Below are 109,536 nucleotides of genomic sequence, written 5' to 3'. Positions count from 1 at the left end.
TATCTGCCATTGTCTGTTGAGGAGCGGGTACGCCAACTGTACCGTGATTTCTCTGCCAACGAAGTGATGCTGACGTCATCGTTTGCTGCCAACTCGGCGTTGCTGCTTCACCTGTTTTCCACCACTGCGCCGCAGCAAAAAGTGCACTTCATTGATACCGGTTTTCACTTTGCCGAAACATTGGATTACAAGGACACCTTAACCAAGCTGTATCACCTGAAAGTGGTCGATGTACGCGCCGAAGACTGGAAGCACGCCTACACCGTCAAGGATCAAACCTGGAAAACCGACCCGGACTTCTGCTGCTCCATCAACAAAGTGGAACCGCTGCAGGCGATCAAGGAAAAATTCAACGTATGGATATCTGGCTTAATGCGCTGGCAGACCGAGCATCGCTCCAATCTGGAAGTGTTTGAACATCGCGGCGGCCTGATCAAGTTTTATCCGCTGATTGATGTCAGCAAGGAGCAGCGCCAAGCCTATATCCGCGATCATCATTTACCGTTTCATCCGCTGGTGTCGCAGGGCTATTCTTCCATCGGTTGCACCCACTGCACCCGCCCCGGCGATGATCGCTGTGGTCGCTGGGTTGAAACCGCCAAGACCGAGTGCGGCCTGCATCTCTAACTGCAAAACTATCGTGCATAAAAAAACCGGAGCTGCTCCGGTTTTTTTATGCACGCAATCCGACTAAACAATTAGCCGTTGGCACCACAACATTTTTTGTATTTTTTGCCGCTGCCACAACTGCAGGGATCATTGCGACCCACTTTCGGCGCAGCCTTCATCGGCAGAGTTTTGACCACGCCATCGATGTAAAACCAGCGACCGTTTTCTTTCACAAATCGACTGCGCTCGCGCATGGCGTGCTGCTGGCCGTTTTGCTGATAGCGCGCAACAAAATCGACAAAGCCTTCGTCATCGCTCTCGCTGCCGGCGTCGGTGGCCAAAATTTCCAGCCCCAGCCATTTCACCTTGAGCGCGCTTTCTTCCAGGGTGCCAGACGATTCCTTGGCCATGCTCGGGTGATAGGTTTCGTCCAGATAACTGACCTTGCCGGTGGCATAGGCGCTGTAGCGGGAACGCATTAGTGCCTCCGCCGTTGGCGCGTGCGCCTTGCCGCCGTGATACGGCTGGCAACACTGATCAAACGTTTTGCCCGAACCACACGGACACATCATCGCACTCATTTTGACTCTTTCTCCTGGTATACCTTGCGGGCAAACAAATCGTTACGGCGGCTCACCAACCGATCTAGAAACAGCAAACCATCCAGATGATCGATCTCGTGCTGCACCGCCCGCGCCTCGTAATCTTCCATTTCAAATTCCTGGCTGTTACCGTGCGGATCAAAGGCACGCAATTTTATTTTTTCCGCACGCACCACATTGCCGGTATAGTCCGGCACCGACAGACAGCCTTCGCGACCGACTTTCAAACCGTCCCACTCGGTGATCTCGGGATTGATCAGATACAACCGGCCATGGTGTTTGATTTTTTTACGTCCCGATACATCCACAATCACGATGCGCTGGTTGCGTCCCACCTGCGGTGCGGCAATGCCGACCGCACCAGGACCGCTGTCCATGGTGATTTCCAACTGGCGGACAAATTGGCGCAGCTCGTCATCGAATTGTTGCACCGGTTCAGATTCGCGCTGCAACAATTCGTTGGGATAAGTCAGTATTTCCAAGGGTTCCATTTAGCCCACCAGGGTATCAATGGCTTCGATGCGCACGTCCATGGAGTCATCATCAATGGCGTCGATGGCCTGCTGCAGAGCCTCAACACCCCGCGTGGCCACGCCCTGAATCTGCATGATGTAAATCGGGGCAGTGGCGCGGCCCGCCACGTCGGAATTCAAATCCAGAATATCCAGACCGGCTTCGGCCAGCGCGCCCGTCACCTGGGCGACAATCCCGGCGCGGTCGGCACCGAACACCGCGATCTGCACGTCTGGTGTTTTGTGCTGATGCAGACGACCCTCGATGGCATCCACATGCAGCCGCAGACCCATTTTGCGAGTCACGCCCACCAGCACGGTTTCCAGCCCCGAGGCACTGTGGTCACTTTGCACCATCAGCATGATGGTAAAATTGCCACCCAGCCGCATCATGGATGCTTCGCCCAGATTGCATTGATTGTCGAACAGGGCCTGGGTAATCGCCGAAACTATGCCTGGCTGGTCTTCGCCCACCACGGTTAGCATGTACCATTGTTGCATTGGAATTCCTCTCTGACTGCCCAGCCAACATCCGCTGGAAGAACGCCGCTCATTTTGTCACAGCGTTCCGGGTTTGTGTTAGTGTCTGCACACAATTTGCGATTTTTGAGGAGCCATCATGCACCGCATTTTCGTCACCGTTTGCCTTCTGCTTGCCGCCACACCCTCCCAGGCAGCCATCGTGGTCACTGACGATCTGGGTGCCAAGGTCGAACTGCCAGCACCGGCACAGCGCATCGTCAGCCTTGCCCCCCATGCGACCGAACTGCTGTTCGCTGCCGGTGCCGGAAACAAAATCGTCGGTGTGGTCAAATACAGCGACTATCCACCCCAGGCACAACAAATCCCCCAGGTCGGCGGCTACAAGGCACTGGACCTGGAACGCATCGTCGCGCTCAAACCCGATCTGGTCGTCGCCTGGCCATCCGGCAACAAACCTGCAGTGGTCGAACAGCTAAAATCACTGGGGCTGACCGTCTACCAAAGCCAACCTGACGAACTGAGCGATGTTGCGCAGAACCTGCGACAGTTGGGTAAATTGGCCGGCACGGAAGGCATTGCCAACCAGGCGGCACAAAATTTTACTGCCGAGCATCAAGCGCTAAAACAGCAATATGCTGCCAAGCCGCCGGTAACGGTGTTTTATCAAATCTGGAATCAACCGATCATGACCATCAACGGCCAGCACCTGATTTCCAAAGTCATTAATTTATGCGGCGGAAAAAATGTGTTTGAAAGCGCCCAGGCCAGTGCGCCCAAACTGGATGTAGAAGCGGTGCTCGCTGCCAATCCGCAAGTGATTGTCGCCAGCGGCATGGGCGAAGATCGTCCTGACTGGGTAGACGACTGGAAAAAATGGCCACAACTGCAGGCAGTCAAAACCAAGCAGCTCTACTTTATTCCACCGGATATCATCCAGCGCCACAGCCCGCGCATTTTGCAAGGTGCCAAGCAGCTGTGTGAAGCACTGGATAAAGCCCGCTAACAAAAAAGCCCGGCATTCGCCGGGCTTTTTTTACGCTGCATCCGCGTTAGAACTTGTAACCCACCTGTAACGCGCCACTCACGTCGGTGTTATCGGTATTGGCAGCCGCGGCGGCATCAATGGTCAAGCCAAAGAGGTACAATCCCAAACCCGCCGTCACAACGCTGGCATCACTGTCGGGAATGTTGTGGCGATAACCGGCGCGCAATTCCAGCAACCACAGATCCAGCTCGCCACCCAAACTCAGGTACTGGGTATCATTACCTATACCCAGTGGCTTGTTGTTGGTCACATCCAGATCCATCGCCAGCGTTGCACGCTCCCAGTCACGCGCTACACCCACACGGGCCGAGGGATCAACAGTTAATGAATCGCCAGAAATGGTTTTATAACTCTGTGGAATCAGGTTGCGCACGGTAAAGCCGGATTTCCAGCCGTTACCGTAATCTCTCGCCATACCAAAATCCATGGTGAACCCCGTGCTGTCCTTGGCTCCCTGACTCGTACTGGTACTGGCAGTATCCATCTGGCCAACAACGATGGTGTTTTCGTAGGTAGTCGCCTTAACCATTTTAGGTGTAATACCAAACGCGATATTTTGTCCTGCAACCTCATATTCTTTGGCCAGCGACAAACCGATTTCCTGGAACGCGCCAGCCTGCAGCTTGACGTAACTGTCCATCGTGTTGACATCCAGCGGATTGGCAGCAATATCAAGAATAGCCTGTGCCACTCCCAATATATTCGGATCAACACCAGTGATAACGCCAATGTAACGATCCAACTCACCCAGGTCGTGATTAGTAACCTCGCCAACAAAGCCACCACTGCTCCAACCACCCACGGTCAGGGCACCGGCAAAATTGCGGCTGGGAATGGAAATGGCCAAACCGCCGGCTAACTGCGCCTCCATCGGTTTGTTGGACATACTGCGCAAACCGGTTTTCAGATTAACCGTGGCAGTATTCAATGCAGTTTGTGCTGCGACAAATGTGGCACTATCTGTTGGTGCGGGATGAGTTGCATCAGGAGCCGTAAACGGCAACAGGGCATTATCAAACGCAGTAACGTAGTCATTGTCAGCGAAATCGCTGATCGACTGAAGCAGTTCATTCGGGTCAGCGATGCGCCCCGCCACGGCCAGCTCGAGATTAAAATCTTCATCGGGATGCGCTACCGCCAACAGCGCCGGGTTGTAAAAGCTGGCCGTACCACTGTTGCTGGCCGCGACCGACGCACCGCCCATACCTAAAGTGCGTGGGTCTTGCGCCATAAACGGCGCCGCCACTACGCTGCTACTAGCCCCAGCCAACATGGCACATACGATTAATGATTTACGAAACATTGATATCTCCTGAGTTACCGATGACCGTTGCCTGATCACGTGTTTTGATGCGAATAAACCCGCTATCGGTTTTTTGATATCAGAACTAAAGGACAAATTTTGATTTTGTCAGCCGACACTCTGATAGTAGATATTCTGCGGGTGATTGACCATCGCAAAGAAGTACCAACGCTCAGCCATCAACCCCAGATATTGGACGGCAAACGCCAGCGCCAGCAGCGAGGCTGAATCTTGCGTGATGCTAACCAGCAATAACAGCAGTGGCGCAACAAATCCCAACACAATAAAAATGGTTTTAATGTTGCGAATGAATTTTTCCGTTTGGCCGTGAAAAAATTCACGAGTGTTGTAACTGCCGCCCATCATGCCCATGGAACGCTGTTTCACGTTGGGATGCTTTATGCCTGTGGCAGTTTGCACCGTGGTGACCTGCTTGGCGCGCAGTTTGTTGTTGTACGACAAACCGACCAAGCGCGTCATCATCGCCGCAAACGTCAGCACTGCGGCAACCGGCAGATAAAACTTCACCAGCGCATCAGCCTCTTTGCAGGCGGCGAAACCGGCAGCAAACACAAAACCCGAAGCGCTGCCCATGAGGATGAAATTAATCATGGTCAACGGCGTTGCCCATTCACGCAAAAAACTCAGGCACTGGTAAATCATGCTGGTGCAGACGAACAAGGCGAAACAGGCAATCAAACCCACCAGGGTGATGACCAGCGATGTTTGCAGTTCCTGGTTGGTGTAATAGCTGGCGGTGTAGAGAAACGCCATCAACATGAAAAATGGCAGCGCAATGACCTCGCGTGACAGCCACGACGTACGCCAACGGGTCACCGCCCGCCAGGCACGCTCGGGATGACCGAGATGAAAAAACGAAGCGACCAGTCCACCGGCAATGAACAGCAACACCAGCGCACCGCCGGTGGCGTAGAACTCATTGCTCATGGCAAAACTGTCGTCCGCCAGATCCACCACCTGACCCAGCGCCAAGGCGATGAACAGCCCCTGGCCGACACCGATCAGAGTTGTCAGAAAAATTACCGAAAACGCCGGATGCATGCTGCCGCTCCCTATTCTTGTTCTGCTCGGTTGCCCGCCGAGGTGATCAGGCGTGGCAAGTAGTGGTTGGCCGGTTTGCTGCCCAGCTCGGGCATCAGTGCATAGCCATAACGCTCGCGAATCGCTTTCGACGCGTCGGAGTTTTCGTCATGCACGTCGCCAAAAATTCGCGCACTGGCCGGACAGGCCATAACGCACGCTGGCTTGCGTTCTTTTTCCGGCAGACTTTCATCGTAAATGCGATCCACACACAGGGTGCACTTCTTCATCACCTGTGAGTGCTCGTCAAATTCACGCGCACCGTAAGGGCAGGCCCACGAGCAATATTTGCAGCCGATACACTTGTCGTAATCAACCAGCACGATGCCGTCGGATTCGCGTTTGTGCGAGGCTCCCGTCGGACACACCGGCACACAGGGCGGATTCTCGCAATGCAGACACGACTTGGGGAAATGCACCGTCTGTGTATTGGGGAAACTGCCAACCTCATAAGTCTGCACGCGATTGAAGAACACACCGGAGGGGTCTTGGCCGTAAGGCCGGTCGTCGGGCATGGGGCCACCCATGCCGGAGGTGTTCCACTCCTTGCACGAGGTGACGCAGGCGTGACAGCCGACGCAGACGTTCAGATCAATTACCAGAGCGAGCTGAGTCATTAGCCTTTACCTCCCAACAGTTTGAACACCAGCTTGCGCACCCCATCCAGCGGCGCGGTCACCACGTTCATGGCGTTGTGCAAATTCATGGGAATTTTATATTTGTGACCACCCTGTCCGGCGCGATAGGCGAGCAGCTCGACCGGCTCCTCCTGGCCCGGCGCACGCTGTTGCGGTGCAAACTGCGGCCAACTGACTTTTTCCTCGGCGGCATCGGCCTTGTAAACGCGCACCCGCACGTCATACCAACCGGCCTGACCGGTGACCGGATCGGAGTTGGAAATGTGGTCACCTTCCGGACCCGGCGGCAGCTCTTCGGAAATCACGTGGTTGAGCAAAAAGCCCTGTTTGGATTCATTGGCATTGGGGCTAAGCGCCCAGGCACCGGCGGCCTTGCCGATGGCATTCCAGGTCCAGACCGTGCCCGGCTCCACCGCTTCGGAGAAGCGGCACATGCAGCGCACTTTGCCGTGCATGGATTCGACCCACACCCAGTCGCCGTCTTCGAAACCACCTTCAGCGCCGAGTTTGGGACTCATGTAGAGATAGTTGTAGGTGTGAATCTGGCGCAGCCAGGCGTTCTGCGAATCCCAGCTGTGATACATCGCCATCGGGCGTTGCGTCACTGCGTTGAGCGGATAAGTTTTCTTGTCCGAGCGCTCGCTTTCGATCGGCTCATACCAGAACGGCAAGGGATCGCAGTAGGTTTTCACCCGCTCGCGCAGATGTGCCGGTGGTTGCTTGCCTTCGCGACGGCCTTCGGCGGCCATGCGGAACTCCTGCAAAATTTCGGAGTAGATCTGAATCACAATCGGCGCGTTCTTGCTGATGATCAGATTGTCGTGCGCCCAAGTGAGATAGTCCTTGTTGAAGTTGCGCATGTACTGCTGATTTTTCGGCAGATGGTAGTGGAACACGCAGTTGTTCTTTTCGTACATTTCCCACTGTTTGGGATTGGGTTCGCCACGCATGGACTTGCTGCCATCCTTGCCGCGCCAACCGGCGAGGAAACCAACACCGGAGCCCGGCGCGGTTTCAAAATTGGTGACAAAGTCGGGATAGTTTTTGAACTTGCGCGTCCCATCTTCGTTGGTGAAGGCGGGGAATTTCAGCCGCGAGGCCAGCTCCACCAGCACTTCCTGGAACGGTTTGCACTGCCCGGTCGGCGGCAACACCGGAATACGCACCGAATCCACCGGGCCGTCGTATTCGGAGATCGGACGGTCGAGCATGGAGATCGCGTCGTGGCGCTCAAGATACGTGGTATCGGGCAGCACCAGATCGGCGTAGCTGACCATTTCCGACTGGAAGGCATCGCAGACAATGAGGAACGGAATCTTGTATTCGCCGTTTTCGTCCTTGTCGTTAAGCATCTGCCGCACGTCGGAGGTATTCATGCTGGAGTTCCACGCCATGTTGGCCATGAAAATCAGCAGGGTGTCGATTTTGTACGGATCACCGCGCCAGGCATTGGTGATGGCGTTGTGCATCAAGCCATGCAGCGACAGCGGAAATTCCCAGGAGAAACCTTTATCCAGCCGCACCGGCTGGCCATTTTCATCCACAAACAAATCATCGGGACTGGCCGGTGAACCCAGCGGCGCGCCGTTGAGCGGCTTGCCCGGTTGCACGTCGGCAGGTTTGCTGGGAATCGCCGGACCCGGTGGAATCGGACGCGGGTAGGGAGCCTTGTGGCGGAAGCCTCCGGGGCGATCAATGGTGCCGAGCAAGGTCAGCAGCAACGAAAAGGCGCGAATGGTTTGGAAACCGTTGGAGTGCGCCGCCAGACCGCGCATGGCGTGAAACGCCACCGGGCGGCCGGTCATGGTTTCATGCTCGCGGCCCCAGCTGTCGGTCCAGGCGATGGGCAGTTCAAAGCCCTGCTTCATCGCCGTATCGCCCAGCTCATGCGCCAGACGCACGATGTCTTTGGCCGGAATGCCGGTAATGCTCTCGGCGTACTCCGGTGTGTATTGCTGCACCCGCTCACGCAGCAGGTCGAACGAAGGACGCACGGTTGTGCCATCGGCCAGCCTGAACGAACCGGTCAGGGCAACATCCGGCAGTTCCAGTCCCCAATCATGGAAACTGACCACCGATTTTTTCGACTTGTCCCACAGCAGCGCCTGACCTTTATCGTCGGTACAAATGCGGCCGTAGTCGGGATGCTTGGGGTCATCATTCACCAGATGACCGCTGTTGCTGTAGTCGATCAAAAAGTCGCGATCGTACTTGCCGCTCTCGATCAGAATTTTCAGCATCGCCATGATGAAGGCGGCATCGGTGCCGGGTTTGATTGGCACCCACTCGTCGGCAATGGCGGAATAACCGGTACGAATCGGGTTGATGGAAATAAAACGGCCGCCCTGGCGCTTGAATTTGGACAGGGCAATTTTCAGCGGATTAGAGTGGTGATCCTCGGCGGTGCCGAACATCATCAGCACCTTGGCATGGTCCACATCAGGACCACCAAATTCCCAGAACGAACCACCGATGGAGTAAATCATGCCGGCAGCCATGTTGACCGAACAAAAACCACCGTGGGCGGCGTAGTTGGGAGTGCCGAACTGGCGTGACCACAAACCGGTCAGCGCTTGCATCTGGTCGCGACCAGTGAACAGGGCAAATTTTTTCGGATCGGTTTCGCGCAGGTGGCGCATGCGCTTTTCCAGAATGTCGAAGGCTTCGTCCCAGCTGATCGCCTCGAATTCGGAATCGCCGCGCTCGGCGCCCTGTTTGCGTTTCAGTGGCTGGGTGAGGCGGGCGGGGGAGTATTGCTTCATGATCCCGGAGCTGCCCTTGGCGCAGATCACACCCTGGTTCAGTGGATGCTCGGGATTGCCCTGGATGTATTTCACCACCCCGTCCTTGAGGGTCACGCGGATGCCGCAGCGGCAGGCGCACATGTAGCAGGTGGTGTTCTTAACCTCTAGCTTTCCGTTACTCGAAGGCATGCTCGACATAGGTATTCCCGCCAGTTAATAGGCACACAGCGCGAGGTCTCCCCCGCGCTGACAAAATCGGCTCGTTACTTTACAACTGTAATCAGTGATCTAGGCAAACGCCAATTAAGCCTATTAACGGCCATATAAAAGAATACTTATATTCTTATTTCTGTTTTTTTATCAAGAGAATCAAAGTCTCGTCATCCCGGCGAATTTTGAAAAACTGCCCTCGGCTACTACCCAGCGCAACCGCCTCTCCGAGTTCGCGGGCGCTTTCCACACTCACCCGGTTGACCTCCAAAATCACGTCCTCGTCACGAAAACCGGCAAACCACGCAGCGCTGTTTGGTTCAACCTTGGACAGCCGGATGCCCTGACTCTGACCAATGTCATCCTGTGCTTCGACCACCGCCAGCGTCGCACCCACCAGGAAAGGTCCAATTTTGCTGCCATCGAAACTCACTTCCTGGGTGGGCGCAACCACTGCAGTTTTGGTCATACGCTTGCCGTCACGCACCACCTGCACCTGGACTTTTTGGCCGGCGCGCAGCAGACCAATCAGGTTGCGCAAGTCGCTGGTGTTGTTCACTTCGCGACCATTGATGCTGACGATCACATCACCGGCCTTCAGCCCGACTTCATCGGCTGCCGAGCCCGGCACGACGCGGGAAATCACCGCGCCCTGAATTTGTGCCATGCCGAATGCTTCGGCCAGTGCCGGCGTCATGTCCTGGGTCGATACACCCAATCGACCGCGCTTGACCACGCCGTATTCGACCAGTTGCGCCATGATGTCTCGCGCCATGTTGATAGGAATGGCAAAACCAATTCCCACATTGCCCGGGCCATTGGGCGAATACAACGCGCTGTTAATGCCGACCAGTTCGCCGCGAAGATTGACCAACGCGCCTCCAGAGTTACCGGGATTAATCGACGCGTCGGTCTGGATGTAGTCCTCAAAACCCTGCATTCCCGAGGTGCGCCGCCCCAAGGCACTGACGATACCCGACGTTACCGTCTGCCCCAGCCCGAATGGATTACCGATGGCCACCACAAAATCGCCCACACGCAAATCATCCGAATCACCCAACTTCGCCTGGGTCAATTGGTCGGGTTTCACCTGAATAATCGCCACATCCGTCGCCGGATCCGCACCCAGTAACTTGGCCTCCAGCGTGCGACCATCACGCAAATTCACCCGAATTTTTTTGGCTTTTTGGATCACGTGATTGTTGGTCATCACATAACCCTTGGCCGCATCCACCACCACACCCGAGCCCAGCGTGTGCGTCTTACGCTCGCGCTGCGTCATCGGCACATCAAAAAATCGACGGAAACGCGGATCGTTCATCAACGGATTCAACGGTGTATCCACCATTTCCACGCCCTCGGTGGAAATATTCACCACCGACGGTGTCACCCGATCCAGCATCGGTGCCAGTGTCGGCGTGCCATGCGTATCGACATCGGTAACGCCTGTCACCGGAATGCCGGCGCGGGCTGACATCGCAGCGACCAGAGAAAGGGACAAAAACAAAAGAGAAGTCGAACGTTTCAAACCGGTAATACCTCAATGCATCTGAATTTGGCCAATGTTTGTCTGCACAGAAAATTGGGATCGCGATACCCTAATCCAACTCGAACATGCAGCATAGCCGCATTTGTTTCGATGTTAAACACGCTCGGATTGATGCGCTTGGTATAAAAAGAAGGGGAGGGGGAAACCAACCGGTGATAAAAACGCCAGGGAGGGGGGGAGGGACGAATCCATCCACCGGCGGTTTCCCAAACTTGTTACCTTAACCCTCGACCGCTATTTTGCGGCTGCGGGACTTTTGCGTCTTGGGAATAATCACTTCCAACACGCCTTGGTTGCACTTGGCTGACACGCCATCGCTGTCCACCGAATCTGGCAAACTAAAGCGGCGGAAGAAACTGCCTGACACCCGCTCAACACGTTTGTAGCCATTTTCGGCCTCGCGACGTTCGTGCTTGCGCTCACCGCTGATGGTCAGCACGCCACCTTCCATTTGCACGTGGATATCTTTGGGATTCACGCCGGGAACATCAACGTGCAGCATGTATTTATCCTGCTCCTCTTTGATGTCTACCGCCGGAACCCAATCGCTGGACGCCAACTCGGTGCGCGCCGCCGGCTCCATGCGATTGTCGAATAACCGATCAATTTCGTTCTGTAGTTGCCCCAAAACACCCCAGGGTTCATAACGACGTATACCTGCCATAAATCACCTCTTTTGTGGTTTGATCAAAATCGCCTAGGAGTGAGATAGGGCTAGCGATTTGCCTTTTCAAGGGCTGCTATTGACTAAATTTCATCCACCGCCACACACAACATGTTGTGTTTTCGCACATTCTTGTACATGCCTGGCCGATTGCAGCTAAAACAGTATTTTTTTGTCTGGCCAAACCTAATACATTGAATAACTTGGAATTACTTTGCGGATTAAAATAATTTTAATCCATGAATTGACAGTCGAAGCGGTTAGCTATACTCTTTCATGCACACAACATCTTGTGTTTTTAATAAAAAATAAAAAACCGCTCCCACATCAGCGCTCCCAACTTGCTGATATCACTGATTGTTAAATTATAAGGACTACCAGATGAGCAATTCTGCCAATGCACGAGGGACCCATTTGAAGGCTATCCCCAGCTCTGTCGGCGAAATCAAATACCAGTCCGCATCACTGGACATCTGGGAAAAGAAGTACCGCCTGACCGACAAACAAGGCAATCCCGTCGACAAATCCATCGATGAGACCTATATCCGTGTTGCCAAGGCACTGGCCGACGTTGAAACCACGCCTGCCAAAAAGAAAGAGTGGGAAGAAAAATTCCTGTGGGCGCTGCGCAAGGGCGTTATCCCTGCTGGCCGCATCATGTCCAACGCTGGCGCACTGGCGTACAAACCAGCCACCTCCACCATTAACTGCACCGTGTCAGGCATTGTGGAAGACTCCATGGACAACATCCTGGAAAAGGTTCACGAAGCTGGCCTGACGCTGAAAGCCGGCTGCGGTATCGGTTATGAATTCTCCACTCTGCGCCCCAAAGGTGCCTACGTATCCGGCGCCGGCGCTTACACCTCCGGCCCGCTGTCGTTCATGGATATTTACGACAAGATGTGTTTTACCGTTTCCTCTGCCGGCGGTCGTCGCGGCGCGCAAATGGCCACCTTCGATGTTGGCCACCCGGACGTGATGGAATTCATCCGCGCCAAGCGTGAAGATGGTCGTCTGCGTCAGTTCAATTTGTCGCTGCTGATCACTCAGGATTTCATGGAAGCCGTTAAAAACGACGCCGACTGGCGCCTGAGCTTCCCCATGAGTCAGTCCGAACTGGAAACCGAAAAGCTGGATCTGAAAAACCCCGAGCAAGTGGTTTGGCGTGACTGGCCCGTGGCCAAAAATTACGTCACCAACAAGGATGGCCAGGTAGCCTGCAAGGTCTATCGCACCATCAAGGCCCGCCGCCTGTGGGACATGATCATGGCTTCCACTTACGATTTCGCTGAACCTGGTTTCATCCTGATCGACAAGGTCAACGAGATGAACAACAACTGGTTCTGCGAAAACATCCGCGCCACCAATCCTTGTGGTGAGCAGCCACTGCCGCCGTATGGTTCGTGCCTGCTGGGTTCGATCAATCTGACCCGTTTTGTGAACAAGCCGTTTACCGCCGAAGCCAGCTTTGACTGGGCCGAGTTCCGCAAGACCGTCAATATCTTCACCCGCATGCTGGACAACGTGGTGGAAATCAACGGCCTGCCACTGGAACAACAACGCCACGAGATCATGAGCAAGCGTCGTCACGGCATGGGCTACCTGGGTCTGGGCTCCACCCTGACCATGATGGGCATGCAATACGGCGACGCCAAATCCGTTGCCTTCACCGAAGAAGTCACCAAAGAAATGGCAGTGGAAGGCTGGCGCGCAGCGCTGGACCTGTCCAAAGAAAAAGGCGCGGCACCGATCATGGATCAGGACTTTGCCGTTACTGCCGAAATGCTGCGCCACCGTCCACAAATGAAAAAAGACGGCATCAAGGTTGGCGACACGCTCAAAGGCCGCGTACTGCACGCCAAGTACAGCCATTACATGCAGCGCATTGCCGAAGTTGAGCCTGAACTGGTCAACGAACTGGCCGAAGTGGGCGCACGCTTCACTCACCATAGCTCCATCGCACCGACCGGCACGATTTCGTTGTCACTGGCCAACAACGCCAGCAACGGTATCGAGCCATCGTTTGCACATCATTACTTCCGTAACGTGATCCGCGAAGGCAAGAAGAGCAAAGAGAAAGTCGACGTCTTCTCGTTCGAGCTGTTGGCCTACCGTGAAATGGTCAACAACAAGGCCGAGCCGTTCAGCCAGGAAGCCGACAAGGCACTGCCTGAGTATTTCATCACTGCTGACGACATCACGCCCAAGGCGCACGTCGACATTCAGGCTGCAGCACAGAAATGGATCGATTCCTCCATTTCCAAAACTGCGAACGTACCGACGGATTACGATTACGAAGATTTCAAGGACATCTACCTCTACGCCTACGAGCAGGGCCTGAAGGGCTGCACCACCTTCCGCTTCAACCCAGAAGCATTCCAGGGCGTACTGGTGAAAGAGAAAGACCTGAAAAACACCGTGTACCGCTTTACCTTGGAAGACGGTAGCGTCGTTGAGTGCAAAGGTGACGAAGAGATTGTTTACGACGGTGAAACCCATACCGCCGCCAACCTCTACGATGCACTCAAAGAAGGCTACTACGGCAAATTCTAACGGTTATAACGATTACAGCCTGGAAGCGCCCTTCGGGGCGCAACCTTTAAAAGATTCTGGAGCTACACCATGAGCGTCACCATCGCCAAAAAAATCACCGGTTTTGCGGTTGTTAAAAACGAAGAACAAAAAGCACCCGCGGCTGTCGTTCCAGCCGAGCCTGAACGCGAATTGATGAATGAAAATGTTGCCCGCCCCGAGATGCTGGTCGGCGCAACCTACAAACTGAAAACCCCACTGTCCGAGCACGCGATTTACGTCACCATTAACGACATCGTGCTCAATCCTGGTTCCGAGCATGAAGAGCGTCGCCCGTACGAGATCTTCATCAACTCCAAAAACATGGATCACTTCCAGTGGATCGTTGCCTTGACGCGAATCGTCTCTGCTGTTTTCCGCAAAGGTGGCGACGTGACTTTCCTGGTGGAAGAACTGAAAGCAGTATTTGATCCACGCGGTGGTTATTTCAAAAAAGGCGGCAAATACATGCCTTCGCTGGTGGCCGAACTGGGCGACGCCATTGAAAACCACCTGAAGTTTATCGGCATGCTCCCCAGCGACAACCTGGATGAGCATCAGAAAAATTTCATCGCCAAAAAACGCGCTGAATTAAGTTCTGGCCCCGCCAAGGAAAGCGCCGACAGCAAGAATGATTTCCCCGCCAATGCCCAGCTCTGCATGAAGTGCAACACCAAAGCCATGATCAAAATGGATGGTTGCATGACCTGTCTGAACTGCGGCGATTCCAAGTGCGGCTAACACAGAACAAGGAGGTCGTCAGAATAGTTATTTTTCTTTGAGAGCCAGGAAGCACGGAGCTGACAACGCTATCGAAGAAAAAGGACATTCTGCCGACCTCCGCAAGAGCACCACCCTCTCGCCCTCCCAAAGGGCTGGGCATACGGACGATGCCCATGCACACCACCCGGGGTCAATCCGATCAGCAGTGCCCCGGGTGGGTTAGTGCAAAATCTACGGATTTCCCTGCCGCAGCATCACCGTAATTGTTGTACCGTTTTGTTCTGACGTTTCCATCGCAATCCTGCCGCCCTGCGTTTCGGTCAATAGCTTTGCTGAATACGCGCCCAATCCTGTACCTGCAGTTTTGCCAAACGTGGCGTATTTCGTAAAAAATCGCTCACGAACTGGTTCAGGTACTGCGCCTGGATTGTGCACCGCAATACGACACCAGTCATCCGCTGCCGTTGTCGCGCTGACTGTAATGGTTGATCCTGACGGCGCGGCTTCAATTGCATTTTTAATCAGATTTGAAAATAGCGTGTGGCACAACAACGTCTCACCAACCACGATGCATTCCTGCGCATCATTAGGCCACGTTAACCTGATTTCTTTAAGTTGTATCAGCGTCGCTAAGTCATTACTGATGTTGGCAAATACCTGATTTAAATCAACCTCGGTTGGGCGTAACACGTATTTGCCCACTTCCATTTTGTAAATATCCAGCGAGGTGTTGATCATTTCCAGCATGCGATAACCCGCATTCTGCACCATTTTCAGCATATTCACCTGTTCGTCATCCAGATTGCCTTCGTGTATCAACAACGATGGCACGCCAATAATGGCGTTTAGTGGATTTTTCAAATCGTGGCGGGTAATACGATCCACATCTTCGCGCAACTGTGCGGTGTACACTAGTTCTGCATTTTGTGCTTCCAGACGCTTATGTGCCTCCGCCAAGGCCAGCTGCGCCTGCTTGCGTTCGGTAATGTCCTGATACACGCCCAGCGTACCGATGACCTCATCCTCACTGTTGGTGATAGGGATCTTGCTGGTTTCCAACCAGATCATTTTGCCCGCTAGCGTGGTTTGCGGTTCTTCGTACATCATCAATGCTTGCCGTGATTCGCGCACTGCCTGATCATCGCGACGATACAGCTCCGCCTGTGCAAACCAGGGCATGTCAAAATCGGTCTTGCCGATCACCTCTTGCGCCAGCTCAAAGCCTGCGTCTCGCGCGAACAGCGCATTACAGCCCAAATAGACTCCTTGTGGCGACTTCCAGAACACGCGGGCCGGAATGGTGTCCATGACGTACCACAGCATTTTTTCCGACTGGCGCAATTCTTCCGTACGTTCTTCAACTTTTATTTCCAAACCTGCACGCGCTTCTTCCAGCGCCTGTTGCCGCTCGATGAGTTTACCCAGCAGCTTGTTCAAACTCGTCGACAGTTTTTCAACCTCGGTGTAACGTGCCGAACTGGGCAGCCCTGCCGTCTGCTCACTATCCATCGCATCATCCGCCGCACGGGTAATATTCACCAACGGCAACGCCAACCACTTGGCCAGCCACAACGCTAGCCCCATGAATATCACGCCAAGCAACAACCCAACCCTTAGCAGGTTATTCTGCAGATTTTTTACCGGTGCAAATGCCACTTCCACCGGTTGCCGCACCAAGACTTTCCAATCCAGACCCTGAAATTTTTCGTAGCCCCTGGTCATGGTGTACGCCGTCAAATAACGCTGCTGATTTGGCCAAGTCACAACAGCAAAACCACGCTGCCCCCGCTGTATCTCTGCCAGCAATGGCATCTCCAACGGTTTGAGCATCATCTCTCTGGAGCCCGAAACGACGACGTTTTCCTTGGTCAGTACCAAAATTTCCACCTGGCGTTGCGTGGTAACGTTACTCAGGCCGGCAATGGCGTTGTGCGCCAGGCGCCAATCAATATGCGCGCCCAAAACTGCTATCTTTTCTCCACTCGCGTTAAATACCGGCGCCGACACATCTACCAGCCGCAATGGCAGGTCGCCCTGACGCCCTGTCAGGTAGGGTTCAAGCAAAACCGCAGCGTGTAAATCGCCGGCAAACAAACCATTGAGTCCGCTTTTAAACCATGTTCGCGCTGACACATTTTTGCCTTCCAGCAGGCCATCACTACCGACAAGAATATTGCCTTGCAAATCAACCAGGCCTAACCAGGCATAGTGGTTAATGCTGCGCTTCAGGCGATCCAGATAGTCGCGTTTCTGTTGGGCGCTATAACGATTTTCGGTCAGGACACCGTCTTTCGCTGCCAGCTCAATGTCCACCATGCGCTCGTGCATTTCACGATCCAGCATCCGGGTGATTTCATCAGCCAGGGATTCCAGCTCCGCCCCGGTTGCCTGGGTCAATTGCTTGGCCGACTCCTCCGCCGACCGGTGAACAATGGTAACAATCACCGTCGTTGTAACCAGTGCAAAAAACAGCAACAGGTAAATCTGGATTTTTTGAGTCCGGAAAAATGACATGCGGGCCTGTTCTTTCTAATGAATATATTTATGCGGCAGATCACATATGGCTGTTAGCGTCCTGGCTAAGGAAGGTTTTAGTGCAATAAAACAGCAAACACCGCGCAATTTTGCGATTACAACAAACAAAAAGGGGAGCTATGCTCCCCTTGCTTTTCATTGTATTTTATATGGAAATTACGACTCGTTTTCCAAATGACTTTCCAGCGTCGCCATGGCTGCGGGCAAATCCACTTTGGCGCCCAGGCGATTCATACTGGAGCCAAACGCGTGAATGGTGCGGAACAGATTATGTGCGCGGCACTGCTCACCCATCTGGCCGATACGGACGATGGGCGGACCAAACGAACCGGCAATCTCCACACGGTAGCGTTCGGACATGGTTTTTAGCAGAATTTTGCGATCCATCTGCGGTGGCGTCAGTATACCCACCACCGAGTTCAAACGCGATTCAGGCTGGACGTAAAGTTCCACGCCCAACGCTTCCAGCGACGCCTGCAGCGCAATAGAGCATTTCAGGTGACGCTCGTAGCGCACGCTCAGTGTTTCGTTGCACACCAAGCGCAATGCCTCGTGCATGGCCAAAATACCCGAGACTGGCGCGGTGTAGTGATATGACTTTTTGTACCAGAACTGATCTGCCAGACGCGCGTCCAGACACCAATGACGCAGGCGATCGCTGCGAGACTCGATGAAGGCCCAGGCCTTGTCAGAAAACGCGACCAATGACACGCCCGGAATTGACGACAAACCTTTTTGGCCGCCAGTGATGACTGCATCCACGCCCCAGTCATCCATGTCCAGCGGCATGGTGCTCAGGGTGCATACTGCGTCCACCACCAGCAGACAGTCGTACTGACGCGCCAGCTTGCCGATTTCGGGCAAATAGCGGTTGTACACCGTGTTGGAGGTTTCTCCCTGCACCATGGTGATGACGCGCGGATTGTGCTGTTTGATGTACTTTTCGACCTCGTCCGGCATGGCGCATTCGCCGTCGGCCACCTGCATCCGCAGCACCTTGGCTTCGGAACGTTCAGCCATTTCTGCCAGACGTCCGCTGAAAAAGCCGTTGCAGATACTCAGGACGTTATCCCCTGGGCGAATCAAGTTGACGACCGCCATTTCCATCGCCGCCGAACCCGGTCCGGCAACCCCGAGGATGTGGCGCGATTCGGTCTGGAACACATAGCAGGACATGTTTTTCACCTGCTCAATGACCTGCGCCATGGTGTCGCCCAAGTGGTTGATCACGATCGAATTGGCGTGCGCCACGCGCTCGGGGATGGGAACAGGTCCTGCGCCCATCATTAGCAGCGGCTCATCGGGTAGGATGTTATCCAGGGGGACAATACCCTTGGGTACTTGAACTGTCACAAACTCTCCTCGTCGCGCAGGTGGCGAACTTACTTGGCTGGCACAGCAAAATCCAACTCGAGCACAATACATGCCCGGCCCGGCAATTATACATTCAACCAGCCGCTTCCCGTAAGGTGTTGGTCCCACTGGGTTTACGCTTCAGCTCAACCGGCTAAAGATCATGCCCTAGCTTGTCGCTAAGTTTTTGCCCCTCAAGGCATGAGCAACAAAAAAAGCCCGGTCAGGACGATCGGGCTTTTTCCTTTCAGCGCACAGAGCCATTCCCGCTACAGCACTGGATAGAATTTGTGCGCCATCAATGTCTGGCGCCATTCCGCGCTCTTGGCATAGCGGCTGATTGCCTTGATCAGCGCTGTATCCGCGTGTTTTTTGTCATACACCAGCCCGACATCCACCCCGGCGGTAAATCCGTACATTTCCACCAGATGCTTGGGCGAAAAGTCCTCGCGGCTACCAAAACCAACCGCGTAGTTTCCGTCTTCGCTTTCGATAAATTCCCGCATCGCCTGACCACTGACCAGTACCTTGTCGAAATTTGCATCACTCATAAACGAGTGGTGTCTTTTGATTTCGCTGTAAATTTGTTCGTCGTCCTGCCTGCCCGCCAGCACAATGGCGTGATTGGCTCCGCCCAACTGGCTCCAGTTGTTAACCTTGCGGCGATACAAACGCGCCAAATCACCAATACTCAATTTTTTCACACCGGTTTTTCCACCCACGACGATCGCGATAGGTGCCTTGGCCAACAGAATTTCGGTTTTTTCCACCTTGCTACCTGCCCCACCCAGCGAATGATGGCGCACAGTGAACATTGTCTCTTGCGATTGCTCCGGCAGCGCCACAATGACATTAAACTGGTAGCCTTCGGCCTGATCCTGCTTGGCAAAATGCTCAAAGAACAACGTTACCAAGCGACTGGAACCGCTGGATGCATCAATCGTGATAACTTCGTCTGCCAATGCCGCTGTTGTCAGCCACATCAGCACCAATATTCGCAATAGAAACATAAAGAACATTCCGCCATGTCGCGTATCCCCGAGTTTGGTCATCGGCACCTGTCCCCCAAATTCAATATGTGAACTACGACAACTGCGTATAATGCGGATCGACATCACACATCTGCTCTACAGCCAAATAATTATGGCGAACCATTCTCAAAACACTCACTCTGATTGGCTTACCTTACTGCCGCTGTTTCTTGTTTTTTGCCGCCACGGAACCTGCGGCAACCACATAAAACCCGTTGTTCTCCCCCAATCCCGTGTCGCTGCCACAACCCCTAGGCTCGCACATGATTCATAAATGATTACAATATGTTAGATTTAATAACCTGACATTATCAGGAGGGAATCATCCCTGCCAAAATAAAGGGTCAAGGAGCACAAGGCTGTTCCGATAAACAAAGGCGTACTAATTTTGTAATTACGCGTTACAATGAAGCCCATTTTTGGCTCGGTAGCGTCATTTTAACTTCATGTTTCTCCTGAGACTTGCATAAGACATGGGCTGGTTTTTGGATCAAAAAGCGTCTTTGCGCTCGCGAATGCTGTTTGCCATCGGTGTCATGCTGCTGCCGCTGTGCGTGCTGGCGTTGATCACGTTTATCGCCGTGCGCGGCGCTGTTTCCACCCTGGAAAAGGCCGTCTATGATCCGGTCGAAAAACAGATATTTGTGACCGACATACAAAAACTGTTTTATCAGATCAAGATCCCCATTCAGCAATTTGGCAACCGCTCGGAAGAGGGCGACCACACCCAGTTCGACAGCCTGGCAGTACAGCTAGGGCTGGGGTTTGATAACGGCTTTGCCAATATCGATCTTAGCAAGGAAGAATTCGACCTGCTCACCACCGCCAAACACGAATTCATCAATCTGCAAGCCATCGCCAATCAACTGTTCGTCCAATTCCACCTGCTCAACGCCGATCAACGCCAACGACTGGTACTGGATTTCAGTCGGGGAGTGGACCGTTGTTTGGCGATGATGGCGCGGATGGAAAATATCGCCCTCAACGAGATTCAGTCGCAACGACTCGCCGCCCAGGAAATAAAATGGAAGTCGGTGGTGTTGGTAATCATCATCCTGGGCTGTGGTTTGGTGTTTGCCATTTTGGGCGCGGTAGTGCTGTTCCGTTCAGTCATGGCGCCGATTCGCAATCTGGAACACACGGTAAACCGCTTTGGCCAGGGCGATCTCAGCTCACGAATCAACTACAACGCCAATGATGAACTTGGCCACTTGGCCTCGGCGTTCAATGCCATGGCTGAGCGTTTCCAGAAAATTCAGACCGAACTGGATTATCTATCGATTCACGACAGCCTGACCGGCCTGTTTGACCGTCCACAGTTCCACGACGTGGTGGGCATGGAAGTACATCGCGCCAAGCGTTACGACCGGCCATTTTCCGTATTGTTTTTCGACATCAACGAATTCCGCGCCGTCAATGAGAGCTACGGTCACTTGGTAGGGGATTCGGTGCTATGCTCGGTGGCAATGCAGATTTCTGGTGCCATACGACCAACCGATACCGCAGCGCGTTATGGTGGTGATGAATTCGCCGTAGTTCTGTCAGAAACCGATGCCCAGGGCGCACAGGAAACCGCTGCCCGTATTGCCAAAGCCATTGCCGATCATCCGCTCAATATCGGCGATGGCAAGAGCCTCACCATCCAGGTCAGCGTAGGCATTGCGACTTTCCCCATCGATGCCGACAACGACACCGGTCTGTTTGCCCAGGCCGAATACGCCCTGGAGCGCGCCAAGCGCCAAAGCCAGAAACAAGAATTACCCAAACTCTCGCGCGGCGACTAGCGTTCCGCACCACATCGCCAACACTGACTGAATTGACCAACATGTTCCTCACCACAGCGTAAACAGCGCCATGGTGGCCTGAACTCGTTTTGCAGCAGCATATGCAGTGCCGCCGTTGCGGCGTCTTCCTGATCGTCCTGCGCCACCCAGACGCTGGGATAAATATTGACCGGTAATTCGCCTGCCGCACCACTCAGAAGCGCCCCCTGCACCACCACTGCGAAACCAGCAGCCTGCAACTGATCCACCAGCAGTTGGGCTTCAAACATGTGAGCAGCGTCGTAAATTTTTTTCATGGATGATTACTTTACTGGTGTTAATTCAAACCCGGCCTTATGCAACAAGTTTAGTAAGCCCCGTTCACCTGTCAGGTGCAAAACTCCGACCGCAACAAATACATTTCCTTGCTTGAGCAAGGACTGCATACGATCAAACATCACTAGGTTACGCTGGTACAGCAACCGCTGGTTCACCTTTTCCGCCAGCGCCGCATCAGTAAATTGCATGTGATCATCGTTCAGCTTTTCCATGCCAACCAGATCCTGCGCTAAGTAGCGCTCGATAATCCCCTCTATCATTTGCTTCATCTTGCCATGCTGTGCCAGCGTATCCTCCAGCAACACCAACTGCTCTGCCATCGTCAGCTCGTCAAATACCGCAATCTGTTCCTGCATGGTTTCCAGTCCAATGAGTTTTTTCTGCTCACTTTGTGCCTTGGAATACAGCATTGCATCCAAAAACTGACCCGTTTTCATTTCCGGCATACTCAACACGGTAAACACTGCCCACGGCTTCATCATCGCCACGTGTTGCTCGCTCATTCCCCGCGCTTTTAACGCCGCCACGGACGCATGAAACAGTTTGTCGCCCGCCACCTGCCGCAGGTGGCGGCCATCGGTAAAAAACATTGCTCGCGACGCGTAGGCGCTGTTTTCGCTGCTCAGCAATACCTCGACCGCCAGCGTTGTCGTCGACGCCAGCAGCGGCAATACCCGCTGACCCACCGCAATAATTCGCGGGTCATCTGTGTGCACGGTACCCATTAAATACGACGGCTCCATACCGGGTTTACTGATTTGCCATAACACCCCGGATTTAAAGATATTGTCTCTATTTGCCGAAGTCTCTACAGTATCGGCATGGAGGGGAGCAACGCCTCCCAGCAGGGCAGCAATTAGAGCGACAGTTGATAATAACAATCGGTTCACTCGCTCTCTCCCGGGCCAACAAGCGGTTGGCTCATTAGACATGCTCGCTGGTTTGGACGACCATCGTGCGCAAATAAAATATGGGCACAAGGCCAGAATAATGAAACGGATTATTTCCGTCGCTTTCATACTTTTTTTCCTCTTGCTGGCGTTTCTTTTCAGCCTGCTGGACACTGACGCGACAGTGGACACTTCGCAAACACTGCGTTTTGACGACGTTGCCCACATTCGTCAAATTGCGCGTGACAACAACCCCAAAACACTCAAGCCTGGCGAAATTCGCAATATTCTCATCGACGAGCGCGATCTAAATCTGCTGCTCAATTACTCGGCCAAACGCTACGGTGATATACGCGTCCGCGCCACATTACAACCCAATCTGATCGAGCTTCATGGCAGTGTGGCGCTGCCATTTTCCTTGTATCTAAATTACCACGCCACCCTGGGCTTGCGTGATAACGCACCGTATTTTCTAACCTTAAAATTGGGTTACTGGCAACTGCCCACTTTCTCATTGCCGCTGGCCAGCCGCTTGCTGCACAACCAACTCGGTGTACACATTCTGAGCTACAAACATATCTGGCAGGCCGTGCAAGGTGTCGACATCCGTCACGGCGAAGTCAGTGTCCGTTATCGTTGGTCACCCAAGCTGCTGCAAGAAATCACCAAGCAAAGTAACTGGATACTGTTTGAAGAGGACGACTTGCAGCGCATCGCCGTTTATCAGCGGCAAATTGCCCAATGGTCACTGCAACGGCCTGGACGTTGGGGCTCGCTGCATCATCTGCTAAAAACCCTGTTCAAAACCGCGCAAAGCCGCAGTCTGGGCGGGGAAGATGCCGCAGCAGAAAACCGCGCACTGCTTTATTCGGTCGCATTGTACGTGGTCAACACCGAGATAGTGCAACTGCTGCCCGATGATCTGCGCCGCGAAATTCCCGCCAAACGAATTTCACTGCTGCTTGGCTCTCGCCAGGATCTAAGCCAGCACTTTGTAATTTCCGGGGCAGTTACCGTCTCCGCCGGTAGTGGTTTGGCTGACGCCGTTGGTGTGTTCAAAGAGGTGCATGACGCCCATGACGGCAGCGGTTTCAGCTTTGCCGATTTGCTCGCCGATCGGGCGGGGACTCGCTTTGCCACGCTGGCGACCGAATCCCGCCGCAGCGCACGCCGTGTTCAGGACTTTATGGTCAATTCGACCCGCGAAACCGAGTATATGCCCACCACGTCCGACCTGCCTGAGGGTATAATGGAACTCGAGTTTAAATCCCGCTACGAAGATCTGGACAGCCAGGCTTATCAGTTGGTCGAATCCGAAATCCAGCGCCGTATTTCCACCTGTAAAATATACGACAACAACTGACCATGGTTCCTCAAAATATTTTAATGGCGCTAGCCGAGCTGACCCTGATGCTCGAAAAAGAGCTGCGTGAACAACATCTGTGGCACAGCAAGCCGCCTGCAGCACCGGCCTTGGCCAGTCCCCAGCCTTTTTGCTTTGACACGCTGGAGTTTCCCCAGTGGCTGCAATGGGTCTATTTGCCCCAGCTCAAAACCCTGATAGAGCGGGGCGACTATCTGCCCAAAGAAAGTGATATTGCAGAATATGCCGAGCAGGCGCTGGAAACCACCCCTGACGCCGACAAGCTGGTGATGATTCTGCACGCCATCGACGAGGCGTTCCACGACAACGCCGCGCACTCGCCGCCGCTGCATTAAAAAAGGGCCCCTGGGGGCCCTTTTTCGTCGTCCGCGTTCAGCGTATCAAGCCCGGTTGCCCAGAACTTCAATTGCCATTTGCTCCGCGCTGGTATGGCGCACGTCTTTGCCCTTAACCAGATAGATAACGTATTCGCAAATGTTGGAGGCACGATCGCCCACGCGCTCCAATGATCGCGCAGCCCAAATGACTTCCAGCACCAGCGGAATGGTACGAGGATCTTCCATCATGAACGTCATCAACTGACGCAAAATCGCTTCGTATTCTTCATCCACTTTGCGATCTTCGCTCCATGCACGATAGGCGGCCTCGGCATCCATACGTGCAAATGCATCCAGTGCATCACGCAGCATCGCCTTAACGTGACGCCCCAAATGCTCAAGCGCGGTTTTTGGAATTTTGGTTCCGCCTTCTTCCGTCACTTTTAGCGCCATCCGCGCTACGCGACCAGCTTCATCGCCGATACGCTCCAGGTCGGTAATGGTCTTGATGACCGCAATTACCAAACGCAGGTCCGTCGCTGCCGGCTGGCGGCGCGCCAGGATTTGGGTACATTCTTCGTCAATGTCCACTTCCAGGGCATTGATGCGGTAGTCACTGTTGGCCACTTCACTCGCCAGAGCAGCATCGCTCGTGGTCAGCGCTGTAATCGCATTTTCCAACTGCTGCTCCACCAGTCCGCCCATCGCCATGACGCGAGTACGAATATCTTCCAGTTCTTCGTTAAACTGCTTGGAAATATGGTGTCCGATACGGTTATCCATCTTCAACTCCCTGCCTTAGCCGTAACGGCCGGTTATATAGTCTTCAGTTTGCTGCTTGGCCGGATTGGTAAACAGAGTATTGGTATCCGCCAATTCAATCAGGTCACCCATGTACATGAATGCGGTGTAATCTGAAACTCGCGCAGCCTGTTGCATGTTGTGGGTAACAATAACGATGGTGTAGCGATTCTTCAGCTCATAGATCAACTCTTCGATCTTCAGCGTCGAAATCGGGTCTAGGGCCGAAGCTGGTTCGTCCAGCAGCAGCACTTCTGGCTCAATCGCAATTGCGCGGGCAATCACCAAACGCTGCTGCTGACCACCCGACATGCCCATCGCACTTTCATGCAAACGATCTTTTACTTCGTCCCACAGCGCCGCGCCCTTGAGCGAACGTTCGACCACTTCGTCCAAACGACGACGGCTGTTAATTCCCTGCAAACGCAAACCATAGGCGACGTTTTCGTAAATACTCTTGGGGAAGGGGTTTGGCTTTTGGAACACCATACCCACCCGGCGGCGCAATTCGGCAACGTTCACCGATTTGTCGAAAATATTGCGGCCATCAATGTTCAATTCGCCTTCAACGCGCACGTTATCAACCAAATCATTCATTCGATTGAAGCAACGCAGCAGCGTGGACTTACCGCAACCGGACGGGCCGATAAACGCCGTCACCTTGTTGCGTGGGATATCCATGTTGATACCGTTCAGCGCCTGCTTTTCTCCGTAGTACAAACGCAGGTCGCGCACCTTGATGCAGATGTCTTCAGAAGCCAAACCTTTACCCTGTCCGGCACGGACACTGGTTTCCAGTTTCACTTGAGCATTATTACCTTCAGTCATCACTCTAACCTCAATCCTAGTTATCCAGTGCCTTGTAGCGCTCACGCAGACGATTACGAATGGCAATCGCGGCGATGTTCAGCACGATGATAACCAACACCAGCAACAGCGCAGTTGCGTACACTAACGGACGAGCCGCCTCAACGTTCGGGCTCTGGAAGCCCACATCGTAGATGTGGAAGCCCAAATGCATGATCTTGTAATCCAGATGCACGTAAGGGAAGTTGCCATCCATCGGCAGGGTCGGGGCCAGTTTCACCACACCTACCAACATCAGGGGCGCCACTTCACCCGCCGCACGAGCAATGGCAAGAATCAATCCGGTCATCATTGCCGGGCTGGCCATGGGGATAACCGTTTTCCACAAGGTTTCCCACTTGGTCGCACCCAGCGCCAGACTGCCTTCGCGAATATTACGTGGAATCCGCGATAAACCTTCCTCGGTCGCCACAATAACCACCGGCACGGTCAAAATCGCCAGCGTCAATGACGCCCACAACAAGCCCGGAGTACCAAAAGTCGGGGCGGGCAGGGCTTCCGGGAAAAACAGGGCATCAATGTTGCCACCCAGAAAGTACACAAAAAAGCCCAAACCAAACACGCCATAAACAATCGCCGGCACGCCCGCCAGATTGTTTACCGCGATACGTATTACCCGAGTCAAAAATCCTTGCTTGGCATATTCGCGCAAGTAAACCGCTGCCACTACACCAAACGGCGTCACAAAAATCGACATGATGATAACCATCATCACCGTACCGAAGATAGCTGGGAACACTCCACCCTCGGTATTGGCCTCACGCGGCTCGCCGCTAACAAAGGCCCAGACATTGGAAAAATATGTGATTAATTTTTGTACCGGGTTCATCGCATTGGGCATATGAACACGGACGATATTCTTCAGTGGAATTTCCACCACACGACCATCCGCCGTGGTCGCCGTCAGAGCATCCCGACTGATCGCAGCGTGTAAACCGTTCAACTGTTTTTGCAGCGAGCCGTATTCGGCATTGAGAGCCGCACGGTCTTCCACCAATTGCGCCTTGGCCTGATCATCCAACAGGCCATCCAATTCCAGGCCACGTTCCTTTAGTCGCAAACGCTCCAGACGGTAATTGACCGAACCAATTTCGGTTCTTTCCAGATCACGAATCTGCACTGCCAAATCGGCGGAACGCTGCAGCAATAATTCGAACTTGGGCCAGGCTGCTTCACCCTCGGCCACCACCACGCCGTCCTGCTTTACTTCCTTGAGATAACCGTAAAAGTTACCCCATTCACGACGCTCGGCAACAAACAGATTCTCCGGCGTGCTCCAACTTTCAATGTTGTGCTTCATCAACCAACGGAAATCCATGCCGTTGACGTCACGATTGCCGATCTTGAACAGGAAACGCGTCACCTTTTCCATATCTTGCGGAATATCCGTACCGGATTCACGCAAACGTTCGGCCAAGACGGCTTCCTTGCCATAAATCTCACCGGCAACAGTGATCGTCTGACCGCCAGCGTCCCGATACTGCACCTGCTGTACGTCCGCTGGCCAGAAAAATCCCAAGCCGCGAACTGCGATCAAACCTAGCAGACCCACCACCATGATAACGCTGACGGCAACCGCCGCACCGGTCAACCAAACCCAGGGAGCGCCACTTTTAAACCAGTTTTTAACGTTTTTATCTGCCATGCGACTGCTCCCAACTACAGCGAACCATACTTCTTACGCAAACGCTGACGTACCACTTCAGCCAGCGTATTGAAGAAGAAGGTAAACAAGAACAGCACCAACGCCGCGAGGAACAATACGCGGTAATGCGTACCACCCACTTCGGATTCTGGCATTTCCACCGCAATATTGGCGGACAGGGTTCTCATACCCTGGAAAATGTTCCAATCCATCACCGGCGTATTACCAGTCGCCATCAGCACAATCATTGTCTCACCCACGGCGCGACCAAATCCGATCATCACCCCGGAGAAAATACCTGGGCTGGCAGTTGGCAGCACCACGCGAACAAACGTCTGCCAAGGCGTTGCGCCCAATGCCAATGATCCATTGGTCAAATGTTTGGGCACCGAGAAAATTGCATCTTCGGCAATGGAGAAAATGGTCGGGATGACCGCAAAGCCCATGGCCAGACCCACGACCACCGAATTTCGCTGGTCAAACGCTATGCCCAACTCATCGCGCATCCATCGCGGCATATCGCCGCCAAAGAAATACGCTTCCATCATCGGACTGGCGGCAATCACTGCCCAGGCAATCAAAATAACTACTGGGATCAACAGAATTGGCTGCCAGCCATCAGGAATCGAGTGGCGCACAGAACGCGGCATGTGCAACCACAGGTAGGCAAACGCCAACACACCCAACGGCATGATCACCAACAGGGCAAACACCGCCGGCAAATTGGTTTCCATGAACGGCGCCAACCACAACCCCGCCAGGAAGCCAAGAATAACCGTTGGCAACGCTTCCATGATTTCTACGGTCGGTTTGATGGTCTGACGCAGCTTGGGAGCCATGAAATACGCAGTGAAAATCGCCCCCAAAATGGCCAGCGGCACCGACATTACCATCGCGTAAAACGCCGCTTTCAGCGTGCCGAAGGACAGCGGCACCAGACTTAACTTGGACTCAAAGTCGCTACCACCGGAGGTGGATTGCCAGACGTAATCCGGCTCCTGATAACCCTCGTACCACACCTTGCCCCACAGCGATGACCAGGAGATTTCCGGATGTTCGTTTTCAACCTCAAAGACCCGGACTTTGCCGCCAGTCTCTTCCACCAATAACGACTTGGAGCGGGGAGAAATAGCCACTCCGGTGACATCACCCTCAAGCAGCTTCTCCACCAAGAGAGTGCTTTCGGCCGTCGCGTGGTACAACCCAAGGTTACCGCTGTTATCCATCGCAAAAAAGGACTTGCGATAGAACTCTGGTTCGATAACTTTAATAACGCCTTGCTCGGTGTCAAACGAGCGAATCTTGGTCAGCTTGAACTTGCCGCTGCTATCGCGCACCCGGAACCACTGCGACAGCGAGCCATCACTGCCCGCCACCATCAGCGACACTGTACCCGCCAGGAAGCGGATATCCGTCAACGCCACATTTTCCGGCAACAGCTTGGCATCTTCGAGAAGTATTGGTGCCGATTCTTTGTCCTGGATATCATACACGTGGACTGTACCGTCCGAGTCCACCACGTATAACACGCGCTGCTCGCCGGTCATCAGCAACTTGGCCGCGCTGTGTTCCAGCACAAAATCATTGGTCTGGTGCTCGAACGTTACTTCATCTTCGAACAGCGAGTCTTCTTTGACATAGCTGACCACCCGAACGTGATTGGTCTCAGTGGTCGCCACCAAGGTCATTCCCACGTCGCCGCTTTGCAGCGTCAACAATTTGATCGCTTCACCATGATCGCTAATGATCAGTGGCTCTTCGCCCAGGGGATAGAGCAGATTTGGCGTAATTACTCGCTTACCGTCAGGATAGGTGGAGTTATATTCCACCTTGAACGCCATGGCCGTACCGTTAGCCAGACCCAACGCAAAAATTCCTGAAGTCGGATCAGCCCGACCTATCGCCGTGATCGGCGCGGCCAACGTCAATTGCTGTTTATGAATTTCTGCGCCATCAGTCGCGTTAAAGAACAACAGTTCACCACTGTTGTTGACGCGCAATACAACTTCGCCTTGTTCTTCCATGGCCAGCATCAATGCCTGACCACTGCCTGGCATGGTGTATTCGTGGACTTGTTCCACCTGCGCCGACTTGAACAACGGCAACACAACCCACGCCAGATAGAAAAATATCAACGTTATGGCGATGATGACCCCAATGCCACCAAATCCAACACCCCAACGGGCGATGTGGTCAACAATGAGACGGCGACGATCCCGCTTTTTGCTCTGGATCGCATCTGATGAATTTTTTGCTGCTGAATTTTGCATAGGCCGCGCAGTTTATTTCAGAAATATTACAGTAATGTTACATCCCATCACTGGCCGCAAACATCCTTATTCCACCCAGCACACCTTTGATTCGACTTTGCAATTCCTGTTGGACCAGTTCAGCATCTGCCGGCAAGGGCCAATGTCGCTGCTGTACCTGGGGTAGCAAATCCGGTGTCAGCTCGAGAGTGCGCTGTCCCAACGAAATAATCAAATCTGCCCAACCAGCTGTTCCCGCGCAACCGCAGCCTGCTCAAAACCCAGGCTCCGGCCATCTGCCCACGCAGCGCCTTCTTGCTGCAGGATTGTCAAAGCCAGTTCCGCAACCTGTGGCTGCTCACTGACAAATAGAATCCGGGGCTTACGTTTATACATGGTGTCAGGTCTAAAAACCGCGCTATTGTACCGCCGCGCATCGCGCACCGCAAAAAAAAGCCCCGGATACCGGGGCTTCATTGCAACTACTTGATATTTTGTAGAATTTTGTTCACTGCTTTGGCTGGCAGCGGGATGTAACCGTCTTTTACCACAATTTCCTGACCCTGCTTGGACAGCATCAGCTTGATAAATTCACGTTCCATTGGGCTCAGCGGTTTGTTCGGTGCCTTGTTCACGTAAACGTAGAGGAAACGTGACAATGGGTAGCTGCCTTTCTCTGCGTTTTCTGGTGTAGCAGCAATGAAGGGCGCGCCTTCTTTCTTGGCCATAGGCACTGCCTTCACACCAGAGGTTCTGTAACCGATGCCGGAGTAACCAATGCCGTTCAAGGAAGTGGACACTGACTGAACCACAGAGGCAGAACCAGGCTGCTCGTTCACGCCATTTTTGAAGTCGCCTTCACACAGCGCTTTGTCTTTGAAATAACCGTAAGTACCGGATACAGAGTTACGACCGTACAACTGAATACGGCGAGTTTCCCAAGAGCCCTTCATGCCCAGATCGCCCCAAGTACCGATTTCGCTGCCGTGACCACACTTGCGCGTTGAAGAGAAAATCGCATCCACTTGTGGGATAGTCAGACCCTTGATGGGGTTGTCCTTGTGGACAAATACCGCCAATGCGTCAATAGCAACAGGAATCTGCATCGGCTTGTAACCGTGGCGCTTTTCAAAGGCTTCGATTTCACCAGCCTTCATTGCGCGGCTCATTGGACCAAAGTTAGACGTACCTTCTGTCAGCGCAGGTGCCGCAGTTGATGAACCCGCAGCCTGGATCTGGATGTTTACATTTGGGTACAGACGCTTGAAGTCCTCTGCCCACAGGGTCATCAGATTCGCCAACGTGTCAGAACCAACGCTGGACAGGTTACCTGATACGCCACTGGCAGTTTTATATTCGGGCAGCGCAGGATCTACGCTGGCGGCAGCGTTACCAACCGCGCCAAAGGCCAAGCTTGCGCTCAGGGCTAACAACACATTTTTCATTTTCATATTCGCTCCTTTAGGAGAAACAACAAACAGATATTGCGCATCTGCGCCGGGGTTCGATGGGGGCACATTTTGCGTCGGTTGTGTGACAGAAATATTACAACCCCTAAATTATTGCTGACGTACCAGCAAATCCAACGGAAATTCGCAGCGGAAAGTGCTGCCGGTGCCGGGCACACTGTCAATTTGCAGATTGCCACCATGGCGGGTAAGTATTTGTTTTACAATGGACAATCCCAGACCGGTACCACCCGTGGCTCGCGACCTGGCTTCATCCACCCGATAGAACCGCTCGGTCAGCAGGGGAATATGTCTGGCCTCAATCCCTATACCTGAATCCTGCACTTCAAAGCAGGGCACGCCCGCCCGCAGGTACCAGCGCAAACTTATTTTGCCTCCCGCCGGGGTGTAACGAACTGCGTTCGACATCAGGTTCTGGAAGGCGCTTTGAATTTCCGAGCTGCTGGCGCGCAACCACAGCCCGTTATCGATATCAGCCTGAAGCTGGTGTTTGTTATCACCACTGAGCATCGTCGCCTCATTCACCAGATTGCGCACCAAACTAGGTACGTCTACCGGCTTTTCCAGCACTGGCAGCGTTTTGGTTTCCAGTTGCGACAACATCAGCAGCTCATCGACAATGCGCGACATACGCTGTGTCTGCTGCTGCATCGCAGCAAACTGCCGACGCCAACGCGCCGTGCCTTCATCATCGCTGTTCACCAGATTTTCAACATAACCACTGATCACCGTCAGCGGCGTGCGCAATTCATGTGATACGTTGGCGACGAACACTTTGCGAGTCTGCTCCAGTCGCATAATGCGGCTCATGTCCCGCGCCACCAGCAGGCGCTGGTCATTGCCATAAGGCACCAATCGGATGGCGAGGTGCATATCGCTGTTCAACGGCGAAATCATATCCAGCGGCTCGTCAAATTCACCTTTTTTGATGTAATTGCTCAGCGCTGGACTGCGCAAAAAATTAGTAATGGGATAACCCACATCCTGTGGGACACGCAGGCCCAGCAACCGCCGCGCAGCCTGATTACACCATTCAATGCTGGCATCGGCTTCAAGAATCACAATGCCATCAGGCAATGCGGTCGCAGCCTTCTGGAACTGGGTCAGCGCGCTGGCTAGTGTGCGTTTTTGTTTGCGGTTACGCTGTTGCAAAAGCAGGATGTGGTTAAACACTTCACCCCAAGCCCCACGCGCCTCCGGCGGCTCAAAACGCGTGCTATCCTCCAACCAGGATTCCAGATCGGACAATTTTTTCAGGTAATAGTACAGATAGGCGACCAGCACCAAAATCAGCGCCAGCAGAAAGTGACCCAGCATCAGCCCCAGCAACAGGGCCGGCAGCGCCACCATCACCAGCCTGCTCAGTTCACGAACAACAGTATTTGACAAATTCGATTAAACGCTGGCAGAAAAACGATACCCGGCGCCTCTCACAGTTTGAATCAGATCATCTCGCTGAACTGCTTCCAGGGCTTTACGCAGACGGCGAATATGCACATCAACCGTACGTTCTTCCACGTAGACATTGCTGCCCCACACGCGATCCAATAACTGGGTACGACTATAAACCCGTTCCGGATGTGTCATAAAAAAGCTGAGCAGCTTGAATTCCGTGGGCCCCAGTTCCAGTGGCTTCCCATCTATCGACACGCGGTAATTGTCTTTATCCAGCACCAGCCCACCGATAGAAACGGTATCATCCCCCATACCGGAGGTTCGACGCAATACTGCCTTGATACGCGCCACCAACTCACGCGTGGAAAATGGCTTGGTAATATAATCATCTGCACCCGCATCAAAGCCGCGTAAACGCTCATCTTCTTCGCCACGTGCAGTCAGCATGATGATGGGAATATCTGCAGTCATTTGTTCACGCTTCAAGCGACGGGCAATTTCCACGCCGCTCAATCCTGGCAACATCCAATCCAGCAGAATGAGGTCGGGGCGCACATTCGCGATAACATTATTCGCCGCCGCACCCTCACCAGCCTCCAACACCGCAAAACCCGCCTGCTCCAATGAGAATGCGATCATTTCACGGATGGATTCTTCATCCTCAACAATCAAAATGGTGTACGCCATAGCTTTTTTATCTCGTTACTCTACGCGGCCATATTACACTGCTGTAATATGACAAAATGATTACGCCGGCTTGTATTGTGCATATTTTGATCATCATAGTCAGGCCGACATAAACCAAGTAAAATGCTCCAGTCCATTGTTTTCAAACTTAACAATATGCAGGAGATTCGCATGGCGTTTCGCTTTCTGTGTGAACAAAACTCACTCGCCGTTGGGGAAAAAAAGGCCTTCAACGTTGATGGTGAGAAGGTATTGCTGATCCACCTGGAAGACGGATTTTACGCCACTGGCGCTAAATGTCCGCACATGTCCATGCCCTTGGAAAAAGGCAAACTGATTGATGGCCAACGTATCCAGTGCAAATTCCACCATGCTGAATTTGACATCAAAACCGGTAAAGCCTGCCAATGGGCCTGCTTCCCCCCCGGCATTCAGTTGCTGAACGTCATCCGTGGGCAAAAAGATCTGCCCACTTACGCACTGAAAATCGATGACGGTCGCATTTACGTCGAGCTTTAATCGTCTATGACCTGGCCCACTGCGGTACTTGTCGTGCCGCAAGGGTCAGGCTTCGCTCCAAGCGGGCATAATCCGGTTCAAAACTCGCCACCTGTCGCCAAAACTTTTCTGAATGATTCATCACCCGGGTGTGACACAACTCGTGCAGGCACAGGTAATCCACCAGCGGCAGCGGCAGAAATAACAGGTTTCTGTTGAGGTTTATATTTTGTTTTGATGAACAACTTCCCCAGCGGGTTTTTTGTGCACGTATCGTCACGCCGCTGTAATTCAATCCCGTGTCATTGGCCATCAAACGCAGACGCTGCGGCAAAAACTGTTTCGCCATCACCGTCAACCAATCACCCAGCGCATGTTTGATCATCGCCTCCTGATCGGCCCGTACCAGCAGCGCGCCATCGACATCCCGCCATAACGCACGCTGACCCGTAGTGACATACTCCACTTGCCAGGTTGCGCTCAGTGCCGGCAAATAAATTTGCTCAGGCCGCGTTTCAAACAACTCAGGATGCTTGGCATGTGCCTGTGCCGCCTTTTGCCGTGCATGCGCAATCCAGTCCTTGTGCTGATGAATAAAACGAGGGATGTGTCGTTGATCAAAATTAGCCGGCACCACCACCAATAATTGGCCATGGCTATCGACCTGCATTCTCAGACGGCGTGCACGCGCACTGATGCGTACTTGGTATTGCTCGCTCATGTTCGGCGGGTTTTATTCAGCATGCGCACAATCGAATCCTCTTGAGCGTGCTGCAGCACTTCATCAAGCGTCATCCAGGCAATGTCATTGGTTTCTTCAGTGCGCAAAATTGGCAGGCTATCGTCAGCCTGCAACAAGAACCGCACATCAAAATGTTCGTGTTGCGGCTCATCACGGCGCGCAGGAATGGTATGGATGTCGACATCAAAAACAGCTTCGCTGACTGGTTGAATGGAATCCAGTCCTGTTTCTTCGCGCGCTTCACGCAGTGCAACCTGCAGGGTATTGGGATCACCATCGGAATGACCACCTGGTTGCAGCCAGCGATTTAATTTGCGGTGATGAATCATCAGCACTTTGCTGCGCTCTGGATTCACAATCCACGCAGATCCGGTAATGTGTCCAACCAACAATTCACGATCAAAACAGTTTGCGTGCTCATGCACAAAACGGGTTAAGCGCTGTTGCATGTCACGTTCTTGCGGGTCATGCGCGATATGATTTTGCAGGCGGGATAATAGCCACTGACGATGCATGCCCCTTTGTCCTCTTCAGAATAAAGAGGCATGCTAGCAGATTCATGATCAACGGGGGAACTAGGTCCAGTCCCCACCCCAACGGCTGGTCAAGGTCGTCCACAAATCATCGTCCTCTTCGGAGAAGACCAGCTCAGGATCCGCAGGGACCACAATCCAGGCTCCATCCTCGATTTGCTTTTGCAACTGACCCGGGGTCCAGCTGGCGTAGCCAATGAAGGTTTTAACCTTGGTATTTTGCGAGTCGTAACTAAACCGCGTCAGCGTGTCCAGACCCGCACCCAGCATAATGGTGTTATCCACTTGCAGCACTTCGCCCTGCTTGTAGGGACTTTCTGCCAGTGAAAACAGATACTGGTTGTGAAGGGGGCCGCCATAGAACACCTGGTCGTTATGGTGACGTTGCGCGGTTTCGTCGGCGAACACTTCGCCCAGGGAAATTCCCGTCGGGCGATTGACCATCAGACCGTAGGTGCCAACATCACCCGCCTGGGTAATGTATATCACGGCTTGTTCGAACGGGCTGTTGCGTAACTGGTCAGTCGCGACGATGAATCGGCCCTTTTCCAGCTTATAGCCTTCGGCAAGAGCGACTTGAGAAATAGCCAGAGCGAAGACACTCAAAACTAAGTAGAATACTGCACGTTTTTGGATAGCGGGCTGCATGGCGAATCTCCTTACTTTGCAGCATCACCGGCATGCTTTCGTACCTTGTTCCGCGGAGCCGTGTCGGTGGCAAAAGCGGCCCGCACTGCTTCCGGTGCAATTATTAAACCGGCCTTAAAAATGAACACAGAATCAGCCAGTTATCCATCGACAATTGCAATCGTCAGCACCGAGCCAAAGGATGCGCCACTGGCCAGCGAATGGTCGCGGCGCCTCAATATTCCTATCGGCCTCCCCACGGACAGTGTTGAGCTTTTGTTCAAGGTCAATTCCCATAAAATCAGCCTGCAAATGCAGGATGAAGAGGGCTCCGGTGAGGTTTTTGTCGACTTTGTCGAAGGAGCGATGGGGCACCGTCGCCGCTTCGGCGGAGGGAAGGGTCAGACGCTCGCCAAAGCCATGGGCTTCAAAAACAACAAGCATCCGCAAATCCTTGATGTTACAGCAGGTTTGGGCCGGGATGCGTTTGTACTGGCGCACTTAGGCGCTAACGTGACCATGATGGAGCGCTCGCCGGTGATTGCCGCACTGCTTGAAGATGGCCTGCGGCGCGCCAACCAGGACCCGGAGCTGGGACAATGGCTGCCTGAGCGTCTGTCGCTGCAACAAGGCGACGCATGCCAGCTGCTATTGCAGCTGGAGCAACGCCCTGAAATTGTCTACATGGACCCGATGTATCCCCACCGCAGCAAAACCGCACTGGTGAAAAAAGAAATGCGTCTGTTGCGCGCCGTCGTAGGCGATGATGACAACGCCGAAGCACTTCTCAAGGCAGCGCTGGCAACCGCCACAAAGCGAGTGGTCGTCAAACGCCCCAAAGGCGCGCCGTGCGTGGATGAAAAACGGCCCTCCTATGTTCTGGAAGGCAAAACCACTCGCTACGATATTTATCTAACCGCCTAGCCACCGATCAAGCCGGTGCCTGCGCCCACCAGCAACAGCGCAAACACCACTGCTGCAGTAAACAGCGCGGTCGACACCATCACGTTGGTCTTGCGAAATCGCATACCCAGCCACGTCATCACCAACATCAACACGATAGAAATAATTAACCAACGGTACATAACAACTCCCTAGAGCTCTTCAATGTAAGTGCGTGCAATCGGGGTTTGTACATATTTTTGTTTGCCATTCGCCTCTACCCAAAAATAGTAATACCCCTTTTCCGGTTCGGACGTTACCTTGCCGCCATGGACTTCCCAGACTTTCAGATGATTACCTTCAGCAAAACTCACCCGGTAATCGCCCTCCAGCCAAGTCACTCCCAAACGGCTTAACTTGTTTTGCTGTTCTTCGCTGCAACCCAGCAGCAACAGCGCGCACACCAACAATACAAAAATCTTCATCGATCGCTCCTGTCATCGACAATCAAAAAACAGTGGACGCAATGACGTTTAAACAATTTCGCGCTCCACTACCGAAACCCGTGCTGTAACAGCCACTGCTGTGAACGTCTGCCTGCATCCATGATCTGCTGCTCACTCAACTGCATCGCCACACGTTCACGATGGCGAACCGCCGTCGCATCGCCCAGCTCCACCGCAATGTTAAACCACATGTAGGCCGCCTCATCATCGCGTGGCACGCCCTGGCCCATGGCGTAACGAATCCCCAAATTATTGGCGGCCTCAGCGTGTCCACGTTCTGCTGCCTGCGTATACAACTGCACCGCCGCTGCATAGTCTTGCCGCACACCGTCGCCATCCGCGCACATTTGCGCCAGATTAAACAATGCGTCCGGCTGCCCCTGCTGCGCTGCCTGCTGATACCAGTGCGCCGCCTCCGCCGGATTGCGCGCTGTGCCGCGTGCCTGCAACAGCATCAACGCCAGATTAAATTGTGCTGGCGCATAGCCTTGCTCCGCCGCGCGCCGATACCACAACACTGCTTCCCATGGATTGGGCTCCACATGGTCGCCATTGTCAAATATAACGCCCAGATTAAACTGTGAACGCACATCACCGGCTTCAGCGGCCTGGGTCCAATATTGGATGGCGGCACGAATGTATCCCGCCTCGTAGGCAATCAAACCTTCTTCAAATGTACTCATATCTTGTCACGAATTGCTGGAAATCGTTGCATCATCCCGTCCAGGCCCTGCATGCCCCCTGTGTGCAAGGCAACAACGCGGCAGCCTGACGGAAAATAGTTTTTGCTCACCAGATCAACCAACCCATACATCAGTTTGGCCGTGTAAATCGGCTCCAACGCTACACCTGTCTGATAGCGAAAATCACGCATAAACGTTAACAGCGTATCATTGAATTTGGCATAACCACCAAAATGATAATCATGATTGATCTGCCAGCGCTCCGCCATTCCCGGCGCCAATTGCTCAACCTGTTGTTGCAAATATTCTGCTCCCTTGAGCACGCAAACCCCCAGCGCACGCTGATCAGGCTGCAATTCCGTCAACAATCCCGCCAGGGTTCCACCACTGCCTATCGGCGTCGCAATCACATCAAATCCATCGACCATTTGCTGTCGTAACTCCGGGATTATTTCCGCCACGCCACGCAACGCCAACGCATTACTGCCGCCCTCTGGAATCCATTCGCATGGCGCGAACTGACGCTGCAATCGCTGCACGTACTCGGCACCATTTCGCTGGCGATATTCCTCGCGACTGACAAAATGCAAATGCACGCCGCAATCATCCACAAACTGCAAAGTCGACCCCAGATTAGTGGGCCGCTCGCCACGCACAATCGCCACGCCTTCAATCCCAGCCGCACGACATGCTGCTGCAAATGCGTGCAAGTGATTGGAATAACCGCCGCCAAATGTCATCAAACGGCTGACACCTTCTTGCCTGGCTTGAAGCAAATTGTATTTGAGCTTGCGCCACTTGTTTCCAGAAACCTGCGGATGAATCAAGTCATCGCGTTTAATAAAAAGCTCGATACGCTGTTGCAATACGGGCAGCTCAACACGCTGCAGGGGCGAGAGTGAATACTGTGGTGTCAGTCCTGGAATCATTCCGTCGCTTGAAAACGCAAGGAGGCTGAGTTCACGCAATAACGCAAACCCGTAGGTTCGGGACCATCGTCAAACACGTGACCAAGATGCGCATCGCAGGCAGCGCAGGTAATTTCGGTACGCACCATGCCATGACTGGTATCGGTGTGTTGATTTACCGCCGCCGATTGCACCACATCATAAAAACTTGGCCAGCCACTGCCAGAATCATATTTCGTCTCCGACGAAAACAACTCCGCATCACAACAAACACAATGATACGTACCACGATCCTTGCAAAAATACAGCTCACCGGAAAACGGCCGCTCCGTGCCTTTTTGTCGACAAACAAAATATTGCTGTGGCGATAACTCCTCACGCCATTGTTGTTCGGTTTTGTTAATTTTATCCGTCATTGCTTGCGCCAGTCCGCCAACACCACTTCTGCCTTGCTCACTTGCAGTGCGCCGCCATTTTCAACATTCAACAAGCGAACAACACCATCCTGTACCACCATTGCAAATCGCACGCAGCGCATGCCAAAACCCTGCTTGGTCAGATCCAGTTGCAAACCCGTTGCGTGCGCAAATTCAGCACTGCCATCGGCCAGCATCAAAATTTCGTTGGTGATGTTTTGACTTTTTGCCCATGCCAACATCACGTAGGCATCATTGACTGAAATACAGGCAACTTGTTCAATGCCGGCTTTTTTAAAATCGAACAGCACGCCAAGGTATCCGGGCAAATGCTTTTCCGAACAGGTCGGCGTAAATGCTCCCGGCACACCAAACAACACACTGCATTTGCCGGCCAAAAGCTCGTTTATATCTTTGCTGAGCATTTTCCCATCCTGCATGACCTGCACGGCAACGGATGGCAAGCTATCACCCACTTTAATCATCGTTATGCTCTACTTGATTCCTACAATATATGCCAACCAGGATTCTTGTTGCTCTATCGCCGTCACTGGCTGATATTCACCTGTACCTACCAGATAATCGCTGTCAGGATCATTTTCATTTTCAGCAAATTCTTCCCAATACACTTTCATGTCGCTGAATCCCGCTTCGAGCAACAGTTCGCGAATTTCAGGAATGGTCCACAAGCGCCAATCATAGGTGAACGCCTGCTCCATCCGCGAGCCATCACTAAATTCGAAATGGATATGACACTGCAAATGGTGATCAATCGGGTTAAAGCTGCTTTGATCCCAAATGTAGACAAAATCTTCATCTTCGACATCGCGCACGTCTTCGACAACATCCATGGTTGCCGTGCCGCCCAGCAAATCCAGAAACAGCAGACCTTGCTCGCTCAAACCAGCGTAGACATTTTTAAAATAGGTCAACAGTTCCTGCCGGGTCTTGAAGCAGCAGAAACTGAAATTCATCGCGCAAATTACGTCCTGCGGACCAGGCTTTACCGTCAGTACATTTTCATTGCACAGACTAATGCGACGGCTCACGTCATTGCCGGCCGGCAACACGTTATTTTTCAATCCCCAGTCCAGCGTATCCTGGCACAAATCAACACCGATCGCCGTGCGACGCGGATCGCTTTTACACCACTCCACACACAGCAGCGCCGTACCGCAAAAATCTTCGCGCATAGTCAACGGATCAGCGGCGCGCAACTCGCGAAAACGGTCAACGAAAAACGCCACTTCAACATCGGCGGACTGCACCGACTTTTGATACAACACATGTCGATCGGCCTGTTCCGCCTGGGTTTTTTTCCGCTTCCGCACTTTGTCTGCCACGACGCTCATTCGCTTACTCCCACTACCACAACCGAGTTGCCAGCTAGTGTAGCAGGAATCCATCAGCCTTGGATGCCGAGGACAGGGCAGGGTGAGGCACGTATAATGGCCCTGGTTTTTTCACGGATACGACCACCATGCTCTATTGCCAAGCCCTCCAGCGCCAGGACCTGCAAGCCGTTCTGGGCCGTTATGCCATCGACGTCATCGCCGTTGCCGATGGCGAGCCCATCCCCGGCAGTTTTTGGGGCGACAGCGAAGCAGGCATTATCGCCAACCGCCTGTACGTGCGCGGTGACACGCCGGTGCATTCTGCTCTGCACGAAGCCTGTCATTACATCTGCCTGGACCACCAGCGACGCAAAGGACTGCACACCGATGCTGGCGGTGGTTATGACGAGGAAAATGGCGTGTGCTATCTGCAACTGTTACTCAGCGACCAGATGCAGAACTACAGCATGGCAGAGCAGTTTTTGGACATGGACGAGTGGGGCTATTCATTCCGTTTGGGCTCGGCCCGCGCCTGGTTTGAACAGGATGCCGAGGACGCGTTCGACTGGCTGCGTCGTTATGGCATCGTCGATCAGCATCGCCAGCCCAGTTGGCGCTACCGCGATGACCTGAGAGATACTGCATGTTTGAAGTAGGCTTGACCCGCTTGTTCAACAGCACGCTGTTACCGCCAGGCTCCATCGTGGTGGTGCTTGCACTTAGTGCCGGGCTGTTTTATCGCCGCCCCAAACTGGCTCGCGGCCTGTTGCTGTTCGGCACCTGCAGTTTGTTGCTGTTGAGCCTGCCGGTAGTATCGCATCTGCTGATGCGCCCGTTACAACCTTATCCCGTGCTGGATAAGGCGATGATCGATCAGTTTCAACCCCAGGCGATTGTCATTTTGGCTGGTGGAAGACAGGACTACGCCCCCGAATTCGGTGGCAGCTCGGTCAACCCCTACACCCTGCACCGGTTGCTGTACGGCGTAGCATTACATCGTCAAACCGGACTGCCTATTTTGGTGACCGGCGGCAATGAAAAACCCAACCTGCCGGCAGAAGCCCGTCTCATGGAAAAAGCGCTGGTAGGGCAGTTCGGTGTCACTCCCCAATGGGTGGAGGATAAGTCACGCACCACCGGTGAAAATGCCATTTTCAGTCAAGCCCTGCTGGAACCCGACCACATTCAGCGAGTGATGCTGGTCAGCCACGCTTGGCATTTGCCCAGAGCCGTTGGCGTTTTTGAACAGCAACAATTGCAGGTTTTACCCGCACCGATGGCGTTTGAAATGGACAGCAATCCGCTGAAGCTGACTGATTTTTTACCCAAGGCCGCCTCGCTGGTAATCAGTTACCACGCCTTGCACGAATTTATTGGGCTGGCTTGGTACCGGCTGCGATATTAGCCCGTTCCAGGGTTTTGTAGACGGCGGCGGGATTAAACGGTTTGACCACAAAGCCTACTGCACCCAGTTCCAGTGCCGTTTTTACCGCCTCTTTGGTGGCTGAACCGCTGATCATGATCACCTTCACCTTGATCTGCTCGTCCACCAACTGCTTCAACACTTCCAGACCATTCATGCCGGGCATGTTGATGTCCAGAAAAAGATAATCGGCCTTCTGGTAACGTACTGCTTCCAGCACTTTTTGGCCATTGGCCACTTCTGACAATATTTCGATTTTCTTTTCCCGCAGAATCATTCGCAGCGCTTCGCGAATAAACGAGTCGTCATCAGCAACAATCACTTTTTTGCCGAGAAACGGATCCAGTCTACCCAGTTGCAGGGCATCTTCCTTCAAAACCGCAAACCCTTTTGCCATGCTTGTTCTCGCTCAGTGTGTTAAACCGCCTCGAACCCGTATCGGCAACCGGTATGTGATTTGAACCGCAGTAAATACGGGTTAATTTCCCGACAACGCAAATCCGGTTCCAAACACTGTCAGCAATATCCCCAGCGCCAGAATCATCCAGTCGCCTTCCTCGGAGGGCTCCAGGGTGCTTACGTCCGGCTTCCCCGGCTGGTAATACACCGTTACCGCTGCTCCCAGCGGGTATTTTTTGAGATAGGCCTGGCAAAACTCCGGGGTAGGCTGGGTACCGTCGGGGAATTCCATCAATTGCTGATGCGTCGTACCTTCTATCTCGTAGCTGTATTCAATCCGGGGAAACAAATCGATGACGCCTTGCTCACGACTGGATACCACAATTTCGCCGCTAACCGTTGGCCAGGTCTTGCGCTGACGCGCCTGACTCATCACCCGCCATCCCCACACAGTCAGAACAACGCCAGTCAAACTGAACATCACTAGAATGATCACGTAGTAATTCAAAATACTTCTCCCGCATTGAATTCGGTCGCAGTATAACCAGCTCTGCGCCCACAAAAAAGGGCGCTAACGCGCCCTGAAATCGATCATCCATCCGATCATCACTTCGGTTTGGCAGCCATCATATCCTCATAACCACCGCCATTCACCACATTGGTAAAGCCGTTGGATTCCAAAATATCCTTGGCCTTGCCAGCGCGCACGCCCGCTGCGCAATAAACCACGATGGGCGCATTCTTGTCGTTACCAAATTCCGCCAGACGGCTGCCCACTTCACTGACCGGAATCAGCTTCGCATCAGGCAGGTGGCCAGCGTTGTATTCGCCTGGGGAGCGCACGTCTACCAACAGCGCGCCATCATCGATCATTTGCCAGGCTTTGGCCCGGTTGTCCGAACATCCGCTCAACGTCAATAAGCCTACCAGTACCAACGCCCACGGCAACACACCACGAAACAGCGACATAACCACCTCCAGATTAGATATTGCTAATATACTAACTTTGCTTATCGGCCACAATCAACCACTTTTTATACCAGGGTTGCTAACAAAATTCGTCGGGCAACCGTTGAAAATACAAAGTTTCTCCATACAGTCGCTGCATGGCCTGCGGCGAATACAGCTCTGCACCCGACTGGAAATAGCGGACATCCCCCTCGATGCCCCCGGCTGCCAGACCATCCACCTGCTGCAACACCCGCTGCAACTGGCGCGCAACTGCGCCGTTGGGATCAATAATCTGCACCTGAGGCCCCGCCACCGCCGCGATGTTGCGGCGCAAAAATGGGTAATGGGTACACCCCAGCACCAGGGTATCTGCCCCCGCCGCCAGCACCGGCTCAAGATGGCGGCGCACCAACGCCTCGGCAGCAGCGCTGTCCAGATCACCGCTTTCCACCAACTGCACCCAGCCGGGGCAGGGTTGGAGGATGAACTTCAGCGTCGGTGCCTGCTGCGCCACCAGGCGAGAAAACTTTTCGCCCACCAGCGTGCGTTCCGTGGCCAGCACGCCGATCACCCCGGATTTACTCAGCTGGCCCGCCGGCTTAATCGCCGGCTCCATACCGACGATGGGCACCGTGTAACGCGAACGCAATTCATGCACTGCCGCGCTGGTGGCAGTATTGCACGCAACCACCATGGCCTTCACCCCGGCGGCGTGGAAATATTCCCCTACCGTATCCACCCGGTTCAAAATGTATTGCTCGCTTTTTTCGCCATAGGGCGCATGGGCGTTGTCCGCCACATAAATTAACGATTCCTGCGGCAACAACTGGCGTATCGCCGCCAGCACCGACAGGCCTCCCAGGCCGGAATCAAACACACCAATGGGATTTTGTGCAGACATATCACTCGTCGTTCAACAAGATGGAGGTTCTATTCTACCCAACTTCCAGCACAAACGCCGTGCTCGGCTGCACCTTGCTTGCCACTGTCGGTCAGCCTCTCTATGCTGAACGAACCCCGTGGCAGTTAGTCAAACTGTCCTGATAGCACTTCTGAAAGGATAAACCTTTGCGCCGAAGACGCTTTTTAGCCCAAGCTGCCACCCTGATCGCCCTGGCCGCGTGCAGCAAAACCCTGCTGGCCCAGCAGATCGAAAAAATTGTCCGCAGTGACCGGGACTGGAAACAGCGGCTCACGCCCGACCAATACCGCATCCTGCGCGAGCACGACACCGAACGCGCCCACAGCAGTCCGCTCAATCACGAAAAACGCAATGGCAACTACGTTTGTGCCGGCTGCGATCTGCCGCTGTTTACCGCCGCCATGAAATACGACAGCGGCACCGGCTGGCCCAGCTTTTTCACCCATCTGCCGAATACGCTGGAAACTCAATGGGACTTCAAGCTGATTTACCCGCGTACGGAATACCATTGCGCCCGCTGCGGAGGTCATCAAGGTCACGTGTTTAATGACGGCCCACAACCCACCGGCCAGCGCTGGTGCAATAACGGCCTGGCGTTAAAATTCGTCGCCGCAGGAGAGGGTAAAAATGGTTAAACGCATTCTGTTCTTCTGCCTGTTGTTGCTGACGGCTACAGCTCATGCACAGGAAAATCTACAAACCGCCATTTTCGCCGGCGGCTGTTTCTGGTGCGTGGAGTCTGACTTCGACAGGATCAAAGGGGTCAAAGAAACGCTCTCCGGCTACACCGGCGGCCAGGTGAAAAATCCCAGCTATGAACAGGTTTCCGCCGGCGGTACCGGCCACGTGGAAGCGGTGAAAGTCATTTACGACGCCAACCAGATCAGCTACGCCCAGCTACTGGAAAAGTTCTGGCGCAGCATCGACCCAACCACGCCCAATCAGCAGTTCTGCGATCATGGGGCGCAATATCGCAGCGAGATTTTCTACCTCAACGATGAGCAAAAACAGGCCGCGACCAGATCAAAACACGCCCTGCAGCAAAACAAACCCTTCGCCGCCGCCATCGTCACTGCCATCACCCCGGCCAGCGAATTTTACCCCGCCGAGGGCTATCACCAGAATTACTACCAAAAGAACCCCCTTCGCTATAAGTATTATCGATATCGCTGCGGTCGCGATCAGCGCCTGCAACAGCTATGGGGCGACAATAGATAACGTCTATGGCCAAACGCTGGCCTCGCCCCACCTTGGCGGGCATAATGGCCTCAGCTTTTTAACCATTGATTGACAGGATATTTCCATGAATGAAGACAACTCGCACGACCTAACCCTTACCACCCCACCGGCGTGGGAGAGTTTTGGCCAATGGGTGATTTACGGCATCGTGCTGTTTATGACGATTGTTGTGATTATTTTCATATTCAAAATGATTTTCCCTGGCAAAAGCGACGATAAAGACGAAAAGTAAGTCATCACCCCCCGTTTGGGGAACCCGGAGTGTTATCCACGGTCTATAATTGCGTCATCTCGTGGCTGATTCAGTTAGGAGGCTTGCGTGATTCTGTACTTCTCTGAACGACTGATTTTCTTTCCCACCCCGCCCGAATTCAGTGCTTTTGCCGATTGGCTGTTTTACGGTTTTTGTATTGCGGGCATTGGCTTCGCGGTGTTTTACGCTTTCACCGTCTACTACGACCAACAATCCGGGGACGACGACATACCCTCGCTTGACCAGTTTGTCGACGGCAAAAAACCGCGCCCGCCGTGGCGCAAAACGCTGGCGGCGTCCTACCGCAAACACTACCGCCGCTTCTCCAGCCGATACATCAAACGCAGAATTGGCCGGATCAAGCCGCATATTGGGATGTGATTGGTGGGGGCGTTTGTTCTGCTCGAACTCCAGCACGGAGGGGCGTAATTTTTTAGAACGCAGCGGGAATGGATTGTCTCGCGAACCAACAAGGAATGTTTATGCCTCAATATATTCGCTTTCCACGAAATGGCGGATGCTACTTCTTCACCGTCAACACACACCTGAAACAACCGCTGTTATGCCATGATGAAGTCCGGCAGGCATTGCGGCAGTCCATCAATCTCGTTCGTGAGAAGTATCCATTTGAAATTTACGCCTGGGTACTCTTACCCGATCACCTGCACTGCATCTGGCAGCTACCTCCCAACGACAGCGATTTTTCAAAACGTTGGTCGTGGATAAAGCGGCTTGTGACGCAGGAAGTTCCCTATATCGCCTATAACCAGAGCTTAGTCACCCAATCAAAACACAAGCGCCGCGAATCCACTTTATGGCAACGTCGGTTTTGGGAACATGATATTCGTGACCAGAATGATTTTAACCGACACATGGATTACATCCATTGGAATCCCGTCAAACATGGCTTGGTGGACAGGGTTGTCGACTGGCCTTATTCGACTTTTCATCGGTATGTGAGGGATGGGGTTTATTCGGTGGATTGGTGTGGGGGTGAAAAAGAACTCGAATTGTAGGACGTGGATAAAATTGGTTTGGTGATATTTTGTTGGCCTGTGCTGTGGTGCGCGTGGTGTACAGACCGGGGACATAGGTAACACCCTGTTCGGAGACATGGCTGCAGACACAAAAAAACCCGCTTTCGCGGGCTTTTCTGATTCAGCGTCAGGCTTAGACTTCGCTGTAGATTTGTGAGCCTTTTTTCACAAACTCCACCGCTTTGACTTCCATGCCTTTCTGTAACGCCTCCTCTTCGCTGATGCCCTGTTTGGCCGCGTAGTCGCGGACATCCTGGGTGATCTTCATGGAGCAGAAGTTGGGGCCGCACATGGAGCAGAAGTGGGCGACCTTGTGGGCCTGCTTGGGCAGGGTTTCGTCGTGGTAGGCGCGGGCGCGATCGGGGTCGAGGCCGATGTTGAACTGGTCTTCCCAGCGGAATTCGAAACGCGCCTTGGACATGGCGTTGTCGCGAATTTGCGCACCGGGGTGACCTTTGGCTAGGTCGGCGGCGTGGGCGGCAATTTTGTAGGTGATGATGCCTTCCTTCACGTCGTCACGATTGGGCAGACCCAGATGCTCTTTGGGTGTCACGTAGCAGAGCATGGCGCAGCCGTACCAGCCAATCATCGCGGCACCGATACCGGAGGTGATGTGGTCATAGCCGGGAGCGATGTCGGTGGTCAGTGGGCCCAAGGTGTAGAAGGGCGCTTCGTCGCAGCACTCCAGCTGTTTTTCCATGTTCTCTTTGATCATGTGCATGGGCACGTGGCCGGGGCCTTCGATCATTACCTGCACGTCGTGTTTCCAGGCGATCTTGGTCAGTTCGCCCAGGGCTTCCAGTTCACCGAACTGGGCTTCGTCGTTGGCGTCAGCAATGGAGCCAGGACGCAGACCGTCACCCAGCGAGAATGACACGTCGTAGGCCTTCATGATTTCGCAGATTTCCTCGAAGTGGGTGTAGAGGAAATTTTCTTTGTGATGCGCCAGGCACCATTTCGCCATGATGGAACCACCACGGGAAACGATACCGGTGGTGCGCTTAGCGGTCAGCGGTACGTGACGCAGCAGTACACCGGCGTGAATGGTGAAGTAGTCGACGCCTTGCTCGGCCTGTTCGATCAGGGTGTCGCGGAACAGTTCCCAGGTCAGGTCCTCGGCCTTGCCGTTGACCTTTTCCAGCGCCTGATAGATGGGCACGGTGCCGATGGGCACGGGCGAGTTGCGGATGATCCATTCACGGGTTTCGTGGATGTTCTTGCCGGTGGATAAATCCATGATGGTGTCGGAACCCCAACGGATACCCCAGGTCATTTTGTCCACTTCTTCCTCGATGGAGGAAGTTACCGCCGAGTTACCCAGGTTGCCGTTGATCTTCACCAGGAAGTTACGGCCGATGATCATCGGCTCCAGCTCGGTGTGGTTGATGTTGGCCGGGATGATGGCGCGACCACGGGCGATTTCGTCGCGGACGAATTCGGCGGTGATTTCCTTGGGAATACTGGCACCGAAGGACATGCCTTTATGCTGGTTCTTGGCGGCTTCACGGTATTCCTGCAGGCGCAGGTTTTCGCGGATGGCGACGTATTCCATCTCGGGGGTGATGATGCCTTTTTTCGCATAGTGCATCTGCGATACGTTCATGCCGGACTTGGCACGGCGGGGCTTACGCAGGTGCTCTTCAAAACGCAGGCTATCTAATGAAGTATCGGCGGCACGGGCGCGACCATATTCAGAGGTTTGGTCTTGCAGGATTTCGGTGTCACCGCGTTCTTCGATCCAGGCGGTACGCACATCGGCCAGACCTTTGCGGATGTCGATCTGCACGTTCGGGTCGGTGTAGGGACCGGAGGTGTCGTACACAGTCAGCGGTGCGTTTTTCTCGGCGCCTGCGTCGGTGATGGTGTCAGACAGGGTAATTTCGCGCATGGGGACGCGGATGTCAGGACGGCTTCCTTGCACGTAGATTTTTTTGGAATTGGGAAACGGCTGGATGGAGGCGGCGTTAACCTTGGCCGTCTTGCTCAGAAAATCTTTGGGTTGTGCGCTCATTGCTTGTCCTCTGGAAAAACACAACGGGAGCGCAACAACTGCTGCCTCCCTACGCCGGTACTGACCGGATCAGGTTCAAAGGGTAAAGTCTCAGCCGGGAAAATCATCTGCCCGGCACCCCTGTAGCAACGCAAAAGTACCACAAAATGCCCCATCAGGGTACTTTGCTTTTAGCCTGCGATGGTTATAATGGTGGGCTTTTTCCGATTTCACGCGTTTATTACGAGACAATTTCATGACAAATCTGAATTTAGACCAAGCTCGTTTCAACATGGTCGAACAACAGATTCGCACTTGGACCGTACTGGCCCCTGCGACCCTGGACATGCTAATGGACACGCCGCGTGAGCCGTTTGTCCCCGCCGCCTATCACCAGCTGGCCTACGCCGACATCGAAATTCCTTTGGCACACGGCCAAGCCATGCTGTTCCCAAAAATCGAAGGCCACATCCACCAGGCCCTCGCCCCCAAGGCCGACGACGTGGTGCTGGAAGTGGGCACCGGCAGTGGTTTTCTGACCGCTCTGCTGGCCAAAAGCGCCAAACACGTCTACAGCGTGGAATACTATCAGGACCTGCTGAATCAAGCGGCCGCCAACCTGAAATCACAGAACATCAGCAACGTCACCCTGGAGCAGGGCGATGCGGCGCAGGGCTGGAACAAGCACGGCCCATACAACGCGATCGTGCTCAGCGGTGCCATGCCTGCCGTACCCGAGGTTTACAAGAATGCACTGGCCATTGGCGGACGTCTGTTCGTGGTCGTGGGCAACCCCAACGGTGGCGCGCAGTCGGCCATGCTGATCACCCGCACCTGGGGCACGCACTGGGACGAGAAAGTCCTGTTCGAAACCCAGCTGCCACACCTGATCAATGCCGGTAAAAAACCCGAGTTCCAGTTCTAATCATTGCCAATCCACCTCCCACAAGCCTGATTGTGGGAGGTATTTTCCTCTTCCAGGATAAAGAATGCGGTCATTTACTCCGAAACAGCTAGTGGAATACTTGGCTAAGGCGGAGCCGCCCCCGCTGCTGCTGGACGTACGCGAACCCTGGGAGTTCGACATCTGTCACCTCGACAATGCCGTGCTAATACCCATGGGCAGCATACCCAATCAGCTACAACATATTGATCCGGCGCAAGAAATTGTGCTTATATGCCACCATGGCGTCCGCAGTCGACGGGTTGGGTTTTACCTGCAACAACACGGCTTTCTGCGGCTGATCAATCTGGAAGGGGGAGTGGACGCATGGGCCAGGGATGTTGATTTCAACATGGCGACTTATTAGGAGTGGCATGAAACTACGCCTCGTGCTGTTGGCGATTACAATAGGCTGTTGCAAACCAGCCTTCAGCGCCAATTTGCTCGACGTTTTTGATCAGGCACTGCAAAACGACCCGGTGATTGCCGCCGCCAAGGCGAAACTGGACATCGTCAAACAAAACTATCCCCAGGCCGTGTCGCAGTGGTTGCCCAAAATTAACGTCCAAGGCCGTTATGGCAAAGTAACACAGCAGTTACAGGGCGGCGCGCTGGTTCAACCCGACGAACTGGGCCCCTATCAGTACGACGATATCTGGTACGAGCTCAACCTGACCCAGCCGCTATTCAACATCCCGGCGTTTCATGACATCCGCGTGGCCGATGCCGAGGCGCTGGCCGCCACTGCCGAATACCGCTACGAACAACAACAACTGATTTTCCGGGTGACCGACGCCTACCTGAGCACCCTGGCCCAATCCGATCGCCTCAAACTGGCCAGCGAAAAGCGCAGCGTGTACGAAGATATCCTGCAAAAAGCACAGGCCTTAGTGCGCTCCGGCAAGGCACCGTCCAGTGACGTGCAAACCGTAGAAGCCGCTAAAGACCTGGCTGTGGTCGCGGAAGTGCAAGCAGAAAACCAATTGATTTATCGCCGGGAAGTATTGCGCCAACTGGCCGGCAAAGAAGTCACCGACATGCGCCGCTTGATTGCCAACACGCCGCTCAGTCCGCCCACCCCAACCAACATGGAAGCCTGGACCAACACCGCGCTGCAGCAAAACCTGAAGCTGGTATCGCTGAAAATGCGTGTCGATGCCGCGCAACGCCAAGTCAGTCGTTATCGATCCGAGCACTTACCGCAGATTGATCTGCGCGCATCCTACGGCCGCTATACCGATGGCAGTTTCTTTGGCACCCAATCACTGGATCAGCGCGTTGCGGTCGATTTCAAAATGCCACTGTTCGCCGGCGGTACCACTTCGTCGCGGGTAAAGCAGGGCAATAGCAATGTGGAACTGGCCAAGGCGGAATATCAAAAAGCCGAAAACGAAGTACTCATCGCCACCCGTGACGCCTATCTCAGCGTGCTGTCCGGGATGAGTAATGTGCGCGCCATGAACCACGCACTCAACTCCAGCCAGAATGCGCTCAACGCCACCATTCGCGATTACGACCGGGGGCAGCGCCCCATTGCCGAACTGACCGATGCCATCGAAAGTTTCTTTGACACCCGTGGCCGCTACGAACAAATCCGCTACGACTTCATCATCAACACCATGCGGCTACGCACGCTGGTGGGTCAGGCCACCGTCGACGATCTGGTGATGGTCAACAACTGGCTGGATTCTTCCACCTTGAACTAAGGCGTCAGCTGGGCGATTCGCGCCAAGGTCTGATTCACCCCGCCGCGATTTTCCACCATCACCTGACGTGCGCGTTCCCCCATCTGGCTCACCAGGTGCGGATTCGCCAATTGCTGCTCAAACAATTGCGCCAGTTCAATCAATCCCGTTGCCCGTCGCACCGCGTCCTGCTGCTCTAAGCGGACATACACTTCGGCAAAGTTAAAAGTATGCTCGCCCACCAGCACGGCTTTGCCCACCGCAGCGGCTTCCAACGGATTATGTCCTCCCAGCGGCGCCAGACTGCCACCGATGAAAATCACATCCGCCGCCGCATAAAATCCCGGCAATTCTCCCAGCGTATCGCCAAGAAAAACATCCTGCTGACAAGGCACGGGGCTAGCCTCGCTGCGCCGACACAGACTCAGGCCCGCGTCCAACACCAGAGCCGCCACCGATTCAAACCGCTGCGGATGGCGTGGCACCAGCACCAGCAACAATTGCGGAAAACGCTGCCGCAGCCGAGGGTACAACTCCAGCAACGCAGCCTCTTCGCCGTCCCGGGTGCTGGCCGCCAGCAACACCTGCCTGCCGCGCCACTGCTGACGCAAATCCTTGGCAACCTCATCGGTGTTGGCTGGCAGCTGCAAGTCATACTTGAGATTGCCCAGCACCGCCAACCGCGATGCCGGTACGCCCAGTAACTGGTAGCTCGTCGCATCGGCGTTGCTTTGCACCGCAACCACATCCAGCTTGGCCAGCAAGGGCGCAAACAGCGCTGAAAACTGCTGATAGCGGCGCGCCGTGGCCGGTGAAATCCGTCCATTGGCAATCATGGTTTTGATGCCGCGTCGTTGCAGGCTGGCCAGCATGTTTGGCCACAGCTCGGTTTCAAGAAAAATCGCGCATCTGGGCTGAAATTTACGCAAAAACTGGCCAATCATCGGCCCCAGATCAATGGGCAAATAGGCATGTTGCACCCGAGCGCCGAAGCTGCTGGCAACAAAATCAGCGCCAGTACGGGTAAAGGTGGTCACCACAATGGATCGCTGCGGAAAACGCTGCAGCATGGCCTCGATCAGTGGCCGTGCGGCCAGCACTTCGCCCACCGAGGCGGCATGTACCCAGTAAAACGCGGGTTCGGCTGACGAATAAAACCCCAGCCGCTGCGCCAGGGTCGGCCGCTGATCACGGCGCAACCACAACCAGATCAGCAGCCCGGGCAACAGCAGCCAGAGTAAAAGTGAATAGAGTTGGCGCAAGAGATTAGACGTAGGGGTTGTCGGCTTCGAAGGCTTCGCACAAATGATGCAGCAGGAAGATATGCGCTTCCTGAATGCGCGAAGTCCGCTGACCGGGAACCACCAGTGCCACATCCACCACCTTGCCCAGTTCGCCGCCGTCACGCCCCAACAGGCCGATGGTGGTAATACCCTGTGCTTGGGCTTGGCGGCAGGTTTCCATCAGGTTGGATGAATTGCCCGAGGTGGAAATCAGAATCACCACATCGCCTTTACGCCCCAAGGATTCCAGCTGCCGGGAAAAAATGCGGTCAAAACCAAAGTCATTGCCAATCGCCGTCAGGGCGGACGTGTCCGTGGTCAACGCCACTGCCGGATAGCCGCGACGGGTTTTTTCAAAGCGGCCTGTCAGCTCGGCAGCAAAGTGCTGGGCGTCCGAGGCCGAACCACCGTTGCCGCAGGCGTAAACCGTTCCGCCGTTGGCAAAACTTTCACGCATGGCATTAATGGCTTTGTTTACCGGTACTTGCAGTTCCAGCAGGCCTGCCATCACCGCTTGGTGCTGCTGCAGGGCCTTTTCTAAATCAGGTAGCATTTAGCTATCTCGCTCAAACAGTTACAATACGTGACATAGTGTATCACAGGCCTGATTATCGCGTGTCTCACAAGCTGTTCGCCAAACCCTTTACTCACCCCCGCTACTGGCCCGATTGGCTGGGCATTGGCGCGCTGCGCCTCGTCACCACGTTGCCGCATCCCGCGCGATTGGCCGTGGGGCGCATGATTGGTCGACTCGCCTATGCGGCTGCGGGTTCTCGCCGCCATGTCACCTCGGTCAATATTCGCCACTGCTTTCCTGAGCTGGACAGCTCCGCGCAACAAGCCATCGTTAAAAAACATTTCCAGTCACTGGGCATGGCGCTGGTGGAAACCGGTATCGCCTGGTGGGAAGACAAGTCCGCCCTGCAAAAACTGGTCGATGTGGAAGGCATGGAACACATCCGCCAGTGGACGGACCAAAGCCGGGGGGTAATTCTGCTCAGCGCGCATTTCACCTCGCTGGAACTGGGCAATCGCATCATGAACGACCAACTGGCAGAAGGACTGGACGCCATGTACCAGGCGCACAAACATGCCTTCAAAGAACATGTCATCAGCCATTACCGCAACATCCACATGGCCAACATGATCACCGAAACCGACATTCGCCAACTGGTGCGCTCGCTCAAACAGGGCAGGGTGGTGTGGTACGCCTCGGACCAGGGCTACAACGACAAGCACTACATCATGGCGCCGTTTTTTGGCATCGATGCCACCTGCAACACCGCACTGTCACGGCTGGCCAAGGTCAGTGGTGCCGCCATTGTGCCGTTTTTTGTCCAGCGCCAGGACAGTGGTCGCTATCTGCTGCGGTTGCAACCGGCAGTCGGCATTCCTTCCGGCGACGAAAAACAGGACGTGGCGATTTATCATCAATTGATCGAAGAACACACCCGCCGCGCTCCGGAACAGTATTTGTGGTCACATCGCCGCTTCAAAAAGCGTCCGCCACCGTATCCGGATTTGTACGCCAAATAAAAAAGGCGGGGAATTCCCGCCTTTTTTACGCCCATGAAACCCGGCGTTATCTGGATTCTTGCTTCACCAGATATTCGATCACTTGCAGCATTTGCGCATTGCCGCCTGCGGTACGGCCATTGACCATGTACTTGCCGTTAACAATAACTGCGGGCACACCATCAAGGTTGTAGCGTTCAGCCAGCGTCTTGGCGCGGCGAATTCGGGTTTCTACCGCGAACGAGCGGAAAGTCTTGGTGAATGATTCCTTGTCTACGCCTTGCTCAACGAACAGTTTGGTAATCTGCTCATCCGTTTCCAGCGTACGTTGTTCCAAGTGCAGCGCATTGAACATGGGCTTGTGTACTTTCTCAAGCACACCCAAAATTTCTGCCGCGTAATAGGCGCGAGCATGCAGTTCCCACGTAGCGCGGAACATTGCCGGGGTGCGCACAAACTGGGCATTGGCAGGAAGCTGTTTTACCAAGCGCTCAACGAATGGCTCAAAACGAAAACAGTGCGGACAGCCGTACCAGAAAAACTCCATCACCTCGACCTTGTCGCCGGTGCTGGTGGGTTGTGGATCGGCAAGCTTGATGTACTGCACGCCTTCCTTAAATTCAGCGGCAGAAACTGTGGCCAAAGGGGCCAGCATAAACAAAGCACAAAAGATCAGAGCGATTTTTTTCATGATTTACCTCCCGTAGTACCGCGGCCAGACTAGCGGATTTCATAGGTTAAAACAATAAAGTTTGTTAACATCCGCGGTATATGATCGTTTAACTCAGTATTTTGCCTGGAGGGCAGTATGACCTCGGAAAAGATCAATCTGATTCAATTTCTTAATCAGCAACACTTGTGTGAATCGCTGACTATCAAAGAAGTCCAGTTGCTGTTGGACTATACCGAAGTGGTCACCTTCAGCAAAAACCAGATCATTGCCGAAATTGGCACTGTCGGTGAGTCGTTGTACTTCGTTATCAAAGGGCAGGCCGGCTTGATCCATGTCGATGGCACCAACGAAACCGAAGTGGGCCGCGTTCACGAAGGCGAATTGATGGGTGAAATGTCGTTCTTTGACCTGGAGCCTCGCTCAGTGCGCATGATGGCGCTCAAAAATGATACTCAGCTGCTGAAGCTGTCACGCACCATGTACAACCGTCTGCGTGTTGAGTACCCCTACATCGCAGTGAACATTCTGGAGCATGCCATCGTCAGCCTTGACCACCTGTTCCGCCGTCTAAGTTCCGACGTCGCCACCTACTCCAATATCCTGTACGGCAAAGGCAAACACTAAACCGTGGCCGAATTACGTCATCCCGCGCTCCGCCGCGCCTTTTTCACCATGGCGGCGAATGCCATAAGTCAATTGCCTGCGGACAACGGTCTGGAAGTGGGATTTGCCGGGCGCTCCAATGCCGGCAAATCCAGCGCCGTAAATACCATCACCGGGCAGAATTCACTGGCTCGCACCAGTAAAACACCGGGCCGTACCCAGCAAATCATTTTCTTCTCCCTGGACGAACAGCGCCGGCTGGTCGACCTGCCCGGATACGGCTTTGCCAAGGTTCCGTTCGAAGTAAAGGACCACTGGCGAAATCTGATGGAAGGTTATTTTCGCCAGCGCGCCAGCCTCAAGGGACTGGTACTGGTCATGGACGTGCGCCACGCCATGCGCGATTACGACCAAATCATGCTGGACTGGTGCGAGGCCACCAAAACCCCGGTGCATGTCCTGCTGACCAAATCCGACAAACTCAGCCGTGGCGCTGCCAGCAACGAATTGCAGAAAGTCCGCAAGGAACTGCAGAAATGGAAAGTTGATCATGAAGTGCAGCTGTTTTCGTCGCTCAATGCGGTTGGATTAGAGCCGGTGCTGGCCAAACTCTGTACCTGGCTGGATTTGCCGCCGTTGGAAACCACCTGAAAAGAAATGGCCCCGGAGGGAGAGAGGGGGTTCCGGGGCCGTTGGGAGCCATACCGACTCTGGGGAATCGGTGTGCCTGTTCGAGGGAGGGGCAAACAGGCGATTCTGGGAGCTCGTACAAAGTTAGAGGGACACCAATAGAAAAAGTTTCAGCATTCTGAAAATTTTTTTAGCTTCATCTATGGCTAGTGTGCCTCGTCCCAGTTATTGCCCACCCCCACGTCCACTTCCAGCGGCACATCCAGGCTGGCCGCCGCTTCCATGATCCGGCGGATCTCGCCGTTAATTCGCGTTAGCTCACCTTCCGCCACCTCAAACACCAGTTCGTCATGCACCTGCATGATCATGCGCACGTCCTGGTTGTCATCCCCAATCCACTGGTGCAGGGCAATCATTGCCTTTTTGATGATGTCTGCCGCCGTACCCTGCATGGGAGCGTTGATAGCGGTGCGCTCGGCGTACTGGCGTAACTGGGCGTTGGACGAACGAATCTCCGGCAGGTAAAGCCGACGACCAAACAGGGTCTCGACGTAACCCTGGTCACGCGCCTGATTGCGGATGCGCTCCATGTAATCCGCCACACCGGGGTAACGCTCAAAGTAGTGATTCATGTACTGCTGGGCCTCGCCGCGCTCAATACCGAGCTGGCGTGACAGGCCAAACGCGGACATGCCATAAATCAGACCAAAGTTGATCGCCTTGGCGTTGCGACGTTGGTCAGCGCTCACATCAGCCAATTCGACGCCGAAGATTTCTGCGGCGGTAGCGCGGTGAATGTCCTCACCCAACTGGAACGCTTTCACCAGACCGGCATCGCCGGAGAGGTGCGCCATGATGCGCAATTCGATTTGCGAGTAATCCGCCGCCACCACTTTGAAACCCGCCAGGGCAATAAACGCCTGACGAATCCGCCGCCCTTCCTGGGTACGCACCGGAATGTTCTGCAGGTTAGGATCAGAAGAGGACAAACGCCCGGTGGCCGCCACCGCCTGATGGTAGGAGGTATGCACTCGACCGGTGTTCGCGTCTATCATCTGCGGCAGTTTGTCGGTGTAGGTCGACTTGAGCTTGGCCAGACTGCGGTGCTCCAGAATCAGACGAGGCAACGGATAGTTTTCCGCCAGTTCCTGCAGTACCGGCTCGGCAGTGGAGGGCTGCCCGCCCGGGGTTTTTTTGATGACCGGGATGCCCTGTTTTTCGAACAGGATCTCCTGAATCTGCTTGGGCGAATTGAGGTTGAAGGCACCGTCGGCCAGATCGTAGGCCTGTTGCTCAACCTCGGCCAGCCGTTGGGTTAGTTCACCACTTTGGATAGCCAGTAAGTTAGCATCCACCAACACTCCATTGCGCTCCAGTCGGGACAGCACCGTCACCAGCGGCAATTCAATCTCGTTGAACACCTTGGGCAGGGTTTGGGTCTTGCCGAGCTGTGGCCACAACGCCCGGTGCAAGCGCAGGGTGATGTCGGCGTCCTCGGCGGCATATTCACCGGCCACCGCCACCTCGATCTGGTTGAAGGTTTTCTGCTTTGCGCCCTTGCCGGCGATATCCTCAAAGTGAATGGTGGTTTCGCCCAGATGCTTTTCCGCCAGCGAATCCATGTCGTGACGACCCACAGAGTCGAGCACGTAGGACTCAAGCATGGTGTCAAACGCAATGCCGCGCAGGGCAATGCCGTAGTTGCCCAACACGTTCATGTCGTATTTCAGGTTTTGGCCGATCTTGGTCTGTGCCGGGTTTTCCAGCAGCGGCTTGAGCTGGGCCAATACGCTGGCACGATCCAGTTGCGCAGGCGCGCCGTCGTAGTCGTGGGCCAGGGGCACATAGGCCGCTTCGCCCGGCTCAATGGCAAAAGACACGCCGACGATCTGTGCCTGCATGTACTCCAGGCTGGTGGTCTCGGTGTCAAAGGCGAACAGTGTGGCGGTACTTAGTCGTTGCAGCCAATCGTCCAGCTGGGCTTGCTCGGTAATGATCTGGTAGTTGCGCTTTACCGTCGCAGGCGAGGAGGCAGGCAACTCCTCTTCAATCTCGGGCATGCCCAAATCCATTTCCTGCTGGACGGTACCGGCCTGTTTGACCTCGCGCAACCAGGTGCGGAATTCCCAACGCTGGAACTGGTCAGCCAGTACCGCATTGTTCGGTGTCGACATGCGCAGGCTGTCGAGAGAAGCCTCCAGCGGCACGTCGCATTTGATGGTCGCCAGTTGATAGGAGAGGGGCAACTGCGGCAGGGTCTCGCGTAATTTTTCACCCACTTTGCCGCCAATTTCATCTGCATGGTCAATCACGCCCTGCAGTGAGCCGTAAGTGGTCAACCACTTCACTGCGGTCTTGGGACCGCAACTGGGGACGCCGGGGATGTTGTCGACCTTGTCTCCAATCAATGCCAGGTAGTCGACAATCAGCTGTGGCGGCACGCCGAATTTTTCCACCACGCCGTCGATGTCCATGTGGGTTTCGGTCATGGTGTTGACCAGTTGCACGTGCTCGTTGACCAACTGCGCCATGTCCTTATCGCCGGTGGAAATGATGGTGCGCTGACCGGCCTGGCTGGCGTGGGCGGCGAGGGTACCGATTACATCGTCAGCCTCGACCCCTTCGATCATCAGGATGGGAAACCCCATCGCCTGCAGGATCTGGTGAATGGGTTCGATCTGGCCGCGCAGCTCGTCGGGCATCGATGGCCGATTGGCTTTGTATTCTGGATACATTTCATCGCGAAAGGTTTTGCCTTTCGCGTCGAAAACCATAATGACTCGGTCGGTGTCGTAGTCGCGCAGCAAGCGCTTCATCATGTTGATGACACCGTAGATGGCGCCAGTGGGCTCGCCCTTGGAGTTGCTGAAATTGGGCATGGCATGGAAGGCGCGGTATAGATAGGACGAGCCATCAACGAGTATCAGGGGTTTATTGTTCATAGCACCTAGCAAAATTTTAGGAAAACATATGACGTCACAGCACAAGTTGTCACATCCGGGGATGGCTCCGGCAAGCGATACGATGTTATCCCGTGAGTCGTGGAAAATTTTTCAAATCATGGCCGAATTCGTCGAAGGCTTTGAGCGCATGGCGCAAATCCGGCCTTCGGTAAGTATTTTTGGCTCGGCCCGAACCCCGGTCGACCACCCCTATTATAAACAAACCGAGGACATCGCCCGCGCTTTATCTGACGCTGGTTTTAGCGTTGTCAGTGGTGGCGGCCCCGGCATCATGGAGGCCGCCAACAAAGGTGCGTTTGAGGGTAAGTCGCCCAGCATCGGCCTGAACATCCAACTGCCCAAAGAGCAGGTGGGCAATCCCTATCAGGATATTTCCCTGAGCTTCCGTCACTTTTTTTCGCGCAAGGTGATGTTCGTCAAGTACGCCGCTGCCTACGTGGTCATGCCTGGCGGGTTTGGTACCCTGGACGAGCTGGCGGAAATTCTCACCCTGGTGCAAACCCGCAAATCCCGCCGCATTCCGATCATTCTAGTGAATAAACCCTTTTGGCAGGGCTTGCTGAGCTGGTTTGAGCACAGCCTGATTGCTGAGGGCATGATCAATCCCGAAGACATGCAATTGATTCAGCTACTGGATGACCCGAAGGAGATTGTCGAAGCCATTTTTAATCACTACGAACACAGTGGTTTTGAGCCCAGCGCCGAGGAAGCGGAAATCATGCTTGATTTGTAGCGTTGGCCAAGCCGTGTCCAACTGTTTATAATCAGGGTATGACAACCTTGCGAACTCTACTCTTGGCCACTTTGGCCACATTGGCGTGGTTGCCTTCTGCTCAGGCCGAAGGTGACGATGTTGAACCTGAAATCACCATTCGTTCCCAGCAGAATGAATCCATCATTGAGGAATACCGCGTCAACGGTAATCTGTACATGATCAAGGTTACGCCCAAAAAAGGTCCTTCCTACTTTTTGGTCGATTCAAACGGTGATGGCGAATTGGATCAACGCAAGTCGGATCTTGATCCTCATATGCTGATTCCACGCTGGGTACTGTTCAGCTGGTAAGGCTCACTCGCACATTATGTCTGTTTACACCTCACTAACCTGGGCAGAGCTGCTCGATTTTTCGCATGGCTATGATATCGGCCAGCTTGATTCCTTTACCGGCATCCACAGCGGCATCATCAATACCAATTTCCAGTTACAGACAACTCGCGACAAGTATGTGCTCACAATTTTCGAGCGCCTCAGCAGCGAGCAAGTCCGCTATTTTCTGCAACTGAAACAGTTTTTGTACCAGCAAGGCTTGCCCATTGCGCTGCCCATCGCCAATCATCATGGTCAGTTGGTCACCACGCTCAAAGGCAAACCCGCCGCGCTCATCCAGTTCCAGCCTGGCCGCAGCATTTTCAGCGTGTCTCCCCAGCAAGCATTCGCTGTTGGCGCGGTGCTGGCGCAATTGCACTTGGCCTGTCGCGATTTTCCCGCAGGTCCCGAATCCAACCTGCGCGGCCTGAAGTGGATGAAACGCAGTTTTCAGGCGCTGGGTGGGCAAATTGACGGAACCCAACGCGCCCTGATCCAGACAGAACTGGATTTCCAGGCACATCACTGGGTGGATGACTTGCCTGGCGGCGTCATTCATGGCGATTTGTTCCGCGATAACTGCCTGATGCTGGGTGATCAGGTGTCGGCGGTACTGGACTGGTACGCGGCCAGCGTCGATCATTGGCTGTTTGATCTGGCCATTTGCATTAACGACTGGTGTGGAGATCATGAGGGTTCGCTGGAAGCGAATCTGGTTGACGCCATGCTCGCCGGGTATCAGTCCGTCAGACCGCTGACCAACGCCGAACAGCAGGCATTCGATTGGGCTTTACGTCGGGCGGCGTTGCGGTTCTACCTGTCGCGCTTGCTCGACATGCACAACCCCCAGCCAGGCGAGCTAACCCACATCAAAGACCCGGAGGAATTTGGCCGGCTGCTGCGCCACTTCCGCGACCAAACGATCGCGGCCTGACAATCGTTGGCTTACAACGACAGGATAAAATCCACTAACTTTTCGATATTTTCGTCCGTTACGCGCGGCGAGTACGGCGGCATGGGCACGCCCTTGGTTACGTCCGTCCAGTTGCCTTTGGTGCCTTTTTTAACCCGCTCGATCAAAACCCCCCGAGCTGCCTCCAAATCTTTATAGCGTTTGGCGACATCAACCCAGGCCGGCCCCACGATCTTGTGGTCTATGGCGTGACAGGCCGTACAGCCACTTTTCTTGGCAAGTTGAGGCATTTCCGTTGCGTTCGCCGATTGCAGCGTTGCTGAAAGCAGCATGGCCACAGCGAAGGTTCCTTGCAACTTTTTCATTTTTCCCCCTAGGTGTCAGGTCTTCCAAAGTTGGTTTTGGCAGGAAATCCGTCAGATCATTGGCGGTATGATACACCGTTCATTAGACCTTGGTAAATTTGAAGTTAGTTTATTTTATGATAGATAAGCTGCTGACAAAGTTCATAAAACTTGTCCATCGTTGGGTTATTTTTAGCCACCGGCATAATTTGCTACCTGATGAGTACAAATCCCGTTAAGCTGCGTTTTATCCACCACTGAGAATCTCTTCTACGCTGATGACTGTTTTCTCCATCCGTTTGTTACCATGTGTCTTCCCTGTCGCTATTTTGCTTTCGTTGTTGATCTCCGGAAACGCTGTCGCTGATGGCCGCGCCAATGGCGATGTCACCAGTTTGGCGCTGGGTGGCACGTTAACCACCCCGATCATGTCCTATATCGCCGGCGCCAATCCTGCGCAGTTACCCATGTTACGTGATCCCACCGAATTATTGATTTATCCCGGCAGTTACACCGAGGGTCATGGAACAGAGCGGGACTACAACGCCGCACTGGCCAACTATCAAAGCCAATATGACCAATTTCTCGCGTCGCCATCGGCCAACACTCAATCCTCACTCGAATCCGCTGCCCAGCGCTTTGCCAGCAGCGATCAGCAAGAATCCAAACACGCCTTCGGTGGCATTGTCTTACCGCACCTGCCAATCAGTTTGGATGCCCAGGTTCAGGTACACCACCAGGCAGCATTTCGCGGCAGCAAAACTGCCACCAGCGATTATTCCGACCCCAACCAGCCACTGACCCATGTCTATGGCGACTATCGCGCCCTGACCAGCGTCACGATGGCCGCCACCTTCGCGGGCATTGTGCTGGGGGATGCGGCCTCGGCCCGGCAGTTGAGCATCGGGATCAGGCCCAAGCTGGTTAGCCTTCGCAGCCGCGCCTACCATTTTTCCGCGCACAATATCAGCGGCATACCTTATGCGAGTGATTTTGCCCGCCAGTTCAATCTGGATGTCGGCGCACTGTACCGGGTCGATACTCTGTACACCGGGCTGTCCGTGCACAACGTGCAACCGCAAGCGGTTGATTTTTTTCTCGTCCCCGGCAGTTACCGCCAACGCCCCGATGCCCGCTTGGGCATTGCCCACCAGCAGGGGCGCTGGTTTAGCACGGCAGAAGTAGAGCTTGTTCCAGTACAGGATCTTTGGGGCGAGGATTCACAACACGTCCGCGCAGGTCTGGAGTTTAGCCCCAGGGCGCGATTCGCGCTGCGTGCCGGGGTAGCGTATGACCTCCTGGCGCAATACCCCACCGCGCTATCAGCCGGTTTGGGTTACAACAGCGAGTGGCTCACGTTGAATGCTTTCGGCCAAGCCAGCACCGATGCGCTCTCTACCGGCCTTTCCCTGGGCATTCGACTCTAGTGTGGTGTCCACTCGGCGATGTCGCCACCAAAATCGAACACATACCCGGTTCCGTTCGAATCTGTGCGGACAATCATTGGTCTGACTTCGCCGCCCACATTGACGTTCGCCAATATGGTGTAGTCGTTGATTTTTTCCCAAGTGCCCGGCAAGGGCGTGTCTGCACTCAAGTTGTTTCCTGAATTGTTGGGATCGGTGTAACCAATCGCCGCAGTCAGCGTCCCGTCCGGATTAAAGACCAAGTCGGCGGTATTTGTGCTGTCTTTGTTGCTGGTTAGATTGAGGTTAACCTCATCTGTACCAAGCACGCCCCCCACTTGTTGATCCATGGTTTGTCGATTGACGAAATCCGACGCGCTTGCCGCGACCGCCATTCCATTGGTCTGAAAATCTTCTACTAGGCGGAATATGTCCGCCTTGGGCGAACTCAGTCCAAACAAGTAATCCACCGCATCGCTCGGTGTGGCGCTGCCTGTTCCCAGCGCCAAATCTATTGCCCGTTGCGCCGCCGGGTCCATGTTGGGCAAATTGGCCTTACTTGGATCTCTAAGCAAAGAGGTGACAACCTCAATAGCCCGCATGCGGGCGCCAATATCGCGCTCATCACTGAGCAAGCCTGCAGTGTCCTTGTCCGTGGAGTTAGTCGCCGCCGACATCAGGGTATCCACGAACAACGCAAATTCGCTAAGCCGATCGGCGATATTCTGACGACTGCCGCTGGTCAGCGTGGTATCGGCGGCAATTCCATCCGGCACGGTGTCGGCATTGATCAGATCCCTTGCCGCAATAATCTGGGTCCATAATTTGGCTGGATCGCTGTGGATACTGGAAACCGAGGAGGGTACTGCGTTCCCCATTAGTGTCTTCGCCAGTGATTTCATCCAATAGGGATTCGGATCTTGTGGATAGTTCTTGTTATTGCCAAATAAATCCTTTTGTCCGTCGCTGTCTTTATACAGGCTGTTGAGATACGGATTGATTATTTCAGCGGTCTTTTGAATCTGCATCGCCAGATTAATGCGGTAACGACGGCTTTGCTCAATTAACGGTTCACCGATCTCACCCAGGTTGACCAAAATATCGCCGGCCATTTCAGCACCGGTCAAACCCTCGACGGCGGCGTATTCCAAACGATAGGCTGGGGTCATGTAGGCAAGCAAACTCGTAATGGGACTGGCGCTGTTGGATCCTGGCAACTCCATCGCATCTGTTCTCGTAGCCCAGCTGGTCAATGTGCCTTTGAATGGCTCTCCGGTCACCGTGTCATAGCCCTTGGTAATCTGTATCAGCGCCTCGTCAGCATATGGTGGTAGTTTCAGACAATGTTTGTATTTGGAGTCAGATTTGGGCAAGGCACAATAGTTCTCACCATAATTCTCGCCATCGACTTTGCTGTTATAGCCAAAATATCCATCCGTATCGGTGAACGCTCTTGGTTCCCACGGATCGAGTATGCCGTTTTGGTTGGTGTCGACGTAAACAATCGCATTGGCCAGGTAGCCATCAATGGCCCGGCCACTGATGGGGGCAGAACTGCCGTCGCCTGCGTCTTGTGGCGTGGTTGTACAGGCCGCCATGGCTACCAGTAATGCAACGTAACTAGCTCGTTTTTTCATTGCAGCATCTCAACTTAAAACAGCAACTCAAAACCCAGATTGATGTAGCCGGAACGTGGCTCGCCCTGGCCATCGATCACGACATTTTCCAGGGTATAGGCCACATCCAGGTTGACCATTTTGAAGAAGGTCAAACCGAACGAAACGTACTTCAGCTTGCTCCCCGCCAAGTTCTGGCGGATTCCGGCGCGTACGCCGGGGACAAACCAACTTCTGGTCAAATATCCACCGCTGATCGTCAACCATTGATAGCGATTGCCCAAGGCATCATTAACCGGGTTGGTATCCAGCGTAATCTGCCCAACCGCATCCAGGCCGTCATTGAAAATACCCAGTTCGATGTTTCCTTGTGGATCCATCACCCAGCGTTCGTTCATATCCACTCGTTCAGCAAACGTCTGTGCGATATAACATGCGTCGCGCGCGGCCCCTGTTTTGCCTTCACAGTTTTCGCCAATGGATTGGTATTCCAGGTACGGGCTGTTCAGGTTTTTGCCCATCAATCCCAATCGATGGTTGCGCCATTGCCACAATGCGCCAACATCCAAACCAACCGTGTCTGTCAGCGTAATGGATTTTTGTTGTTCGTCTTTGGCGATAGCGTCTATCCCGTCAGCCACGGCCAAACCGATCAGCGTCTTGCGCAGTCCACCCATGTAATAGACGCCGCGCACGCCCAGCGTCATGGTCGACTGATCATCCACAACCACCGGCAGGCTGTAACCAAGCGAGGCTTCGGCAATCATCGCAGTTTTGATATACAACGCACTGTTGGTTTCCAGCATGCCACTTGGCGGCGCCAGCGGATTTACCTTCAGCGGTGCATCAAGCAGACGAATGCTGGTTGCGCTGCTGATGTTGCTGTCAAACACCAGCGAACCACCCATAAGTTCTCTTGAAGTGAGAATAAGAGGATTCATGGGCAGTTCCATCCCCCCATAAATATTCAGATAGCCATTACGCCCGGCTTGGCTCAAAAAACTATCAAACCGTTCTTTGAGCTGCTCCGCTGTGTCCAGCGTCATGTTGTCCTGATTTTTTAATTCTTTTTGCAGCGCTTCCAAATCTGTCTGTAAATTATCCACCCGGCCAACTTCATAGCCAAACCCGATGCTGCTGAGCAATCCCATGCCCAGTCCCCACCGCTCCCATTCCAGGGTCATCGCTGGCATCGCCGGGTTATTGCTATAGGAATTCAGCAACTGCAAATTGCTGCCATTTCCCAAGGTTAAATTCGACCCAGCCGGTAGGTTTACTGGCGCACTCCACACCGGCGAACTTAACAAGCAGAGCAATAATGCGAATTTGGTTTTTTTCATCAAGCGGGTCTGTAAAATAGGGGCGCCACCAATCCTGGTCCTGGCCAATCACGCTCGGTCGGACAGATAACTGCTTTGGCGGCAGAAGCACAAGGTTCTTTAGAATTTGTTCATGCGGTTAATCGCCCTAGGCGATTGTTTATTCAATGAAATCAATCGATAGCCCACACGGAATAATGTCATGGAAAACGCGGTTTGCCCCCATTGCCAAGAGGCACTGATTACCTCCAAACAACGCCTTTTGGGCACCTTGTGGATGGACATGTACTGTTCTGGCTGCGGCGGGAGGAGTTCGCTCAACCACATTGGCCTGGCCCTCATTTACATGACCTGGGTGTGGAACGTTGCTTTTTTTGGCTTTATGGCCGTCGCCGAAGAAAGTCTGGTGTACTTGGCCGTGATGCTGGTTGGTTGGGGGATTCTGCAGTTTTTTGCTTTTTACCTGCCGCTGTTGCGGTTGCGTCGCAAACAACCTAACACCTCCGCCCAATGAGTTCAGTGTTATGCGTTGGCATCGCCACGCTGGATATTGTGAATGAAGTTGATGCGTATCCGGCCGAGGACGCCGAGGTTCGTGCGCTGGCCCAGCACATCCGCCGTGGCGGCAATGCCGCCAACAACGCGGTTGTTCTCGCACAGCAAGGACATCGGGTTGCTTGGCTGGGCAATCTGGCCGATGACCTGAATGCGGATTTGATCAAAGCCGACCTTGCTCGCTACCAGGTGAATTACCCCCAGGCCCCGGTGATTGCGCGCTCGGCCACACCAACCTCATACATAGCCCAAAGCCGGCGCACGGGTTCCCGAACCATAGTGCATTACCGCAACCTGCCGGAGTTAATGCTGGCGCATGCCTCGGCTGCCTGGCAGGACTATGACTGGGTTCATTTCGAGGGCCGAAACGAATCGGTCACCCTCATGCAATTACAACAAATTCATGCCCTGGATTGCTCGCATCGTCCCAAAGTGTCGATCGAAATTGAAAAAGTGCGTGAACGTGAATGCGAGCTTATCGCTTTTGCCGATGTGGTGTTTTTCTCGCGTGACTATGTCCGCAAGCAGGGGTGTTCGTCAGCGTCTGAATTTACTGCTGGCCTGTCGATTCAAGCCGATCAGCTTGTGGTTATTCCTTGGGGAGAAGAGGGCGCTTACGCCTACACCAGCAAAGATACCTTTTTTGCCCCGGCAGTCGCCAATGTCCAGGTCGTCGACAGCATAGGCGCGGGTGACTGTTTTATCGCTGCATTTATCCACGCCCAACTGCAAAACACTGATCTACTCAATTCGCTGCAAATGGCCAATCAATTGACCGCTCGCAAATTGGCGCAACAGGGTTTTGATAATTTAACTATTTGAGTTTTAGTTTTTTCAGCAGAGCCGCGAGCCTTTCCAGGCGCACGATGGGATCGGTCAATTGCAGAAAATACTGTTTTTGGCTCAGCTTCATCGGTAACAGCTCCGCCAGACGAAACCCCAGCCAAGTGGCATCTTCATAATTTTTAGGCATGTTCAAATAGCGATAAGACACCTGGTCGATTATGTCGCGACACATATCCACCAAGTACATATACTCTGACGGTATAGCTTCTGCGGGTTCTGCATCAAATGGATGCACGCTTGCTGTAATCAACCGATTGGGTTGTTGCGCAGCTTTTTCGATATTGATTCGCTGTTCTCCCAACACCGTAATACCTAGCAGACCATCCTGACGCGTATGCCAGTCATGAATTGATGCCAAGGTACCTACGTCATGGGTAGTGGTTGCACCACCGCCCACTTCTTCGCCATCACTGATCAGACAAATTCCAAACTGACTGTTGTTTCGCAGACAGTTGCGAATCATGTCAATGTAGCGAGGTTCAAAAATTCTTAGCGGCAGCAATCCGCCGGGAAATAAAACTGTGTGCAGGGGGAAGATAGGGGTGACTTCAGAGCTTGCCATTGCTGCCCCAAGGTTTTATCAAATCCTGAGGAACATTCAAGTGATCCAGGATACGCGCCACCACATGATCGATCAGTTCTGCGATCGTTGTCGGACGGTGATAAAACGCTGGGCTGGCTGGCATCACCGTCACGCCCAGGCGTGACAGTGTCAGCATGTTTTCCAGATGTATAGCCGAATAGGGCATTTCTCTAGGCACAATGATCAGCTTCCGTTGTTCTTTTAGCATCACGTCTGCGGCGCGCTCGATTAACGATCGGCTCGACCCATTAGCGATTGCAGAAAGTGTGCCGGTAGAACAAGGACAAATGACCATGGCACGTGGCGCGTTAGAACCACTGGCCACCGGTGCCATCCATTCATTTTTACCAAAAACGGTGAGCAGGGTAGGGTCTGCTGAAAAACGTTGCGCCAGGTATTCCGCAATTTCGCGGTTGGTTCCAGGCAAGTGCAAATCCATTTCGGTCGCCAACACCACTTTGGCTGGCGATGAAATCATCAAATAGACTTGCTGCCTTGCCCGCAACAAACATTCGATCAAACGCAACGCATACACCGCGCCCGAAGCACCGGTGATGGCAATTGCGATTGCCGAATTGGCCACTAACTTAATGCCTCAATCAAACGGCGGTGGATATTTTCGAAACCTCCGTTACTCATAATCACGATTTCGTCACCCTGATGGGCCGAGGCTTTGAGATGATCGATGACCTCCTGCACGCTGTCGTACACTGCTGCAGGTTGCGGCATCCGTTTGGCCATCGCATGCAAATCCCAACTCAAACCCGGTGGCTGAAAAAAAACAACTTCATCTGCCGGAGCAAACGACGCCGGCAAAGTATCAATGTGCGAACCTTTACGCATGGTGTTGGATCGTGGTTCAAATACGGCGATAATTTTTTTATTGCCGATTTTTCTGCGCAATCCATCGAGCGTGGTTTGAATTGCGGTTGGATGATGGGCAAAGTCATCGTAAATTTTAATGCCGCGTGGCTCGCCGCGTAGTTCCATGCGTCGTTTGGCGTTGATGAATTCAGCCAGCGCTTCACAGGCAACATCTACCGGCACACCCGCATGACGTGCCGCAGCGATTGCCGCAAGCGCATTGCTCACGTTGTGAATGCCCAGCAAATTCCAGCGAACTGTGCCTAATTTTTCGCCGCCAAACATGACATCGAATTCTGAACCATCATCTGCATGCAGTACCGCATGCCAACCTGTTTGCTGAGAATTTTCTAATGAAAATTTCTCACTGGGCGTCCAACAGCCTTTGCCCAACACGTCTGCAAGATTGGTATCATCGGCGGGATATACGACCAAACCATTGCCTGGCACAATTCGCAGCAAATGATTGAATTGTTTTTTTATCGCATCCAGATTTTCAAAAATGTCGGCGTGATCGAATTCCAGATTGTTCAGTATCGCGGTTCTGGGCGAGTAGTGTACGAACTTTGATCGCTTATCAAAAAATGCAGTGTCGTATTCATCTGCTTCGATGACAAAAAATGGCGTTTCACCCATGCGGGCCGAAATACCAAAATTTTCTGGAATGCCGCCAATCAAAAAACCTGGCGCCATGTGCGCATAATCCAAAATCTGCGCGACCATGCTCGACGTAGTGGTTTTGCCGTGCGTACCAGCGACAGCAATTACCCATTTATCTTTTAGCACGTGATCATGAATAAACTGTGGACCGGAAACATAGGGCAGTTGATTGTTGAGTATATGCTCAACAAATGGATTGCCCCGTGCCATGGCGTTGCCAATGACGTAGAGATCGGGTTGTTTTGCAACGGAAGCAGGATCATATCCTTGAGTCAGCGCAATACCTTGCTCTTCCAGTTGCGTGCTCATCGGCGGATAAACTTGTTGATCACTGCCCGACACTTCAAAACCCATTTCACGGGCAAGCAGCGCAACGCCCCCCATGAAAGTGCCACAAATTCCTAAAATATGAATATGCATTAGCCCGCCGTATACATGCTGAGAACTTTGACCAAACGCAGCGTAATGGTCGCGGATAGGTACAAAAATATCATTGCCATTCCCGCTGCCGCGATGAATGGAATATCAAGCGCAAAACGAAACACGTGCGCGATCATCACTGTTTCCCACACCACCAACACAATCCAGAACGCCGTGTACAGATATTGCGTTGTACCTTCTGCGCCGCTAAACAACATGATGATAGGGAAGGCGATTATGGAGATGATCGTGCCCGCACCGGTTATGGCTGTTACGGTCTGCACAATCCGTTCTGGATTTTTTCTTATCCACAATGAAACGTTAACGATGAATATCAACAATCCTGTCTGCACTGCACTGACGAACACCGATTCGATCAGGCTTTGGCTTTGGATCAGAATGATGACGCCCACAGTCCAGTAGGCGAGGATAGCGGTGTACTGCGCCGTTAATGATAACGGCGCATCTGCTGGCGATGCTTTTAAAGTACTGACTTTAAAAAAGAATTCAAGCCATCGCAGCATAATTTGCACCCGTGTTAAACATCCAGGTTTCCTACGGACAACGCATGGTGCTCGATAAACTCCCTGCGTGGTTCCACGTGGTCACCCATCAGTGTTGAAAAAATGTTATCCGCGTTAATCGCATCTTCAATGCGTACTTTCAGCAATCGGCGACTTTCGGCGTTCATCGTCGTCTCCCAAAGCTGATCCGGATTCATCTCGCCCAAACCTTTGTAGCGCTGAATGTGCTGTCCGCGCTTCGCTTCTTGCAGCAACCAATCAAAAGCCTGCTTGAAGCTCGCAATCTCAGCACTTTTCTCACCGCGCTTTATTTTCGCGCCATCGCCAATAAGACCCGACAAGCTGTTGTTGAGCGAACCTATGGCAGCGTATTCTGCTGATCTAAACAAATCCTCGTCCATCAGGACTTCACGCGTCACAGCGTGTTTCTCAATGCTGATCACCGGCAAGTACAACTTGTCTTCCAAGGTCTCGCGCAGAACCGCAGAATATTTTGCCGTCGCCTGATCTCCATTGAGCTGCTGCAACAGTTGCTCCAGCCAATTTTCCATCGCTGCTTTGTCGTTTAGTTTTTCTGAATCCAACAAAGGCGTGTACAGCAAGCGTTCCAGCAGATATTCGTCAAAGCGTACTGCCAAACGGGTGATAGATCCCATGACTTGCTGATAATTTAAACACAAAGCTTCCAAGCCCTGACCCGAAATCGGTGGTGTGGCATCATTGATGTAAAGCTCTGCGCCTTCCATTGCGGTCTGGAGCAAATAATTTGCCAGTGCTGCGTCGTCTTTTACATATGACTCCTGCTTGCCTTTTTTCACCTTGTACAAAGGTGGTTGGGCAATGTAGACGTATCCACGCTCGATCAATTCATGCATCTGACGATAGAAGAACGTCAGTAGCAATGTTCTGATGTGCGATCCATCCACGTCAGCATCCGTCATGATAATGATGCGGTGGTATCTCAATTTTTCGATGTTGAATTCTTCGCGACCAATGCCACAGCCCAGCGCGGTTATCAGTGTTCCGACCTCGGCGCTTGCCAGCATTTTGTCAAAACGGGCTTTTTCCACATTCAGGATCTTACCTTTCAAGGGCAAAATCGCCTGGTACTTTCTATCACGGCCCTGTTTGGCCGAACCACCTGCGGAGTCACCCTCGACCAGAAACAGTTCAGACAGGGCGGGGTCTTTTTCCTGGCAATCAGCTAATTTGCCTGGCAGTCCCGCGATATCGAGCGCTCCTTTTCGGCGAGTCATTTCACGTGCTTTTCGTGCTGCTTCACGAGCACGCGCAGCATCCACGATCTTGGTGACAATCGCTCTTGCATCGCTGGGATTTTCCAATAGGTACGTTTGTAAATGCTCACTAAACGTAGACTCAACGATTCCTTTGACTTCTGATGAAACCAGCTTGTCTTTGGTCTGCGATGAAAACTTTGGATCAGGTACTTTCACCGAAACCACTGCAGTCAAACCTTCACGCGCATCATCACCGGAAAGATTCACTTTGGCCTTTTTGGCATAACCTTCTGCTTCGATGAACTGATTGAGTGTCCGTGTTAATGCGCCGCGGAATCCAGCCAAATGTGTTCCACCATCCTTCTGCGGGATATTGTTGGTGAAACAGAAAATGTTCTCCTGGTATGAGTCATTCCACTGCAATGCGACTTCCACAGTCACTCCATCTTTTGCTGTAGTCACATACAACACCGAAGGATGAACGGGGGTTTTGAGTTGATTCAAATGCTCTACAAAGGCCGTAATGCCACCTTTATATTCGTATACATCTTGTTTGTCAGTGCGCTTATCCAGCAACTGGATTCTTACACCTGAATTTAAAAAAGACAGTTCGCGTAAACGCTTTGCAAGAATTTCATACTGAAAATCTATATTGGTAAACGTAGCAGCACTCGGATGGAAACGGATTTCAGTTCCACGTTCTGCTGTCTCGCCAATTTCTTTCAATGGTTCGTCAGGATTACCGTTCCGGTACTTCTGATAATAAAGTTTGCCGTTTTTCCTTACTTTCAGTTCCAGCTCATCAGATAGCGCGTTTACTACCGATACACCGACGCCATGCAACCCACCTGATACCTTGTATGAGTTGTCATCGAACTTACCACCTGCGTGCAGCACGGTCATAATGACTTCCGCAGCCGAAACACCTTCTTCTGGATGTATGTCTACTGGTATGCCGCGACCATTGTCCTTAACCGAAACACTATTGTCGCGATTGATTATCACTTCGATAGTATCGCAATGACCTGCAAGAGCTTCGTCAATAGAGTTATCGACAACCTCAAACACCATGTGATGTAAACCAGTGCCATCATCCGTGTCACCGATGTACATTCCTGGACGCTTTCTTACTGCATCCAAGCCACGTAATACCTTGATATTTGACGAATCGTACGTATTACTATCTGTTGTCATAACTGCCTGCTAGATATCTAATTTTTTATTGAGCTTATAGTACCGTGTTTCACGTGAAACATCGAACTATCCAAAAATCTGTCCAGCCGTAAATCTTCTTTTTTAACGCTGGTAATCAATAACTGAGTTTTTTGAGCTAACAACACATCCAACAACTGGTCAAAACTTTTCTCATCTAACTCAGAGCTAACATCATCTAATGCAAGAATACTTTCTTTCCCAGACACCGAACGGAAATGAATAATCTGGGATACAAGTAGAGCGTAAACAAGTAATTTCTGCTGTCCTCGTGATAGCACTTCCTTGGCATCGTGTTTTCCAACTTTTATACGTATATCAGCAACGTGGGGTCCCTGCATGGTACGCCCACGTTTAAGATCTTGCTCAAGGCCAGACTTCAAATACTCTACAAACGATAGTTCTTGAGATACACCGGATCTCAGCTGAACATTTAGATCCATATCCTCAAATAACGAACTGCAAAGCGTATTTATAAAAGGCACCAGTGAGGAGAAATATGATTCCCTAAGTTCGGTAACACCAGTGCCTAATCTTCCGAGTTCAACATCAAGAGATGCCAGTAGATCTGCATCTTGTTTATTGCGTAATCCTTTAATCAATAATGCATTGCGATGCCTGATCGCTTTTTTAAACATGCTCCAAGTTTTGCCATAGGAATGTTCCACGTGAAACACTCCCCAATCTAAAAAGCGCCTTCTATGGTGTGGCCCACCATCTAGTAGTTCATGGCTACTTGGAGTCACAACCAGTAGTGGTAGTGCTTTAGCGAGCTCAGCCCGATTGTTAACGCCACAGCCATTAACACGAAATTCACTGCCAGAATTACCTAGAGAAACACCAAGCGTGTTGTTGTGCAGTCCTTGGGAAAAGTTACAAGAACCAAAAACTGTAGTCTTGGCTTCACCATCACGAATGACACTGCGCTGCAGATTAGTTCTAAACGATCTACCTGTGCTTAGCAAATAAGCCGCTTCCAGGATAGAAGTCTTACCACTGCCATTGTCACCAAACAGGACATTAACACCCGGTGACAGTTGAATGTCCATTTGTTTGATGTTTCGCAAATTGTGTATGGACAGTGTTTCCAAGGCCATTTATGGTTAAAGTCTCATTGGCATAACAACGTACAGAGAATTATCACCCTGAGTTGGCGTTACCAAGGCACTGCCATTGGCATCAGTAAAACGGATTTTGACTTGATCGGTATCTACAGCACTGATGGCATCTGTCAGATAATTTACGTTAAAGCCAATAGTGAGATCTGCACCCTGGTAATCAATGGCGATTTCATCCTCAGCTTCTTCCTGCTCGGGATTGTTGGCTTTGGTTTTTAACATGCCATTTTGTAATTCCAAGCGAATGCCGCGATATTTTTCATTCGACAAAATAGCAGTACGCATCAAGCACTGCTTCAAATCATCTTTATTGGCGTAGACAACATTGTCACCGCTCTTGGGAATAACTGCGTCATAGTTTGGGTACTTACCATCGATTAATTTGGTGGTAAACGTCACGTCAGCTGTTTGGAACTGAATATAATTTTCACCCAGCAGCATCTGCACATGATCATCTGCACTATTGAGCAGGCGACTGAGTTCCATAACCGCTTTACGGGGAACAATCGCTTGAAACACTTCGTTTAAGCCAGTTTCAACATGACATTGAGCCAAAGCCAATCTGTGCCCATCAGTTGCAACTACACGAATACGGTTGGCGGTAATTTCAAGCAGAAGACCGTTGAGGTAATAACGGACATCCTGCAATGCCATAGCGAAAGAAGTTTTTTCAATGAGTTTCTTTAGTTCAGTCTGAGAAACCGAAACTTTAAAGCGTGGATTGTCTGAATTGATAACCGGAAAATCATCTGCACCTAATGTGGCAAGCAAAAACCGGGTCTTGCCAGACTTCAGGTAAGCTTTTTCATTGTTCACTTCAAAACTAACCGTAGCACCTTCGGGAAGCGCTTTGCAGCTATCTTGAAGTTTACGAACCGGAACGGTTATTGCCCCAGATTCTAGTGAGTCAACCACACAACCGGCAATGACCTCCATTTCAAGGTCAGTTGCGGTGATGGTTAACCCATTGGGGTCGAGTTTAAACAGTACATTGGAAAGAATCGGTAAGGTTTGCCTTTTCTCAACAACACCACTCACAGTTTGCAACGGTTTAAGTAGAGTTTCCCTTTGTGTACTGAACTTCATTTTGCGCCGTCCCGGTTTGTTAATATATATAGATTAAAGTATTACTTTACTTGCTATTGTTATTACTGAGCCATGTTTCAGTGGATAACTTTAATTTTAATAGAAAAATTAACAAGTTAAGCCAATATTTTCGCAATATAACCAGTTAGGAACCGGCTTATTGCTTGTGGATAAACTGTGACAAAAAAGGCAGTGTAAGATTTTCGTCGAGTTATCCACAGGTTGTCTACATCAAGTCGTTAGTATTCTTAACAGGTTGTTATAATCTTCGGAAATTTTAACATCCTTGCGCTTTAACTCTTCAACTTTCCGGCAGGCATGGAGCACAGTGGTGTGGTCTCTGCCTCCAAACGCGTTGCCAATCTCCGGTAAGCTATGATCGGTGAGTTCCTTGGCGAGGGCCATGGCCACTTGGCGTGGACGCGCCACAGACCGTGAGCGGCTCTTTGAGAGCAAATCGTTTAGCCGGATCTTGTAGTACTCAGATACTACTTTCTGGATGTTCTCTGTCGTGACCTGTTTTTCATGCGCTGCCAATAGGTCTTTTAGGGTTTCACGTGCGAAATCAACCGTGATCTGCTTATTGGCAAAGCGCGCATGGGCAACTACCCGACGAAGAGCGCCTTCAAGCTCACGGACGTTGGAGCGAATGCGCTTGGCAATGAAAAACGCCACATCATCGGGTACATGCACATCCTGACCCTGTGCCTTACTGAGCAGAATCGCAACACGGGTTTCAAAGTCAGGCGGCTCAACTGCAACCGTCAAACCCCAGCCGAAACGGGATTTGAGACGCTCTTCCAGGCCGTTGACCTCTTTGGGGAAGCGGTCACAGGTCAAAACAACCTGCTGTTGACCTTCGAGCAGGGCATTGAAGGTGTGAAAAAATTCTTCCTGAGAGCGCTCTTTGCCGGCAAAGAATTGAATATCGTCGATTAGCAGCACATCAAGTGATCGATAGTAGGTTTGAAACCGTGACATGGCATTCTTCTGAAGAGCATTGACCATGTCTTTAACGAATTTTTCTGAGTGCAGATAAGCGACCTTGGCTTTGGGCTTGCGGGCGAGAATGGCATTGCCGATCGCGTGCATTAAGTGGGTTTTACCCAGACCAACACCACCGTAAATGAACAGTGGGTTATAGCCAGTGCCGGGGTTTGAGGCGACTTGGTCCGCGGCGGCGCGAGCCAGCTGATTGGACTTGCCTTGGACAAAGGTGTCGAAAGTAAAATGTTTGTTCAGACTGCTGCTGTGCAGTATGTTGGGGGTATCGTCAACCGACGCGACCGAGCGGGGTGGTGCAATGGTTGCGGTGTTGTGCGAGCCAGCAGTAGGGGCACCAGCCATCGCAGCCGCCAGCGGCGAACGCGCTGGCAGGTTTTCTCGGGCGGCGACGCTGGGAGCCGTGTTTGTAGTCGTTCTTGTGGGGGCCGGGGCGCCAACTTCTAGTTGGATGCTTACCCCGGGGTCGTCGACCAGTGTCAGAATTCGCTGAAAAAACCGGTCCTTAACCCATTTAAGTACAAAATTATTGGGCGCAATAATACGAAGCTGCTGGTTTTCAAGTACACCCCGTAAGGGCCTGATCCAAGTGTTAAATTGCTGCGCAGACAATTCGCTTTCAAGCGAATCTAGCACTTTATTCCAGAGTAAATCGGACACGAGATATGGACCATGGTGGCGAATCAAACTGCCCAGTTTAGCGATGTTCAAATGATCGTTCCACCTATTTATGTGGAAAAAAGCAGGGGGATCGCCTTGACAAAATATCCTCACGGACGTATTCTTGGCCGCCTTTTTACAGACTACCAAGTAGGATTTGTACTATGAAACGTACGTTTCAACCAAGCAATCTGAAGCGCAAGCGCGTTCACGGTTTCCGTGCTCGTATGGCCACCAAATCTGGTCGTCAGATTCTGAATGCCCGTCGTGCACGCGGTAGAGCAAAACTGTCAGCTTAATTGCTGACAGTTCTTTTTTCCCCACGTCTCCTTTTGCCCACGCTGATCAATCACACGGGCGATAAAGGCAGCACAGATCTCGTGCAGCAGGAAACAACAGACTGTCGTTTTCCAAAGTCGGTGCGTTTATGCAGCGCTGCGGAATTCAAAAATGTTTTTGAAAAACCACGAAAAATAAACTCGGCGGGATTTTCACTGTATGTGCGCACTAACCAGTTGCAATATTCTCGACTGGGTCTTGCAATCCCCAAAAAGGCAGTCAAACTGGCCAGTAGCCGAAATCGCTTGAAGCGACTGGTTCGTGAGAGTTTTCGCCATCACCGGGATCTAGGATCGGTGGATATTGTTTTTCTTGCCTACAAAGGCGTAGACGAACGCACAAACCAAGATATCATGTGTGCCTTGGAGCAGGCATGGCGGCGGGTGAAACAGCATGCGTAAAATTCTGACCGGTGTAATCTGGCTGTATCGCTATGGCATCAGTCCTTTTTTAGGTAATAATTGCCGTTTTTATCCCACCTGTTCCGCGTACGCACAGGAAGCTATCGAAAAACATGGGGCGCTGAAAGGGTCATACTTGGCCACCAAGCGTATTTGTCGTTGCCACCCCTTTTGTGAAGGGGGTGTCGATTTAGTACCTGAGAAGTCTGAAACAAAAAACTAGCTTATGGAAAACCAACGTCTTTTGCTGTTTTTAGCTCTGAGCCTGGTCATTCTCCTGATATGGGAGGCATGGCAGGATAAAAATACGCCTGTTACCCCAACAGTTGCGACAGTAAGCAGTGGTGAAACAACCCCGCTTGCCGTACCAGCCGATAAATCTGCACCCACCACACCTTCTGATCTGCCGACTGCGGTAGCGATGGAAGAGCCAGCTCAGCCCGCCGAAGCGGCTGACAACGCCAACATGGATCGCGGCAGTCTGGCAACACAGAAGCGCATTCGTGTTGTTACCGATGTGCTGGATGTGGACATCGACACGCTGGGTGGTGATTTACGTCGCGCCTACTTGCCGACATATCCTGTTAGCCAAGATACACCGAATAAACCTTACCCATTGATGGGCGACGAACTGCCGCAGTTGTTTGTGGCGCAGTCCGGCCTGTTGTCTCAGCAGGGTGGCCCGGATCACCACGCTATGTACCAGGTTGATCAGGACCAATTCGTGCTCAACGATGGCGAAGACACTGTTACAGTTGCGTTGCGCTGGACAGATGGCAATGGTCTGGAAGTGATCAAGCAGTACACGTTCACGCGTGGTTCGTACCTGATCAAACTTGACCACATCGTAAAAAACAACGCTGGCGCAGAGTGGAAGGGACGTTTATACCGTCAATTCCAGCGTTCAGAATACGATGAACCCGGTAAATCACGTCTGCTCTACACCTTCACTGGTGGCGCAGTATCAACACCGGAAATTCCGTATTCAAAAATCGATTTTGATGAATTTGCAGAATGGAAGGCAGAACAGAGTTACACAACCGGCGGTTGGGTAGCGATGCTGCAACACTATTTCGTTACCGCCTGGATACCCAAGTCAGACGAAGTTAACAATATCTACACCCGCAACTACAACGATACTCGTTACATCCTGGGGATGACGGGCAAAGAAGTGTCGGTGCAGCCAGGTCAGCAGCAGGTACTGGATACCCAGCTGTATATTGGTCCGAAGTTGCAGCATGTGCTGGAAGAAATTGAACCTAACCTGAAGCTCGCGGTGGATTACGGCATTTTGTCGATCATCGCCCAGCCGCTGTTCTGGTTGTTGGAAAAGCTGCACCAGCTGACGCAAAACTGGGGTTGGTCCATCATTTTGCTGACCTTGATCATCAAGCTGGTGTTCTACAAGTTGTCCGAGGCGAGCTACCGCTCCATGGCCAACATGCGCCAGTTGGCACCCAAGTTCCAGGCCATTCGTGACCGTTACGGCGATGACCGTCAGCGCATGACCCAGGCGACCATGGAGCTGTACAAAAAGGAAAAGGTCAATCCAATGTCCGGCTGCTGGCCGATGTTGGTACAGATTCCGGTGTTTATCTCGTTGTACTGGGTACTGCTGGAAAGCGTCGAGATGCGTCAGGCGCCGTTTATCCTGTGGATAACCGACCTGTCGACCAAGGATCCGTACTTTGTATTGCCTATCCTGATGGGTATTTCGATGTACATTCAGCAAAAACTGAGTGACAACCCGTCCATGGACCCGATGCATCGCAAGATCATGCAGTTCCTGCCGATCGTGTTCACGCTGTTCTTCATGCTGTTCCCGGCCGGTCTGGTACTGTACTGGGTGGTCAACAGCGTACTGTCGATTTTGCAGCAGTGGTACATCATGCGCAAAATTGAAAAAGCGACTGCATAACACCGATGAAAACTCAGGGCGATACCATTTGCGCCCAGGCAACGCCCCCCGGTAAGGGGGGCGTTGGCATTATCCGTATCTCTGGTCCGAAAGCGGCGACCATTGCCGAAACTATTCTCGGCCACTGTCCCAAAACCCGTTACGCTGAATTTCTTCCCTTTAACGATGAACATGGTCAGATGCTCGATCAGGGTATTGCGCTGTTTTTTAAAGGGCCGAATTCGTTTACCGGCGAAGACGTGCTGGAATTGCAGGGCCATGGTGGCCAAGTCATCATGGACATGTTGTTGCGGCGCGTGGTGGCCGCGGGTGCCAGACTGGCCGAACCGGGCGAGTTTTCCCGTCGTGCCTTTCTTAACGACAAGATCGATCTGGCCCAGGCCGAGGCCATCGCCGACCTGATCAATGCCTCCACCGAAGAGGCGGCAAAGTCGGCGATGCGTTCCCTGCGCGGCGATTTTTCTGCCAAGGTGCACGCACTGGTCGAACAGTTGATCTACCTGCGCATGTACGTTGAATCGGCTATCGACTTTCCCGAAGAAGAAATCGATTTTCTCAGCGATGGCGAAGTCGAGCGCATGTCGAGTGAGTTTTTGGCCGAGCTACAACAGGTGCTACACGCCGCCGAGCAGGGTTGCCTGCTGAACGAGGGCATGACCCTGGTCATCCTGGGTCAGCCCAATGCGGGCAAATCCAGTTTGTTGAACACCTTGTCGGCGCGGGAAACGGCGATTGTCACCGACATTGCCGGTACGACCCGCGACGTATTGCGCGAGCAGATTCAGATCGACGGCATGCCGGTGAACATTGTCGATACCGCTGGTTTGCGTGAATCCACCGATGTGGTTGAGTTGGAAGGTATACGCCGGGCCTGGCGCGAAGTGGAACAGGCCGACCGCATTTTGCTGCTGCTGGATGATACCCAGGGGTGGACGGCGGCGGAACAGGCCATTATCGACAAACTGCCCAGGGGTACGCCGGTGACGGTGGTGCGTAACAAAATTGATCTGTCTGGCGGCAACGTGGTGGGGCAATCGCCCACGCATGGGCCGTCGATCGGCATCTCGCTAAAGACCGGTGCGGGAATGGATGAATTGAAATCCCACTTAAAGCAGCTCATGGGTTACCAGGGTGGCGGCGAGGGGGTGTTCATGGCTCGCCGGCGGCATGTAGATGCTCTGCAGCGGGCTCTGGCGCTGACGCAAACGGGTATGGCCCAGTTGCAACAGCATGCCGCCGGCGAGCTGTTGGCCGAGGATTTACGCCAGGTGCAGCAGGTGCTTAACGAAATTACCGGCGAGTTTGACCACGAAGATTTGCTTGGCCGTATCTTTTCCTCTTTCTGCATCGGCAAATAGAGTTTCATAAAAAATAGAGTCTTAAGTCCTAAACGGCTAAAATGACGCCCTTTTTTGACGTTTAACCAGGTTTTTCCATGTTTTACTCCGACGTATTTGATGTGATTGTGGTGGGCGGTGGCCATGCCGGTACCGAAGCAGCCCTGGCGGCTGCGCGCATGGGTGCCAAAACCCTGTTGCTGACCCATAATGTGGAAACCATCGGCCAGATGAGCTGCAATCCCGCCATCGGCGGCATTGGCAAAGGCCATCTGGTGAAAGAAATCGATGCCATGGACGGAGCCATGGCACGGGCCGCTGACAAGGGCGGCATCCAGTTTCGTACCTTGAACTCGCGCAAGGGGCCGGCGGTACGTGCTACCCGCGCCCAGGCCGACCGGGTGTTGTATAAAGCCGCCATACGTGAAATGGTGGAAAACCAGCCCAACTTGACAGTGTTTCAGCAGGCAGTTGATGACCTGATCGTCGAAAATGAAGCAGCAGTTGGTGTAGTGACGCAGATGGGCTTGGCCTTCCGTGGCAAGGCGGTGGTGTTGACGGTTGGCACTTTCCTCGGCGGAAAAATCCACATCGGCTTGAACAATTACCAGGGGGGGCGCGCTGGCGATCCTCCCGCCAACGCCCTGTCACGCCGTCTGCGCGAGTTGCCGTTCAATGTACAGCGGCTGAAGACCGGTACCCCGCCACGCATCGATGGCAAGAGTATCGATTTTTCGGTGATGGAAGCCCAGCCCGGCGATACGCCGCGCCCGGTGTTTTCCTTCATGGGCAGTCATGCTGATCAGCCGCAGCAGATTTGCTGCTACATCACCCACACCAACGAGCGAACCCACGAGATTATTCGTGGCGGTATGGACCGCTCGCCCATGTACACCGGCGTGATCGAAGGTGTTGGTCCGCGCTATTGCCCGTCGATTGAAGACAAAATCGTGCGCTTCGCCGACAAAAATTCGCATCAGATCTTTATTGAGCCAGAAGGTCTGAACACCCACGAGGTTTACCCCAACGGCATCTCCACCAGCTTGCCGTTTGACGTGCAGCTGGAATTGGTGCGCTCTATTCGTGGACTGGAAAATGCCCACATCATGCGTCCTGGCTATGCCATTGAATACGACTTTTTTGATCCGCGTGACCTTAAACCCACGCTGGAAACCAAGCATGTACACGCACTGTTTTTTGCCGGCCAGATTAATGGCACCACTGGTTACGAAGAGGCAGGGGCGCAGGGCTTGATCGCTGGCTTGAATGCCGCCCGCCTGTCACAGGGCAAAGAGGGATGGTCGCCGCGCCGTGACGAGGCCTATATCGGTGTGATGATCGACGATCTGATCACGCGTGGTACCGCCGAACCTTACCGTATGTTCACCAGCCGCGCCGAATATCGCCTGATGCTGCGTGAAGACAATGCTGACATGCGCCTGACCGAACGCGCCTATCAACTGGGCCTGGTCGGCGAGGCACGCTGGCGCGCCTTCTCCGAAAAACAGGAAGCGATTGCTCGCGAACAGCAGCGATTGAGGGCAACTTGGGCAGTTCCCGCCAAGTTGGAAGAAGTCGAAATGACGCGTGTTTTAGGCAAGCCATTGGCGCGCGAGGCCAATTTGATGGATCTGCTGCGTCGCCCGGAAATTAGCTATGAGAAACTGATGACCCTGCCAGGCATGGGGCCGGGTGAAACAGACCCGGCAGTGATCGAACAGTTGGAAATTGCGGCCAAGTACGCGGGTTACATTGATCGGCAAAAAGACGAAGTCGAGCGAAATCAGCGTTACGTGGATGTCAGTTTGCCGACCACTTTGGAGTACGCCGACATTCGTGGTTTGTCCGCCGAGGTGACCCAGAAGCTCAATCGTGTGAAACCGACCAGCGTAGCGCAGGCGGCCAGCATTCCCGGCGTAACACCCGCAGCGATTTCACTGTTGTTGGTACACTTGAAGCGCAAGCGATTGCTCAAAGACGATGACGGTGAACTAAAGCATGGCTGATCTGTTGAGCGAACTGCGGGCAGGTCTGGCGCATTTGAACATGCAGGCCGATGAAACGCAGCAGCAGCAACTGCTGGAATTTGTCGCGTTGCTAAAAAAATGGAACAAGGTTTACAACCTGACGGCGCTACGCCGCGAAGACGACATGCTGCGCTTGCACATTCTCGACAGTCTGGCGGTGCAACCGTTTGTCAGTGGCCAGCGGGTGGTCGATATTGGTAGCGGCGCGGGCCTGCCGGGCATTCCTCTGGCGATTATGAATCCGCAGCGGCATTTCACCTTGGTCGACAGTAATGGCAAAAAAACCCGCTTCATTACTCAGGCGTTTGCCCAGCTGAAATTGAAAAATGTCGAAGTGATTAATTCCCGCTGCGAAGACTTTCATCCCACCAATTTGTATGATTGCGTCATGGCCAGAGCCTTTGCTGCTGCGCCCAAAGCGGTGGCGTTGATTGAGCATCTCCTGGCGCCGCAAGGCGAAATTGTGTTGATGAAGTCCAAACAGGCCGGCGAAGAATTACAGCAATTGCCGGACTTTTATGATAAAAAACTCCAATCGTTCACGGTGCCAAATTTAAATGCCGAACGTAATGTACTGATATTACGTCGCAATCAAGCGCAATAACTGCTTTCGAACCTAATCATGGAGTGCTGTATGGCAAGAATTATTGCCATTGCTAATCAAAAGGGTGGAGTAGGAAAAACCACGACCACGGTCAATCTTGCAGCATCACTGGCAGCAACCAAACGCCGCGTGTTGTTGATCGATATGGACCCCCAGGGCAATGCGACCATGGGCAGTGGGGTGAATAAACATGATGTTGAATTATCCACCTACGATGTTCTGGTCGAAGGCGTGGCTGCCAAAGATGTTTTGATCAAGGTGGAAGAATCCGGCTATACGGTGATGCCGACCAATGCGGATTTGACTGCCGCCGAAGTGCATTTGCTGAATCTGGACAACCGTGAAAAGCGTCTGCGCAATGCATTGGCGACTATCGAAGATGATTACGATTACATCCTGATCGATTGCCCACCATCGCTAAATATGCTGACACTGAATGCCTTGGCGGCGGCACGCTCGGTGATGATTCCCATGCAGTGCGAATATTTTGCGCTGGAAGGGTTATCGGCACTGCTTGATACGATCAACAAAGTACAGGAAACCATCAATCCCGAATTGGAAATCGAGGGATTGCTGCGCACCATGTACGATCCGCGCAACAACCTTGCTACCCAAGTGACTGAACAATTGGTCAAATATTTTGGTGACAAGGTTTATCGAACTATAATTCCACGCAACGTGAGATTGGCTGAAGCCCCCAGTTACGGTCAGCCAATCCTTATTTATGACAAAGCATCCCGTGGTGCGCAGGCCTATTTGTCGCTGGCGGGTGAAATTTTGCGGCGGGATGATCCGGTCGTGCATCAAGACTAATGGCTGAAGGAATATGAGCAACATGGTGAAAAAACGTGGCCTGGGACGAGGACTGGACGCACTGATTGGAGCATCAAGCAGCAAACCTGTTTCGACGACTCCGGGTACAACAGTGGACGGTGACAGCGAAATGCGTGATGGCGGCGTCGATGGCCAGTTGCGACAGATGTCAGTGGATTTGATCCAGCGAGGCAAATACCAGCCGCGTATCGACATGCACACCGAGGCGTTGCAGGACCTGGCCAACTCCATCAAGGCTCAGGGTGTGGTGCAGCCGATCGTAGTTCGTCCCATTGGCGGCGGACGCTTCGAAATCATCGCCGGTGAGCGTCGCTGGCGGGCTACCCAGTTGGCCGGACTGCATGAAATCCCGGTAATCATCCGCGACGTGCCGGATGAAGCCGCCGTTGCCATGGCATTGATCGAGAACATCCAGCGGGAAGAACTCAACCCGATGGAAGAGGCCAATGCATTGCAACGGCTGATTGACGAATTCAACATGACACACCAGCAGGCCGCCGATGCGGTGGGGCGTTCCCGCGTCGCAGTCAGCAATCTGCTACGCCTGCAGTCGCTGGCAGAGGAAGTGAAGCGCATGCTGGTCAACGGTGACCTGGAAATGGGTCATGCGCGCGCCCTGTTGCCGCTGGAGGGTAATGAACAGCTCAAGGCCGCCCGAATAGTAGTGGCCAAATCCATGTCGGTGCGAGAAACCGAGCGGCTGGTGAAAAAAATTCAAATCGCCAAAGAGCATCCGGAACAAAAAGTTAGCGTCGAAGATCCAAACATCCGCAGCTTGGAGGAGCGTATTTCCGAGCGGCTGGGTGCCAAAATAAAGATTGCCCAAAGCGGAAAAGGCAAGGGCCGCCTGGAGATATACTACAACAGCCTGGATGAGCTGGACGGTATACTCGCCCACATAAAATGATTAAAAAAACCGGGTTAATTCAACCATTTCCCTACAGAAACTAGATTAACCGTGGATTAAAGTCCTTGCGGCTGTTTGGAACACCGGGCTATAATTGCGCCCGCTTTTTTGGGCTCGAATTTTATGGCAGAAAAACAAGGAATCAACCTGCTGGCAGGCGGCGTAAGTAGCTTGCTTGGCTCGATGGTAATCGCCGGTTTTCTGCTTGGTTATGCCACGGATTACTGGCTTGATACAACGCCGTTGTTTTTTCTGTTGTTTGGTCTTTTGGGTTTGATCGGCGGCGCCCAAAAAGTAATGAAAGTATTGAGTCACCCGGAATTTAATAACGTTGAAAAACCCAAACGGCGACGTCAGCAATAACACCCGACGCTTGATGATGTTCCAGGCGGCCATAGGCGTTGCTGTTGCTGCTGGGTTTTTCTTCTGGGGAAATGGCTGGCAAGCTGTTTCAGCACTGTTCGGATTAAGCGCCGCCCTATCGTCAGCCTTGATGCTGGGTACGGGCGTAACACGCGCCAGCGCAGCCGCATTGCGCGATCCCAAGAACAGTATGGGCATTCTTTATTTTGGCGCAGTGAAGCGCTTTGTTCTGGTACTGGCTTTTTTCATGGTTGGCCTCGGCCTGTTGGGCCTGGACGCGCCGGCCATGTGCGCGGGATTCATCGCTGCGCAACTAGGGTTTCTTTTTAATGTACGGGGCGCTGCTAAGGCCTCTGTCTAAACTTTAGGAGTTGAACTGTGTCAGGAAATTCATCCGGCGGCGGTACAGTCGAATATATTCAACACCATTTGACCAACCTGTGTGTGGGCGACTGCGATCCAGTTACTCATCAAGCGGCGGGCTTTTGGGCTCTGCACGTAGACACGGTATTTTTCAGTGTGCTGTTGGGCTTGGTCATCATTCTGGTATCCATGAAGTTATCGCGTAATCTGCAGACAGGTGCGCCATCAGGTTTCCAGAACATGGTTGAAGGTATTCTTGAGTTTGTGAGCGGTCAGGTACGTGATACCTTCCCTGGTCACAATCCTTTGATAGCTCCACTGGCATTGACCATTTTCCTCTGGGTTTGGTTGATGAACTTTATGGACTTGATTCCTGTGGACCTGCTGCCTTTGCTGGGCACATTCATCGGCGTTGAGTACCTGAAAGTTGTACCTACCACTGACTTGAATACCACGATGGCGATGGCGCTGGTGGTGTTTGTTTTGATCGTTTATTACAACATCAAGGTCAAAGGTGTAGTAGGCTACCTGAAAATGTTCTTGTTCCACCCCTTCGGCAAATTCTTCGTACCTGTAAATATCGTTATGACGGCGATTGAAGAACTGGCCAAGCCATTGAGCTTGGGTCTTCGTTTGTTCGGAAACATGTTTGCCGGTGAGCTGGTATTCCTGCTGATCGCACTGTTGGGTGGTTCTGCAGCCATTGGCGCTGGTCTGCTGTTCATTCTGCCACTGCAGGTTGTGCTGGATCTGGCCTGGTTGATTTTCCACATTCTGGTAATCACGCTGCAGGCGTTCATCTTCATGGTGCTGACCATTGTCTACTTGGGCATGGCGCACACTGACGATCATTAATTTCGGTTTTGTTTTTGGTTTTTTTGTTTTCTTAACTTTGAGGAGAAGTAATTATGACACCTGATATGATTGCTAACATTTACGCTTACACTGCTGTTGGCGTTGGTGTTATTTTGGCTGCTGCTGGTTTGGGTTCTGCTATCGGTTGGGGCCTGATTTGTGCGAAAACTCTGGAAGGTATCGCTCGCCAGCCTGAAATGCGTCCTCAGCTGATGACTAACATGTTTATCTTTGCTGGTCTGATGGAATCTTTCCCGTTCATCATCCTGGCTTTCGCAATGTGGTTCCTGTTCGCGAATCCTTTCGTTGGTGCTTTGCAAGCTGCGTTGGGTTAATCGGGTTTACTCGATATTGCCAACCAATGTTTAACAGAGCCTAAGAGGATTACGCCATGAACATTACGGTAACCCTATTAGCGCAGATGGTTGCGTTTATCATCCTGATTTACTTTGTAAACAAGGTGCTGTGGAAGCCCTTGTCAGAGATGATGGAAGCGCGTCAAAAGCGTATCGCTGATGGTTTGGCCGCAGCGGAAAAGGGTAAGCAAGAACAGGAGCTGGCGGAAAAGAAAGCACTTGAACTGATTGGCGATGCCAAGAAGCAAGCGGCTGAAATTATTGTCCAGGCGCAAAAGCGTAGTAACGAAATTGTGGATGAGGCAAAAGATGCCGCACGTGCCGAAGCAGATCGCATCGTCACTGCTGCCAATGCCGAAATCCAGCAAGAAGTTAACCGCGCGAAAGAAGCTCTGCGTAAAGAGGTTTCTCAAATTGCCCTGGCCGGTACCAGCAAAATACTCAAACGCGAGATCGACGCCAAGTCCCACAAAGACTTGCTCGACGATCTGGCCGCTCAGATTTAACGGGTAACAGATCATGGCAGAAGCAATTACTATCGCGCGGCCATATGCTAAGGCGGTTTACGATCTGGCTCACGAGAGCAAGTCGTTGAAAGACTGGTCAGACAGTTTGCAATTTGCTGCTGCCGTGGTTAGCGACGCCCAGATGGCTGCGTTGATTTCGAATCCAAAAGTAGCGCCAGAGAAAACCGTTGAGCTGTTGCTGTCTGTATGCCAAGGCAAACTGACAGCAGGTGCGACGAATCTGGTTAAAGTGCTCGCCGATAACGATCGTTTGGAACTTCTTCCCGAAATTTCTGTTTTATTCGAGGAATTGAAAGCCCAAGCTGAGCGCACGGTGCATGCTGTACTGACTGCTGCAGTCGCGGTGGATAAAGCACAGCAAGACAAATTCATCGCCGCGCTGAAAAAGCGTCTGGGCTGTGAAGTAAGTCTGGAGTGCAAGCTAGATCCGTCCGTAGTCGGTGGCGCCATTATTCGCGCAGGTGACCTGGTGATCGACGGCTCGGTATCCGGGCAGTTGGATCGACTGGCCAGTGTGATGTCGCGCTAATCCAAGTTTTGAGAGGGAAAATCCCATGCAACTGAATCCAGCCGAAATCAGTGATCTGATTAAGCAAAAGATTAAAAACTATGACGGCGCTGCTGAAGCTCATAATGAAGGCTCAGTAGTTAGCTTGACTGACGGTATCGCCCGTATTCACGGTCTGTCCGGCGTAATGTCTGGTGAAATGCTCGAGTTTCCCGGCAACGTATACGGCCTGGCGCTGAACTTGGAGCGCGATTCCGTTGGTGCGGTAATCCTGGGTGACTATCAAGGTCTGTCCGAGGGTGACGCAGTAAAATGTACTGGTAAGATCCTGGAAGTTCCTACCGGCCCAGAATTGTTGGGTCGCGTTGTGGACGCTCTGGGTAATCCAATCGATGGCAAAGGCCCGATCAATGCCCGCACTTCTTCTCCTGTTGAGAAAATTGCACCTGGCGTTATCGATCGTAAATCCGTTGACCAGCCTGTTCAAACAGGTATCAAGGCGATCGACGCGATGGTGCCAATCGGCCGTGGTCAGCGTGAGTTGATCATCGGTGACCGTCAGACGGGTAAAACCGCTGTAGCCATCGACGCCATCATCAATCAAAAAGGCACTGGCATTAAGTGCGTTTACGTTGCAATCGGTCAGAAGGCTTCTTCTATCGCCAACGTAGTACGCAAGCTGGAAGAATACGGCGCACTGGAGCACACCATTATCGTGTCTGCGTCGGCTTCTGAATCTGCAGCAATGCAGTTCCTGGCACCTTACTCCGGTTGCGCCATGGGTGAATACTTCCGTGACCGTGGTGAAGACGCACTGATCATCTATGACGACTTGACCAAGCAAGCTTGGGCTTACCGTCAGGTGTCTCTGTTGCTGCGTCGTCCTCCAGGTCGTGAAGCATACCCTGGTGACGTTTTCTACCTGCACTCACGTCTGCTGGAACGCGCATCTCGCGTTAACGCTGAATACGTTGAGAAGTTCACCAACGGTGCAGTGAAAGGCAAAACCGGTTCTTTGACCGCACTGCCAATCATCGAAACCCAAGCGGGTGACGTATCTGCGTTCGTACCAACCAACGTAATCTCGATCACTGACGGTCAGATCTTCCTGGAAACCGACCTGTTCAACAGCGGTATCCGTCCTGCGATCAACGCAGGTCTGTCAGTATCGCGCGTAGGTGGTGCAGCTCAGACCAAAATCATCAAGAAGCTGGGTGGTGGTGTTCGTCTTGACTTGGCTCAGTACCGTGAATTGGCAGCATTTGCCCAGTTCGCTTCTGACCTGGACGAAGCAACCCGTAAGCAGATCGAGCGTGGTCGCCGCGTTACTGAACTGATGAAACAGAAGCAGTACGTACCACTGAGCACTGCAGAAATGGCGTTCTCGCTGTTTGCTGCTAACGAAGGCTTCCTGGACAACGTTGATGTTAAGAAAGTTGTCGATTTCGAAGCAGCCTTGCATTCGTACATTAATTCCAGCTGCGCTGAGTTGGTGAAAAACATCAACAGCACGGCCAATTACAATGACGAAATTGCAGCTCAGATGCGCGCAGCGATTGAGAAATTTAAAGCCACAAGCACTTGGTAAGGCGGGGTAACTAATCATGGCCGTAGGCAAAGAGATTAGAAATCAGATCAAGAGTATTAAAAACACTCAGAAGATCACCCGCGCCATGGAAATGGTGGCTGCCAGCAAAATGCGTAAAGCTCAGAAGCGCATGGAGGCGTCACGCCCCTATGCGAAGAAGATTCGCAATGTGGTCAGCCACCTTGCTCATGCTCATCCAGAATACAGACATCCGTATCTGGCGGTTCGTGAAACTGTTAAACGCGTAGGCTTTATCGTTATTACGTCTGATCGCGGTCTGTGCGGTGGCTTGAACGCCAACGTACTGAAAGCGGCGGTCGGAGCCATGCGCGCGTGGGACGACAAGGGCGTTCAAGTGGACGTCTGCACTATCGGTCAGAAAGGCACTTCATTCCTGAAGCGCTTTAAAGGCGAGATAGTGGCCTCTGCCACGCAGTTGGGCGACTCGCCTGGGGTTAACGTATTGATCGGTACCGTTAAAGTCATGCTTGATGCATACGACACCGGTAAGATCGATCGTTTGTACCTGGTGAGCAATGAGTTCGTGAATACCATGACGCAATTGCCTCACGTAGAACAGTTGCTTCCCATTGCCATTGAAGAACCAGAGGCAGAGCTGAAGCACCATTGGGATTACATGTACGAACCAGAAGCCAAACCCGTTTTGGACAAATTGATGGTTCGTTACATCGAGTCTCTGGTCTACCAGGGTGTGGTTGAAAACATCGCTTGTGAACAGGCCGCACGTATGGTGGCTATGAAGGCTGCAAAAGACAACGCAGGCAATCTCATCAGCGATCTGCAATTGGTCTACAACAAAGCGCGTCAAGCGGCGATTACTCAGGAAATTTCCGAGATTTGCGCCGGCGCAGCTGCGGTGTAAGCGAACAGGTTTATAAACGATTAAGGGGAACTAAGACATGAGCACAGGTAAAGTTGTTCAAGTCATCGGTGCGGTAGTAGACGTAGAATTCCCACGCGACAGCGTGCCAAAGGTCTACCATGCATTGAGCATTGGCGAATTGAATCTGACGATGGAAGTTCAACAGCAGCTGGGCGACGGCATAGTTCGTTGCGTAGCGATGGGGCCTTCCGATGGTTTGAAGCGTGGTATGAAAGCTTCAAACACTGGCAAGGCGATTTCTGTACCTGTAGGTAAGAAAACGCTGGGCCGTATTATGGACGTATTGGGTAACCCAATTGACGAAGCCGGCCCGATCGGCGAAGAAGCTCGTTGGGAAATCCACCGCAAAGCACCTACTTATGAAGAGCTGGCAGCTTCTAACGAACTGCTTGAAACCGGTATCAAAGTTATCGACCTGGTTTGCCCCTTCGCAAAAGGCGGTAAAGTTGGTCTGTTCGGTGGTGCGGGCGTAGGTAAAACCGTAAACATGATGGAGCTGATCCGTAACATCGCGATCGAGCACAGCGGTTTCTCCGTGTTCGCCGGTGTAGGTGAGCGTACTCGTGAAGGTAACGACTTCTACCATGAGATGAAAGAGTCCAACGTATTGGACAAAGTATCTCTGGTTTACGGTCAGATGAACGAGCCACCCGGTAACCGTCTGCGCGTTGCGTTGACTGGTCTGACCATGGCTGAGTTCTTCCGTGACGAAGGTCGTGACGTACTGTTCTTCGTAGACAACATCTACCGTTACACACTGGCCGGTACCGAAGTATCCGCACTGTTGGGTCGTATGCCTTCTGCGGTAGGTTACCAGCCAACACTGGCTGAAGAGATGGGTGTTCTGCAAGAGCGCATCACTTCTACCAAGACTGGCTCTATCACGTCTATCCAGGCCGTTTACGTTCCTGCGGACGACTTGACTGACCCGTCACCTGCAACCACGTTCGCTCACTTGGATGCGACCGTTGTATTGTCACGTTCTATCGCTGAACTGGGTATCTATCCTGCGATCGATCCTCTGGACTCCACTTCACGTCAGTTGGACCCACTGGTTATCGGTCAGGAGCACTACGAAGTTGCGCGTGGCGTGCAGAACACTCTGCAGCGTTACAAGGAACTGAAAGACATTATCGCGATTCTGGGTATGGACGAACTGTCTGAAGAAGACAAGCTGGTAGTACAGCGCGCTCGTAAGATCCAGCGCTTCCTGTCTCAGCCGTTCTTCGTTGCCGAGGTATTCACCGGCTCACCTGGTAAGTATGTTTCTTTGAAAGACACCATCGCTGGTTTCAAAGGCATTCTGAAAGGCGAGTACGACAGTCTGCCCGAGCAGGCGTTCTACATGGTTGGTTCTATCGACGAGGCAGTTGCAAAAGCCAAGAAGATGATGGGCTAACCCAATAAGAGGGTAATGTCATGGCAATGACCTTTCATGTAGACATCGTCAGCGCAGAAGATGAACTGTATTCCGGCACCGCCGAGATGCTGTTCGCTCCTGCGGAAATGGGCGAGGTGGGCATTATGGCCCGCCACGCTCCATTGTTGACAGGCTTAAAACCTGGCGAAGTGCGCATCCAGACCGCCGATGGTGAAGAACACTTCATCTACGTATCCGGTGGAATTCTGGAAGTACAGCCTCACGTTGTGACGATTCTGTCCGACACGGCGATTCGTGCCAAAGATTTGGACGAAGCGGCGGTGGTAGAAGCGAAAGAGCGTGCGGAAAAAGCAATGGCGGATAAGACTTCCGAGATCGAATACGCCGAAGCTGAGCGTCAGTTGGCCGAAGCAGTGGCGCAGCTGCGCGCATTGCAACGCATCAAAAAGAACGTGCAGCGCTAAACTGCATGGGATTTAAGCTTATTCCGTAAGCTGACGATAGAAAAAGGGCCTCTTTGGGGCCCTTTTTTGTTTATACATTTTAGAGATGGAAAACAGATGGATCTAACCGTCGTAATTCTCGCTGCGGGTAAAGGTACCCGTATGCGTTCCGCCCTGCCAAAAGTGTTGCACAAACTGGCAGACAAACCCCTTGTCCAGCACGTTATCGATACCGCCAAAGCGCTCAATCCAGCGAAAATCGTCGTGGTCTACGGTCATGGTGGTGAAATCGTGCCCAGCACCATCAACGATGCCTCTATCCAATGGGTGGAACAAAAGGAACAACTGGGGACTGGTCATGCGGTTGCCCAGGCAGTCAACGCGCTGCCCAAGGCGGACAAGATTCTGGTTCTTTACGGTGATGTGCCCCTGGTGCAGCAGGCAACGCTGCAAGCTTTGACGGCAGCACTGGCCAATAAGGAAGTTGGTGTGTCCTTGCTAACGGCAGTGTTGGCAGATGCGACGGGTTACGGGCGGATTGTGCGTGACGCAAACCATGAGGTGGTGCGCATCGTCGAACAAAAAGACGCCAGCGAAGTTGAGCTACAGATTTCAGAAGTCAACACCGGCATTTTGGCTGCCAGCTATGCTGATCTGAAAACCTGGCTGGGCCGGCTGGGCAACAACAACGCGCAGGGTGAGTACTACCTGACTGACGTGATCGGCATGAGCGTGGCCGACGGCAAGCGGGTCGAAGCCAGCATTATTCGCCGCGAATGGGAAATGGCCGGCGTGAACAACAAAAAACAACTGGCTGAGCTGGAGCGCCAGCATCAGCGCAATATTGCCGAACAGCTCATGGAACAAGGTGTAACCTTGATGGACCCGGCGCGTATTGATGTGCGCGGCAAGTTGACTACCGGACGGGATGTGCTGATTGACGTGAACAACGTGTTTATCGGCGACGTGGTGCTGGGAGAAAACGTACAGATTGGCCCCAACTGCACTATCAAAAATTGTCGCATTGGCGATGATGTGCACATTTATCCCAATAGTGTGCTGGAAAATTCCGTCATTGAGGCCAACTGTGACATTGGGCCGTTTGCGCGGATTCGTCCCGACAGCGTGCTCAAATCCGGTGCGAAAGTGGGTAACTTTGTTGAAGTTAAAAAATCCACCATCGGTCACGATTCCAAGGTCAACCATCTGAGCTATATCGGCGATACCACCATGGGTGATAATGTAAACATTGGTGCGGGCACGATTACTTGCAACTACGATGGTGCCAACAAATATCAGACGATTATCGAAGACGACGTTTTTGTCGGTTCAGACACGCAATTGGTTGCGCCAGTGACCTTGGCCAAGGGCACCACCATCGGTGCGGGCTCCACCATCACCAAGGACACGCCGGCGGGCAAATTGACGTTGAGCCGTTCCAAGCAAATGAGCTTGGACAATTGGCAACGACCTGTGAAGAAGAAGTAAGGAAAAAAATATGTGCGGAATTGTAGGCGGAATCGCCGAGCGTAACGTGGTACCTATTCTGGTGGAAGGTTTGCGACGCCTGGAGTATCGAGGCTATGACTCTGCCGGCGTTGCTGTCGTGAATAAAACCGATGGTGAAATTGGTCGCCAACGTTCCATGGGCAAGGTCAAAATTCTGGCCGACAATATTGCCGCACACGGTCTGGCCGGCGATGTGGGCATTGCACACACCCGCTGGGCAACCCACGGCAAGCCCTCCGAGGCCAACGCCCATCCGCACATTTGTAACGGCACGATCGCAGTCGTACACAACGGCATTATCGAAAATCACGAAGAGCTGCGCGAGCGGCAGAAAGCGGAAGGTTTCCGTTTCACTTCGCAAACCGATACCGAGGTTGTTGCCCATGAAGTTTTTGCGCAATGGGAAAAAACTTCAAACCTGCTGACAGCGGTACAGACGGCAGTCAAAGTGTTTGAAGGTGCGTATGCCATCGCCGTATTGCAGAAAGCAAATCATGGCGAAATGGTGGTCGCGCGCAAAGGCTCCCCCTTGGTGGTTGGGATTGGCATTGGCGAATACTTTATTGCCTCGGATGTTTCCGCACTGTTGCCGGTAACGAACAAATTCGTGTTTTTGGCAGATGGTGACGTTGCCCGAATCACGCGGGAAAAATTGGAGATTTTTGATCTAAACGATCAACCAGTTCAGCGCGATGTGACCTTCTCAACCCTCAGCGCAGACAGCGCGGATAAAGGTCAGTACAAGCACTACATGCTCAAGGAAATTTTCGAGCAACCCAAAGCCATTACCGACACGCTGGAAGGTCGGACCTTGAATGGCAAAGTGGTCGATGTGTCCTTTGGCAACGATGCGCCAGCGATTTTTGACAAGGTTGATGGCGTAACGATTCTTGCCTGCGGTACCAGTTACCACTCAGGTATGGTGGCCAAATATTGGCTGGAGTCGATCGCCGGCATGCCCACTAGCGTGGAAATCGCCTCAGAATTCCGTTATCGCGATCCGGTACCACGCAAAAATAACTTGGTGGTGACTATTTCCCAGTCCGGCGAAACGGCAGATACCTTGGCCGCATTGCACGAAGCCAAGCGTTTGGGATTCGGTGCCAGTCTGGTGATTTGCAACGTGTCCGAAAGTTCACTGGTGCGCGAATCTGATCTGGCGCTGATGACGCGCGCAGGTCCCGAGATCGGTGTGGCTTCGACCAAGGCGTTTACCACCCAATTGGTCGCGCTGATGCTGTTGACTCTGGCATTGGGCCGTCGCCGTGGTTTGAGCAGCAAGCTGGAAGCCGAAATCATCCACGAACTGCACAGATTGCCGGGCAAAATTGAGGCAACGCTGAAAAACAGTGACGAAGTGATTAAATTGCTGGCCGAGGATTTCATCGCCAAAAATCACGCGCTGTTTTTGGGGCGCGGTGTGATGTACCCCATTGCCATGGAGGGGGCGCTGAAGCTGAAAGAAATTTCCTACATTCATGCTGAAGCGTATCCCGCAGGCGAACTAAAGCATGGACCGTTGGCGCTGGTGGATGCGCAAATGCCGGTAATTACTGTCGCACCCAACGATGATTTGCTGGAAAAACTGAACTCCAACATGCAGGAAGTCGCTGCGCGTGGTGGTCAGTTGTACGTATTTGCGGATCCTGCGGCGAAAACCACCCAGGGTGAAAATATTCGCACCATCGTGATCGAAAAGTCCGACGAGTGGATATCGCCGATCCTGTTCACTGTGCCACTGCAATTGCTGTCGTATTACGTGGCTGTGTTGCGTGGTACCGATGTGGACCAACCACGTAACCTGGCGAAATCTGTAACGGTGGAATAAGCGAATAAATTTCGCCTACGCAAAAAAGCCGAAGTATTTACTTCGGCTTTTTTGTTGAGCTAGCCATCAGGTTGTAGCGCCGAAGGTTTTATTCCTTGCCGAAATTACGCAGAATTTTTTCTACCACATCGTTATCCAGTGCTTTGACTTCGCGTTCGTCAAGTATGTGATAAAGCGCAGCGATGGCATCGGTGTAGTCCTCAAGATCCAGTTTGTCGGTGCGCTTTTCCTGCGACCAGGCCAGGGCTTTTTTGGTCGGGCCAGTGGTGCCATCGTATTTCTCCCACAAAGGGAAAAATTTCCATAACAGACCGTCACCTTTTTCGAGTTCGGTGATGTACTCACGAATGTCGACGCGGGTGGGATAGTCCATCCGGTTTTTGGAAATCAGGTAGGTGAGCAGGCCCACCACTATGGAAGGAATCATAAAAATCCAGACCATCTTGGCGAACCCGGCAAGCGGAATCAGATTATTGCTGAAGCCATAATAACCACCAACGAAACCAATGGTGTACAGGCTGAAGGCGGCAAAAATACCGTATAGCAGTGCTTTGGGTTTGTGCTTTTTGACGCGGGCTTTGTAATTTAGCCGATAAATATCAAAACTGCGGTCGAACAGTCGTTTGATTTCTTTTTTGGCGGCGCGTTCGTTTCTGTGACGGCTGGACATGTTACTGCGGAGTTTCCTTCTTGGGACGCAGCAGTGGGCCTTCCACTGCCAGTCGTTTGATTTTACTGTCGAGAACTTCGATCAGCGTGAGTGCAAAATCCATCGCTGTGCCTGGCCCACGGGACGTGATGATAGTGCCGTCGATAACAACATCTTGTTCAACGTAGCGCATGCCGGGCACATTGGTCATTTTGTCCAGGGTGCCGGGATAGCTGGTGGCATTACAGCCATCCAGTACACCCGCTGCCGCGAGTGCTCGTGGCGCGGCGCAAATGGCGGCGACGTAACGCTTGGCCTTGAAGTGTGCCTTGATGCAGGCCTGAACTTTGGGGTCGTCGCGCAGGTAATCCGAGCCAGGAAGGCCACCGGGCAACACCAGCATGTCAAACAATTGATCGCCAATGTCGGCCAGGGTTTTGTCTGCGACCAGTTTAGTACCACGGCTGGCGACGACCAGTTTATCCGGGTCGAGGCTGGCGGTGGTGACGGTAATGCCGGCGCGGCGCAACAAATCAATGATGGTGACGGCTTCTAATTCTTCACAGCCTTGAGCGAGGGGGATAAGGACGCTTGCCATGAGGGTGTCTCGCTGTATTGTTGGACCAATTGACTGATGGGGACTAATTCTATGCCTTTTGCCGCCAATTGTGGCAATTGTTGACGCAAAAACTCCAGCGTTTCGGGATGCGGGTGACCGATGGCCACGGCGTATCCTTTACGGCGCGCCCTATTTAACAGGCGTTTGAACTGAGTTTCAAGATTGCCGAACTGCTTGTCGTGGTCGAGAAAAACATGCCGGCCCAGCGAGGGAATGCCGTGCTTGCCCGCTTGCGACAGGGCGATGCTGTTGGAACTGGTGCGGCTGTCGATGAAATAAACATTGCCCCATTGTTTGAGCTCTTCCATTAGCCAGCCCATGGGCTTGGCTTTTTCAGTCAGCAGACTGCCTTTGTGATTGTTGACGCCATAGGCGTAGGGGACGGCACCGATAAAACGCCGCAGCTGGGCGACGAAGGCTTGCTTGTTCATGGAGTTGCTTAGCCATTCAGCATCGGCTTGTTTGGTGTTATGAGCCTGCATGGGCAGATGCAGTAAAACATCGCGATTATTGTCATGGGCCAGTTGTGCCAGCGCCAGGGCGTGAGGGGTGTTAGGCAGAATGGAAACACTGATGTCGCCGGGCAGAGCAATGGCCTGCTGGCCCTCCTCGAACAAATAGCCAAGGTCATCAATGATAATTGCAATACGTGCTGGCGCAGCCTGTGCCGATGCGCAGACCAAGGTGAGCAGCAGAAAAACAGCGGTACGAAGTGAGGTCATCTATAGGTTTGGTAGCGCCCCTCCTTCCATTCGGAAGGAGGGGTTGGCAAGACTTAGTTAGTGTTGATTTGGCCCATGATCTTCATGGCGCGCAAAATATTCAAGGCTTCGTAGAGGTTGTAATCCTTTTGCGCAAGATCAGTGTCATCAGGAGTTTTCTCAGCCTCTTTGGCAGATGACGATTCTTTCTTTTTACCATTGTTTTCCAGATGGCGGGCCAGATCCGCTTCTTTGACGCGGTTGGACTGCTCATCGGCAGCAGTAACGTTCAGCGGCGCCAGAACAATGTTGGGCTGAATTCCTTCGGCCTGGATCGAGCGGCCGCTGGGGGTGAAGTAGCGCGCGGTGGTCAACTTCAGCGCCGCGTCGCCCAGCAGTGGCAGTATGGTCTGAACCGAGCCCTTACCAAATGAGCGGCTGCCCATGATGATGGCGCGTTTGTGGTCCTGGAGCGCACCAGCGACAATTTCAGACGCGGAGGCCGAACCTTCGTTGACCAGTACTACGATGGGCGCACCGTCGAGAACATCATCGGGATTGGCGCTAAAATTCAGACGCGATTCGGGATCACGACCCTCGGTGTACACGATCAGACCTTCGGTCAGGAACGCGTCGGATACTTCAACTGCCGCATTGAGCACGCCACCGGGGTTGTTGCGCAGGTCAATGACCAGACCATGGATGCCGCCCTTGGCTTCTTTTTTGAGTTTCTTGATGGCATCAAGTACGGCATCACCGGTTTTGGATTGGAAGCTGGTGATACGCAAATAGGCAAAGTCCTGGTCGAGCATGCGGTATTTGACGCTCTGGACGCGGATCACATCGCGAGTCAATTCGATCTTGATTGGTTTGTCAGAGCCTTCACGCACGATGGTCAGCAATAATTTGGAACCGGGTTTGCCGCGCATGATTTTGACGGCTTCGGTCAGGGTCAGACCTTTGACCGGGGTATCATCAAGTCGAATGATGACGTCGCCGGCTTTGACGCCGCCACGATCCGCAGGCGTGTCGTCAATGGGAGAGATGACTTTGACAAAGCCGTCTTCCATGCCGACTTCAATGCCCAGGCCGCCAAATTCACCGGTGGTGCCTACTTGTAATTCTTTGTAGCCGTCAGCGTCGAGAAAATTGGAGTGGGGATCCAGGCCCTGCAGCATGCCGCGGATGGCGTTTTCCAACAGGGTTTTGTCGTCGACAGGTTCGACGTAATCACTTTTGATTTTGGCAAAGACTTCGTTGAACGTGCGCAACTCATTGACCGGGATGGACATCGGCACTTCTTCTTTTTCAGCGAAGACCGTGCTGACGATAGACAGGCTTACGCCGAGGACCACACCCGTACACAAAATGAGAATTTGACGCGTTCTATCTTTCATTACTAGCTCCACGGGCCTGTCGATTAATAGCAAAAGGTAATTAATTCCGGGCGTTGCGACGCGTACTAACTATACACGCATCCAAACGCTTTACATAACGTTAACGCCTAGCAATCCATTGACCAGGATCAAGCGTACGACCATCGCGGCGAATTTCAAAATACAGACCAGGTTCGTCACGGCCGCCACTGCTGCCAACCTGTGCGATGGTTTCGCCCAAGCTGATTTTGTCGCCAACATTTTTGTAAAGCTGCTGGTTGTGGCCGTAAAGACTCATATAGCCGTTACCGTGATCAATGATCAACAAAAATCCGTAACCACCAAGCCAATTGGCAAATACGACGCGGCCTCTGGCGACGGCTCTAACCGGGGTGCCTTCATCGGCGCGAATGCTAATGCCGTTCCAGCGCAGGCCGCCATTCCCTCGTTGGCTGCCATAGTGGTTCTCAATACGACCTTTAACGGGCCAAGGCAGGCTTCCCTTGAGTTTGGCAAATGGCTTTTGCGGGTCGATATTGGGCGTGTCACGGGTAACCGATTGATAAATTTCGCGGGCAAGTTTGCTCAGGCGTTGTTCATCGGCGCGAAGGCGATTAAGGCGAGAGTTGTCCTTGCGAACTTCCTGATTGATTTGAGCAAGCACTTCCTTGCGGTAGATGCGCTGTGCGCGCAGTGTTTGATGCTGTTCTTGCGCGGCGGATTGTTGTTGCAGTAATTGTTGCTGCCCAGCATCCAGTTCGAGTTCCAAGGTTTTTAGGCGGGCAAGTTCTTCGTCAAGTGAGGCAAGGATTTCCACGCGCTGTTGATTGAAATAATGATAGTACGCAAGGTTTCTGCCCACGAGCGCGGGGTCTTCAGAGTTCAGCAGCAACTTCAGATGATGGTTGCGACCCATCATGTAATGTGTCAGCACCTGGGTTTTTAAGGCTTCGCGATGCGAACTGCTCCTGCTAATAATGTCATTGCGCTGGGAGCGCAGTTGCAGCATTTGGCGTTGGGTGCGACGCATGTCGGCTTGCAGACCGGATAATTGCCGGGCGGACTCGGCAATTTTTTGCTCGCTCTCGAGCAGCAGTTTTTCATTTTGCGTTTTTAATTCGGACTGATGCAGAAGATTTTTTTGGATGGCCTGAATCTGTTGCTGCAGTTTGGCCAGATCATCGCTGGGGGCGGCCAGCAATATTGCGGGGGCTAGGCCCGTGAACAAGCCCGCCAGTATCGCGGCGAAAACGAAAAACCGCGTCGCCACTGGCGGGCGAATCATGCTCACTCCTGCAGGGTGACCAAAGAAACCCCGGTCATTTCTTTGGGCTTATCAAGACCCATCAGGTACAGCATGGTGGGAGTGACATCAGACAGTGCGCCGGTGTCGGCCATGGTTGCAGCACGTCCAATGTACAGGAACGGCACAGGGTTCATGGTGTGTGCAGTGTGTGCTTGTCCCGTCTCGCCGTTGAGCATCATTTCCGCGTTGCCATGATCTGCGGTGATCAGCGCTTCTCCGCCAGCAGCAGTCAGTGCGTCAATCACTCGACCAATGCAGACGTCCAGTGCCTCAATGGCGCGCACGGTGGCGTCAAAGTTGCCGGTATGACCAACCATGTCGGGGTTGGCGAAGTTGCAAATAATGGCATCGTACTGGTGGCTGTCGATGGCGTTGATCAGGCGGTCAGTGACTTCTGCGGCATTCATTTCCGGTTGCAGATCGTAAGTGGCTACCTTGGGAGAGGGGACCAAAATGCGGTCTTCGCCAGGGAAGGGCTCTTCCACTCCGCCGTTGAGGAAAAACGTCACGTGAGCGTATTTTTCAGTTTCGGCGATGCGCAGCTGCTTTAGCCCAAGATTGGAAATGTACTCGCCAAACACGTTTTCCAGGCTGGACGGTGTAAAGGCAATCGGCGCATTGAAATCGGCGCTGTACTGCGTCAGCGTGACAAAATTGGCAAGTTTTGGCCGATGGGATTGCTCAAAGCTCTGGAAATCGTCTTCAATGAACGCACGGGTCAGTTGGCGGGCGCGGTCAGAGCGGAAGTTCATGAAAATCGCCAAATCGCCATCCTGCATGCGGACGGGTTGGTCGTGGGCGTCAAGAATGGCGGTGGATTTGATGAATTCGTCAGTTTCGTCACGCTCATAGCCAGCATTGACTGCGTCGGCTGCGGAATGGGCGGTGAAGTGGGCCTTGCCATTGGCGATCAGCTCAAAGGCGGCCTGCACGCGTGCCCAGCGATTGTCACGGTCCATGGAAAAGTAGCGGCCGATGATGCTGGCAAACTGGCCTTTGCCCACTTCGGCGAAGGTTTGTTCCATTTGCTCAATGTAGCCAAGCGCACTGATGGGTGCGGTGTCGCGGCCGTCGGTGAATGCGTGCAGATAAATGCTGTCGGCGCCTTGCTGGGCGGCCATGCGAACCATCGCCTGAATGTGCTGAATGTGGCTGTGGACGCCGCCGTCGGAAAGCAAGCCGATGATATGAACCGATTTTCCAGATTTGACTGCTTGTTGCAGGTTGCTGCACAGGACCGGATTGTGGAAAAACTCGCCGGATTCGATGGCGTTGATGACCCGGGAGGTTTCCTGATAAACAATGCGACCCGCCCCAAGATTGAGGTGCCCAACTTCGGAATTGCCCATTTGATCAGCGGGTAGGCCTACTGCTTTTTCAGAGGCGTAAATGAGCGTGTGAGGGTACGTGTTCCAGAGCTTGTCCCAATTCGGGGTGTGGGCATGGGCAATGGCATTGTTTTCGCGATTTTCGCTGTATCCCCAACCGTCAAGGACGATTAAGGCGACGGGGCGTGTTGTGGGTACCATGGTTATTTATATGTCTTAATCAATGTTTTTAAAAATCAAAGGGATATGGAAGGCATAAGGAGCCAGTCATATCACCGGGTCGTGGTGCGCGGCAATTATAAGAAAACGTGAGCAAAATTACACAAAATCCTTTAGGGATGGCGTATCATTGTATAATGGATTGTTGATAAAGCAGTAGCAGCTATTTGCGTTTTTGTGCGGTTGGCTTCTCTGTCGAAATTTGGCAAATGAAGGCAGTGCGTGGGTATGAACGAAGAGAATCAAGACATTATTAGTCGCGACGAAGACATTGAGCGAGCAGCGATGTCGATGAAGGCGATGGCACACCCCCTGCGTTTGAAGATCTTGTGCACCTTGGGCGACCGAGAAATCAGCGTGCAGGAGATCGTTGAACTGGTGGGAACATCTCAGAGCAATATTTCCCAACATTTGGCTATTTTGCGTGATAAGGGTATTTTAGCCTCTCGCAAAGACGCCAATCGTGTGTATTATCGCGTCAGTGATGCCCGGACGTTGGCGCTGATCGTGATGATGCGCGACGTATTTTGTCCCAGTTTCATTTAATTTCCGGCGAAGGTGTGCGTGTACTGACAGCGTTTTGTCATCCGGCACGTGTATTTTTTACTGGTCTAACGTTTTTTGGTTTTGAGTGCGCGTAATGGAAACTTATCTAAATTTTATTGCTGAAGAGTGGTTGTTGTTTTCGGCGCTGATCATCCTTCTGGCGTTGTTGGTGCGGTCGGTGGTCATTCCTCGCATCAGTGGACTGAAAGAAGTCAATGTTAACGAGGCGGTGCGTTTGATTGATGCGGACAACACGTTGGTGTTGGATGTGCGTCTGGATCGTGAATACGAAACAGGTCACGTGGCCAAGTCAACCAACATCCCGGTTGGTGCGTTACCCGCGCGGATTGGTGAGCTGGAAAAGTACAAGTCACACAATGTGCTGGTGGTATGCCAAAGCGGCGCGCGTTCAGTGACTGGTGGTACGGTGCTGCGCAAACATGGTTTTGCCAATGTGTTTAGTCTTCGTGGTGGCATGAACGCGTGGAGTAATGCCAACATGCCGGTGACGAATAAACGCGCGGAAAAAAAGAAAAAACGGGAACAATAAGTGTCGTGGCAAAGATAGAAATGTATAGCACTGGTGCTTGTCCCTACTGCGTGCGTGCCCGCATGCTGTTTGAGCGCAAGCAGGTGCAATATCAGGAATATCGCGTTGACCTGCAACCCGGGCTGCGACAGGAAATGGTCGGTCGGGCCAAGCGCACCAGCGTCCCGCAGATATTTATCAATGGTCAGCACATTGGCGGCTTTGATGACATGAATGCATTGGACAGAGCCAACAAGCTGGATGTGCTGTTGAACGACAACACTTCGGAGTAAGGCCTATGCTGCTTGCCTGTCCCCACTGCAATGCGATTAATCGGTTACCTGCCGAACGTTTGGCAGAAGGTGGTAAATGTGGCAAGTGCAAGCAGGGTCTATTTGCAGGCAAGCCGGTGGAGCTAAACGACGCCGGGTTTGATGCGCATGTGGTGCGCTCGGAATTGCCGGTGTTGGTGGATTTCTGGGCATCCTGGTGCGGTCCTTGTCAGGCGATGGCGCCGGCGTTCAGTCAGGTGGCGGCCGAGCTGGAACCGCGATTGCGTTTTGCCAAGGTCAATACCGAAAGCCAGCAAGCACTGGCGGCGAGATATGCGATACGCAGTATTCCCACCTTGATACTTTTCCGCCAGGGCAACGAACTTCAGCGCATGTCCGGGGCAATGGACAGCGCAAATCTACGCAGATGGATACAACAGAGTTTATAGGAGAAAAGAAAGCTCATGACGGATACCCAAGGCAATACTGGTAACGGCGCACAACGTGAATTCACCATTCAAAAAATCTACACCAAGGACATGTCCTTTGAAGCGCCCAATACCCCCATGGTTTTTCGTGAGCAGTGGCAGCCTCAGGTAAACATGCAGCTGGGCAACCAGGCCCAATCGCTGGGTGAAGGTGTACACGAAATCGTATTGAGTGTGACCGTGACCGCGAAGATTGGCGATAAGACGGCTTATCTTTGCGAAGTACAGCAGGCAGGCATTTTCACCATAAAAAACTACAATGACCAGGAAATGGGCGCGATGGTTGGTGCATTTTGCCCCAATATTTTGTTCCCATACGTTCGCGAGCTGGTCTCTGAACTGGTAACGCGCGGTGGATTCCCGCAGTTGTTGCTGGCACCGGTCAACTTCGATGCGTTGTACCAGCAACATTTGCAGCAGTTGCAATCGGCGAAACCGGAAACAGCGCATTAATCACACTTCATGACGAACACCGTATCCATCGCTGTATTGGGCGCAGGTTCCTGGGGAACCGCGTTGGCGAGTTTGCTTGCGCGCAACGGAATCGATACCCGTCTTTGGGGGCGTGACCAGCAACAAATGCTCGAGATGAACCAGTCCCGACAAAACGCACGATATTTACCGGGCATTGCGCTGCCATCGTCATTGCGCATAACGCCTGATCTGGCGAGCGCGGTAGATGGGATCACCGACGTGCTGTTGGTGGTTCCTTCGCACGTGTTTGCCGAGACGCTCACCCAATTGTCGACCATGCTGCCGAAAGCCGTGGGCATTGCCTGGGCCACCAAAGGTCTGGAGCCGAAAGCCTGCATCCCCTTGCATCAAGTAGTCGAACAACACATGGGGCGTGAGCGCCGGACCGCCGTGTTGTCCGGGCCAACTTTTGCCAAGGAGGTCGCGGCAGGATTGCCAACCGCGATCACAGCGGCATCGCCGCAGGCGAGCTACGCCGAAGCGTGGGCGCACTGGTTGAGTAGCGAAACATTTCGCGCCTACACCAGTGATGATGTTATTGGCGTCGAAATTGGCGGCGCAGTGAAAAATGTATTGGCCATTGCTGCCGGTATTGCCGATGGCATGGGCCTGGGTGCCAATACACGCGCGGCGTTGATTACTCGCGGATTGGCGGAAGTGCAGCGCCTGGGCGTGGCGATGGGCGGCAAACCTGAGACGCTGATGGGATTGGCGGGGCTGGGCGATCTGGTGCTGACGTGTACCGATAATCAATCGCGCAATCGTCGAGTGGGTTTGGCGCTGGCGCAGGGCAAAGCACTGGAACAAATTCTCGCTGACCTGGGGCAGGTGGCGGAAGGCGTGTATGCCGCCAAAGAAATCAAACAACTTGCTGCCCGTCATCAAGTGGAAATGCCCATCGCTGAACAAGTGTACGCGGTGTTGTATGGCCACAAGGATCCAAAACGGGCGGCGCGCGATCTGCTTGGTCGGTCGCTCAAGTCTGAAACTGACTGATTCCCTTGTTCGCTTTCAGTCAACTACCGCCGCTAGCGCTGTATGTTCACCTGCCATGGTGCATAAAAAAATGTCCGTATTGTGATTTCAATTCGCATGCGGTAAGCGGTGATCTTCCAGAGCAATCATACATTGCTGCGCTGATTCAGGATCTGGAGCAAGAATTGCCGCTGGTATGGGGGCGACGAATCAGTTCCGTGTTTATCGGCGGCGGTACACCCAGCCTGTTTTCACCTGACGCCATCGATCAATTGTTGTGTGCTATTCGCGCCCGTTTGCCATTGTTGCCCAGCGCAGAAATCACCTTGGAAATGAATCCGGGTACTGTCGATGCGGGACATTTGCCAGGTTATTTTCAAGCGGGCATAAATCGCTTGTCGGTGGGTGTGCAAAGTTTTGATGATGCGGCATTGCAGCGCATCGGCCGGGTTCATAATGCCGGGCAGGCTGTAAAAACAATCGAGCAAGCACAACAGGCGGGCTTTGAGAATATCAACTTGGATTTGATGTTTGCCTTGCCTGGTCAAACACCAGCAACAGCGGCAGAAGATGTGCGACGCGCTGTGCAACTTGGTCCCACGCATATTTCGTATTATCACCTGACCATAGAACAAAACACCTACTTCTATCATCATCCGCCAGTGCTGCCAGAAGATGATGATGCCTGGGATATTCAGGCAAAAGGCCAAGAGGCGCTGGCTGCGGCAGGGTATGCACAATATGAAGTGTCGGCGTATGCGCGTCAGGGATTCCAGTGCAAACACAATTTAAATTACTGGCGCTTTGGTGATTACATCGGTATTGGTGCGGGTGCGCATGGAAAAATAAGCAACGCCCAATTTCAATTTATTGAGCGGCGAATAAAGCATCGTAATCCCCAGGCGTACATCGATGCGGTCGAGAAATTGTCCAGCAGCGAAAAATTGGAGTCGTACGATATGCCGTTCGAGTTTATGCTCAACGCGCTCAGGCTAAAACACGGTTTTGATGTCACGTTGTTTGAACAAGCGACTGGTTTGCCGCGCACGTTATTGCAGCCAGGCTTGCAGAAAGCATCAGATCAACAGCTGATTACCCTGGATGGACAAAGTTTGCACCTGACCGAAAAAGGCGAGCTGTTCTTGAATGATGTGATGGCGTTGTTTCTGGCGGATTAATTCGATTTGTTAGTCAGGATTTGATTGCACACATCGACCAGTTGTTTACAGAGTTGTGGCGCAAATTCACAGCGACCATTTTTCAGCTCATCATTCAAAACTTTGGCATGCTCTGTAATGGCCTGAAAACCATAGCCGCCGCCCAGCCCTTTGAGGTTGTGCGAAATGTCCGTTGCCAGAGCCCAATCCTGACGTTCAACCGCATCACTCAGTGCTTTTAATTTTTCTGGCAGATGATCGAGAAAACGCGACACGAGACTTTCAAATCGTGCGTCAGTTTGCGCTGCAGTCTGAGTGGCCGGATCTGAATCGTCGTTTTTTTCAAGCAAGCGATAAATGGTCTCGTAAAATTTCTTTGGTTCAATGGGTTTGGTGATATAGCCATTGGCGCCTACCAGTTGGCTGCGTTGAAAATCCTGCTGCAATGCATTGGCGCTCACGGATAAAATTGCATTCTTATAACCATTCTCCCGAAGAGCCTTGATGGTGCTGATGCCATCAAGTTCAGGCATGTTGGTGTCCATCAACACCAAGTCGTAAGACTTGTATTTCAGAATGGTTAGCGCTTCCATCCCATTTAGTGCTTCTTCGACTTGCAGGCCGATTTGATTCAAATAGTACTTCAGTAAATCACGGTTTTCTGTGGTGTCATCAACGATTAACGCTGTGGCATCCACCTGTTGATAGGGCAAATAGAATTCGTGCTCAGTAGCGGAATTATTTGGTTGCTCGTTGTGGATGAGTTTTACATTGCTGACATCGCCAACATCAATGGTGAAATCAAATTCGCTGCCCTGGTAGCGTTTGCTGAAGAAGCTCATGTGACCACCAAGCTTTTCCACCAGTTGCTGCGAAATGTATAAGCCCAATCCGGTGCCGCCATAGCGTCGGGTGATGCTGGAATCTGCCTGGGTAAATGGGTGGAGAATACGCTCCATTTCTTCATCGGTCATGCCTATTCCGGTATCAACCACGGTGAATTGTAATTTTGCCATGGGCTCAAGATAGCGCATGCGAATGGTGATTTCGCCTTGCTCGGTGAACTTGACAGCATTGCTGCACAGGTTCAATACAATTTGCCGTAGGCGGGTGGGATCGGTGTAAATAAATTCAGGTATCGGATAGGAAATATCCAAATTAATTTTGAGTTTTTTGGCTTCAGCCAAGGGCTGTATCACCTGAATGGCTTGCTGCAATGTTGCGATAGGTGAGGTTTGCACAATTTCAAGCAGCAGTTGGCCGGCTTCGATTTTGGAAAGATCGAGAATGTCATTAATCAATTCATGCAAATGACGCCCGGCACGAATGATGGTATTGAGATGTTTGCGGGCATCGTCTTTTAAGTAGGCCAGGCTGGTAAGATTTTCAGAGTAGCCAATGATGGTGGTCAGCGGCGTACGAATTTCGTGGCTCATGTTGGCCAGAAAATAACTTTTTGCATCGTTGGCGGCGCGTGCAGAGCGCGCTGCTTGTTCCATATGCTCCTGGGCGATGATGCGTTCCAAAATGCTGCGTACCCAGGCATTAATCAAATTGACGAATTCCAGATCCAGCGTTGTAAATGGTTTTACCGGTGGCTGTTGCGCATAAAAATTGAGTACGCCATAGCGCTGGTTGTTGATGATCATGGGTACGCCAAGATAAAAATTAGAATCACTTTCACGGCAGACGTGGCTGTTGCGGAAGTCTTGTATTTGTGATCCCTGACAGATCAACAACTCATTGCTTTGATAGGTTTTCAGCGCCAAGCTGTTATTCAGATGCAGTGTCTTGCCCTGGTTGCATGGAGGATGAGAATGCGCCTGACAGCTGATGATGTGGCCAACGTGATGCTTGTCTTCGATCTGAATCGCAGAGCAGGCATCGACATCGAGAATGTCGCAGCTGGTGCGCAGCAGATTCGCCAGCTGGGTGGGCAAATCCATGGACGAATCCTGGGTAATGGCGTATAGCCGGCGCATGCGCTGTGCCTGCTCGTTGACGATGTGCTGGCAGGATTGCCTTTTGCGGATAGCGTATGCCGACAGAAGGGCCAAGACGCTGAAAAAACCAATACTGATATAAAGCATTTAGGCCGAGATGCGTTCGGGGAGACTGCAACGACATCGACCCGGTTCGCGCCCGGCTTAAGCCCTGGTCGGTGAAAATTATTCGATGTTCTGTACCTGTTCGCGCATCTGTTCGATGAATACTTTCAGGTCTATGCCCAGTTTGGTGACGTGGGCGTCCTGGGACTTGGAGCAAAGAGTATTGGCCTCGCGGTTAAATTCCTGCATCAGGAAGTCCAGGCGGCGGCCAACGGGCTGGCTGGATTTGTCATCGAGGATGCGTTGCAGCTCGATCAGGTGGGTTTCCAGGCGCTTGAGTTCTTCTTCAACGTCCGAGCGCTGGGTAATCAGCACCATTTCCTGTTCCAGCCGGCTGGGGTCCAGTTGAAGCTGTAGCTCATCAAAACGGGTTTTTAGCCGTTGTTGGGTTGCTTGCAGTGTTTCCGGCAGGCGCACGCGGACTTCGGCAACAATCGCGGAAACCGCGTTGAGTCGCTCCTGCAGGGCTTCCCGCAGTTTTTCGCCCTCGCGGCTGCGGGTGGCAATGAATTCGTCCAGTGCCTTGTCGATAGTCTCGGTAAGGGCGTTTTGCAGGGCTTCCATATTCACACCGGGATTGTGCAAAATACCAGGCCAGCGCAGTACGTCGAACGGCGACAGCGGACCGGGGTTGCGCATTTGCCGGTGAATGCCTTCTGCCAAATCGATCAGGTTTTTGCAAAGATCTTCGTTGACGCGTAACTGATTGGTGTCGGTGGCGGGCTTGAAGCTGAAATTGCACTCGACCTTGCCGCGAAATGTCTGCTGCGCAACGCGTTCCCTGATTTTGGGCTCCAGGCTGCGCAGTTCGTCGGGCAAGCGGACATAGCACTCAAGGTAGCGGTGATTTACGGAGCGGAGTTCCAGGCTCAATGAGCCAAATTCGCCAGATGCGTCTTGTCTGGCAAAAGCCGTCATACTGCGTAACATATTAACCTCTTAAAAAACTCATGGATTTGGCGATAACCTAGACGCGTTTAATACGAATCAGAAGGCATGGGAACTAAAACGATCTTACCGCTACCGGCAGAGACCAAAATAAGCCACTACCAAATAAAACAGGTGATTGGCGGTGGAGGCTTTAGCATAGTGTATCTGGCCACCAATCTCAAAACCGGCGCCGAGGTGGTGGTGAAAGAGTACATGCCAGCCAAGCTGGCCAGGCGTGATGCGGATCTGAGCGTTCATCCCAAGGATTTTTCCACCGAGAAATTGTACAAGCTGGGAC

At 52.8% G+C, this 109,536-nt stretch carries 117 protein-coding genes and 1 riboswitch; of the genes, 57 read left to right on the top strand and 60 right to left on the bottom strand.

Annotation, left to right across the window (positions count from 1 at the left end; all coding sequences use genetic code 11):
- On the top strand, positions 1-627 hold a 627-nt coding region (locus OEW58_00585), incomplete at its 5' end, for a phosphoadenylyl-sulfate reductase (GenBank protein ID MDH5299845.1).
- Positions 628-698: 71 nt separating this feature from the next.
- Here the strand turns inward: OEW58_00585 and OEW58_00580 are convergent.
- From OEW58_00580 to OEW58_00570, 3 genes are read right to left on the bottom strand one after another with little or no spacing between them, the layout of a single operon-like run.
- Complete coding sequence (locus OEW58_00580; protein ID MDH5299844.1) at positions 699-1,190, bottom strand: YchJ family protein; 492 nt, start codon at positions 1,188-1,190, stop codon at positions 699-701.
- Complete coding sequence (gene def, locus OEW58_00575; GenBank protein ID MDH5299843.1) at positions 1,187-1,702, bottom strand: peptide deformylase; 516 nt, start codon at positions 1,700-1,702, stop codon at positions 1,187-1,189. The genes OEW58_00580 and def overlap by 4 nt, the downstream gene beginning before the upstream one ends.
- Positions 1,703-2,224 carry an amino acid-binding protein gene (locus OEW58_00570; protein ID MDH5299842.1) on the bottom strand — a complete coding sequence of 174 codons (522 nt, stop codon included), beginning with the start codon at positions 2,222-2,224 and terminating at the stop codon, positions 1,703-1,705. It abuts the gene before it with no gap.
- 118 nt (positions 2,225-2,342) lie between these two features.
- Between OEW58_00570 and OEW58_00565 the strand changes: the two genes are divergently transcribed.
- Positions 2,343-3,209: a cobalamin-binding protein gene (locus tag OEW58_00565; GenBank protein ID MDH5299841.1), complete on the top strand. Its 867-nt coding sequence runs from the start codon at positions 2,343-2,345 to the stop codon at positions 3,207-3,209.
- A 46-nt stretch (positions 3,210-3,255) separates the two neighbouring features.
- Here the strand turns inward: OEW58_00565 and traF are convergent, their stop codons facing one another.
- From traF to OEW58_00535, 6 genes are all read right to left on the bottom strand, one after another.
- Positions 3,256-4,554, bottom strand: coding sequence for a conjugal transfer protein TraF (gene traF / locus OEW58_00560; protein ID MDH5299840.1), 1,299 nt, complete (start codon positions 4,552-4,554; stop codon positions 3,256-3,258).
- A 108-nt stretch (positions 4,555-4,662) separates the two neighbouring features.
- On the bottom strand, positions 4,663-5,616 hold the full coding sequence (locus tag OEW58_00555; GenBank protein MDH5299839.1) for a dimethyl sulfoxide reductase anchor subunit: 954 nt from the start codon (positions 5,614-5,616) through the stop codon (positions 4,663-4,665).
- An 11-nt stretch (positions 5,617-5,627) separates the two neighbouring features.
- The gene (locus tag OEW58_00550) at positions 5,628-6,272 is read right to left on the bottom strand and encodes a 4Fe-4S dicluster domain-containing protein (GenBank protein ID MDH5299838.1); all 645 of its coding nucleotides are present in this window, start codon (positions 6,270-6,272) and stop codon (positions 5,628-5,630) included.
- A complete protein-coding gene (locus OEW58_00545; GenBank protein ID MDH5299837.1) occupies positions 6,272-9,235 on the bottom strand; it encodes a molybdopterin oxidoreductase family protein in 2,964 nt (987 codons plus the stop codon). Before OEW58_00545 ends, OEW58_00550 begins: the two co-directional genes overlap by 1 nt.
- A gap of 145 nt (positions 9,236-9,380) precedes the next feature.
- Entirely contained in the window at positions 9,381-10,775 is a 1,395-nt protein-coding gene (locus tag OEW58_00540; GenBank protein MDH5299836.1) for a DegQ family serine endoprotease, read from the bottom strand.
- Between the two features lie 241 nt (positions 10,776-11,016).
- The gene (locus tag OEW58_00535; GenBank protein MDH5299835.1) at positions 11,017-11,460 is read right to left on the bottom strand and encodes an Hsp20/alpha crystallin family protein; all 444 of its coding nucleotides are present in this window, start codon (positions 11,458-11,460) and stop codon (positions 11,017-11,019) included.
- Positions 11,461-11,841: 381 nt separating this feature from the next.
- On the opposite strand from OEW58_00535, the gene OEW58_00530 reads away from it, so the two are divergent.
- Together OEW58_00530 and OEW58_00525 are read left to right on the top strand one after the other, a co-directional pair.
- Positions 11,842-14,013: an adenosylcobalamin-dependent ribonucleoside-diphosphate reductase gene (locus OEW58_00530; protein ID MDH5299834.1), complete on the top strand. Its 2,172-nt coding sequence runs from the start codon at positions 11,842-11,844 to the stop codon at positions 14,011-14,013.
- A gap of 69 nt (positions 14,014-14,082) precedes the next feature.
- On the top strand, positions 14,083-14,772 hold the full coding sequence (locus OEW58_00525) for an NrdJb (GenBank protein MDH5299833.1): 690 nt from the start codon (positions 14,083-14,085) through the stop codon (positions 14,770-14,772).
- Between the two features lie 213 nt (positions 14,773-14,985).
- On the opposite strand, the gene OEW58_00520 is transcribed toward OEW58_00525, so the two are convergent.
- The 3 genes from OEW58_00520 to OEW58_00510 all read right to left on the bottom strand — a co-directional run bounded on the left by OEW58_00520 (position 14,986) and on the right by OEW58_00510 (position 19,694).
- Positions 14,986-17,268: a PAS domain-containing protein gene (locus tag OEW58_00520; protein ID MDH5299832.1), complete on the bottom strand. Its 2,283-nt coding sequence runs from the start codon at positions 17,266-17,268 to the stop codon at positions 14,986-14,988.
- 177 nt (positions 17,269-17,445) lie between these two features.
- The gene (locus OEW58_00515; GenBank protein ID MDH5299831.1) at positions 17,446-18,642 is read right to left on the bottom strand and encodes an alanine--glyoxylate aminotransferase family protein; all 1,197 of its coding nucleotides are present in this window, start codon (positions 18,640-18,642) and stop codon (positions 17,446-17,448) included.
- 269 nt (positions 18,643-18,911) lie between these two features.
- On the bottom strand, positions 18,912-19,694 hold the full coding sequence (locus OEW58_00510) for a hypothetical protein (protein MDH5299830.1): 783 nt from the start codon (positions 19,692-19,694) through the stop codon (positions 18,912-18,914).
- A gap of 452 nt (positions 19,695-20,146) precedes the next feature.
- Between OEW58_00510 and OEW58_00505 the strand changes: the two genes are divergently transcribed.
- A complete protein-coding gene (locus OEW58_00505; GenBank protein ID MDH5299829.1) occupies positions 20,147-21,457 on the top strand; it encodes a diguanylate cyclase in 1,311 nt (436 codons plus the stop codon).
- On the opposite strand, the gene OEW58_00500 is transcribed toward OEW58_00505, so the two are convergent.
- Positions 21,454-21,753 carry a DUF2007 domain-containing protein gene (locus OEW58_00500; protein MDH5299828.1) on the bottom strand — a complete coding sequence of 100 codons (300 nt, stop codon included), beginning with the start codon at positions 21,751-21,753 and terminating at the stop codon, positions 21,454-21,456. The two genes, OEW58_00505 and OEW58_00500, sit on opposite strands and share 4 nt — an antisense overlap.
- Positions 21,754-21,759: 6 nt before the next feature.
- Positions 21,760-22,707: a TraB/GumN family protein gene (locus OEW58_00495; GenBank protein ID MDH5299827.1), complete on the bottom strand. Its 948-nt coding sequence runs from the start codon at positions 22,705-22,707 to the stop codon at positions 21,760-21,762.
- Positions 22,708-22,765: 58 nt separating this feature from the next.
- Between OEW58_00495 and OEW58_00490 the strand changes: the two genes are divergently transcribed.
- Positions 22,766-24,028, top strand: a complete 1,263-nt coding sequence (locus tag OEW58_00490; protein ID MDH5299826.1) for a hypothetical protein — start codon at positions 22,766-22,768, stop codon at positions 24,026-24,028.
- 23 nt (positions 24,029-24,051) lie between these two features.
- Complete coding sequence (locus tag OEW58_00485; protein MDH5299825.1) at positions 24,052-24,384, top strand: YqcC family protein; 333 nt, start codon at positions 24,052-24,054, stop codon at positions 24,382-24,384.
- A gap of 45 nt (positions 24,385-24,429) precedes the next feature.
- Here OEW58_00485 and phoU read toward each other — a convergent pair whose 3' ends face one another.
- The 8 genes from phoU to phoB all read right to left on the bottom strand — a co-directional run bounded on the left by phoU (position 24,430) and on the right by phoB (position 33,479).
- Positions 24,430-25,149, bottom strand: coding sequence for a phosphate signaling complex protein PhoU (phoU, locus tag OEW58_00480; GenBank protein ID MDH5299824.1), 720 nt, complete (start codon positions 25,147-25,149; stop codon positions 24,430-24,432).
- Positions 25,150-25,164: 15 nt separating this feature from the next.
- Positions 25,165-25,995 carry a phosphate ABC transporter ATP-binding protein PstB gene (pstB, locus tag OEW58_00475; protein ID MDH5299823.1) on the bottom strand — a complete coding sequence of 277 codons (831 nt, stop codon included), beginning with the start codon at positions 25,993-25,995 and terminating at the stop codon, positions 25,165-25,167.
- Between the two features lie 16 nt (positions 25,996-26,011).
- Positions 26,012-27,679, bottom strand: coding sequence for a phosphate ABC transporter permease PstA (pstA, locus tag OEW58_00470; GenBank protein MDH5299822.1), 1,668 nt, complete (start codon positions 27,677-27,679; stop codon positions 26,012-26,014).
- 14 nt (positions 27,680-27,693) lie between these two features.
- Positions 27,694-29,949 carry an ABC transporter permease subunit gene (locus OEW58_00465; GenBank protein ID MDH5299821.1) on the bottom strand — a complete coding sequence of 752 codons (2,256 nt, stop codon included), beginning with the start codon at positions 29,947-29,949 and terminating at the stop codon, positions 27,694-27,696.
- A gap of 37 nt (positions 29,950-29,986) precedes the next feature.
- On the bottom strand, positions 29,987-30,163 hold the full coding sequence (locus OEW58_00460) for a hypothetical protein (protein MDH5299820.1): 177 nt from the start codon (positions 30,161-30,163) through the stop codon (positions 29,987-29,989).
- 247 nt (positions 30,164-30,410) lie between these two features.
- Positions 30,411-31,379, bottom strand: a complete 969-nt coding sequence (locus OEW58_00455; GenBank protein MDH5299819.1) for a phosphate ABC transporter substrate-binding protein PstS family protein — start codon at positions 31,377-31,379, stop codon at positions 30,411-30,413.
- Positions 31,380-31,487: 108 nt separating this feature from the next.
- The gene (gene phoR / locus OEW58_00450; GenBank protein MDH5299818.1) at positions 31,488-32,786 is read right to left on the bottom strand and encodes a phosphate regulon sensor histidine kinase PhoR; all 1,299 of its coding nucleotides are present in this window, start codon (positions 32,784-32,786) and stop codon (positions 31,488-31,490) included.
- Positions 32,787-32,792: 6 nt separating this feature from the next.
- Positions 32,793-33,479, bottom strand: a complete 687-nt coding sequence (gene phoB / locus OEW58_00445; protein MDH5299817.1) for a phosphate regulon transcriptional regulator PhoB — start codon at positions 33,477-33,479, stop codon at positions 32,793-32,795.
- 171 nt (positions 33,480-33,650) lie between these two features.
- Between phoB and OEW58_00440 the strand changes: the two genes are divergently transcribed.
- Positions 33,651-33,998 carry a Rieske 2Fe-2S domain-containing protein gene (locus tag OEW58_00440; GenBank protein ID MDH5299816.1) on the top strand — a complete coding sequence of 116 codons (348 nt, stop codon included), beginning with the start codon at positions 33,651-33,653 and terminating at the stop codon, positions 33,996-33,998.
- A gap of 4 nt (positions 33,999-34,002) precedes the next feature.
- Here OEW58_00440 and OEW58_00435 read toward each other — a convergent pair whose 3' ends face one another.
- From OEW58_00435 to OEW58_00425, 3 genes are read right to left on the bottom strand one after another with little or no spacing between them, the layout of a single operon-like run.
- Positions 34,003-34,698 carry a M48 family metallopeptidase gene (locus tag OEW58_00435; protein MDH5299815.1) on the bottom strand — a complete coding sequence of 232 codons (696 nt, stop codon included), beginning with the start codon at positions 34,696-34,698 and terminating at the stop codon, positions 34,003-34,005.
- Complete coding sequence (locus tag OEW58_00430; GenBank protein MDH5299814.1) at positions 34,695-35,234, bottom strand: NUDIX hydrolase; 540 nt, start codon at positions 35,232-35,234, stop codon at positions 34,695-34,697. Before OEW58_00430 ends, OEW58_00435 begins: the two co-directional genes overlap by 4 nt.
- A gap of 60 nt (positions 35,235-35,294) precedes the next feature.
- Entirely contained in the window at positions 35,295-35,900 is a 606-nt protein-coding gene (locus tag OEW58_00425) for a YqgE/AlgH family protein (protein ID MDH5299813.1), read from the bottom strand.
- Between the two features lie 120 nt (positions 35,901-36,020).
- On the opposite strand from OEW58_00425, the gene OEW58_00420 reads away from it, so the two are divergent.
- Positions 36,021-36,803 (top strand): class I SAM-dependent methyltransferase, encoded by a 783-nt coding sequence (locus tag OEW58_00420; GenBank protein ID MDH5299812.1) that lies wholly within the window; start codon positions 36,021-36,023, stop codon positions 36,801-36,803.
- On the opposite strand, the gene OEW58_00415 is transcribed toward OEW58_00420, so the two are convergent.
- The 7 genes from OEW58_00415 to OEW58_00385 form a co-directional block, all read right to left on the bottom strand.
- A complete protein-coding gene (locus tag OEW58_00415; GenBank protein MDH5299811.1) occupies positions 36,800-36,964 on the bottom strand; it encodes a hypothetical protein in 165 nt (54 codons plus the stop codon). The two genes, OEW58_00420 and OEW58_00415, sit on opposite strands and share 4 nt — an antisense overlap.
- A 9-nt stretch (positions 36,965-36,973) precedes the next feature.
- Positions 36,974-37,246: a hypothetical protein gene (locus tag OEW58_00410; GenBank protein MDH5299810.1), complete on the bottom strand. Its 273-nt coding sequence runs from the start codon at positions 37,244-37,246 to the stop codon at positions 36,974-36,976.
- A 68-nt stretch (positions 37,247-37,314) separates the two neighbouring features.
- Positions 37,315-37,950, bottom strand: coding sequence for a sel1 repeat family protein (locus OEW58_00405; protein ID MDH5299809.1), 636 nt, complete (start codon positions 37,948-37,950; stop codon positions 37,315-37,317).
- A complete protein-coding gene (locus OEW58_00400; protein MDH5299808.1) occupies positions 37,947-38,879 on the bottom strand; it encodes a pyridoxal-phosphate dependent enzyme in 933 nt (310 codons plus the stop codon). Before OEW58_00400 ends, OEW58_00405 begins: the two co-directional genes overlap by 4 nt.
- Entirely contained in the window at positions 38,876-39,274 is a 399-nt protein-coding gene (gene msrB, locus OEW58_00395; protein MDH5299807.1) for a peptide-methionine (R)-S-oxide reductase MsrB, read from the bottom strand. Before msrB (OEW58_00395) ends, OEW58_00400 begins: the two co-directional genes overlap by 4 nt.
- The gene (locus tag OEW58_00390) at positions 39,271-39,759 is read right to left on the bottom strand and encodes a peroxiredoxin (protein MDH5299806.1); all 489 of its coding nucleotides are present in this window, start codon (positions 39,757-39,759) and stop codon (positions 39,271-39,273) included. Before OEW58_00390 ends, msrB (OEW58_00395) begins: the two co-directional genes overlap by 4 nt.
- 9 nt (positions 39,760-39,768) lie before the next feature.
- On the bottom strand, positions 39,769-40,626 hold the full coding sequence (locus OEW58_00385) for a class I SAM-dependent methyltransferase (protein ID MDH5299805.1): 858 nt from the start codon (positions 40,624-40,626) through the stop codon (positions 39,769-39,771).
- Positions 40,627-40,754: 128 nt separating this feature from the next.
- Here OEW58_00385 and OEW58_00380 point away from each other — a divergent pair, with 128 nt between their 5' ends.
- Together OEW58_00380 and OEW58_00375 are read left to right on the top strand one after the other, a co-directional pair.
- Complete coding sequence (locus OEW58_00380; GenBank protein MDH5299804.1) at positions 40,755-41,264, top strand: hypothetical protein; 510 nt, start codon at positions 40,755-40,757, stop codon at positions 41,262-41,264.
- Positions 41,252-42,013 carry a YdcF family protein gene (locus OEW58_00375; protein MDH5299803.1) on the top strand — a complete coding sequence of 254 codons (762 nt, stop codon included), beginning with the start codon at positions 41,252-41,254 and terminating at the stop codon, positions 42,011-42,013. Before OEW58_00380 ends, OEW58_00375 begins: the two co-directional genes overlap by 13 nt.
- On the opposite strand, the gene OEW58_00370 is transcribed toward OEW58_00375, so the two are convergent.
- The 4 genes from OEW58_00370 to murI all read right to left on the bottom strand — a co-directional run bounded on the left by OEW58_00370 (position 41,979) and on the right by murI (position 44,282).
- Positions 41,979-42,428 carry a response regulator gene (locus OEW58_00370; protein MDH5299802.1) on the bottom strand — a complete coding sequence of 150 codons (450 nt, stop codon included), beginning with the start codon at positions 42,426-42,428 and terminating at the stop codon, positions 41,979-41,981. The genes OEW58_00375 and OEW58_00370 overlap by 35 nt on opposite strands.
- An 81-nt stretch (positions 42,429-42,509) precedes the next feature.
- Positions 42,510-42,938 carry a DUF3592 domain-containing protein gene (locus OEW58_00365; GenBank protein ID MDH5299801.1) on the bottom strand — a complete coding sequence of 143 codons (429 nt, stop codon included), beginning with the start codon at positions 42,936-42,938 and terminating at the stop codon, positions 42,510-42,512.
- A gap of 98 nt (positions 42,939-43,036) precedes the next feature.
- On the bottom strand, positions 43,037-43,399 hold the full coding sequence (locus tag OEW58_00360; GenBank protein ID MDH5299800.1) for a rhodanese-like domain-containing protein: 363 nt from the start codon (positions 43,397-43,399) through the stop codon (positions 43,037-43,039).
- Between the two features lie 79 nt (positions 43,400-43,478).
- The gene (gene murI / locus OEW58_00355) at positions 43,479-44,282 is read right to left on the bottom strand and encodes a glutamate racemase (protein MDH5299799.1); all 804 of its coding nucleotides are present in this window, start codon (positions 44,280-44,282) and stop codon (positions 43,479-43,481) included.
- A 206-nt stretch (positions 44,283-44,488) separates the two neighbouring features.
- Between murI and msrB (OEW58_00350) the strand changes: the two genes are divergently transcribed.
- The 5 genes from msrB (OEW58_00350) to OEW58_00330 all read left to right on the top strand — a co-directional run bounded on the left by msrB (OEW58_00350) (position 44,489) and on the right by OEW58_00330 (position 46,811).
- The gene (gene msrB / locus OEW58_00350) at positions 44,489-44,938 is read left to right on the top strand and encodes a peptide-methionine (R)-S-oxide reductase MsrB (GenBank protein MDH5299798.1); all 450 of its coding nucleotides are present in this window, start codon (positions 44,489-44,491) and stop codon (positions 44,936-44,938) included.
- Positions 44,931-45,521 carry a peptide-methionine (S)-S-oxide reductase MsrA gene (gene msrA / locus OEW58_00345; protein MDH5299797.1) on the top strand — a complete coding sequence of 197 codons (591 nt, stop codon included), beginning with the start codon at positions 44,931-44,933 and terminating at the stop codon, positions 45,519-45,521. The genes msrB (OEW58_00350) and msrA overlap by 8 nt, the downstream gene beginning before the upstream one ends.
- An 85-nt stretch (positions 45,522-45,606) precedes the next feature.
- A complete protein-coding gene (locus OEW58_00340) occupies positions 45,607-45,774 on the top strand; it encodes a hypothetical protein (GenBank protein MDH5299796.1) in 168 nt (55 codons plus the stop codon).
- An 87-nt stretch (positions 45,775-45,861) separates the two neighbouring features.
- The gene (locus tag OEW58_00335; protein MDH5299795.1) at positions 45,862-46,176 is read left to right on the top strand and encodes a hypothetical protein; all 315 of its coding nucleotides are present in this window, start codon (positions 45,862-45,864) and stop codon (positions 46,174-46,176) included.
- A gap of 101 nt (positions 46,177-46,277) precedes the next feature.
- Positions 46,278-46,811, top strand: coding sequence for a transposase (locus OEW58_00330; GenBank protein MDH5299794.1), 534 nt, complete (start codon positions 46,278-46,280; stop codon positions 46,809-46,811).
- A 154-nt stretch (positions 46,812-46,965) separates the two neighbouring features.
- On the opposite strand, the gene thiC is transcribed toward OEW58_00330, so the two are convergent.
- Complete coding sequence (gene thiC, locus OEW58_00325; GenBank protein ID MDH5299793.1) at positions 46,966-48,843, bottom strand: phosphomethylpyrimidine synthase ThiC; 1,878 nt, start codon at positions 48,841-48,843, stop codon at positions 46,966-46,968.
- 28 nt (positions 48,844-48,871) lie between these two features.
- Positions 48,872-48,975: riboswitch (TPP riboswitch) on the bottom strand.
- Between the two features lie 103 nt (positions 48,976-49,078).
- On the opposite strand from thiC, the gene OEW58_00320 reads away from it, so the two are divergent.
- From OEW58_00320 to OEW58_00310, 3 genes are all read left to right on the top strand, one after another.
- On the top strand, positions 49,079-49,747 hold the full coding sequence (locus tag OEW58_00320; GenBank protein MDH5299792.1) for a protein-L-isoaspartate O-methyltransferase: 669 nt from the start codon (positions 49,079-49,081) through the stop codon (positions 49,745-49,747).
- Positions 49,748-49,811: 64 nt separating this feature from the next.
- Positions 49,812-50,132 (top strand): rhodanese-like domain-containing protein, encoded by a 321-nt coding sequence (locus tag OEW58_00315; protein ID MDH5299791.1) that lies wholly within the window; start codon positions 49,812-49,814, stop codon positions 50,130-50,132.
- A 7-nt stretch (positions 50,133-50,139) separates the two neighbouring features.
- Positions 50,140-51,471 (top strand): TolC family outer membrane protein, encoded by a 1,332-nt coding sequence (locus OEW58_00310; protein ID MDH5299790.1) that lies wholly within the window; start codon positions 50,140-50,142, stop codon positions 51,469-51,471.
- On the opposite strand, the gene waaA is transcribed toward OEW58_00310, so the two are convergent.
- Both waaA and OEW58_00300 read right to left on the bottom strand, forming a co-directional pair.
- A complete protein-coding gene (gene waaA / locus OEW58_00305) occupies positions 51,468-52,712 on the bottom strand; it encodes a lipid IV(A) 3-deoxy-D-manno-octulosonic acid transferase (GenBank protein ID MDH5299789.1) in 1,245 nt (414 codons plus the stop codon). The two genes, OEW58_00310 and waaA, sit on opposite strands and share 4 nt — an antisense overlap.
- A gap of 4 nt (positions 52,713-52,716) precedes the next feature.
- Positions 52,717-53,286, bottom strand: a complete 570-nt coding sequence (locus tag OEW58_00300; GenBank protein MDH5299788.1) for an SIS domain-containing protein — start codon at positions 53,284-53,286, stop codon at positions 52,717-52,719.
- Between the two features lie 62 nt (positions 53,287-53,348).
- Here OEW58_00300 and OEW58_00295 point away from each other — a divergent pair, with 62 nt between their 5' ends.
- On the top strand, positions 53,349-54,269 hold the full coding sequence (locus OEW58_00295; GenBank protein MDH5299787.1) for a lipid A biosynthesis lauroyl acyltransferase: 921 nt from the start codon (positions 53,349-53,351) through the stop codon (positions 54,267-54,269).
- Positions 54,270-54,315: 46 nt separating this feature from the next.
- Here the strand turns inward: OEW58_00295 and OEW58_00290 are convergent, their stop codons facing one another.
- Positions 54,316-54,939 carry a thiol:disulfide interchange protein DsbA/DsbL gene (locus OEW58_00290; GenBank protein ID MDH5299786.1) on the bottom strand — a complete coding sequence of 208 codons (624 nt, stop codon included), beginning with the start codon at positions 54,937-54,939 and terminating at the stop codon, positions 54,316-54,318.
- A gap of 117 nt (positions 54,940-55,056) precedes the next feature.
- Between OEW58_00290 and OEW58_00285 the strand changes: the two genes are divergently transcribed.
- Entirely contained in the window at positions 55,057-55,545 is a 489-nt protein-coding gene (locus OEW58_00285; GenBank protein ID MDH5299785.1) for a cyclic nucleotide-binding domain-containing protein, read from the top strand.
- A 3-nt stretch (positions 55,546-55,548) separates the two neighbouring features.
- A complete protein-coding gene (gene yihA / locus OEW58_00280) occupies positions 55,549-56,175 on the top strand; it encodes a ribosome biogenesis GTP-binding protein YihA/YsxC (GenBank protein ID MDH5299784.1) in 627 nt (208 codons plus the stop codon).
- A 185-nt stretch (positions 56,176-56,360) separates the two neighbouring features.
- Here yihA and polA read toward each other — a convergent pair whose 3' ends face one another.
- Positions 56,361-59,096, bottom strand: coding sequence for a DNA polymerase I (gene polA / locus OEW58_00275; GenBank protein ID MDH5299783.1), 2,736 nt, complete (start codon positions 59,094-59,096; stop codon positions 56,361-56,363).
- A 28-nt stretch (positions 59,097-59,124) separates the two neighbouring features.
- On the opposite strand from polA, the gene OEW58_00270 reads away from it, so the two are divergent.
- Genes OEW58_00270 through OEW58_00260 form a run of 3 tightly spaced genes read left to right on the top strand, consistent with a single transcriptional unit; the run spans position 59,125 to position 61,137 of the window.
- On the top strand, positions 59,125-59,850 hold the full coding sequence (locus OEW58_00270; GenBank protein MDH5299782.1) for a TIGR00730 family Rossman fold protein: 726 nt from the start codon (positions 59,125-59,127) through the stop codon (positions 59,848-59,850).
- 38 nt (positions 59,851-59,888) lie between these two features.
- Positions 59,889-60,182 (top strand): DUF2782 domain-containing protein, encoded by a 294-nt coding sequence (locus OEW58_00265; GenBank protein ID MDH5299781.1) that lies wholly within the window; start codon positions 59,889-59,891, stop codon positions 60,180-60,182.
- Positions 60,183-60,198: 16 nt separating this feature from the next.
- Positions 60,199-61,137 (top strand): homoserine kinase, encoded by a 939-nt coding sequence (locus tag OEW58_00260; protein MDH5299780.1) that lies wholly within the window; start codon positions 60,199-60,201, stop codon positions 61,135-61,137.
- Between the two features lie 11 nt (positions 61,138-61,148).
- On the opposite strand, the gene OEW58_00255 is transcribed toward OEW58_00260, so the two are convergent.
- Positions 61,149-61,481, bottom strand: coding sequence for a c-type cytochrome (locus tag OEW58_00255; GenBank protein MDH5299779.1), 333 nt, complete (start codon positions 61,479-61,481; stop codon positions 61,149-61,151).
- Positions 61,482-61,801: 320 nt separating this feature from the next.
- Here OEW58_00255 and OEW58_00250 point away from each other — a divergent pair, with 320 nt between their 5' ends.
- Positions 61,802-62,887, top strand: coding sequence for a conjugal transfer protein TraF (locus tag OEW58_00250; GenBank protein MDH5299778.1), 1,086 nt, complete (start codon positions 61,802-61,804; stop codon positions 62,885-62,887).
- On the opposite strand, the gene OEW58_00245 is transcribed toward OEW58_00250, so the two are convergent.
- Both OEW58_00245 and OEW58_00240 read right to left on the bottom strand, forming a co-directional pair.
- Positions 62,884-64,503: a hypothetical protein gene (locus OEW58_00245; GenBank protein MDH5299777.1), complete on the bottom strand. Its 1,620-nt coding sequence runs from the start codon at positions 64,501-64,503 to the stop codon at positions 62,884-62,886. The genes OEW58_00250 and OEW58_00245 overlap by 4 nt on opposite strands.
- Before the next feature lie 14 nt (positions 64,504-64,517).
- A complete protein-coding gene (locus OEW58_00240; GenBank protein MDH5299776.1) occupies positions 64,518-65,729 on the bottom strand; it encodes a conjugal transfer protein TraF in 1,212 nt (403 codons plus the stop codon).
- Between the two features lie 274 nt (positions 65,730-66,003).
- Between OEW58_00240 and OEW58_00235 the strand changes: the two genes are divergently transcribed.
- Together OEW58_00235 and OEW58_00230 are read left to right on the top strand one after the other, a co-directional pair.
- The gene (locus OEW58_00235) at positions 66,004-66,315 is read left to right on the top strand and encodes a hypothetical protein (protein ID MDH5299775.1); all 312 of its coding nucleotides are present in this window, start codon (positions 66,004-66,006) and stop codon (positions 66,313-66,315) included.
- Complete coding sequence (locus tag OEW58_00230; GenBank protein MDH5299774.1) at positions 66,312-67,178, top strand: PfkB family carbohydrate kinase; 867 nt, start codon at positions 66,312-66,314, stop codon at positions 67,176-67,178. The genes OEW58_00235 and OEW58_00230 overlap by 4 nt, the downstream gene beginning before the upstream one ends.
- On the opposite strand, the gene OEW58_00225 is transcribed toward OEW58_00230, so the two are convergent.
- From OEW58_00225 to dnaA, 8 genes are all read right to left on the bottom strand, one after another.
- On the bottom strand, positions 67,171-67,764 hold the full coding sequence (locus OEW58_00225) for an LON peptidase substrate-binding domain-containing protein (GenBank protein MDH5299773.1): 594 nt from the start codon (positions 67,762-67,764) through the stop codon (positions 67,171-67,173). The two genes, OEW58_00230 and OEW58_00225, sit on opposite strands and share 8 nt — an antisense overlap.
- Positions 67,751-68,368, bottom strand: coding sequence for a UbiX family flavin prenyltransferase (locus OEW58_00220; GenBank protein ID MDH5299772.1), 618 nt, complete (start codon positions 68,366-68,368; stop codon positions 67,751-67,753). Before OEW58_00220 ends, OEW58_00225 begins: the two co-directional genes overlap by 14 nt.
- On the bottom strand, positions 68,368-69,729 hold the full coding sequence (gene mpl, locus OEW58_00215; GenBank protein ID MDH5299771.1) for a UDP-N-acetylmuramate:L-alanyl-gamma-D-glutamyl-meso-diaminopimelate ligase: 1,362 nt from the start codon (positions 69,727-69,729) through the stop codon (positions 68,368-68,370). The genes OEW58_00220 and mpl overlap by 1 nt, the downstream gene beginning before the upstream one ends.
- Positions 69,729-70,262 carry a hypothetical protein gene (locus tag OEW58_00210; GenBank protein MDH5299770.1) on the bottom strand — a complete coding sequence of 178 codons (534 nt, stop codon included), beginning with the start codon at positions 70,260-70,262 and terminating at the stop codon, positions 69,729-69,731. The genes mpl and OEW58_00210 overlap by 1 nt, the downstream gene beginning before the upstream one ends.
- Before the next feature lie 5 nt (positions 70,263-70,267).
- Positions 70,268-72,685, bottom strand: coding sequence for a DNA topoisomerase (ATP-hydrolyzing) subunit B (gene gyrB / locus OEW58_00205; GenBank protein ID MDH5299769.1), 2,418 nt, complete (start codon positions 72,683-72,685; stop codon positions 70,268-70,270).
- A 17-nt stretch (positions 72,686-72,702) separates the two neighbouring features.
- A complete protein-coding gene (recF, locus tag OEW58_00200; protein ID MDH5299768.1) occupies positions 72,703-73,800 on the bottom strand; it encodes a DNA replication/repair protein RecF in 1,098 nt (365 codons plus the stop codon).
- 6 nt (positions 73,801-73,806) lie between these two features.
- Positions 73,807-74,907 carry a DNA polymerase III subunit beta gene (dnaN, locus tag OEW58_00195; protein ID MDH5299767.1) on the bottom strand — a complete coding sequence of 367 codons (1,101 nt, stop codon included), beginning with the start codon at positions 74,905-74,907 and terminating at the stop codon, positions 73,807-73,809.
- Positions 74,908-75,138: 231 nt separating this feature from the next.
- A complete protein-coding gene (gene dnaA, locus OEW58_00190; GenBank protein MDH5299766.1) occupies positions 75,139-76,569 on the bottom strand; it encodes a chromosomal replication initiator protein DnaA in 1,431 nt (476 codons plus the stop codon).
- A gap of 164 nt (positions 76,570-76,733) precedes the next feature.
- Between dnaA and rpmH the strand changes: the two genes are divergently transcribed.
- The 21 genes from rpmH (at position 76,734) to glmS (ending at position 95,561) form a co-directional block, all read left to right on the top strand.
- Positions 76,734-76,868: a 50S ribosomal protein L34 gene (gene rpmH, locus OEW58_00185; protein ID MDH5299765.1), complete on the top strand. Its 135-nt coding sequence runs from the start codon at positions 76,734-76,736 to the stop codon at positions 76,866-76,868.
- A 33-nt stretch (positions 76,869-76,901) separates the two neighbouring features.
- Entirely contained in the window at positions 76,902-77,309 is a 408-nt protein-coding gene (rnpA, locus tag OEW58_00180) for a ribonuclease P protein component (protein ID MDH5299764.1), read from the top strand.
- Positions 77,302-77,532, top strand: coding sequence for a membrane protein insertion efficiency factor YidD (yidD, locus tag OEW58_00175; GenBank protein MDH5299763.1), 231 nt, complete (start codon positions 77,302-77,304; stop codon positions 77,530-77,532). The genes rnpA and yidD overlap by 8 nt, the downstream gene beginning before the upstream one ends.
- Before the next feature lie 3 nt (positions 77,533-77,535).
- Positions 77,536-79,227 carry a membrane protein insertase YidC gene (gene yidC / locus OEW58_00170; protein MDH5299762.1) on the top strand — a complete coding sequence of 564 codons (1,692 nt, stop codon included), beginning with the start codon at positions 77,536-77,538 and terminating at the stop codon, positions 79,225-79,227.
- Positions 79,228-79,232: 5 nt separating this feature from the next.
- Entirely contained in the window at positions 79,233-80,585 is a 1,353-nt protein-coding gene (mnmE, locus tag OEW58_00165; protein MDH5299761.1) for a tRNA uridine-5-carboxymethylaminomethyl(34) synthesis GTPase MnmE, read from the top strand.
- Between the two features lie 77 nt (positions 80,586-80,662).
- Positions 80,663-82,570, top strand: coding sequence for a tRNA uridine-5-carboxymethylaminomethyl(34) synthesis enzyme MnmG (gene mnmG, locus OEW58_00160; GenBank protein MDH5299760.1), 1,908 nt, complete (start codon positions 80,663-80,665; stop codon positions 82,568-82,570).
- On the top strand, positions 82,563-83,195 hold the full coding sequence (gene rsmG, locus OEW58_00155; GenBank protein ID MDH5299759.1) for a 16S rRNA (guanine(527)-N(7))-methyltransferase RsmG: 633 nt from the start codon (positions 82,563-82,565) through the stop codon (positions 83,193-83,195). The genes mnmG and rsmG overlap by 8 nt, the downstream gene beginning before the upstream one ends.
- Before the next feature lie 30 nt (positions 83,196-83,225).
- Positions 83,226-84,008, top strand: a complete 783-nt coding sequence (locus OEW58_00150) for a ParA family protein (protein ID MDH5299758.1) — start codon at positions 83,226-83,228, stop codon at positions 84,006-84,008.
- Positions 84,009-84,030: 22 nt separating this feature from the next.
- Positions 84,031-84,936 (top strand): ParB/RepB/Spo0J family partition protein, encoded by a 906-nt coding sequence (locus OEW58_00145; protein ID MDH5299757.1) that lies wholly within the window; start codon positions 84,031-84,033, stop codon positions 84,934-84,936.
- Positions 84,937-85,059: 123 nt separating this feature from the next.
- A complete protein-coding gene (locus tag OEW58_00140; protein MDH5299756.1) occupies positions 85,060-85,299 on the top strand; it encodes an AtpZ/AtpI family protein in 240 nt (79 codons plus the stop codon).
- The gene (locus tag OEW58_00135; protein MDH5299755.1) at positions 85,268-85,660 is read left to right on the top strand and encodes an ATP synthase subunit I; all 393 of its coding nucleotides are present in this window, start codon (positions 85,268-85,270) and stop codon (positions 85,658-85,660) included. The genes OEW58_00140 and OEW58_00135 overlap by 32 nt, the downstream gene beginning before the upstream one ends.
- A gap of 17 nt (positions 85,661-85,677) precedes the next feature.
- Positions 85,678-86,517, top strand: coding sequence for a F0F1 ATP synthase subunit A (gene atpB / locus OEW58_00130; GenBank protein MDH5299754.1), 840 nt, complete (start codon positions 85,678-85,680; stop codon positions 86,515-86,517).
- 53 nt (positions 86,518-86,570) lie between these two features.
- Positions 86,571-86,852 (top strand): F0F1 ATP synthase subunit C, encoded by a 282-nt coding sequence (gene atpE, locus OEW58_00125; GenBank protein ID MDH5299753.1) that lies wholly within the window; start codon positions 86,571-86,573, stop codon positions 86,850-86,852.
- A gap of 56 nt (positions 86,853-86,908) precedes the next feature.
- On the top strand, positions 86,909-87,379 hold the full coding sequence (locus OEW58_00120) for a F0F1 ATP synthase subunit B (protein MDH5299752.1): 471 nt from the start codon (positions 86,909-86,911) through the stop codon (positions 87,377-87,379).
- 13 nt (positions 87,380-87,392) lie between these two features.
- A complete protein-coding gene (locus OEW58_00115; GenBank protein MDH5299751.1) occupies positions 87,393-87,929 on the top strand; it encodes a F0F1 ATP synthase subunit delta in 537 nt (178 codons plus the stop codon).
- A 25-nt stretch (positions 87,930-87,954) separates the two neighbouring features.
- Complete coding sequence (gene atpA / locus OEW58_00110) at positions 87,955-89,496, top strand: F0F1 ATP synthase subunit alpha (GenBank protein ID MDH5299750.1); 1,542 nt, start codon at positions 87,955-87,957, stop codon at positions 89,494-89,496.
- Between the two features lie 16 nt (positions 89,497-89,512).
- Complete coding sequence (atpG, locus tag OEW58_00105) at positions 89,513-90,379, top strand: F0F1 ATP synthase subunit gamma (GenBank protein MDH5299749.1); 867 nt, start codon at positions 89,513-89,515, stop codon at positions 90,377-90,379.
- A gap of 37 nt (positions 90,380-90,416) precedes the next feature.
- Complete coding sequence (gene atpD / locus OEW58_00100; protein ID MDH5299748.1) at positions 90,417-91,799, top strand: F0F1 ATP synthase subunit beta; 1,383 nt, start codon at positions 90,417-90,419, stop codon at positions 91,797-91,799.
- Positions 91,800-91,819: 20 nt separating this feature from the next.
- Positions 91,820-92,245: a F0F1 ATP synthase subunit epsilon gene (locus OEW58_00095; protein MDH5299747.1), complete on the top strand. Its 426-nt coding sequence runs from the start codon at positions 91,820-91,822 to the stop codon at positions 92,243-92,245.
- Between the two features lie 96 nt (positions 92,246-92,341).
- Positions 92,342-93,712: a bifunctional UDP-N-acetylglucosamine diphosphorylase/glucosamine-1-phosphate N-acetyltransferase GlmU gene (gene glmU / locus OEW58_00090; GenBank protein MDH5299746.1), complete on the top strand. Its 1,371-nt coding sequence runs from the start codon at positions 92,342-92,344 to the stop codon at positions 93,710-93,712.
- A gap of 10 nt (positions 93,713-93,722) precedes the next feature.
- The gene (gene glmS / locus OEW58_00085; GenBank protein MDH5299745.1) at positions 93,723-95,561 is read left to right on the top strand and encodes a glutamine--fructose-6-phosphate transaminase (isomerizing); all 1,839 of its coding nucleotides are present in this window, start codon (positions 93,723-93,725) and stop codon (positions 95,559-95,561) included.
- 88 nt (positions 95,562-95,649) lie between these two features.
- On the opposite strand, the gene OEW58_00080 is transcribed toward glmS, so the two are convergent.
- From OEW58_00080 to gpmI, 6 genes are all read right to left on the bottom strand, one after another.
- Complete coding sequence (locus OEW58_00080) at positions 95,650-96,231, bottom strand: hypothetical protein (GenBank protein ID MDH5299744.1); 582 nt, start codon at positions 96,229-96,231, stop codon at positions 95,650-95,652.
- A gap of 1 nt (position 96,232) precedes the next feature.
- Positions 96,233-96,808 (bottom strand): DJ-1/PfpI family protein, encoded by a 576-nt coding sequence (locus OEW58_00075; protein ID MDH5299743.1) that lies wholly within the window; start codon positions 96,806-96,808, stop codon positions 96,233-96,235.
- On the bottom strand, positions 96,763-97,551 hold the full coding sequence (locus tag OEW58_00070) for a divergent polysaccharide deacetylase family protein (protein ID MDH5299742.1): 789 nt from the start codon (positions 97,549-97,551) through the stop codon (positions 96,763-96,765). The genes OEW58_00075 and OEW58_00070 overlap by 46 nt, the downstream gene beginning before the upstream one ends.
- Before the next feature lie 53 nt (positions 97,552-97,604).
- Positions 97,605-98,927, bottom strand: a complete 1,323-nt coding sequence (locus tag OEW58_00065; protein MDH5299741.1) for a S41 family peptidase — start codon at positions 98,925-98,927, stop codon at positions 97,605-97,607.
- 100 nt (positions 98,928-99,027) lie between these two features.
- The gene (locus OEW58_00060; protein ID MDH5299740.1) at positions 99,028-100,191 is read right to left on the bottom strand and encodes a peptidoglycan DD-metalloendopeptidase family protein; all 1,164 of its coding nucleotides are present in this window, start codon (positions 100,189-100,191) and stop codon (positions 99,028-99,030) included.
- A gap of 2 nt (positions 100,192-100,193) precedes the next feature.
- Positions 100,194-101,741 carry a 2,3-bisphosphoglycerate-independent phosphoglycerate mutase gene (gene gpmI / locus OEW58_00055; protein ID MDH5299739.1) on the bottom strand — a complete coding sequence of 516 codons (1,548 nt, stop codon included), beginning with the start codon at positions 101,739-101,741 and terminating at the stop codon, positions 100,194-100,196.
- Between the two features lie 246 nt (positions 101,742-101,987).
- On the opposite strand from gpmI, the gene OEW58_00050 reads away from it, so the two are divergent.
- The 7 genes from OEW58_00050 to hemW all read left to right on the top strand — a co-directional run bounded on the left by OEW58_00050 (position 101,988) and on the right by hemW (position 106,221).
- On the top strand, positions 101,988-102,305 hold the full coding sequence (locus OEW58_00050) for a metalloregulator ArsR/SmtB family transcription factor (protein ID MDH5299738.1): 318 nt from the start codon (positions 101,988-101,990) through the stop codon (positions 102,303-102,305).
- Between the two features lie 94 nt (positions 102,306-102,399).
- The gene (locus OEW58_00045) at positions 102,400-102,855 is read left to right on the top strand and encodes a rhodanese-like domain-containing protein (GenBank protein ID MDH5299737.1); all 456 of its coding nucleotides are present in this window, start codon (positions 102,400-102,402) and stop codon (positions 102,853-102,855) included.
- 5 nt (positions 102,856-102,860) lie between these two features.
- Positions 102,861-103,127 (top strand): glutaredoxin 3, encoded by a 267-nt coding sequence (grxC, locus tag OEW58_00040; GenBank protein ID MDH5299736.1) that lies wholly within the window; start codon positions 102,861-102,863, stop codon positions 103,125-103,127.
- A 5-nt stretch (positions 103,128-103,132) separates the two neighbouring features.
- Positions 103,133-103,555: a thioredoxin TrxC gene (gene trxC / locus OEW58_00035; GenBank protein ID MDH5299735.1), complete on the top strand. Its 423-nt coding sequence runs from the start codon at positions 103,133-103,135 to the stop codon at positions 103,553-103,555.
- A 15-nt stretch (positions 103,556-103,570) separates the two neighbouring features.
- Entirely contained in the window at positions 103,571-104,047 is a 477-nt protein-coding gene (gene secB, locus OEW58_00030; GenBank protein ID MDH5299734.1) for a protein-export chaperone SecB, read from the top strand.
- Positions 104,048-104,056: 9 nt separating this feature from the next.
- A complete protein-coding gene (locus tag OEW58_00025; protein MDH5299733.1) occupies positions 104,057-105,064 on the top strand; it encodes an NAD(P)-dependent glycerol-3-phosphate dehydrogenase in 1,008 nt (335 codons plus the stop codon).
- Between the two features lie 5 nt (positions 105,065-105,069).
- Entirely contained in the window at positions 105,070-106,221 is a 1,152-nt protein-coding gene (gene hemW, locus OEW58_00020) for a radical SAM family heme chaperone HemW (protein ID MDH5299732.1), read from the top strand.
- Here the strand turns inward: hemW and OEW58_00015 are convergent.
- On the bottom strand, positions 106,218-108,182 hold the full coding sequence (locus tag OEW58_00015; GenBank protein ID MDH5299731.1) for an ATP-binding protein: 1,965 nt from the start codon (positions 108,180-108,182) through the stop codon (positions 106,218-106,220). The genes hemW and OEW58_00015 overlap by 4 nt on opposite strands.
- Before the next feature lie 186 nt (positions 108,183-108,368).
- A complete protein-coding gene (locus OEW58_00010) occupies positions 108,369-109,238 on the bottom strand; it encodes a YicC family protein (protein MDH5299730.1) in 870 nt (289 codons plus the stop codon).
- A 66-nt stretch (positions 109,239-109,304) separates the two neighbouring features.
- On the opposite strand from OEW58_00010, the gene OEW58_00005 reads away from it, so the two are divergent.
- Positions 109,305-109,536 (top strand): serine/threonine protein kinase (locus OEW58_00005; GenBank protein MDH5299729.1); only part of this gene is annotated, 232 nt, incomplete at its 3' end.

Source organism: Gammaproteobacteria bacterium, from assembly GCA_029884425.1.
In the GTDB taxonomy this organism is placed as follows: domain Bacteria; phylum Pseudomonadota; class Gammaproteobacteria; order S012-40; family S012-40; genus JAOUHV01.
Note: the sequence above shows the minus strand (reverse complement) of the source record. Positions and strands in the feature narration are given on the sequence as shown.

What these genes read in the sequence shown, in the direction of transcription:
- OEW58_00545 (MDH5299837.1), bottom strand. Translation starts at nt 9,235, where the DNA reads ATGTCGAGCATGCCTTCGAGTAACGGAAAGCTAGAGGTTAAGAACACC.
- OEW58_00080 (MDH5299744.1), bottom strand. Translation starts at nt 96,231, where the DNA reads ATGTCCAGCCGTCACAGAAACGAACGCGCCGCCAAAAAAGAAATCAAA.
- OEW58_00255 (MDH5299779.1), bottom strand. Translation starts at nt 61,481, where the DNA reads ATGAAAAAGTTGCAAGGAACCTTCGCTGTGGCCATGCTGCTTTCAGCA.
- OEW58_00045 (MDH5299737.1), top strand. Translation starts at nt 102,400, where the DNA reads ATGGAAACTTATCTAAATTTTATTGCTGAAGAGTGGTTGTTGTTTTCG.
- OEW58_00265 (MDH5299781.1), top strand. Translation starts at nt 59,889, where the DNA reads ATGACAACCTTGCGAACTCTACTCTTGGCCACTTTGGCCACATTGGCG.
- OEW58_00570 (MDH5299842.1), bottom strand. Translation starts at nt 2,224, where the DNA reads ATGCAACAATGGTACATGCTAACCGTGGTGGGCGAAGACCAGCCAGGC.
- OEW58_00380 (MDH5299804.1), top strand. Translation starts at nt 40,755, where the DNA reads ATGCTCTATTGCCAAGCCCTCCAGCGCCAGGACCTGCAAGCCGTTCTG.
- OEW58_00150 (MDH5299758.1), top strand. Translation starts at nt 83,226, where the DNA reads ATGGCAAGAATTATTGCCATTGCTAATCAAAAGGGTGGAGTAGGAAAA.
- polA (MDH5299783.1), bottom strand. Translation starts at nt 59,096, where the DNA reads ATGAACAATAAACCCCTGATACTCGTTGATGGCTCGTCCTATCTATAC.
- OEW58_00490 (MDH5299826.1), top strand. Translation starts at nt 22,766, where the DNA reads ATGAAACGGATTATTTCCGTCGCTTTCATACTTTTTTTCCTCTTGCTG.
- mnmE (MDH5299761.1), top strand. Translation starts at nt 79,233, where the DNA reads ATGAAAACTCAGGGCGATACCATTTGCGCCCAGGCAACGCCCCCCGGT.
- OEW58_00420 (MDH5299812.1), top strand. Translation starts at nt 36,021, where the DNA reads ATGAACACAGAATCAGCCAGTTATCCATCGACAATTGCAATCGTCAGC.
- mnmG (MDH5299760.1), top strand. Translation starts at nt 80,663, where the DNA reads ATGTTTTACTCCGACGTATTTGATGTGATTGTGGTGGGCGGTGGCCAT.
- OEW58_00235 (MDH5299775.1), top strand. Translation starts at nt 66,004, where the DNA reads ATGGAAAACGCGGTTTGCCCCCATTGCCAAGAGGCACTGATTACCTCC.
- OEW58_00485 (MDH5299825.1), top strand. Translation starts at nt 24,052, where the DNA reads ATGGCGCTAGCCGAGCTGACCCTGATGCTCGAAAAAGAGCTGCGTGAA.
- OEW58_00065 (MDH5299741.1), bottom strand. Translation starts at nt 98,927, where the DNA reads ATGAAAGATAGAACGCGTCAAATTCTCATTTTGTGTACGGGTGTGGTC.
- OEW58_00370 (MDH5299802.1), bottom strand. Translation starts at nt 42,428, where the DNA reads ATGGCAAAAGGGTTTGCGGTTTTGAAGGAAGATGCCCTGCAACTGGGT.
- OEW58_00385 (MDH5299805.1), bottom strand. Translation starts at nt 40,626, where the DNA reads ATGAGCGTCGTGGCAGACAAAGTGCGGAAGCGGAAAAAAACCCAGGCG.
- yidC (MDH5299762.1), top strand. Translation starts at nt 77,536, where the DNA reads ATGGAAAACCAACGTCTTTTGCTGTTTTTAGCTCTGAGCCTGGTCATT.
- OEW58_00500 (MDH5299828.1), bottom strand. Translation starts at nt 21,753, where the DNA reads ATGAAAAAAATTTACGACGCTGCTCACATGTTTGAAGCCCAACTGCTG.
- OEW58_00565 (MDH5299841.1), top strand. Translation starts at nt 2,343, where the DNA reads ATGCACCGCATTTTCGTCACCGTTTGCCTTCTGCTTGCCGCCACACCC.
- thiC (MDH5299793.1), bottom strand. Translation starts at nt 48,843, where the DNA reads ATGAGCGCACAACCCAAAGATTTTCTGAGCAAGACGGCCAAGGTTAAC.
- OEW58_00405 (MDH5299809.1), bottom strand. Translation starts at nt 37,950, where the DNA reads ATGAGTACATTTGAAGAAGGTTTGATTGCCTACGAGGCGGGATACATT.
- trxC (MDH5299735.1), top strand. Translation starts at nt 103,133, where the DNA reads ATGCTGCTTGCCTGTCCCCACTGCAATGCGATTAATCGGTTACCTGCC.
- yidD (MDH5299763.1), top strand. Translation starts at nt 77,302, where the DNA reads ATGCGTAAAATTCTGACCGGTGTAATCTGGCTGTATCGCTATGGCATC.
- OEW58_00465 (MDH5299821.1), bottom strand. Translation starts at nt 29,949, where the DNA reads ATGCAAAATTCAGCAGCAAAAAATTCATCAGATGCGATCCAGAGCAAA.
- OEW58_00010 (MDH5299730.1), bottom strand. Translation starts at nt 109,238, where the DNA reads ATGTTACGCAGTATGACGGCTTTTGCCAGACAAGACGCATCTGGCGAA.
- phoU (MDH5299824.1), bottom strand. Translation starts at nt 25,149, where the DNA reads ATGGATAACCGTATCGGACACCATATTTCCAAGCAGTTTAACGAAGAA.
- OEW58_00495 (MDH5299827.1), bottom strand. Translation starts at nt 22,707, where the DNA reads ATGTCTAATGAGCCAACCGCTTGTTGGCCCGGGAGAGAGCGAGTGAAC.
- rpmH (MDH5299765.1), top strand. Translation starts at nt 76,734, where the DNA reads ATGAAACGTACGTTTCAACCAAGCAATCTGAAGCGCAAGCGCGTTCAC.
- OEW58_00455 (MDH5299819.1), bottom strand. Translation starts at nt 31,379, where the DNA reads ATGAAAATGAAAAATGTGTTGTTAGCCCTGAGCGCAAGCTTGGCCTTT.
- OEW58_00530 (MDH5299834.1), top strand. Translation starts at nt 11,842, where the DNA reads ATGAGCAATTCTGCCAATGCACGAGGGACCCATTTGAAGGCTATCCCC.
- OEW58_00115 (MDH5299751.1), top strand. Translation starts at nt 87,393, where the DNA reads ATGGCAGAAGCAATTACTATCGCGCGGCCATATGCTAAGGCGGTTTAC.
- atpG (MDH5299749.1), top strand. Translation starts at nt 89,513, where the DNA reads ATGGCCGTAGGCAAAGAGATTAGAAATCAGATCAAGAGTATTAAAAAC.
- msrA (MDH5299797.1), top strand. Translation starts at nt 44,931, where the DNA reads ATGGTTAAACGCATTCTGTTCTTCTGCCTGTTGTTGCTGACGGCTACA.
- OEW58_00145 (MDH5299757.1), top strand. Translation starts at nt 84,031, where the DNA reads ATGGTGAAAAAACGTGGCCTGGGACGAGGACTGGACGCACTGATTGGA.
- gyrB (MDH5299769.1), bottom strand. Translation starts at nt 72,685, where the DNA reads ATGACAACAGATAGTAATACGTACGATTCGTCAAATATCAAGGTATTA.
- OEW58_00525 (MDH5299833.1), top strand. Translation starts at nt 14,083, where the DNA reads ATGAGCGTCACCATCGCCAAAAAAATCACCGGTTTTGCGGTTGTTAAA.
- OEW58_00430 (MDH5299814.1), bottom strand. Translation starts at nt 35,234, where the DNA reads ATGCATCGTCAGTGGCTATTATCCCGCCTGCAAAATCATATCGCGCAT.
- glmS (MDH5299745.1), top strand. Translation starts at nt 93,723, where the DNA reads ATGTGCGGAATTGTAGGCGGAATCGCCGAGCGTAACGTGGTACCTATT.
- OEW58_00535 (MDH5299835.1), bottom strand. Translation starts at nt 11,460, where the DNA reads ATGGCAGGTATACGTCGTTATGAACCCTGGGGTGTTTTGGGGCAACTA.
- OEW58_00320 (MDH5299792.1), top strand. Translation starts at nt 49,079, where the DNA reads ATGACAAATCTGAATTTAGACCAAGCTCGTTTCAACATGGTCGAACAA.
- OEW58_00245 (MDH5299777.1), bottom strand. Translation starts at nt 64,503, where the DNA reads ATGAAAAAACGAGCTAGTTACGTTGCATTACTGGTAGCCATGGCGGCC.
- OEW58_00260 (MDH5299780.1), top strand. Translation starts at nt 60,199, where the DNA reads ATGTCTGTTTACACCTCACTAACCTGGGCAGAGCTGCTCGATTTTTCG.
- OEW58_00435 (MDH5299815.1), bottom strand. Translation starts at nt 34,698, where the DNA reads ATGAGCGAGCAATACCAAGTACGCATCAGTGCGCGTGCACGCCGTCTG.
- OEW58_00415 (MDH5299811.1), bottom strand. Translation starts at nt 36,964, where the DNA reads ATGTACCGTTGGTTAATTATTTCTATCGTGTTGATGTTGGTGATGACG.
- atpE (MDH5299753.1), top strand. Translation starts at nt 86,571, where the DNA reads ATGACACCTGATATGATTGCTAACATTTACGCTTACACTGCTGTTGGC.
- traF (MDH5299840.1), bottom strand. Translation starts at nt 4,554, where the DNA reads ATGTTTCGTAAATCATTAATCGTATGTGCCATGTTGGCTGGGGCTAGT.
- secB (MDH5299734.1), top strand. Translation starts at nt 103,571, where the DNA reads ATGACGGATACCCAAGGCAATACTGGTAACGGCGCACAACGTGAATTC.
- OEW58_00505 (MDH5299829.1), top strand. Translation starts at nt 20,147, where the DNA reads ATGGGCTGGTTTTTGGATCAAAAAGCGTCTTTGCGCTCGCGAATGCTG.
- OEW58_00360 (MDH5299800.1), bottom strand. Translation starts at nt 43,399, where the DNA reads ATGTCGCTGTTTCGTGGTGTGTTGCCGTGGGCGTTGGTACTGGTAGGC.
- OEW58_00510 (MDH5299830.1), bottom strand. Translation starts at nt 19,694, where the DNA reads ATGACCAAACTCGGGGATACGCGACATGGCGGAATGTTCTTTATGTTT.
- OEW58_00095 (MDH5299747.1), top strand. Translation starts at nt 91,820, where the DNA reads ATGGCAATGACCTTTCATGTAGACATCGTCAGCGCAGAAGATGAACTG.
- OEW58_00230 (MDH5299774.1), top strand. Translation starts at nt 66,312, where the DNA reads ATGAGTTCAGTGTTATGCGTTGGCATCGCCACGCTGGATATTGTGAAT.
- OEW58_00140 (MDH5299756.1), top strand. Translation starts at nt 85,060, where the DNA reads ATGGCAGAAAAACAAGGAATCAACCTGCTGGCAGGCGGCGTAAGTAGC.
- recF (MDH5299768.1), bottom strand. Translation starts at nt 73,800, where the DNA reads ATGGCCTTGGAAACACTGTCCATACACAATTTGCGAAACATCAAACAA.
- OEW58_00120 (MDH5299752.1), top strand. Translation starts at nt 86,909, where the DNA reads ATGAACATTACGGTAACCCTATTAGCGCAGATGGTTGCGTTTATCATC.
- atpD (MDH5299748.1), top strand. Translation starts at nt 90,417, where the DNA reads ATGAGCACAGGTAAAGTTGTTCAAGTCATCGGTGCGGTAGTAGACGTA.
- phoB (MDH5299817.1), bottom strand. Translation starts at nt 33,479, where the DNA reads ATGGCGTACACCATTTTGATTGTTGAGGATGAAGAATCCATCCGTGAA.
- OEW58_00520 (MDH5299832.1), bottom strand. Translation starts at nt 17,268, where the DNA reads ATGTCATTTTTCCGGACTCAAAAAATCCAGATTTACCTGTTGCTGTTT.
- OEW58_00580 (MDH5299844.1), bottom strand. Translation starts at nt 1,190, where the DNA reads ATGAGTGCGATGATGTGTCCGTGTGGTTCGGGCAAAACGTTTGATCAG.
- OEW58_00400 (MDH5299808.1), bottom strand. Translation starts at nt 38,879, where the DNA reads ATGATTCCAGGACTGACACCACAGTATTCACTCTCGCCCCTGCAGCGT.
- OEW58_00290 (MDH5299786.1), bottom strand. Translation starts at nt 54,939, where the DNA reads ATGAAAAAAATCGCTCTGATCTTTTGTGCTTTGTTTATGCTGGCCCCT.
- OEW58_00375 (MDH5299803.1), top strand. Translation starts at nt 41,252, where the DNA reads ATGTTTGAAGTAGGCTTGACCCGCTTGTTCAACAGCACGCTGTTACCG.
- dnaN (MDH5299767.1), bottom strand. Translation starts at nt 74,907, where the DNA reads ATGAAGTTCAGTACACAAAGGGAAACTCTACTTAAACCGTTGCAAACT.
- OEW58_00300 (MDH5299788.1), bottom strand. Translation starts at nt 53,286, where the DNA reads ATGCTACCTGATTTAGAAAAGGCCCTGCAGCAGCACCAAGCGGTGATG.
- OEW58_00310 (MDH5299790.1), top strand. Translation starts at nt 50,140, where the DNA reads ATGAAACTACGCCTCGTGCTGTTGGCGATTACAATAGGCTGTTGCAAA.
- rsmG (MDH5299759.1), top strand. Translation starts at nt 82,563, where the DNA reads ATGGCTGATCTGTTGAGCGAACTGCGGGCAGGTCTGGCGCATTTGAAC.
- atpA (MDH5299750.1), top strand. Translation starts at nt 87,955, where the DNA reads ATGCAACTGAATCCAGCCGAAATCAGTGATCTGATTAAGCAAAAGATT.
- OEW58_00390 (MDH5299806.1), bottom strand. Translation starts at nt 39,759, where the DNA reads ATGATTAAAGTGGGTGATAGCTTGCCATCCGTTGCCGTGCAGGTCATG.
- murI (MDH5299799.1), bottom strand. Translation starts at nt 44,282, where the DNA reads ATGTCTGCACAAAATCCCATTGGTGTGTTTGATTCCGGCCTGGGAGGC.
- pstA (MDH5299822.1), bottom strand. Translation starts at nt 27,679, where the DNA reads ATGGCAGATAAAAACGTTAAAAACTGGTTTAAAAGTGGCGCTCCCTGG.
- gpmI (MDH5299739.1), bottom strand. Translation starts at nt 101,741, where the DNA reads ATGGTACCCACAACACGCCCCGTCGCCTTAATCGTCCTTGACGGTTGG.
- OEW58_00425 (MDH5299813.1), bottom strand. Translation starts at nt 35,900, where the DNA reads ATGCAGCCCGCTATCCAAAAACGTGCAGTATTCTACTTAGTTTTGAGT.
- pstB (MDH5299823.1), bottom strand. Translation starts at nt 25,995, where the DNA reads ATGACTGAAGGTAATAATGCTCAAGTGAAACTGGAAACCAGTGTCCGT.
- OEW58_00285 (MDH5299785.1), top strand. Translation starts at nt 55,057, where the DNA reads ATGACCTCGGAAAAGATCAATCTGATTCAATTTCTTAATCAGCAACAC.
- OEW58_00025 (MDH5299733.1), top strand. Translation starts at nt 104,057, where the DNA reads ATGACGAACACCGTATCCATCGCTGTATTGGGCGCAGGTTCCTGGGGA.
- OEW58_00060 (MDH5299740.1), bottom strand. Translation starts at nt 100,191, where the DNA reads ATGATTCGCCCGCCAGTGGCGACGCGGTTTTTCGTTTTCGCCGCGATA.
- mpl (MDH5299771.1), bottom strand. Translation starts at nt 69,729, where the DNA reads ATGCATATTCATATTTTAGGAATTTGTGGCACTTTCATGGGGGGCGTT.
- OEW58_00270 (MDH5299782.1), top strand. Translation starts at nt 59,125, where the DNA reads ATGACGTCACAGCACAAGTTGTCACATCCGGGGATGGCTCCGGCAAGC.
- OEW58_00550 (MDH5299838.1), bottom strand. Translation starts at nt 6,272, where the DNA reads ATGACTCAGCTCGCTCTGGTAATTGATCTGAACGTCTGCGTCGGCTGT.
- glmU (MDH5299746.1), top strand. Translation starts at nt 92,342, where the DNA reads ATGGATCTAACCGTCGTAATTCTCGCTGCGGGTAAAGGTACCCGTATG.
- OEW58_00555 (MDH5299839.1), bottom strand. Translation starts at nt 5,616, where the DNA reads ATGCATCCGGCGTTTTCGGTAATTTTTCTGACAACTCTGATCGGTGTC.
- OEW58_00340 (MDH5299796.1), top strand. Translation starts at nt 45,607, where the DNA reads ATGAATGAAGACAACTCGCACGACCTAACCCTTACCACCCCACCGGCG.
- OEW58_00070 (MDH5299742.1), bottom strand. Translation starts at nt 97,551, where the DNA reads ATGACCTCACTTCGTACCGCTGTTTTTCTGCTGCTCACCTTGGTCTGC.
- OEW58_00315 (MDH5299791.1), top strand. Translation starts at nt 49,812, where the DNA reads ATGCGGTCATTTACTCCGAAACAGCTAGTGGAATACTTGGCTAAGGCG.
- OEW58_00330 (MDH5299794.1), top strand. Translation starts at nt 46,278, where the DNA reads ATGCCTCAATATATTCGCTTTCCACGAAATGGCGGATGCTACTTCTTC.
- msrB (MDH5299807.1), bottom strand. Translation starts at nt 39,274, where the DNA reads ATGACGGATAAAATTAACAAAACCGAACAACAATGGCGTGAGGAGTTA.
- OEW58_00410 (MDH5299810.1), bottom strand. Translation starts at nt 37,246, where the DNA reads ATGAAGATTTTTGTATTGTTGGTGTGCGCGCTGTTGCTGCTGGGTTGC.
- def (MDH5299843.1), bottom strand. Translation starts at nt 1,702, where the DNA reads ATGGAACCCTTGGAAATACTGACTTATCCCAACGAATTGTTGCAGCGC.
- OEW58_00075 (MDH5299743.1), bottom strand. Translation starts at nt 96,808, where the DNA reads ATGGCAAGCGTCCTTATCCCCCTCGCTCAAGGCTGTGAAGAATTAGAA.
- OEW58_00440 (MDH5299816.1), top strand. Translation starts at nt 33,651, where the DNA reads ATGGCGTTTCGCTTTCTGTGTGAACAAAACTCACTCGCCGTTGGGGAA.
- OEW58_00050 (MDH5299738.1), top strand. Translation starts at nt 101,988, where the DNA reads ATGAACGAAGAGAATCAAGACATTATTAGTCGCGACGAAGACATTGAG.
- OEW58_00225 (MDH5299773.1), bottom strand. Translation starts at nt 67,764, where the DNA reads ATGGCAAGCTCTGAAGTCACCCCTATCTTCCCCCTGCACACAGTTTTA.
- OEW58_00015 (MDH5299731.1), bottom strand. Translation starts at nt 108,182, where the DNA reads ATGCGCCGGCTATACGCCATTACCCAGGATTCGTCCATGGATTTGCCC.